Below are 115,343 nucleotides of genomic sequence, written 5' to 3'. Positions count from 1 at the left end.
CGGTCAGGAAAACCAATTTTATTGCATACCTTAGTATATTAAGATTATTGCTTCGGTCTGCAATCAGTTTCCACACGGCTGTTACAACAATATTACCAAGGAACATTGTTGCGGCAAAAACATGAACGAACAGGAGCACTTCCGACATGGTCCATCCTGCAATACCATCTCCAGACGCAAATTAGCACCCGAAACCCCAAATGATTGCAACATCCGGCTAAATGCCGGCTTTCGACTGTCGCAACGTGACTATTGTTTTGGCCCTTAGGCGAGCGACCTTAACGGCACAATTTTCCATTCCTGAAAACAGGTTCAGGGTGATCGATGCCGTTATGGCTTTATTGCAAAGGGAAGAAATATCTCATAATACCAATAGCTTATGATAGGGAAATGACTTGCCGCCTATCATTCGACGATACATGACTTCTAGCAAGGCGCACCCGATGATGCATGCGCCTTACGCTGAAAATCTTACCTCGATTAAAAAAGGCGAAGGCCTATCGACTACACGACTCGATAGATTACGCAGTCTTCCCGATTGGAGCTGCGGCATGCCGTTTCACAAGGCGCGCCGCCTGTGTACCGGAATAGACGCCGCTTTCGTGGAAACCGACGAAATCCGGCCCGAGATCCCTGACAGAGAAGTAAGAACCTGCAAAATACAGCGGACCATCGTCATTGATCGAAGGCAAGCGTGCCTGCATTTTGCTGCTTTCGATGGTAATGACCGGATGCTCGTAATCGAAGGTCTTAATCACCTTGGCAGGATCGATGGGCAGCGGACTATCCAACGACACGAAATAGTCCTGCTCCGCCTTAAACCCTTGAATTGAATTCATATGATAGACGAGATAGGGCCGCCTTTTGCCATCCACCGTCATACAGCCGTAATTCCAGCTCTTCCACCTGTGCGGCGGCACAGGCATCACGGATGAATCGGTATGGAGAACTGTGCTGCAACGATTGTACTCAAACGTTCCCAGAATTTCGCGCTGCTTCACACTTGGATTGTCGAGCAATTTCAAAGCCTGGTCGGCATGGGTCGCGACAATGGCATAGTCGAATTTTTCCCAGCTTCCACCGGTCTGAACCTCGACACCATCTGCAAGAGCACGCACGGACGTTACCGCCGCATTCAACCTTGGTGGACGCTTGAGGCCGCCAATCAGGATATCAAGATAGCCCTTGGCACCTCCCTTGACCGCAAGCCACTTCACACCCTTCCCCCCAAGGCCATCCTTGCCATGATTGAGGAACATGCCAATGACCATGACCGCCGGAGAATTCAATGTAACCTCAACGGGGACAGACCAGTACGAGCAGGAAATCTGGATCATGTAACCATTGATAAAGTCGTCAGTATAACCATAGGTCCGGAGATATTCCTCTAATGGAATCTGACACTTGCCCTCCATGATATGGCGAGGCGCTTCCCTCAGCAGGCGATCCGCCTGCTCCCAGACGGAAATGAATTCCGGGCCATAATTAGCCCGAACATAAGCCTCGTCCTTTTCAAATTCCTCTGTGCCGTAATAGGTACCGGCATCGACATCGAAGAAGTTGAAACCACCGGAATGCTCGGTCAGCGGCACGTTCAGCTCAGCAAAAAACTTGGTAAGCTTAGGATAATTGGGCGGATTGAACACCATAAAGCCCGTATCCACACCGACATCACCCAATGGATCAGAAACGACCACTGTGCTTGCATGCCCACCAGGCCGGTCGTCCTGCTCGAAAACATGAACGTCGAAGTCTTTATCAAGCGAATAGGCTGCACTCAGTCCGGAAATACCGGAACCAATGATAGCGACAGATGCCACACTTACCTCCAATAAGAATTAAATAATTTGCTTATTTTAAATATTCGAATGGAACGAGCTATTCTCAAAATTTCATAAACCAGTTTATATTCTACGTTACTAATTTTTTTTGATTTGTTTTCTCAATAACTATCTTTGTTATTCAGTCGAAGGATAGCAATATTTAACCGACTGTCAACGATCAATGCAATCAGAGGTAATTGTTTTTTTCGCAGCGGCGTCCATCATTGTTAGCAAGTGCAAAACACACATGCATATCAAAGGTTTCAGCCCTAGGGCATCACTCGCTTTTCCGATGTAGCCGCAACAGCCCGCCTCGCCATCCTGCAAAAGATGCAATGAACAGTTCCGCGACGAACGCCCTCGCACAGCCCTCCACATTCATCAAAGCGGGATGCGCTTTGAGCCATGGAAGAGCAACCCACACCATTTGACTTTTTCAGCCATGCACATTTTGGAGATTGAGTCCGCCGTCGAAAATTATCCCCCAACCGAGAACCCCACAATGGATCTCATTTGATTCAGACAGCTTATGATGAGGCCCGTCGCGCCGCGCAAATTCGCATGCTCGATACGATGCGGAACCACCTCAAATACATATTATATCCAACTATGCGTCATAGTATGAAATGATTGATTGCCGGCTACTGCACCATATTCGCACCACCATTTTCATAGACAACGACTTCTAACAGCCTCGATAAAAGCGCGCTAATGTGCAATAAACCTTCACGCGAAAAGCCTCAAAATAACTCGACACCCCGTAAAATTCATATTATGTCATGGCAAACAGCACTTGCATGAGGAGGAGCGTCATGTATTTAGGAACGCAGGTTGGCGCGCGAGACGACGACGATTATCGGGTGTTTGCGCAATTGGGGCTGAAGCATATCTGCGCCGATCCGCCCGGCGATCCACGCAGCTGGACACTTTCCGATATCGAGCGCCATCGCGACAAGGTCGAGAGCTTTGGTCTGATCCTGGACATGCTGCAATTGCCCTTGCCCTCCAGCCCAATCGAAAGAGCGTCCTATCCGGATATCCTGTTGGCCGGCCCAGACCGTGACCGCCAGATCGATGCGGTTTGCAAGATGATCGTGAACCTGGCAGCGGCCGGAATTCCGGCGGCAAAATACAATCTCAACCTGATCGGCATTCCCCGCACTCCGATGGAGAAAGGCCGGGGAGGCTCAATGAATGAAAGCTTCCGCTGGCACAAGGCCGATCAGGCCGCAGCACCGGGACTGGCTGGCGTTCTTTCAGAGGATGAAAATTGGGAGCGGATCGATTATTTCCTGGAACGGGTCGTGCCGGTTGCCGAAAGCAACAAGGTGCGTCTGGCCTGCCATCCGCACGATCCCTACACGCCGCCTGGCTATAAGGGCGTAACGCGAGTCCTTGGCACAGTGGAGGGATTGAAGAAATTCGTGCAGATGCGCGAAAGCCCTTATCACGGCCTGAATTTCTGCCAGGGATCAATCGGCGAAATGCTGGACAATCCGCGTGAGGAAATCGACGATATCATTCGCTGGTTCGGAACGCGCGGCAAGATCTTCAACGTCCATTTCCGCAATATCAGCGGCGGTAAACTGTCCTTCATGGAAACCTTTCCCGATGAAGGCGATATGGACATGGTGCGATCGGTCAAGATCTACCACGAAGTCGGCTACCAATATATGCTGATGCCGGATCATGTTCCCACCATCAGTGGCCGCGATCCAACCGGCGTCGCCTTCGCCTTCTGCTACGGCTATATCGCCGCGCTGCTCGAAAGTCTGAACTCGGCAAATACGTAAGCCAATACGAACGTTATCCGTTCAACACTCCGCCAGCCGCCATAATGGCGTCTGGTGTGTCTACATCGACAAGAGCAGCCGGACCGATATCGACATCGATCACCGGCAGCGTGCTGGCCGCGATGATTGCCTTGGCGCCCTTATCGCCCGTCAATGTCAGCAATGCCGGACGAAGCGCCACTGGTAGAATAACCGGATTACCCGGCACATCACCTGACGCTGCACGGATGATGGCGCGGCCATCTGCGCTTTCGAATGCTAAGATCAGCGCATCGAGATGCAACGCTGTCAGTCCCGGCATATCGCCGAGCACCACCATGACGCCATCCTTGTCAGCCACATCAGGAGAATTTAGTCCCGCGATCAACGAGGATGCCATCCCCTCGGCAAACCCGGCATTGAAGCTCATCGCGGCTGGCAAATCTAAAAGACAAGCCTCGACCTCCTCCCGACGATGTCCGGTGACAACCGTCACGGATGCCGCCCGGCTCGCAAGGCTGATCGCCACCACGCGACGGATCAGTGGGACACCATCAAAGAGAGCCAGAAGCTTATGGGCGCTGCCGCCCATCCGGCGCGCCTGCCCGGCGGCGAGAATGACAATGGCGGTGCTGACAGTTTTCGGTTCCGGCATCGGCACACTCTTTATGCTTTGTCTCCACAACAACAGATGATTAGAAGCCTTCCCCGTTTGCAAGGCCAATTTTGGCAGGAGACAACCTAGCCCCTTATTCGAAAAGACACAAAAGCATCACCCAGCCTTCACGTCGTTGTCACGGTCCAGAGGTAACGGTGCCCTAAAATGTCAGGGGTTTTATATCTCGACCCGTTTCGGAGACCGATGATGAACAGACGCGACTTTCTGCTAGCTTCCTGCGCAACCGCAGGCCTGGCCACCATGCCGAATTTTGCCTTTGCTGCGGGCAAGGAAATCAATGTCTACAGCGGCTCCGATGCCAATATCATCGACTTCTGGAACAACATCGTTCGCCCAAGCTTCGAGAAGGCCAACAGTGACCTGACGATCAAGGTGATTGATGCCGGCGACAATAACGGTCTGCGTGCGATTGGCGATCGCGCCCTCGCCGCCTTGAAATCCAACAGCGATCCGCAGGCCGACCTGTTTGAAGCCTTCAATCCGCGCCTGCCAACCGGCTCCATCGATGCCGGTCTCTGGGTGGCATTTTCCGAGAAGAATGTCCCGAATTTTGGCCGCGTCAACCCTATGGCCATCGATCTGTCGCAGTCGTTGCCCTATCGCGGTTCGCAGGTTCTTCTGGCCTATGACAGCACCAAGCTCGATCCGAAGGATGCGCCGAAAACCTGGGAACAGCTGATTTCCTGGATCAAGGCCAACCCCGGCCAGTTCATTTATAACCGCCCCGACAAGGGCGGCTCTGGCGGCAATTTCGTCCGCCGCGCTATCCACGAAGCGAATGGCCGCGATCCAAGCAAATTCACCGTCAGCAATTACACGGCGGAAGCCGCGGAAAAAGCCTTGCCGCCAAGCTGGAAGATCCTCAACGATCTGGCCCCGTCGCTTTATGAAAAGGGCGCCTATACCTCCGGCAATTCGCAATCGATCCAGCTGCTTGCCCAAGGCGTCGTCACCATGGTACCGGTCTGGTCCGATCAGGCGCTGCAATCGATTGCCCAGGGCGTGCTGCCCGACACAACACGGCTTGTGCAGCTGACGGATCTGGCGCTTTGCGGTGATTTCGCCCGTATGACGATTTTTTCCAATGGCGCCAACAAGGATGCCGCCCTGAAGCTCGCCAATACTTTGCTGTCTGAAGAAATTCAGTCGGCAATCATCACCGAGCTCGGTGGCTTTCCGGGTGTGTCCTGGGATTATATTTCCAAGGACCTGCGCGAGAAATATGCCGATGTCATTCCCGCATCGATCCCGACATTCCCCAGCGGCGATTGGGAAATGGCGGTCAATGACGGCTGGTTCCGCAATGTCGCACCAGGCCTGGCGCGGGGTTGATGAGCGCGACCAGTTCGCTGCCGCTTGATAAAGGGCGGGAGGCAAAGGCTGGACGCGGGCTGACTGGCCTGCTTCTGGTCGCCCTGCCTATCCTGCTCTTGGCCTGGCTGATCATTTATCCGATCATCTCGGCGGTGATCGGCACGCTTGTCATGACCACGCCGGAGGGCGGGTGGCACGTTTCCACGGCGTCCTACCGGTTCTTCTTCAGTGACACCTACAGCCTGCGCAATCTCGGCATCACGCTCTGGACCACCGCCGTCTGTGGCGTTGTGCTGCTACTGATCGGCGTACCGATTGCGCTCTACCTGCGCTTTTCCTCCAGCAGGCTGGCCGCTTATGTTCAGGCGCTGGCGATCTTTCCGATGTTCGTGCCGTCGATCATCCTCTCCTATGCACTGATCCGCACCATCGGTCCAAATGGAACGGTCGATATCCTGCTCCACGCCGTGGGCCTGCCGAAACTGCCAACGCCCTATCTGACGCCCTGGGGACCTGTGATCGGTCTGGTCTGGGACAATTTGCCTTTGACCGTGCTGATGCTGACGGCGGGTCTCAGCGCCATTTCCAACAATGCCGTCGAGGCGGCGCGCGACGCTGGTGCAAGGCCTGTGCAGGTATTTTTGCATATCATCCTGCCGCGCATGGCCAATTCCTTCCTGGTCGCCAGTTCCTTTGCCATTCTCGGAATATTTTCGGCCTTTACCCTGCCCTATCTGCTCGGCCCGGCCTCGCCAGAAATGATGGGGCCTTTCATGCAGCGAACGTTTGCTGATCTGAACGATCCGCTGAATGCCACCACGCAAGCGGTGATCAGCTTCGGCTTTTGCCTGTTTTTCGGCGCGTTCTATGTCTATTCGATAGCCAGAAATCAGGAACGAACACGATGAGGCCCCTGCGATGAGAGTGGGTAGGATCGACTGGACGGGCCTTGCTTTCGCAGGCCTGCTCACCCTGTTTATCGCCCTGCCACTGCTGGTGGTCGGCACCTGGGCCTTTACCGAGGTCTGGCGCTATCCATCGGTCATCCCGCAGCAATTCGGCCTGCGCTTCTGGTTCCTGACGCTTGGCCGCGCCGACGTCTGGGAAGCGCTCTTTCTCAGCCTGCGCCTCACCGCCACGGTAACACTGCTGTCGGCGGTGATCTGTCTTCCGGCTGCCTATGCCTTTGCCCGGATGAAATTTCCGGGTCGCAATCTGCTGTTCCTGTCTTTTCTTGCCTCGCATGCCTTCCCCAAATTCGGCCTGCTGGTGGCCATTGCGGCGATTTTCCTGAAACTGCATCTGATCAGCACCTTCTGGGGCGTGGCACTGATTCAGCTGGTCGGCACGCTGATGCTGATGATCTGGATACCGGTTGCCGCCTTCCAGAATGTTGACCGGCGGATGGAAGAAGCAGCCCGTGACGCGGGCGCCCGGCCTTTGCGCGTGTTCTGGTCGATCACGCTGCCGCAGGCAGCGCCGACGATCTTTGCCGCCCTGCTCCTGACCTTCGTCAGCACGTTTTACGAAACAGAAGGCGCCTGGTTGATTGGCGCGCCGCAGGTGCGCACCATGCCTGTCTTGATGGTGTCCTTCATCAACAATCAGATGGTGGTGCAATATGGCGCGGTGCTGTCGGTCATGCTGTGGGTTCCCTCCTTCCTCGCACTGATCTTTGCCCGCCGCGCCATCGGCACAGGCGCATTCGCCAAGGGCTTTGGCGCCTGAACAGACCCGTCATCGCCTGTAACCGGAACAGAAACGAACACCCATGGCCCAACTGACCCTTGATCGCGTTTCAAAGCAATTTCCCGGCTCCACCGCCGTCGATGCTTTTTCGTTGCATGTAGAGGATGGCGAGCTGGTCTGCCTGCTCGGCCCATCCGGTTCGGGTAAATCGACGCTGCTGCGGATGATTGGCGGTTTCGAAGCACCGACCAGCGGCGTGATCCGGATCGACGGCCAGGACGTCACCCGTCTGCCGCCGGAACGGCGACCGACCGGCATGGTGTTTCAAAGCCACGCGCTCTGGACGCATATGAATGTGTTCAAGAACATCGCCTTCGGCCTGAAGCTGCGCGGCATGGCGAGAAGCGAAATCGCTGACCGGGTCGAGGCAGCGCTGGCGATGGTCGGGTTGAAGGATTACGGCCAGCGCCAGACCTATCAACTCTCGGGCGGCCAGCAGCAGAGAGTGGCACTTGCCCGCTCGCTGGTGCTGGAGCCGAAAATCCTGCTGCTGGATGAACCCTTTGCCAGCCTCGACCAGCATTTGCGCGAACGCCTGCGTGAGGAAGTGCGCGATATCCAGCAGCGGCTTGGCATTACCACCCTGTTCGTTACCCACGGTCAGGACGAAGCTTTGGCGCTGGCCGACCGTATCGTCGTGATGCGGGCTGGACGTGCCGAGCAGATCGCCCCGCCGGACCGGGTCTACCGCGAGCCGGAAACCGAATTCGTCGCAGGCTTTATCGGCCAGATGAATTTCATTCCCGGCATGATGCGCCGGGGCGCATTCACCCATATTGACCTTTCCTTGGCGGTCGATGCGGATAGCAATCCAGAGGATGGCGATGCTGTGCTGGCGGTTCGGCCCGAAGCTCTGCATCTGTCGCCCACCGACCGGGCGGACGCGGCCTTTGTCTGCCGGGCTATCGATTTCGGCAGCCATCTCATGGTCGATCTTCAACTCGGTGATGGCACGAGGGTAAAGGCCATGACCGATCCGGGAACCGGCTGGCAAAAAGGCGACCGTGCCGAATTACAGGTCAGGGCTTTCCGGGTTTTTCGCCACAATAAGGTGATCTGTGTGTCCCAGACCGCCGAGCGATTAAGGAGCTTTGCCAATGTCTGACGGCTTGTTTATCGAGCGTAACGGTTTCAGGACTATGCTGAAATGGCATCGCGGCCATAAGCAGGCGGGCGATATTTCCTTCACGCCGGACCGGATCGCTGAGGGCATGGCGCTTGGTGCCAGCGTCGAAATCGATCTTGTCTGTCATGCCGGTGGCGGCTTCGCCGTGCTGCATGATGAGGTTTTGGATAAAGCCACCACTGGCCAAGGCCCGGTGCGCGCTGCCTCAACGGAGCAGTTGCGCGGCCTGTTCCTGCGCGACCGTGATGGACAGCCAAGTGCCCATAGGGTCATGCTGATCGATGATCTCGGGCGCGTTCTGGCCAGCACTTCCCATCGTGCAGGTGCCGTATTGCAACTGGACCTGAAGGAAAAGGCCAGCGACTTGACGCAGCAGGACATCGCCGCTTTCGTTGCCGCCATCGGGCCAGTGCGCGACCGTGTTATCCTGTCGGCGGGCGATGCAAAGGCCGTCACCCGTCTGGCAGAGGCCCTACCCGGCCTGCCACTCGGTTACGATCCCTGCCATGGCGGCGCCATCGAACGGGCAACGGAAAGTGGTGACTTCGTTACCTTCATCGACGATGCTGTCGCCGCCATCCCCGACGCCGAGATGATCTATCTCGATCACGAGGCGGTGCTGTTTGCCGAGGATCGCGGTTTCAACATGGTCGCCGCCTTCCATGCCGCTGGAAAACGGATCGATGCCTATACGATCAACAGGGCAGACGAGGCATCGCTACCGCGTGTCCTGCGGCTGCTGGCGCTGAAATGCGACCAGATCACCACTGACGATCCGGTCGGACTTCAAGCGCTGATCGCACTCTATGACAATCAACGGTCCATCCCAGGCTGAAACCCGGCGAGCAGCCAGGGATGCAACGCTGGCGAGGCGGCAAGAATGCCTCCTCCGGCGTCAACCGGCATGCCGCCAAAGCCTGTGACCACGCCACCTGCCTCGGTCAGAATCAGGGCTGCGGCGCCATAGTCATGCACCTGCAAGCCATCCTCGAAAAACCCATCCAGCCGCCCACAGGCGACATAGGCAATCGATAGCGCCGCCGACCCGAGACGGCGCACGCCAGCGGTATTATCCATTAACCGGCGGAGTGCCCGGTGATAGAGCTCCTCATCGACGCTTTTCACTTGTCCGGGGACCGGCAAGCCCGCTCCCACCAGCACATTCTGGACATCGGCCACATCAGCACACTGTAGTTTTTCGCCGTTCAGAGTGGCGCCCTTACCGATTTCAGCACTGAAAAGCTCATCGAGCATACTGTCATAAACCACCCCGCAGGTGATCACGCCCCGTTCGGCAATGGCGATGGTCATGCCAAAATGCGGCAGGCCCCAGGCAAAATTGGTGGTTCCGTCAATGGGATCAATATAGATGACCGGTGCATCTGGGCCACCTGTACGGTTGCCGGTCTCTTCCTCGCCCTGGATGGCATGGTCCGGAAAGGCCTCGGAGACACCGGCAACGATCAGGCGCTCGACGGCGACATCGATTTCCGTCTGGTAATCGCGCGGACCTTTGGACACCATCTGGTCGACATGACGGCGACGCAGCGATTGACGCGCCAGCGCTCCGGCTTCGAGAGCAATGCTGGCAAGGGCTAACAGGCGTGGAGAACTGTCAGGCGCGAGACGGTCGCGGGCGCTAAGATCGGTCATGGCACATTCCGGGATGTTTGGGACAATATCCTCGATTCAGGACAGAACGAGGTTGAATGAATGCCGAAACTTCGCGGAAATGGGCAGAAAAGCAAGTAAAGGATATATGACAGCCCGGCCATCCAATCTGCTGGGTGCTGAGGTGATCACTCTCGGTATCAATTCAACAATTGTTGCTCGCGGCTGCGGGCCGCGGACAGCTCGGATGTCGTGTGATTGAGACGATCAGCCAGAACCCGGGTGATTTCCGAGGAGATTTCGGGAAAATCGCTCATCAGTTTCAGGAAGTTTTCCTTGCTGATTTTCAAGACTTCAAGACGCGAGGCCGCCCGCACGGTTGCGGTGCGCGACACATCGCAGAGAATGGCGATTTCCCCGACGATTGAATTGCTTTGAACTTCCGCGACCTTGATCTCGCCAGCATCTGAATTGACCAGAACATCGGCTGTCCCTGACAGCACGACATAGGCTGCGTCACCGACGTCGCCCTGGCGAAACAGGTTTTGGCCCTCACGACAGGTCATCCGGTCGGAAGCAAAAGCCAGAAGCTTCAGCTTGGCTGGAGCAATCTGGGAAAACAGCGGCACACGCCGCAACATTTCGACTTCGTCCTTCAGTAGCATTTGCGTCTTACCCCCTATCGCGCCTGATCACGATATTACGAGAGAAACTGTTTGAACATCCCGTCTTTGGCGGAAAGCTCTTCGAAACTCCCGGTTTCGACAAGATTTCCTTTGTCGAACACGAGTATCCTGTCAAAAAGCCCGCTTATATCCGCATTTGGCAAAACCCAGATGATTGAGGGCCGCTGACCGTCGCAATGCAGGTCCTGCATGATGTGGCTGACGATCTTATCCTGCGCCCGCTGATCGAGCGCCGACAAGGGCCTGTTGAAGATGAAATAATCAGACCGCTTCACCAGTGCCCGCGCCAGATTGAGCTTCTGGCGCTGGACAGCGGTTAACCGCCGCCCTTGCGAGCCGACATCGAAATCCAGCCCGATCGACAGCACGCTTTCGGCAAGGCCGAGGTCTCTAAAAATGTCGCGGATGATCGCACGGATCCGGTCAGACGCATCGGCTTCGCGCACAGCCAGCCGGCCAAACAGCACATTGTCCATCAATGATGCCGACAGGGTGAACCGTTCTACGTCGTGACGCTCGATTTTTTCCGCCAGATCCGCGGGAACTCCGGCATGGAACTCGCGACGCGCATCGACGATCTTGTCCATCAACTCCTGCGTCAAAAGGCCGAAACGATGGCGCGGCTCGATATAGGCAAAGCTGAGGCGGATAATGCTGCTGCGCTCGCTGGCCGAGGCTTGCGTTACGGCTGTGCCATGGAGCTTTTGCAGCAAAGCCTCGTAGTCGGGAAGATCCTCCGCGCTCATGAAGGTCAATTGCTGGAAAAACGGATGGTCGGGCGGAAGGTCTCGAAACAATTCGACCGCATTCGCCGCGATTTCGAGCCCCATTGCATAGAACGCATCGCCAATGCCGGTATCACGCATCACCTTGCGAAAATAAGGATGGGCCGCCAGCCGTTGACCATTGATCATCAAGGGTTTCATCTTGCCGAAAAGCAGATTTTCACCCACCGTCGCCTGGCTGTTATAGGCATCGGCCTCGAAGGGCACGACAATGTCGTCCAGATCCTCGTCATGCAAACGGCGGCGCAGCGCATGGCGGATTTCGACGATTCGCTCTGTCAACTCCTGATGGGCAAGCGTATCCACTTGCGAACGCAGGGCGAGATCGAAAATATCCTCCGAAATCGTCACCGCATCCAGAACCGGACGGATCACCTTCAAGAGTCCATCCGGCCCTTCAGCGCCAGCCGATCGATAATCCACCCAATCGCTGTTGAGATCGAGAAGCGGATTACCGGATCTCTGCGCTTCCAGAAGGTCACGTTTGTTTCTGCGCGCCGCCAGTCCGTCATAGGTGACATCTGTCAAAGGCGCATGTTTCAACCCGTAGAGAAGATTGTCCCTTAGAGTTCCATGGAAGAAATAGGCATCCGAGGACACGAAGGAAAGCCGCCGCCCGGTGACCGATTCCGGCATGGTGAGAATATCCTGGCCACCAATGCTGATATGGCCGGATTCCGGCCACAGGATACGCCCGAGAGCTTCCGCCAGCGCCTCGCCGCCGCCACCGTTCTGACCGATAATCGCAACCGTCTCATTGGGGGCAATATCCAGCGAAACGCTATTGAGCAGGCGCGCGCCACTATCGTCGCAAAGCACCAGATTCGAGGCCACCAGTGCCTCGGAAAGCGGGCCGACCGGCGTGGCCGCGACCGTGTGAACCCGCGCATCGACCAATCGCTCAACATCGAATTGCTCGACCACCTGAGCATATTTGACCTGAACGTCCTGACGAGCCTGATCCCAGTCTATCAATTCCTTCAGCGGACCCGGCAGGTCCTTATAGGCGCCGATAACAGCGATGAGCTGGCCGATGTCGAGCCGCCCCTCCAGCGCCATATACCCGCCAATGGCGTAGAACAGAAACGGCGTCAGTTGGGCGAGGAAGTTATTGATGAATTTCACCATGAACTTCCACTGATAGAGATCGTAGCGGATCGAAAAAATCAGGCCGAGACGGGCGGCAATGTCGGCGCGCTCAAAATTGGATGTGTCATGGGCATGGATCGTATGAATGCCATCGACGATTTCGCCAACCCGCCCGGATAACTGGCGCGCCGTCAGCTGACGCTGACGACCCAGTTCCAGCAGCCGCCTACGCATGCGTGGAATGATGACGGCCTGAACGCAAACCATGCCAGCGGCGATCATTCCCAGCCAGACATTCTGAAGGATGATGAAGATTAGCGCCGTCAGAGCCTGCCCACCCAAAAGCGCCGGTTGGACGAAGGCATCGCCGGTAAAACCGCCCAGCGGCTCGACCTCGTCCTTGATCATCGTGGCAATCTCGGCAGATTTGACCCGCTTGAAATGCACAGGCGGAAACCGCAGGACTCGATCGATCAGCTCGAAGCGGATGCGGCGCAGCATGCGCTCACCAAGCCGCCCCTTATAGGTGTTGATGTAGAATTTGAACAAACCGTTCAGCACGACAAGACACAGGAAGACGACGCTGAGAGCCATCAGCATTTGTAAGCGGTTCAGCTCGAAACCGCTGAAGATTTCCAGATGTCCGATCCATGGCAGGTCGAAGGCAACATGCAAGAACGGCTTTGTCGCCCCAGCCTCTTCAAAGCCCTGGCCTTGAATAGGGCCATTGACGATCTGCTTGGGCAGATCGAAAGAGAGAAAATAAGGGATCATCGACAGGCCGACAATGCACAGGATCCACACCTGTTGCAGAGAGGTGTTCGACCAGATGTAACGCCCCAGGCTTTTTTCCATCGTCACTCGTGAAATGCAGCGCCTGTCGTCCCACGCCCCATGCCGCGCGACAACGCCTTTGATCATATATGGCGCACTTCTCTTCGCTGTAAAGCGGTCATGCAAAGATCCCGTTCCACAAGCTTTTAGAGGCGCGTTCTGTTCCTCTATCGAGACTGTTTCCCGGCATCCAGCCCTGATTTATTGCAAAAACCGGTCCATCATTGCTTGGGACCTTTTCTGTCCATCCAACTGGACGGCATCGCGATGCAGGAGAATCAAACGCTCGGCCTCCGAAAGACCGGTGCGATGCAGATCGGCTTCAACGTCATCTCTCTGCATTTTAGCCATGAGCGGACCGGGTTGCAAAATCGTTACCCGCTGGCGAACCCCCCGCAGCTTTTCCTCACCAAGCGTTATCCAGTCACCAGCGCAATAGCCGGCAAAGGCATGGCTGGCCACCACGTCGCTTGCATATTTCTTGGTGAGCAACTGAAGCCTGACCACTTCATTGACTGCCGAACCGAAGGCTGAAAACGTCAACCGGTCACGCAGTCCGACATTGCCGAACATCACATTGCCGACATGCAGGCCGAGGCCGTAGCCGATAGGGGCCGCACCCTTTTTCCGACGCTCCGCGTTCAGGTCCGCCAACCGCGACTGGGCCACACGCACAGCCGAAAGTGCCGCCTGACAAGCCTGCCGGGATGGGTCCTTGTGGCGGTCGCAAGGATAGACGGCCAGAAACCCATCGCCCAGGAAACTGAGAATCTGTCCGCCATTGCGGTTGAACGGTGCAGCGATCGCGTCGAAAAAATCATTCAACGTATCGATATAGGCCTGGCGGCCTTCTTTTTCGGCCAGCATGGTCGATTGGCGCATATCGCCGACAACAAGTGCTGCCCGGATGGTTTCGCCGTCACCTCGGCGGATCTGGCCATTCAACACCCGCTTGCCGGCATCGCCCCCCAGATAGGTGGTCAGCATATTGTTGGAAAGCTTGCTGAGTACAGCCATTTTGGCGGCGACCGCCAGATGGTTTTGAATGCGCAGCAACGCGGCAATCATCTCCTCGCTAAAGCCGTCCTTGGCATCCGTGGACCAGGAACCCAACATGCCCTGCACGGATTGATCGCCGAAGGGCTGCATGAAGGCAAGGTAATCGGTGACATTCTCCTTGCGCAAATCCTCGAAGATCTCGAATTCAACGGGACCTTCGGCTGGAATGCGCCGGCGCAAATAATCGAGATCCCGGCTCAGCAATTGATAATAGGGGCTCTGCAAAAACATATCCGTATTGTCGGCATCGTGACGATAGCCTTCAATCATCAAACCACTTTGTGGCCGCCAGGTAAAACCAACCGCTTCGTAGAGCGGATGCAGCATGGCAAAGGACAAATGGACCCGAACGATCGGCAGACCGGCGGCGGCGATCCGGTCGCAAAAGCCCCGAACGATGTCCTCGAGAGTGCTACCGGAAAGGGCTGCCTGTGTCAGCCAATCGGCGACTTTCTCCATGAAGATCGCCGAGACCGGTGCCGATGTAGTCGCCATGGAAGGTCCTATCAAAAAGACGTGTCGTTGAAAAACAGGCCATGGCCGGGTTTATGATAGGAAATAGGGATCTCCGCCACTCCAGACAATGGCAGCCAACGTCCACAATGCCTTATATACAGCATGTTTCAACAAACGGGAATCGGGACGATGCTGTCGTTTTGTTTTCGCATCGGATTTTTTCGCCGCAGATTATGTTTTGCCCACCTCGGAAAGGTTGAGCGCATTGCGTGTCGCCTCATTCAGGATGAAGACTTTTAGCGGCTCCGCACGACCGCGAATGGAAATTTCCCGTCCTGCGCTTTCCGGCACCGCCAGACCCGCCAGAGTAGCGACCGGTTCGGAAATCACCAGTTGGGTTTCGAATTCCTTGGCCACCGATTCCAGCCGGCTGGCGACATTGACGGTATCGCCAATCGCAGTGAGATTACGAACGCTGCCGTAACCCAGTGTTCCCACCACAGCCGGACCCGTATGGATGCCAATAGCGATCCTGAGCGGCACCGTCAGTTCATTGGACAATTGCCGGTTCAACTCCTCAAGACCGGCAATGATGCCGCTTGCCGCCTTCAGGGCCTGGCGACAGGCGGTCTCGGTCGAACCTGTGACGCCGAAAAGCGCCATCGCGCCATCACCGATAAATTTATCCAGCCGCCCTCCTGCCTCTTCCACGGCATGACCGACCACGGCGAAATAGCGGTTCAGCAGAAAGACGATGTCAAAAGGCAACCGGCTTTCCGTCAGCATCGTGAAATGCCGCAGGTCACAGAACAGTACGGCAATATCGCGTTCGCGGCCCGGAACCACTTCATGACTGCTATCAACCGTGGCGCTTTGCGGCATCGCCACCATAAGCGGCATGACTGTGAGGTTCGCCTTGGGGCGAAGCTGGCAGGCAAGCCGCACACCTGGACCAGCCTTGATTCGGTTCAACGTACCCTGCTCCAGCGTTTCAGCAGGCGGCAGCAGTTGCTCTCCATCGATAACCTGGACACGGCAGGTCGAGCACTGGCCCTTGCCGCCGCACACGGCATAATGCGGTTGACCAGCCAGACGGCTGGCCTCGAGCAGGGTGAAACCACGCGGCACGCTGACAGCCTCGCCGTTCGGATAGCGGACGGTGATAAGATGCGCCCGCTCGTTCATTCTGCGGGCGACACGCAGGGCGACAACCATGCCGATAGATAGGAAAAACAACCCATAAAGTGACAAGCGGATAATCTGGATCCACCCTGCTTCGCTGTCCGTCAATGCGGTCGGGTCATAGTAACCGCCTGGATAACCGCTCAACCAGAAGGCTGGGCTGGCAATCGTGCGGCCCATCTCGACAAAGCCAAGCAGGGACAGGATCGGCAGCAGAATGGCCACCGTCAGCAAACCCGCTTTGGACCTTTCATACCATGGTCGGAAGCGCAGCCAAAAATGGATTCCGATACAACCATGCAGCCATAAAATGACAATGGCGAGCGATTGGCGCCATCCATCGACAGGCGACGTGGTCCACATGGAATGAACGACCGTCTGATAATTGTCACGCAGATGAAAGAGCGAGGAGGCAATCCTGGTCGCAACAATATGGTCGATGATCAATAGCGGCACCACCAAGCCAAGCACGATCTGCAACGCTTCGGATTTCGGCATGGTAAAGCTGCGGCGGATATAGACGGCGCGCAACACCAGACCCATGTGGGTGAGCAAAGAACCGTAAAGCAACGCTGTGCCCGGGGGGGTACGCCAAACACCCAGAAACCACAAACGGGCGCGATCGGCAAAATCCACCGAAATCAACCCGGTGGCATGATTGGCCATATGCATGGCGAGGAACAGGAAAATCACCAGCCCCGAACCAAGCCGGGCCTTGCGTATCCGGCGTTCCGACCAGAGGCTTTTTTTGACGTCCACGGCCATAGGTTTCAGTTCTTCAAAGCCACTTTCCGAAGATCCAGCAATGGCAGTTTTGACAGGACCTGTAAATCACCGCTGGGTTTCCTGATTGATTTTATCGATTGTATGACCAACACGGAAATCAAGTTTCCGAATTTTTGCCTGTGCTATCAGATACCGAGTGCAGTCAGATATCGAGAAGCATTCCGTCACGAGCCATAAGCGTCGCTGGAAACGCCTCCTGCGCCAATCGTTCCAGCAGTGCCATTTCGCTGTCGGTGCGCCATGGGGCGTGATGGAACAGCAACAATCGGCCCACATTTGCCTCCTGGGCCAATTTCACGCCCTGCTCCCAGCTCGAATGGCCAAACCCTCGATAACGCTGCATTTCCGCTTCGGTAAAGGCGGCGTCGTAGACCGCAATATCGGCATTGGCCATCAGCGCCAGCGCTGTCGGGTCGAGTTCGCCGGGCTGATGTTCTATGTCAAACACCAATGCCAGCACCTTACCTGCCCATTCCACCCGGTAGCCGATGCAACCGCCCGGATGATTGAGCGTAAATGTGCCGATGGAAATACCAGGACGAGGCGTCAGAATATCTCCGGCACGAAAATCATGAAACTGCAGAGAGGCCTTGCAGATATCCATCTTCACAGGAAAATAGGGCGGACTGACGAATTGATGGATCATCTGATCCGTCGTCATGCTACCGGCAAGGTGGCCGGACCAGATATTGACGGTGATCTCAGGATTGTAGATCGGCTTGAAAAAAGGCAAGCCGATAATGTGATCGTAGTGACAGTGGGAAAAGAACAGGTCGACATTGCTGGTCTTGTCTCCCATCATATCCAGACCGGCCTGACGAATACCGGAGCCGGCATCGAAAATCAGCCTGTGCTCGCCGCAGCGCACCTCGATACAGGGCGTGTTCCCGCCATAAACATCGAATTCCGCGCCACAGACCGGGATACTGCCGCGAACACCCCAGAATTTCACCTGAAACACGCTACTGTTCACTTTTATCCAAAGAGTTTCGGTCGCGGGATTAGGACGATTGGTTTTGGACCGGTTACCAATACATCATTCCTGAAATTACCAAGGATGCAAAGGGAAATGTCAGGTGCCTGTCCCAGCCCTGTCTCTTTCCAAGCATTACCTGTACCAACAAAGGGAATTGCAAAACTTACCATGATTGGTCGAAGGTTACTTCCTTGTTGTCATCTTCCTGAAGAAGATGGGTGAGAAAGCTCGCCGGTTCTGGCCTGCCGATCAGGTATCCCTGGACCTGATCGCAACCCAGTCTTTTCACGCATTCGAATTGTTCTTCCGTTTCCACACCTTCAGCCGTCGTGGTCATGCCAAGGCTGGCGCCAATTCCTGTCACAAGCTCTGCGATTGCCAGGGCATCCGCCCTTGTCGTCACATCGCGGATAAAAGACCGATCGATCTTCAACTTGTCAAACGGAAAGCCCCGCAAGCTGCCGAGCGAAGAATAACCCGTGCCGAAATCATCCATGGCAATCTGAATCCCGATCGCCTTCAACTCCCTCAAGGTTTTCAGGGTCAGTTCGTTTTTGTCAAGCAAGACGGATTCAGTGATCTCAAGCTCTAGACGGCCCGCAGAAAGGCCGCTGATTTCCAGGGCATCTAAAACCTTTTGCACGAGCGTCGCGCTGCGAAACTGCACTGAGGACAGGTTCACCGCGATTTTGAGATTGCCGCGCCAGCTTGCCGCTTCCATGCAAGCGGTCCGCAGAACCCAATCCCCAAGCCCATCGATGACCCCGATTTTCTCGGCGACAGGGATGAAGTCAACCGGTGATACCGAACCGCGGCTTGGATGTGTCCAGCGCAGCAATGCTTCATAACCGCAAATCTCGCGCGTCGCAGTGGTCGCCAATGGTTGGTAGTAGACTTCCATTTCCCCATTTTGCAAGGCCGTTTGCAAATCCGCCTCGAACGACTTTCTGTCCTTCAACCTTGTCTGCATCTGGTTTTCAAACACACAGGCATGGCTCGGCCCCAACGCCTTGGCTTCATAGAGAGCAAGGTCAGCACGCTTGAAGAGTTCGTCCGTATCCGGCTCGTCATTGAAGATAGCCACACCCACACAAGTGCCGATCTTGATTTCCTGGTCTCCGACAAGGTACACAAGGCCAAGTTCATGCATCAGATGCGTGGCAAAATCCATCGCCTGTGTCTCGGTCAGACCGGTGGACAAGATCGCGAATTCGTCTCCTCCCAAACGACAGACGAGATCGCTGTGGTCCTTGATGTCGACAAGCCGACTCGCAACCATCCTTAGCAAGGCATCACCGATGTCGTGACCTAGCGTGTCGTTCACATCCTTGAATCCATCGAGATCCAACAGCAGGATGATGGCCGGCGGTCCGCCAGCTTTGGCCGATACCAGCCTTGCTTCCAGATCCTGACGAAAGAGGATGCGGTTGGGCAGACCTGTCAGGGAATCATGGTGAGCGACATATTCGAGGCGATTGTTTTGTGACTTCAGCTCCCAGGACGCCGCACGCAGATCGTCTGTCAATCGTTGCATACGCCGATGTGCTTTATCCAGAAGACTGTTGTGACGCAAAAGCAAGCCGACAAGCACAATACCGCACAGGATAAGCCCCCCAGCAAGGGCGGTATAGATGAGATGAAGGTGCCGCAACTCGGCCTGAGCGGCACCGATCTTTCCTACATCGGCTTCGAGAGCAGTCGATGCCAGCCTCGTCATCGGACCATCCAGACGTTCCATTTGCTGCAACAACGCTTTGATGGCGTCGTGGTCCAACGTTCCAAACTGCATATTGAGAGTTTCAAGAACGCTGCGGAGCTTGGCGATCAAATCCCTACGTTGCGGGTCGGCCTCAATGAAACCCTTCAAATTTCCTTGCTCGAATAATTCCAGCCGGCTCAGCATGATATCCAGACGGAGACGCAAATCATCCCGGTCAAACTCACCCATGTCGAATGCGGATGTCGCCAGCCGGTGCTCAAGCCTCATATATTCGGAGAGGGTTTGACTGACGGCCCAGGAATCATTGTAACGCGCAAATTTCTCAAGCGTCGTTTGACGTTCGGCTATCACATAGGCGATGTACCCGGTTGCCATGACGAAACAACATATGATCGTCCCAAGAATACGCCTCACGCCGTGCCTCTATTCCACAATGAGCTTTGAAACCTGCCATGCCGATCGCATGTAATATACCTGACTTTGAAGCTGTTGGTCACTATCATAGGGATAGACAATGAAGAGCGGCCCTTTATCCCTCACCGGCATATAATTCTCGTCCCGCTTGAAAGCGAGCAAAACATTGAACCGATTGAAATCATCAAGCGGAATTGTTGTCACATAATCGTTGAGAGCAACGGCTGTCACCTTCGTTCCCTTTGCTCCCACGAAATCCATCAGTTTTTTAAGCGGAACGCCTTCAAAAGCCGTACGCCCTTCATACCAAGGATTGGTGGTTTTAATCACTATAGAACCAATGGCTTCCAGCATGCCAAGATCAAAAGCAGCCCCCTCCGCCGTATTGCGGTTTTCAATATTGCCGGAAATCACTAGGATAGGCTTGCCTTTCGGCTCAGCGAATGTTCCCGCCAGCGCCATCGAAACGGGAGCGACCGACAGCACGATATAGGCCCAAAGGCGGACGAATCTCATTATAATTCTCCTGACGATCAATCGCTAAAGCAAGGACGACAACACCATTTGGAATTCGAAGAGCGTTTTGCCACAGTCGTGACCGTCCGGCATGTTGGTTCGGTAACTTTTCACTTATTTCATACAAGAGTTTACAAGTGCAATAAAGCATCCAAGGGTGTCTACCGAAGACAGACCGCAACGCAGCGTATTGTAGATTGAAGCGGATCTTTGCGAGAAAAATCAGTTTCGCGTCATCAAAGTTAAAATCAGCAAGACGCGATCACGTTTCACCGAAAATTACTTAGATCGAATCATATATGAGAAAATTTGCAGATACCAGAGGGATCGTTGATTTGCCTAGCCGACCGATTGGCAACGGCAATTTTTCAGAGCAACGCCCGACAGACGGTTTGCTCATCGCTCCCCAGCGTACGGAGCAATCCAAGCAATGTCCGGACGTGACAAGAGTGATGATCTGTGAGCAGAAGAACATGTGAAGCCGGGCATTTGAATGGCGAGCAATCCGCTTTACCATCGGCATGAAGTACACATAATATCTGGTGGTTAACGACCGACTCGGCCTGGCCGCCTGTGAATTCCTTCAATCGGATACAATTTTACAGAAGCAGGCAGAAAAATTAAAGCACGACAGTCTCTTTTGGGCATTTTATCGAGCGCCCAAAAGAGACTGCCGTGCTGTATTCGCAAGGATTGATTCCGATGCCCACTAATTGGCGGTTTCCCCTGAAAACTTCAGAGGATAGAAACGGCGAAGATGGTCACACCATCTTCGCCGTCTGCCACTTACCAGAGCTTTTTGATAAAGTTCACTTGCAGATAATCACCCTTGAATGAATTCCTGTTGTAGACATCCGTCAGGTATTTGATGGTCACGGTCGCACGCTGTGAAGGAAAATCAACCGCTACGATGGGACCAAGGCGTATGGATTTATGCCGTCGTCCGTCCAAGGCTAGATTGGCCGGAGAGCCATCATCATCCTGTACCTGCCATTTGACATTGCCAGCAAGACCGAACTGGTAGCGATTATACCGTTCTGTAACGGCGAAATCGGCCGAAAGATAATCACCGTCGCGATAGGTGAAACCGCCCGTCGAGTCATCGCGGTCGAAATTGTGATTGTAGAAGATACGGGTCGAAAACTCCGTCCCTTCCAAAAGAATAGGCCGGGTTCGATAGGTCATGGCGACGTTTGGAGACAAAACCCAGTTACTGAAGCCTGGATTGCCAACCTTTTCATTGTCAAACAAGCCCATTGGTATGGTGACACCAACACCAAGACCCAGGGTGAAACCAACCGGCATCGGCGGAATGAAATCGGCAGCGGGCTTTGGTTGGCCAGGAGCGCCAGGAGGCGGGCCTTCATACCAGCTCTTCGACCAGAAGAAGATATCGGAATAGGCGTCGAACCAACCGGTATTTTTGGAAGACAGATTGGCTGGCGTTGTTTTTGTAATCGTCAGATCGTGCTCTCCGTAAACGAAGACCAGAGACGACGCCATTCGCCCGCCAAAAATCTCTCCGTCATAGACGTAAAGCCCACCCAACTGCCCCTGAAAAAGCCTTTCGCTTGTATCAGGGAACATCGAATTTCCGCTATTGTCACGCAGAGAGTTCCGCCAACTGCCCCAACTGCCACCGACTGCATAGAAGCCAGCCTCAGGCGGCAATTCCGCAGCCCTTATATCCGTAGAGGCGCCCGGTGTGGACGTCTGATAAAACTCGGCAGCAAAGGCCTGCCCACCTTGAGAAGCCAATAGGCAAGTGCCCATCAGCAGAACCGCAAAATCTAACCGTCTATTTCCCATAAACTTGTCCCACTTTCCCAGCCAAAATAATAGGCCACCCCAAATCCGGCTCTGTCGAATCGCCCTGGGATTCGCTCCATAGTAAATCCCAGACCACCCTAACCGCCTCTTCTTGCTCCAAGCTTGCAAAGAAACATCACAACTCCTTAAGGTAGCAATATATTTAAGAGGTTGCGCATGGAGAAGCGTGTTAAAGCGAAGCTGAGTACGTCACAGAGGATGCACTAAACCTGCGCCTGGTTCGCTTCGTCTCAATGAAGCCCGACCAGTTCCCGCTTGATGGTCACAGGCTCCTTCAACGCCATACCGAATATCGACCAGATGGCGAAGACGCCGGCTCCCAGCAGCGTAAAAGCTGCAAAACCCGCCATTGCTCCGATCATTCCGCCGGAGGCAGCGGAGACAGCGCCAACCACGAGGGGGCAAATGAACTGGCCGATGAAAAACATCGACGTCCAGATACCGGAGGCCCTGCCTCGATAAACATCCGGCAGCCGCGCCATGGTGAAGGCCAAAACCAGAGGCAGCGAAATACCGCAGCCAATATTATTGATGAACATGCCAACGATTCCACCCATCAATGACGTCTGGGTATAGAGCAGGATGAAACCGATGCCCTGCAACACCATGGCCGCCGACAAGAGCACACCGATGGAACGTCGCGCCTGAGACCGGAACAACAGGGTTCCTGCGACGACACCGAAAGACCCGGCAGCACTGGCAAGACCAAGCACGCTTGGCTCAACAATGCCGCGCTCGGCAAGCAGCAGGGACACATGGACCGGCATCACGTAGAAGAGCATGCCGCAGATCATCGTCAAGACGAGGCAAACGATAAACCGCGTGTTGAAAAGCCCGCCTTCGGCGTCCCGCGTATCCCCGGGCATGTCAGTTGGACGGCTCGATGAGTCCACGCGTGACGGCTCGAACAACACCATCAGGATAAGCGGAATGAACAGCGCCGTGGCACCATAGACAAGGAATGGCACGCGCCAACCGTAACCACCCAGAAATCCTGCCAGCACGAAACAAACGGTTGCGACAAAAGAGGCCGACCCGAATTGCAGAGATAGCCAGTGCGCCCGACGTTCGCCTGCAAAATAATCGCAGATCAGGGCCGTCCCTGCCGTCATGACACCCGCTTCGGCGATACCAACCACAACTCTCGATGCGATAATTGTATAAAGGCTATCCAGCCAGACTGGCATGACGCCGGCAATGGCGTAAAACAGCATGGAATAAAACAATAGCGTCTTGCGACCGATTCTATCGGCAAGTATCCCGGCAACCGGGGCAAGCAGCGCCACAAATAGTGCCGGCGTGACGAGGGCGATCGGAGCAAGCAGCGACGCATTCGCCTCCGAGGAAAAATGCTGGATGATCTGCGGCAAGACCGGCGCGAACAATGTCGATCCGATCGGCGCCAGCCAGGCCATTGAGATGAGTAACACTCCTTGAGGTATACCGGCGGCTCTTTGCATGTCTCTCCTCCTCCATAAATACCCAGATCTTCAAGACTGGTCCGCAATCCGCACGCAGAAAATCGATGCGGGGCAGCCTGCCCTACAATCTGTATTGTTTCGAAATGAGGTTCCGCGAATTCAGGCAATCCATTTCAGCTCACTCACTCGCCTCCAAGCTGACTGGTTGATCAAACTGGATCCACCTCTTCTTGCAAGAGCTGCAGCGCCGAACGCGTTACCTGTCACACCAAAGACGTCGCCCTATTCTCAAATTGACGCCCCCAAAAGCCGAGTCCGGCTCCAGGAATTATGAACATGGACATCAGGCTGAATGCGATGCTGCGACGTGATCTCCTTCCCCTCCCAACACAATTGCGTCAGGACCTCCTCATTTCTTTGCATATTGAGGAATATCAAATCGCTAGTCAACAAAAATTATTATATTTTGATAATATCGAAAGAATTTCTAATTACGCGTGCATTGTTTCGAATATAAGAGGCAAACACTGATGGTATAAAATGCTCAAACCCACCGGGAATTTAGCTTGTCAGCAAGGATTGAAGATGCCGGCAACAAAAGCATCGCCAGGCGCCGTTCAGTGGAGTCATCGAAATCGCTGGCACGGACGATCAGGCTGAAGCTGGCATTGATTGCCCCTTGCGCGCAGGTGACGGGCACAGAAATGCCAACAAGACCCTGGTCCACTTCTCCACGCGTCACCGTAAAGCCGCGCTTACGGATGGCGGCCAGTTCAGATGCGATATCGTCAAATGCCCGGTCCACTCCCTCCGCGCCTTTAATGATCTTGCTCAGCTTTGCCCGCGGCAATTGTGCCAGAATGGTTTTTGACGTGGCACCCCGCAACAATGGCATGGGCCTGCCTCGCTCATAGCTGGTGGCGATATCGGTGGCGGGGCTACGATCATCGGCAACGCAAATCACCTGGTCGCGATACAGCCGTGCGATGACCGCAACACAAGGAAACTGAACGGCAGACACAACGTCACGCAACAAAGGTACGCCCTCGCGGATCAGCGGATCGGAAAGGCGAAGACGTCGATCAAATTCGATAAAAACCGCGCCGAGGCGATAATGACCCTCCCGGGAAGGATCTAGAAACCCTTGTCCGACCAACTCCCGTACCGTGCGGTAGACCGTGCTTCCAGGCACATCCAGCCGCTCTGCGATATCCTGTATGGTCCACTCGGACGTCTTCTCGTCGAATAGCCTCAAAATATCGACAAAGCGTCCCAGTCCGGCCATGCTTTTCCTCAGAAAGCTGAAAGAATCCCAATATCAGGCAGTTTCTGACTCGCATTTCGAGCCTGGCAAGTCAATCGCCAGCCTGAAGCAGATTTCAATTCCTATAGGCCGCAACACGCATGCCAACACCGGCAATCATTCTCTACAGGTACATTTGGGATCTCTTGGAAAATGCGAGATCCGTCAGGCTATGCTGAAGCGCTCTGACAATGCTTTTCGGGCTCGATTGACCCGGCTTTTTACAGTTCCCACCTCGCAACCACAGGCAAGGGCCGTTTCATCGTAACTTGCGCCGCTCGCCACCATCAGCAGGGAACGCCGCGATGCTTCCGGCAAATGCTGCATAGCCAGACCGAGATCGGCGTATAGAACCACCCATTCCTGTGGTGGCTCCATCACCATGCGCAGGTTAAACTCGTCATCCATTCCAACATGCTCACGCTTGCGCCTGTTATAGGCCGTATAGAAAGCGTTGCGCATGATTGTGAACAACCAGGATTTCAACGCCGTACCGGCTCGAAATTGTGAGGACGAGTTCAAGGCTCTGAGAATGGTGTCCTGAACCAGATCCTCGATATCGCCATTGGGGCCGACCAGCCGCTTTGCGAAACGTTGCAATGCAGGTAGATGCGCCTCTATTTCGGTGTGAACAGCCGTTGTAAATGCCATCGCGCCGCCGTTGCCAGCGCTGTCCTCGAAAGTTGCCATGAAACAGATCTCCTTCTGCGGGCATCAACGAGCACAGGGCCAGGTTGTTTCTGTACGCTACCGCACGAAAGAACTGTGACGTTTGCCATCAGGATCCTCTTCATGAAGACAAAAAAGGCCGCACATTGGCGGCCTTTCAGGGGAAAGAAACCTTTCGCAACGTCGAAAGGTTCGTCCAGAGATCAAGCTGCCTTGCGTGCGCTTTTCTTGTTGGCGCTACCTTCGCCAAGCGCCGTCAGTTTTTCGTCCGTGGCGATTTCTTCCTTCAGGGTCGCGTCCAACAAGGCGGCGGCCTCCTTCATACCGAGCTGCAGTGCCCAGGCCTTCAACGTGCCGTAGCGGGCAATTTCATAGTGCTCGACTGCCTGCGCCGACGAAATCAGGCCGGCGTCCAGAGCCGGAGACCCCTTGAAATCCTCCATGATTTCTTCGCCTTCGGCGATGATGCCCTGGATTGCCTCACAGGTCTTGCCCCGGGCATTCTTGCCCAGAAGTTCAAAGACCTGTTCAAGCCGCTCGATCTGGCCTTGGGTTTCTTCGCGATGATGAAGAAATGCGTTCCGGCCTTCTTCCGATTGGGCTGCACGTGCCATTTTCGGCAAGGCCTTCAAGATTTGCTTCTCAGCAAAGTAGATGTCCTTAAGCGTATCCAGGAACAGGTCGTTCAATGTTTTCTCAGCCATTTTTTCCTCCGGGGAATGGTGCAATTCCTTGGCGTCTTTCCTGTGGCTTTCGTCTGGAACTGCGTGAAAAGTCGGGACGCTTTTTGAAGGCTCCCATGTAGGCCACCCTTCCCAAACCAGGGTTGCAACCTAAAAGTTCCCCGAAATATCCGGCAGGAAACCCGGCGGGTGAAATGGCACCGCAAATAGCCGTTCAACGCAATGACACCGAAATACCCAACACCATCGTCTTTGCCACGGCTTGTTTGACCGGATTTGGGAACCCGAGCGCGCTTTCGCAGTTCAATATGAAACCAGGCACACCACAACATGCGCCCACACCAAGACCGCGCCTCAAAGACGGGCGCGCCCAAGGCCTTGGTGCCAAGGCATCGGTGAATATGGCAAGCCCAGGCGAATTAAGGAAAGGAACCGGATGGACAGGATTGCCGCACAGTATAGCGAAAAACCGGATACCGATGAGATGAAGGCAGCGGTTTTCACTGGGCCGGGACAGATCAACATCGTATCCAATACTCTGCCGCAACCCGGACGGAGCCAAGTGCGAATCAGGCTGGAGGGCTGTGGTGTCCTCGCTTGCGACCCTCTCTCTCTCGATAGACAAGGGCGGATGCCGACCTCTGCCGAACCGGTAGGATTAGATGGCGAAGGATGGGGCGTTATCGACGCCATCGGTCCCAATGTCAGAAGCCTGTCGGTCGGAGACCGGGTGGCGTCACTTGTGCGGTCCGCTTATGCCAGCCACCATCTGGCCGATGCAGACAGCGTCATTTCCCTTCCCCCATTGCTCGATGGCATGCCGTTTCCAGGCAGGTCCCTGAGCCGAGCGATGAACATCTTTCGCCGTGGCGATATCAAAGCCGGACAAAGGGTGGCCATTATCGGCATAGACTTTGTCGGCGCCCTTCTCGTCCAGCTCGCCTCAAGAGCCAAGGCGCATGTTACAGCCATTTCGCGCCGTCCAGCATCCTTGGCGGTGGCCAAGCGTATGGGAGCGGCAGAGGTGTTTACCATAGACGAGCATGGTGCTGCGGACGATCCCGTGCGGATCATCGAAACCGTGCATGAGCTTACGGGCGGATATCTTTGCGACCGGGTAATCGACGTTACCGGCGAGAGCGGGCTGGTCGATCTGGCGGATAAATTGACCAACGTGGCAGGTCGCCTGATCATGGCCGGTCGCCAACAGTCCGACCCGCGCGAAGGAATTATACAGTCATGGAAAAAGCGCGAAGCCGCAGTAATCCAGACAGATAAACACAGTCACGGAATCGGCCCAGACATCAGCCAGGAAATCTGCGTCGATGGCATGCTTGAAGCGGTGGCGGCAATCATGGACGGACGGCTCGATCCCACACCCCTTTATACCCATCGCTACCGATTGGAGGAGTTGGGTCAGGCGTTGATCGCCGCCCGCGACCAGCCGGATGGATTTATGAAAGCAATGGTGATCTATTGATGAGTGACAGAATTTTGAAAAATGGCCGCGCGGCTGAGGATCGCGCCGTTTCAGTGTCGCCGATCCTTGCGCCAAACCATGGCGACCGAACTGGTACGGAGACAGACATGACTGTGCGTAATCGTCTTCTGGGCCTGCTGGCGCCTGATGATCTCGCCGCTATCGCGCCCGCTCTCGAACCTGTCGATTTACCGCAAGGGCTGATCTTGTCGCAGCCTCACGACATCGACCACTCCTGTTATTTCCCTCTCTCGGGCGTCGGCTCGACGGTGATCGTTTCTCCGACAGGCAACCAAAGCGAGGTCGGACTGTTTGGCCGCGAAGGCATGTCGCCCGCCTCTGCCCTGCTGGACAGTGACCGCAATCCCTGCCGGGTGATCATGCAGGTCGCAGGCACTGGGTTGCGCCTGGAAACAGGCCGATTGGTTGGCCTGATGGATAGCAGGCCAACCATGCGCCGCCTGCTGCTTCGATGGGCCTATGTGGTCAATATGCAAATGGCTTTCACGGCCCAGTCAAACGCCATTCACTCTATCGATAAGCGGTTGGCACGCTGGATCCTGATGTGCCACGATCGGCTGGATGGGGATGAATTATCGCTGACTCATGAATTTCTGTCGATCATGCTCGCCGTACGGCGCTCGAGCGTCACCGCCTCCTTGCATGTGTTGGAAGGCGAAAGATTGATTTATGCGGAGCGCAAGGCAATCCGCATTCGCGACAGACCAGGTCTCGAAACCTTTGCCACCGATGCCTATGGTCCCGTGGAACGGGAATACCAACGGCTGTTAGGGCCGATGGGAGATCCGCCGCTTGAGGTTTGACGGAGAGCATATCGGCGAGAAGACTGCGAAACGCCGATATGTTTTAACTGGAGGCCAGATTAGCGAGCGACTGGCGCAGGCGAAATCCGCGCAAAGGGTCCGGCAGCGCTGCAAACCAGACCGTCTTCGGCAAATTGGATATCCGGCGCAGCTGCAAACAGTGATGCAAGGGCGGAGGTAACATAGCGTGTCCCATAGCCTTGCCGAGCCGGTGTACGGACAGGCGGTCCATTGCTCTCCTGCCAATGGAACTGGAAGGTCGGTTTCTCACTACCATCAACCTCCCAGCGAAGAGCAACGCGTCCCTCCGGGACCGACAGGGCGCCATATTTGATCGCATTGGTGATTAATTCATGCAGGCAAAGCGCCAGCGTCGTTCCGGCTTCACGACTGACAAGCAGGTCACTACCGTCAACGGCAATCCGCTCGGTGCCATAGGGCGAAACGATCAGATCAACCACCGCCAAAAGCGAAACATCCTCGCCCCCGGCCTCAAAAACTGCCGTATGGACATTGGACAGCGCCAGCAGCCGCCCATTGAAATCCGTCGCAAGATCGTCAAGGCTTTCGGCACCGCGCCGTGTCATGCGAAAGATTGATGTCACCGTTGCCAGGATATTCTTGACCCGGTGATTAAGCTCCGCCCGCAGTTCCCGCTCCCGCTCGATGGAATCGCGCACCTGCCGCTGGCGCAAGCGCACCAGCAGGTTGGACTGGATGCCGCTGACCAGTTCCAGCGGCGCCACGGGACGTGTGTAGAACAAAAGCCGCGCGCCCGGCCAGGCGGAAAGCAATTGGCTGCGGATGCGTGTCAGGGGTGCGCCCCGCTCCAGAAGAACAATGATCGGCACTTCAGACCAGTTCGGCTGCCGGGTGAGATGCGCGGCGGTCAGGGCAACAATCTGGGGCGTAAGAGCTTCATGTGACACAATCACAATCCCAGGTGAAGCATCCAGCAACTGGGCGAAGCCCTTGGCCTCCGTTACGGCCCGCACCTCGATCAGATGTTCGCGCAAAAGCGCGCCGACATAATCGGCATCCTTGCGAAAAGGTGCGCAGACCAGCACCCAATCCAGCTCATCCTGGACCAGTTCCTCCTGGGGCGATAGCGATGTCATTTCGGATCAGGAAGCGGGTTATAGGAAACGACGCTGACGCTACCGCTTTCGATCAGCAGCTCTCGGACATCCAGATCATGGGGACCATGACGCTTCTTGACCACGGTGATGCTGCGCCGCAGCCGGCCCTCATGCTCCATGATTCTCAAGAGAAGCACGGTATCGCCCAGGAAGCTGACGTCGACGTCAATGCCGACATTCTGGCCCAAAAGCCCATGCTGCGCGACGATCAGCATGGTCAGGACACCGGATCTCGCAAGGTATTTCAGTAGGGACTGGATGTCCCGCACCGCCTTTTCCCGATGCGGCAATGAATTCAGATAGCCCGTCAGGCTGTCGATGACCACGACACGCACCTTGTTCTGCACGACGGCATCCTGGACAATCTGGCCGAACTCGCCGGGTGAGACTTCATTCGGGTTGAAATCACGCAGGATCAGTTTGCCATCCTTATGGAACTGCCGCAATTGCATGCCGAGGCCTTCAGACCGGCGGAAAAATGTTTCCAACCGCTCCTCGAACAGAAAGAGAGCGACGCTTTCGCCGCGCTCGAGGGCTGCCGTTGCATAGAGCGACGACATGGTGGATTTGCCCGTTCCGGCCTGACCGATGACCAGGGTGGTCGTTCCCGCTTCCTGGCCGCCGCCGAACATGTCATCCAACTCGCTCACGCCGGATTTGATCAATTGCGGCTTGGTCGCTTCTGTCGCCGTGCTGGGCATGATGCGCGGAAACACGACAACGCCTGCGCCTTCGCGGATCGCCATGTCATGATAACCATCGGCAATTGGCACGCCGCGCATTTTAGACACCTCGATCCGGCGCCGGACACCGCCATATTCTTCCAGCGACTTGTCAAACCGGATGACGCCATGGGCCAGACCTTCGACCTCCTCGCCGCTGCGGTCAAGACCGGGCGACTGAGTGTCGAGAAGCAGCGCCACGACTTTTCGTTTCGAAAGAAAAGACTTGAAGCCGATCAATTCCCGGCGGAAACGGGGGGAGTCGCCGGTGATCAACCGGATTTCCAGCAGCGAATCATAAACCAGGCGCTGCGGCTTATGCTCATCGATAGCAGCTTCTATCGCCTTGCGGGTTTCATCCAGCCGCAGGTCGGCGGTCATGAAAATGCTCTGCTCGTCGGCCTCGTCGATACTGCCTGTCGTCGATAGTTCCTCGACGTGAATACCATCCAGCGTCCAGCCATGGGAAACCGCAATAGAGCGCAATTCGGCAGCACTTTGGGACAGCGTCACATAAAGACAGCTCTCGCCCGCTTCAACACCGGCCCGCAGGAACTGTATGGCTGCAGTGGTTTTGCCCGATCCGGGAGCGCCTTGAAGCATGAACAGGTTCGGTAAGGGCAATCCGCCGCGGAGAATTTCATCCAATCCTGCGATGCCGGTACTGGCAACCGCAGCTTTTTTGCGTGGTGGCATATCTGTCTTCCATGACCATGCAGGCAAATGCATCGTTCAAAAGAGGGAGAATAATATCGCGATGCCGCATAGTTCCGTTAACCCGGGACGATTGCGGGAATTCTACGGCAGAATTTTTTAGCTTTAAGTCAATGTCCACCCTGATCCAAACCCGCCCTCAATGAGCGATGCGGGAACTTTATATTTGTCTTGTGCAAAATTTCAATAAAATCCGCAAACTTGGCCAATGAGGGGAACCAGATCCAGGCGACAGCTTTCCCCGCTTGGCGGATCATTCAGGACAAACCATCTTTCAGGCGACCGCAGGCCGCATTTCAAGCCTCCAAAGCGGCGAGTGTTTGCGGCTTATCCAAAGCACCGGATTGCGCTGTCTCGGACTGCCCTGACACCGACGACTGTCCTAACCCTGGCTGGGTCACAGCGAAGGAAAGATGGAAACGAAGACCATCGGGTCGGAAATCGCTGCTGATCTTGGGAGACAGGCTGCGAGGGAAAGCACTGCGGATCAACCGCGACCCAAACCCTTCGACGCCAGGCCCTTTGAGACCATGGGGATCAGAACCTTGAAGAGTGGGATCAACAACCGGCGGCCCATCTTCTTCCCGCCATTGCAGCTCGATCCGATCCTGCTCTTGCCGCCATTCTACCTTGACACGTCCATCCCGTTCGCGAAGAGACCCGTATTTCACGGCATTTGTGGCCAGTTCATGCGCGATCAGCGATAGCGCAACAGCAGCCTCAGGCGGCAAGGTGCAGGGTGCCCCCTGGAGAACAATCCGCCTGTCACCCTCGCTATCGAAAGGCTGAAGCGCCCGCTCGAGGACATCGCGCAACCCGGCACTTTTCCAATCTTCTGACAGAAGGATATCATAGGCTCCAGCAAGGGCTGCAACGCGCCGGGCAAAAACGCCATTTTCCTGCGAGCGGTCCTTGAACGTCTGCCGTGCGATCGCCTGGATCATCGCCATCGTATTCTTGACACGGTGCGCCAGCTCTCTGGCCACAAGTTTGCGGTTTTCTTCAGCGCGCGCTGCCTCACATCGGCGTGCTTCCAATTCGTCCAGAAGACTATCGACCGTGGCGCCAACCTGTCCCAATTCGCTGGAGCGCCCGGTCATCCCGGTTCTGGCCGCGAGATCCCCTTGGCGCCATCGCTGAAGAACGGCAACGATGTGAGTGATCGGGCCAAGGATGAAACGATTTCCGATAAAAAAGGCGGCAAGGAGAGCGAGACCTGCGCCCACAGCGATCATCGCCAATCCCAAGAGAGAAGCTCGGTCAATCGGCGCAAATGCCTGGTCCGCCGAAAATCCGGCGCTGACATAAAATGGATTGTCGGGTGAAACAGGAACATAACCCATAATCCGGCGTATTCCGTCCTGACCTACACGTTCCGTCGTGCCGGGTTGTTGGGCTTGAACCAGCGTGTGATAGGGCGGTGGAATCTGGGTGCCAACGAATTTTTCAGGCCCCGGGTTGCGGGCAAGCACGATACCGTTGCGGTCGGCAATGGTGATCCAACCGCCCGGCGGAAGGCCTCGCTGAACGATGCGCTGTTCCAGCCACTCAAGATGCACCGCCGTCGCCAGCACGCCAACTGTCTCTGATCCCTGCTTGATGGCCAGCGCCATTGGCACGATTGGTGCATTCGAGATCCGGCTGACCGTGTACTCGCCAACCGATAATGCATCGGAACGAAGGGCTTGCCGAACATAGTCGCGATCGCTGAAGTCGCTGCCGACCTCCCAGCCCATATTGTCGCAAACCAGTTTACCGTTGCGATCGAGAACCACGATATTGCGGACCTGCGTTACTCTGGCGGCAACCGATTTCAGGACGTCGGTACAGGCCTGTTTATCCTGACCGGTCACCGCTGGAATAACCGCGGTGGCAATCAGCAGGGCCTTGACGCCCTCCACGACGCTTTTCACCTCAGACGCCGCCTGTCGGGCAGTTTCGAATACCTGACGATGAACTTCGGCATAGCGTTCGGCACGCGCACTCACTTCGTTGTAAACCAGCATTCCCAATGCCGGTGACAACGCCGTCAAGACCACAGCGACCAGTCTCTTTTTCACGCCACCCCTCCCCACCCGCAAGAGATCAAGACGCTTTTCGGCCCCTGTTTCGCACCAAGACCCGTATGCACAAAGGCCTGGCGAAACTGCACAACCGTCGCCCCTCCAGGACACGACCGCGCCAAGCATCCCATGGGATGCACAGAACCCGCCGCCCCGATTCTATACTTGCTGCATGGCTTTCTCCTTGAGCCGTTCAGCCGAAGGAATCATGCAGCAGTTTACCGGGTATTCCTGCAGCGACAATAGAGGGTCAATGCATTTCCGCCACGCTGCCAAGAGAGCGCGATCCACATCATCGCCACTACCGCAAAACGACAGTCGGTCAGGTTCAATCTGAACCTGACCGACGAAAGCTCTTCTTGGTTTTGCTTGTCTCTTCGGGGAACCCGGACTTCAACTCACCCGACAACAGTTAGAGAATAGGCTTGCCACCGGTGACTGCGATGGTGGCGCCGGAAACATAGCTTGAAAGCGGGTCGGCCAGCATCACATAGGCCGTTGCAAGTTCAGCCGGTTGGCCCGGCCGTTTCATCGGTACCTGCTCGCCAAAGCTCGAGACCCGTTCCGGCGGCATGGTTGAAGGGATGAGTGGCGTCCAGATCGGGCCGGGCGCAACGGTATTGGCGCGGATACCTCTTTCCGCCAGAAGCTGGGCGAGGCCTGCCGTGAAATTCTGGATGGCACCCTTGGTCGTTGCATAAGCCAGCAAAGTGGGGCTCGGCGTATCGGCGTTGATCGAGGCGGTATTGATAATCGCCGCACCTGGCTTCATATGCGTGACGGCTGCTTTGGTCAGATAGAACATCGCGTGGATATTGACCCTGAACGTCAATTCCCATTCCTCATCGCTGATATCCTCGATTTGCTCGAAGGTCTTTTGGTGGGCAGCGTTGTTGACGAGAATATCGATGCCGCCAAGCTCGGCAACCGCCTTGTCTATAATGAGGCGGCAATGGTCGGCCTTTTGCAAGTCGCCCGCCACCAGCACGGCCTTGCGGCCTGCCTCTTCCACAAGGCGCTTGGTTTCCTCGGCATCCTCATGTTCGCTGAGATAGGAGATCAGCACATCGGCACCCTCTCGGGCATAAGCCAGGGCCACAGCCCGCCCGATGCCGCTATCAGCGCCTGTTATCACCGCTTTCTTGCCAGCAAGCCGCCCGGAGCCCTTATAGGTCGTTTCGCCGTGATCCGGCACTGGATCCATGTCGCGGGTCAGTCCCGGAATAGACTGTTGTTGCTTGGAAAAGGGTGGCGTCGGTTTATCGATCATCGGATCAGCTCTCATTTCTAAAGATTATTGCTGGATAGTCGAGGGCGCGCATCCAAGCCGCACCCTCAAAACCCCACAGTTTGAAAACCCCACTGTTTGCAAACAAAGAGAAAGCGCCACCGTTCCGAATTTTAATATTTCGTGACCTGAATAAACGCTACGGATATGGGCTGCCGAAAACATCGGACCCCAAATTTCCAAAGGCGACCGCCATCGTTTACTCATGCATTTGACGCATGGGTGGCGTGACACCTTGTCTCTGTTAGGACGATGAAAGAACGCTTATATTCCAATCATCGAAACGACGCCGGAACCGAACCAAGGTTGCTGACGTCAGACAGTCCTCAGAAAGGGCATTATCATGAACGTAGCACGCTCCCTGAACAACTGGCGCAAGTATCGTCAGACCGTTTCTGAACTTGGCCGCATGACCAGCCGCGAGTTGCAGGATCTCGGCATTGAACGTAGCGACATCCGTCGCGTTGCCCGGGCCTCCGTTGCCGGTTGATCGATATCGACATTGCTGCTTGAACGACGCCCGCCGATGACGCGGGCGTTTTTACGTCTGGGAATTGTTCTACGCAAACCGGTCCGATTTGGATCTCAAATCATTGCAAAATACCCATGCATTTAACGCATATCTGCACTGCAACAAAATGACTATGAATTGGGCATTTGTCGCGTATTATCTATCTCAACGAAGCGATGTATCCTCCTCCCGCAAAGCTTCGTCTCTCGGACGACCCACTCCTCCTCCCTAGGGGCGTCCGATGGAACGGTGGCACTCCTCCTCCCAGCCGCTGTTCACTCTTTTAAAAAGCCTGCCGCACCTCCTCCCGCGGCAGGCTTTTTTGTTTCTTCACTTCAATTCGACATTTTTCGCTCGATTGACTGAAAGTGCCAATGACCTCCATCAATTGGCATCTCGCGTCATCTTAGCACTCTGATGATCTCACCCGTTGACCGCCATCCACAAAAGATGGCGCGCACCGCCGCGTTTACCGTTAGCGCGCACTTGGACTTCTTCGGTAATAAATCCTGCCTCCCGCAACCTGCGGGTAAAGGCGGCATCCGGTGCAGAAGACCAGACGGCCAGCACGCCTTTAGGCCGCAAGGCAGCTTTTGCGGCGCGCAGTCCGGCGGCATTGTAGAGACTGTCATTGGAGGCGCGGGTCAATCCGTCCGGACCATTATCGACATCGAGCAGAATGGCATCATAGGCCGCCTGTTTTGAGCGGATCAGTGCGCCAACATCGCCGATATGAATATCGACACGCGGATCATCGAGACTGCCCTTGTGAACTTCCGCCATCGGCCCACGCGCCCAGGAGACCACAGCCGGCACCAGTTCAGCCACGGTCACGCGGGCATCGGCTTGCAACACGCCGAGGGCTGCACGCAGGGTAAATCCCATGCCAAGCCCACCGATCAATAGGCTGGGCTTCTCACAGGCCCCTATCTTCTCGCAGGCAAGCGTCGCCAGCGCCTCTTCAGAACCGCTCAACCGGCTGTTCATCAGCTCGTTGGCGCCGAGCATGATCGAAAATTCCTGCCCCCGCTGCTTTAGGCGCAGGTCGCCGCCGCCATCGGGAATGGCTGTGCTGTCAAGCTGTATCCAGGGAAGCATCGGGCGTCTCTTTATCCTGTAAAAGCCGCGCCATAGCATAGCCAAGCTCTCCCACCAAGGGACAAAGATCAGGCTGCCCCCTCTGCCCGGATTATCGGTTCACCCCGCCGTTCACCCGGTTACCGGCATCGTCGAACAGATAGCAGCGTTTCGAGTCGATATGGATCGTCACCTTCTCGCCCTTGCGGATCGCCTGTTGGTCTTCCATCACCATGGCAATCGACTGACCGTCCTGCATGGACAAATAGAGAATGGTCTGCCCGCCCAGATGCTCGACCAGATCGACATGCGCCTCGCCAAGGGTAATTTCGGCTGGACGCAGGCTGAGATGTTCGGGCCGGACACCGACGCTGACTTTTTGACCCACCTGTGCGCCGGGGCTTGTCCGTGCCAGATCGACCGGCTTGCCGTTCAGCTCAACAGCGGTTCTTTCACCGGCTTCCACCAGGCGGGTGTCGATAAAGTTCATGCGCGGCGAACCGATGAAGCCCGCAACGAATTTGTTTTTCGGGTTGTTATAGAGATCAAGCGGCGCGCCGACCTGTTCAATATAGCCACCTTTCAGCACCACAATTGTGTCGGCCATGGTCATGGCCTCGACCTGGTCATGGGTCACATAGATCATGGTATTGCCGAGGCTCTGATGGAGCTTGGCGATCTCGACACGCATCTGCACCCGCAATTCGGCATCGAGGTTTGATAAGGGCTCATCGAACAGGAAGATATTCGGCTCGCGCACAATGGCCCGCCCGATGGCGACGCGCTGGCGCTGACCACCGGACAAAGCCTTGGGCTTTCGCCCCAGCAGCGGTTGAATCTGCAGGATATCGGCGGCCCGCTCGACGCGGGGCTCGATATCCTTCTTTTTCATGCCAGCCGTTTCCAGACCGAAGGCCAGATTTTTATAAACCGTCATATGCGGATAGAGCGCATAGGACTGAAAGACCATGGCAATGCCGCGCTTGGCCGCCGGCACTTCGTTCATCCTTTGCCCGTCCAGCAATAGAGTGCCGCCGGAAATCGGCTCAAGCCCAGCGATCATCCGCAGCAGCGTGGATTTTCCGCAGCCGGACGGGCCAACAAACACCACGAATTCTCCTGGCGTGATCTCGAGATCCACGCCATGGATCACTTCAAGCGCGCCATACCGTTTGAAGACCTTTTGCAGGGTGACGCTTGTCGCCATCAGTTATGCCTCCAGCTGTCGTAATAGGCATTGTCGCTGCCAACTGGGAAATGCACCTCCTGCTTATGAGTGGCGCTCCAATAGCAAGCGGTGAGAAATTCCAGCGAGCGGCGGGCATCTTCCGTCGTGACCGGCGTCGGCGTGTCATTGACCAGGCAGTTATGGAAAGCCTGCATCTGGCCGGAAAACAGCTGGGCCATCGGCACCCAACCCTCAAGCAGGGCGTCGATCTTTTGCCCGATCTCAGGATTGGCGGGAATGATCCGCCAGGGATCACCGCCGGGATGGTAAGGTGCTTGGCTGCTCTCGAAGGTCACATGTTCAAAGCACAGCTTGAGTCTGGACGTTTCCTCCGCCGAACCCAACGTCGCCGACACGGTTGCCAAGGCACCGCTGGTCATTTCCAGGCTGAGGCTGACGCAGTCCTCCACTTCGATCGGATTGACGCGGGTGGCAACCCGGGCATAGAGCGAGGCGACCGGACCCAGAAGATAGCTCAACATATCGTTGATATGGATGGCATGGGTCATCAGCACGCCACCAAGCTCTGTCGCCCATTTGCCTCGCCACGGCACGGCGTAATAGTCCGACAGCCGCGTCCAATGGGTTTCAGATGTGGCGATATAGGCTTTACCGGCCAGACCCGCCTCGATGATCCGGCGCGCCTTGTGGACGCCGTCGCCGTAACGGTACTGGAAAATCGGCATCAACCGGCCTTTGGCGGTCTTCTCATGGATCATCAACCGGTCGATCTCCGCAAGCGAACCGACAAGTGGCTTTTCGCAGATCACATGCTTGCCCGCGTCCAACGCCCTAAAGATCAGCTCGTAATGGGTGGAGGGCGGCGTGCAGATATCAACAATGTCGATGGATGGATCGTTGAGCACGGCGTCGAAATCATCAGTCCGTCCCGCGATGGAAAACTCCTCGCCAAACTGGGCCAGACGGGCGGGATCAAGATCGCAAATGGTGGCAACCCGAAACAGATCCGTATTCGGCATATAGCCCTCGCGGATATGACGGGCGCCGATGCCAAGGCCAATGACGGCAACGTTGAAAATCTTAGACATTGCCAGCACCCTTCTGCTTTGCCGCATCCGCGAAAGCCTGGGCTTTCAGCGCCAGTTCCATGGCCTTGAAGCAATGCTCCTGGCCCATGGCGGTTTCCGTGCGGTCGCGGATATCGGCCAGCAATTGCCGGCCATAGGGCCGCTCGGTTTTGCTGCAATCGATATAGCGCGTGCCGGTTTTGTCGGTCAGGAACAGATGGTCGGCACCAGGCCTGCCCTCGATATCGAGATATTTCCGAAGCTCGATCGTGCCTTCCGTACCAACGATAAACAACCGCCCATCACCCCAGGTTGGCAGGCCATCGGGGGTGAACCAATCGACCCTGATATAGCCGGTGGCCTTGCCGGTGGTCAGGTGAATATCGCCGTAATCCTCAAGACCGGGCGTGTCTGAATTGGCGCGATTGGCGGTGCTTGCCGACAGGATCTGCGCGTCTTTGGCACCGGTGAAAAACAGGAATTGTTCGCATTGATGCGAGGCGATGTCGATCAGCACGCCACCATAATGTGCCCGGTCGAAAAACCAATTGGGCCGGTGCGGTTTGCGCAGCCGGTGGGGGCCAAGGCCGGTCGTGTGGATCACCTCGCCGATCATCCCGGCCTTGACCAGATTGCCCGCTTCCACCGTGCAGGCCGTCTCGAAATGCTCGGAATAAAGGATGGAAACGATCCTTTTCGTTTCCGCCTGGACCTTTCGCACCGCTTCCAATTGCTCAAACGTCGTCATGCCCGGCTTGTCCAGCATCACATCCTTGCCGTGACGCATGGCGGCAATAGCGATCTCGGCGCGGTTGGCGGGAGTGGCTGCCGACAAGATCAGGGCAATCGATGGATCTTCAAGGATCTGTCTGCGGTCGGCAACGCGGCGCGCCTGTGGGTAGCGTGCGGCAAAAGCCTGGGCCAATTCATCTTCTTCAGCAAAAAACGTCGAAAACTCCGCTCCGGCCTCCAGCATGAAAGCGATCTGGCCAAAAATATGATCGTGATTGATGCCGATAACGGCAAAACGCAAGGCACTCATCGTCGCAAGCTCCTATTAGAAAATCATCTCAACGCTTCAGTCCGGCGGTAGCGATGCCGTCGATCAGCAGGCGTTGGCAAAACAGGAAAATCAGGAAAATCGGCACCAGCGACAGGCTGGACATGGCAAACAGCCCGCTCCAGTCGGAACTGCCGGTCGAGTCAACGAAAGACCGCAGGCCGAGTTGCACCGTGTAGGTGTTGATGTCGCTCAAGTAGATTAGCGGACCGAAGAAATCGTCCCAGCTCCAGATGAAAGAGAAGATCGCCGCCGTTGCTAGCACCGGCAGGGAGAGCGGCATCATGATCCGCCAATAGATCCGCCAGGGGCTGCACCCGTCCATCATTGCCGCCTCGTCCAGTTCGCGCGGGATACCACGGAAGAACTGCACCATCAGGAAGATGAAAAACGCATCGACCGCCAGGAATTTCGGCACGACGAGCGGCAGAATGGTCTTCACCCATCCCAGTTCGAGAAACAGGATATATTGGGGGATGAGTGTGACGTGATACGGCAGCATCAGCGTCCCCAGCATCAGCGCGAACCAGATATTGCGGCCCCGAAACTCCAGGCGGGCAAAGGCGTAAGCCGCCAGCGAGCAGGAAAACAGATTGCCCACCACGGTCAGCACGGCAATGACCAACGAGTTCCAGAAATAAGTGCCGAAACTGACCTGGGTGCTGAACCAGCCTCGCATATAGGCGCTGAAATCCACTTTCGAAGGGATCAGTGAGGCCTGGCCGAAGATCTCGCTCTGGTCCTTGATCGAGCCGGACAGCATCCACAACAGCGGATAGAGCATGACCAGCGAGGCTGCCGCCAGAACGATATGCAGGATAAGGGACACCGGCCAGCGCCGTTTTTCCTGCGCAGGGATGTCCGGGGAGGAAGCAAGTGCTGCATCAGTCATCGTAATGCACCCAATAGCGCGAGGACAGGAAAGAGAAGGCCGTGAACAGCGCGATAATGATCACCAGGATCCAGGCAAGCGCTGCCGCATACCCCATCCGGAAATAGCCAAAGGCTTCCTGGTAAAGGTAGAGCGTGTAAAACAGCGTGGAATCGATCGGTCCACCAGTGCCCGACGAGATCACATAGGCTGGCGTAAAGGCCTTGAAAGCATCGATGGTCTGCACCACGGCGTTGAAGAAGATCACCGGCGTCAGCAAAGGCAGGGTGATCTTGAAGAACATCCGCACTTTGGAAGCCCCATCCAGGCTGGCTGCCTCATACATATCGACCGGGATCTGCCGAAGGCCAGCCAGAAAGATGATCATCGGCGAGCCGAATTGCCAGACAGCCAGGATCACCAGCGTATAAAGAGAGTAATCGGGATTGGAGATCCAGCTTGGCCCTTCAATGCCAAAGGTATTCCAAAGCAGCACGTTGATCGCCCCGTCGCCATCGAACAATTGCCGCCAGACCACCGCGATGGCAACGCTGGAGCCCAGAAGCGATGGCAGGTAGAAAACCGCCCGGTAGAGCGGCAGGCCGCGAATACCCTTGTTGAGCAGCAGGGCAACCAGCAAGGCGAAGGTCAGTTTCAGCGGCACCGACAGCACCACATAAACCAGCGTCACCCGCATGGAGGACATGAATTTTTCGTCAGCGGTGGCGATGCGGATGTAATTGTCCAGACCGACCACATTAGGCGATTGCAGCAGATTATAATCGGTCAGCGACAGCCAGAAGGAAAACAGGGCCGGGCCGAGCGTGAGTACGAAAAAGCCGATGAACCAAGGCAGGAGAAATAGATAGCCCGGCGCGTTGCGCGCCAGACTGGCCCTGAACGGCGACGGTGTCGAGATAGGCTGCATCACTGGCGCGGCACCAGAGGTGCCGGCCATTCCATCGCGAGTAGTGTTCACGGTTTCAACCCCGTTTCAGATTGGCAGCCGCCTGATCGACGAATTTCGCCGCGCCGTCTTCCGGAGAAAGACGCCCAAAGCCGACTTCTTCGCCGATCTTCTTGATCAACATCTGGTTTTCACCCGCGCCATTTGGCGGCGGCGGCGGAAGCGGACCGACATGCGGCGTCAGCCGGGCGATATAGTCAAGAATTTCCTTGGACTGGTCGTTCAGCGTCGGCTCCAGGGCCTCGCGCATGGTCGTCGATGCCGGAATGCCCCGCTCGATCCCGAGCGCCAGCGCCGCATCTTTATCCTCGACCAGGAAATTGACGAAATCGACGGCAGCATCCTTGTTGGCGGATGCGGCGGAGACCGAAATCAGCATAGAGGGCTTCAGATAATGCCCAGGCTTGCCACCCTTGGTTTCGGGATAGCTCATCAGGGTCAAGGGGTCCTTGTTGACAGCCTGGAAGGCAATGAACTGATTTGAATTGACGAAGCCAACGGCCGCCTTGTTCAATGTCACCATATTGTTTTCGACATTGAGCTGGTCGAGCGCCTGGATATCGGCTGGCACGCAGGCCTTGATCTTACGCATCCAGGCCCAGAATTTGAACCATTCGGTTATATCGCCCTGGTCGAAACCAATGGTGCCATCCGCCGTATAAAGCGCCTTGCCGCGCTGACGCAGCCAGCATTCCAGATTGCTTTCGCCGACGCTGCCGTCCTGCGTTCCATAAAAGCCCCGGCGTTTTTTGGCAGAAGACACCTTGGCGCAGGCCTCGCCGAATTCTTCCCAGGTCATGCCTTCATGGAGCGTGTCGACGCCGGTTTCCTGCCAAGCCGCCTTATTGACAAGTGCAGTGACGGAATTGACGCCGAGATTGACGCCGTAGAGCTTGCCGCCAACCTTGCCGGCATCGATATTAGCGGCACCGAAATCGTCGATTTTCAGCGTTTTTCCCATATAGGGCGTCAGATCAAGCAGCGTACCGCGCCGCGCATATTCAAAAATATAACGGTAATCCATCTGGATCAGGTCGGGCGCATTGCCGCCCGCCGTCTGGGTGGCCAGACGTGTCCAGTAATTGTCCCAGCCAAAAGACTCGCCATCGATGGCCGTGCCGCTGTTCTTGGCCTTATAGGCTTCGATGACCTTGAAGGTTCGGTCGTTGCGCTCCTTGGAGCCCCACCACAAAAACCGCAGGTTCGTGGCCGCTCTTGCGCCAACTGCACCCATGCAGATCAGCGGCATCGTCAGACCCATGCCAGCAAGCACGGTTCGTCTGCTGAATTTTGTCATCATTCTGGTCTCCTCCCCAGTATCCAGATGAATTCAAATCGCTTGCGTTATGACCAGAACCTCCCTCCCGAGGTTACAGAACAGTCAACGCAAGGAAATGAAAAAATTTTCATGCCCTCTATTTATATACACTATCCAAGCCGCTGATATCTCCCGAAACACCGGCATTTCTTTTACAAATTGTCGATGTTTCCACCGCCTGTCAAGCCGTGAAAATTTCATGCCGACAAACAATCTCAGCATGACAACGGCAAATGATATGCTAGCATAGCAGTTAAGTCGGATCGAAGGAAATGATTTTGCATCATCACCAAAAGAGTGGAGGCGGCCAGAAGCGCGCGAGCCCTTGGAGGGAGTGTTGCGCGCCGAATTCCTTGGCACTCTCGTGCAAAAAACCGGCCCTGACACCATGATTGAGTCTTGAACAACCACGCAGCCCATGGAGGAGGTTTGTGGGCGCCCTGTCCGCCGGAGACGGCGTGATAGCGCCTGCAGGACACCACGGCTGTAGCCAAGGAGGATGGCATGCAAGTCATACGCAAGAGACGCTTTGCCCTGGTGGGAGCCGGGCATCGAGGAACGACCATGTGGGGCCGCGATATTGTCGAGCGCTGGGGCGACCAAGTCGAGCTGGTGGCAATCTGCGACCTGAACGGATTGCGCGCCGAACAATCGCAAGCCCATATCGGCTCCTCGGTGCCGATCTACCTGGATTTCGACCAGATGCTGGCCGTTGAAAAGCCGGATCTGGTGATTGTCTGTACCCGTGACAACACCCATGACGAGTTGATCGTCAAGGCAATGGAGGCGGGTGCCGACGTGATCAGCGAAAAGCCGATGACCACCACCGCCGCCAAGATCAAGCGCATCCTGCATGCCGAAAAGCGCACCGGGCGGCGGCTGGATGTCTCCTTCAACTATCGTTTTGCGCCGACCGCCGCCCGCATCAAGGAATTGCTGAATTCAGGCGTCATCGGCGACGTCACCTCTGTCGATTTCCATTGGTACCTCAACACCAGCCACGGCGCCGACTATTTCCGCCGCTGGCATGCCTATACGGAGAATTCCGGCAGTCTGTTCGTCCACAAGGCCACCCATCATTTCGATCTCCTGAACTGGTATCTTGATTCGGACCCGGATCTGGTCTCCGCTTTTGCCGACCTGAAACATTACGGTCGCAATGGGCCGTTTCGCGGCGAGCGCTGTCGCACCTGTCCCCATGCGCAGCAATGCGATCATTATTTCGACATGCGCAAGGAACCCCTGCTGGAAGCCCTTTACGAAGCGCCATCCAAGCAAGATGGCTATGTCCGCGATGCCTGCGTCTACCGGGAGGATATCGACATTCCCGACACCATGGTCACCAATATCCGTTACAAGAACGGTGTCCATGTCTCCTATTCCCTCAATACCTATATGCCGATTGAGGGCCACCATATTGCCTTCAATGGCCACAAGGGGCGTATCGAGCTTCGCCAATATGAAAAACAGCCCTGGACCGAGCCGCCAGCCGATGAAATCGTGCTGATGCGCAATTTCGGCGAGGTCGAGCGCATCTGGGTGCCGCATTCCTCCGGCGGCCATTACGGCGGCGACGACCGGCTGCGCAATATGCTGCTGAAGCCCGGCATGAATGACGAATTGCGCCAGCGCGCTGGCGCAAGGGCTGGCGCCATGTCGGTTCTGTGCGGGATTGCCGCGCTGGAAAGCAGCCGCAGCGGCAAACCCGTCACTGTTGCCGATGTCTGGGGTGAGGATGAAGGAATCGGCCTTCTGGAGCCGATGGCTTAAAATCGATAGGACAAAGGCACCGCACGCCTCAGGCCAGCAGAACAACATCGGATACAGACGCCACCATGAAAACCATACGAAAGCTCGATAGCCTGCTCGCCCGATTGGCCGATCTTATCTTTCAACCCATCGGTGTTTCGGTGCCACTGCGGTTTCGAGCCGCACATTATGACGAGCGTGCAAGCGTGCTGAGCGAAAGCCGCGCGCATTGGGTGGCGGTGACGCCTGACCATATCTGGGGCGAACCGGATGGCTATTACTGGTTCGGCGGCAACACCACCCTGCCCCACGGCGTGGATGGGCAACGGATTGTCGGACGCATCGAGGCGGCGTTTGGCAATGTCATGGGCCGTAGCGATCCGCAATGCCTGGTGCGGATCGATGGGACAATCACCCAGGGCGGCGATGCCAACCACCGCGAATTCCTGCTGTCACCGTCTGCCCAGGCCGGTCAGAGTTTCGACATCCTGATCGAAGCGGGGACGATTGAGGATCGGCGGCAACTCGGCTTTGCCGTCAGCCTACATCACCATGATCTGGAGGTTGAGGAGGCCTATTACGACATGCGCGTGCCGCTGGACGTGGCCCGCCTGCTGGCAGAAGACGATCCGCGTCGCCATTTCATTCTGCGCACGCTGGACGATGCCATCAACGCCGTGGATTTTCGAAAGGGCAATGAGAACAGGTTCAAGGCCTCCCTTGCCAAGGCACGGGCCATCACGGCGGCCATCTACACTGCCGTTGATTTCGAGGAAAAGCCGGTCGTGGTGGCAACCGGCCACACCCATATTGATGTCGCCTGGCTTTGGCGGGTGCGCGAAACCCGGCAGAAGATGGCGCGATCCATGGCAACCGCCCTTGCCCTGATGGAGGAGTTTCCCGACTACCGCTTCATGTATAACCAATGCGTGCTGCTGGACTATCTGGCTGACGACTATCCGCAACTGTTCGAGCGTATCCGCGCCCATGTGACGACCGGTCGATTTGAAATTGAAGGGGCGCTGTGGCTGGAGCCGGATGTCAATATTGCCGGTGGCGAGGCGCTGGTGCGCCACATCCTCTATGGCGTCGCCTATCATCGCAAAACCTTTGGCGTCGAGCCACGCATGGTCTGGTTGCCGGACACATTCGGCTATTCGGCAGCCCTACCGCAATTGATGCGCAAATCCGGCCTCGACAGTTTCATCACCCATAAACTGTCGTGGAACGACACCAACCGGATGCCGGACGACAAGCTGTTCTGGCAGGGCATTGATGGCAGCAAGGTGGTCGCCTACTTCCTGACCACCCAGCCCTATGATTCCAAGCTGATCAACACCACCTACTGCCCCAACCTGAAGCCGACACATGTGATGGGAACCTGGAAACGCCACGGCCAACAACGGCTGGGTAAGGAACTGTTTCTGGTCTATGGCCATGGCGATGGCGGCGGTGGCCCAACCCGCGAAATGCTCCAGAACATCCGCCGGATGGAGCGCGGCATACCCGGTTGCCCGAAGGTCGAACACGGACAGATGCGGCCCTTCTTCGAGCGGCTGATTGCGGACATGCAGGCGCATCCGGATCAATACCCCGTCTGGGTCGGCGAGCTTTACCTGGAATTCCATCGTGGCACGCTGACCTCCGTCGCCAAGAACAAGCGGTTTAACCGCAAAGCCGAAATCGCGCTTCGGGAATTGGAGACGCTGGCGGTGATGGCGGAGCGGCAGGCAGGTCATGCCTATCCCACACAGCGATTGCGCGACCTTTGGGATATCGTCATGCTCAACCAATTCCACGATATATTGCCGGGATCGTCGATTGGCGCGGTCTATGAAGACAGTGACCGGGATTACTTCAGGCTATTTGCCGAGGCGGAAACCCTGCGTGCCGAACTGATGGCGTTGCTGCCGACCCATGGCAGCGATGCCGTGTTGAATGTGACCGGTCGCAATCGCGCCGGTCTGGCTCTGACCCATCAACCTCATGCCTCGGGACAGACCCTGGTTCTGGCCGATGGATCAAAAGCCCACGCCGTCCGGCTGGAAAACGTGCCGCCGCTGTCCTTGTCCGCCGCCCTGCCCTGCGGCCCGACACCGCCTGGTGCCGTTGAGGTTGAACCATTTCGGCTTGCCAACCGCTTTCTGGATGTGGTGTTCGACACCAAAGGTCGCATCCTGTCACTACATGACAAGGTGCGAGACCGCCATGTCTTGAAGCCCGGCCACACCGCCAATCGCCTCCAGGCCTTCCGGGACATGCCCGCAGAATATGATGCCTGGGATATCGATAGCGATTTCGAAGACCAGATTTTCGAGATCGACGATCTCGTCAGTGCCGAAATCGTCGAAACCGGGCCTTTACGCACCGCAATCCGGTTCGAATGGCGCTATGAGACGTCACGCATTGTCCAGGTCGTCTCTCTTGAGGCCGACAGCAGGAAGCTGGAATTCGATACGTTCATCGACTGGCATGAGCACAATACGCTGGTCAAAACCGGCTTCCCGATGGCGCTCAACACGGCGTCAATTGATGCGGAAATCCAGTTCGGTCATGTCCGCCGGGCCACGCACCGCAACACCTCCTGGGACCGCGCCCGGTTCGAATGCTCCATGCAGCGCTGGATTGATGTCAGCGAACCGGATTTCGGCATCGCCTTCCTCAACGATTGCAAATATGGCTATGACGCAAAGGGCAGCGATATTCGCCTGACCCTGCTGCGCTCGCCAACCTATCCATGGCCGGAGGCCGACCAGGGCGAGCATCGCCTGCGCTACGCCTTTTTGCTGCATGATGGCGACAAGGCCGTGGTGCATGATGCCGCCGAAGATTTCAACATGCCTTTGCAGATCGTTGCGACCGGAAAGGCTAATGTTGTATCAGGAGATCAAGCGCCGCCACTACTGTCGATAGAAACAGATGGCATTACGCTAGAAGCGGTGAAGCAGGCCGAGGCGGGCGATGGCTATATCTTACGCCTCTGGGAAACCACCGGAAGCCAGCGTCACGCGCGGATTAAACTCGACAACGGGATCACCCATGCCGCCCTCGTCGATCTGCTTGAGGAAAATCCGGTGGCGGTAGACATTAACGAAAAAGGGCTGGATCTTGCCTTCCAGCCCTTCGAAATTCTGACGCTGAAACTCTACAGATAGGTTGCTGCGTCAAACTCTAAAGCAAACCCTCACCGCTGGCTGGGGTAGCGGGCTTCGTACCAGGACTTGAACAGCGCATACTGATTTTCCAGATGGGCGCGTTGCGAGGAACTCAAAGCGTCTGTCTCGTTGAAATGCAGCGTATATTCGGTCTCGCCATTCAGGACCATGAGATATTTATAGTGCAGCACCAGGTCCGGGCCTTCGTCATAGGTCGAGAGCACCATCAGCGCCTCTTCCAACTCCTTGGCCTCGCGGCGCGCCCGTGGGTCGCCCTTGGCCGCCTCTTTGGAAAGGGCCATCAGGTGCAAAACCTCTTTTGGCAGCGCATTGCCGATCCCGGTGATTGCGCCAGCCGCACCGCAATTGACGAAGCCATGATAGACGCCGGTATCGACGCCGACCATCAGGATCAAGCCATCGTCGCCGGAGGTGATGTTTTCGGCCGCATAGGTCATATCGCCCTTGCCACCGAACTCCTTGAAACCAATCAGGTTGGAAAAGCGGGCGCGCAGCTGGAAGAACAGGTCAGCGCGCGTCGCAAAGCCGTAATAGGGGCTGTTATAGATCACCGAAGGCAAATCCTTGCCCGCCTCAAGAACAGCTGAAAAATGGTCGCGCTGGGCGGCAATCGAAGAGCCGCGCGACAGAACCCGTGGAATGACCATCAACCCGCTTGCCCCGACTTTCGCCGCATGGGCCGCATGGCTGACGGCTGAGCGGGTGTTGATCGCGCCGGTTCCAACCACGGTCGGCACACCGGCCTCAACCAGCCGGCGCACACCTTCCTGGCGCTCTTCATCGCTCAGCAGCGGCCAATCACCCATCGATCCGCAATAGACCACGCCCGACATGCCAAGACCGACAAGCTCTTTGCCCTTGCGAACCAGCCCATCGAAATCGGGGGTTCGGTCCGCTTTGCAAGGCGTCATCAGAGCGGGAATGCATCCCTTGAAAACCAGTTGGGTCATTGAACTCTCCCAGATTGACCGCAGGCAAAGACGCGGTTCGTAGCCGATGAAAGCGCACTACCATCTTCACGCCATTTTGTCGACAAATAAAATACAAGACATCAAGCCGCAAAAACCCTTCTCGTCTTGATATCGACTTCCGATCAAAGCTTGAGATTTACGGTCTGTCTTCCATCGGCGGTGATATAGGAACGGATCTGCCGCACAATCTGGTCGGCATGGGCGGTAGCCAGTGCATCGGAGCGCTCGGCATCGCGCTCGATGATTGCCTGGATCATGTCTTCATGCTCGGTGACATATTGCCTTGGCAACATATCGTTGAAGGATGAGTAATAGAGTCGGAGAATCCGGCGGCCTTCATCCAGCAATCGCGTAAAAAGATCCTCGTAATAGCGGTTTTTGCCGGCCTTCGCGATGGCGACATGGAAATCCCGATTGCTGGCGATCATCGCCAGCACATCGCGCCTCTCGACTGCCTCCGCGAAAACCTCCTGGAAACGGAGGATCTGCTCGATATGATCAGGCGTATGATTGAGCGCGGCAAGCCGTGTCGTCACCCGATACATCAAGGTCAGCGCATCGAAAAATTCCGAGAGGCCTAGAAAGTCGATGGAAGAGACGATGGTTGCGCGGTTGGTCAGCGTGGTGATCAGGCCTTCGGCTGCAAGCCGTACCAGTGCTTCGCGAATCGGCGTGCGCGACAAGGAAAAGCGGTCGGACAGTTGCTGCTCATCGACAGGACTGCCGGGCGCCAGCGTCAGCTCAATGATCTCATTGCGCAAAGTCTCATAGACTGTCGAGACTCCATAGCCACGCCTGTGGATTGGTTTTTCCGTGTCGACCGTTTTATCGTCCAAGAGCCTGTTCCCGATTGCTGCTGATTCATTCCAATCTATCATTTTCGCCGAAAAAAGCCCGAATTGCATTGGCCCCACTTGATTTGCCAATCTCGCATCCAACTTTCTGGAAGGGTGCGAAATGTCATCGTCTCGAAATTGCCAAGCTTGGCACTAAGATACATCAACATATTCGGTGCCTTATATTCGATGGCATTGGATGAGGTGTCCCAGGGGGAAGCGGCACCAAAGGGGCTTGCAGCCATCAGGCTGCGGATTTTTCACGGATGGAAATTTCAACCGATAGGAGAAGCGCGTGACGATCAAGACGGTTGTCTGGGGTGAGAACATTCATGAGCACCTCAATGAAGTGGTGGGAAATCTTTATCCGGAAGGCATGCATACAGCCATTGCCAAGGCTTTGAACCGCGATAGCGACATTGAGGCCACGACCGCAACATTGCAGGAGCCCGAGCATGGCCTGAGCGCTGAGCGCCTGGAGCAGACCGACGTGCTGATCTGGTGGGGCCACAAGGATCATGGCAGCGTCCGCGACGAGATCGTCGAGCGGGTTGTCGCCCGCGTCCATGAAGGCATGGGCCTGATCGTCCTGCATTCCGGCCATTTCGCCAAGCCGTTCAAACGGCTGATGGGCACGCCCTGCGCCTTGAAATGGCGTGAAGCCGGTGAGCGCGAGCGCGTCTGGACGGTCAATCCCGGCCATCCGATTGCGGCTGGCATACCCGAACAATTCGTGCTGGAAAACGAGGAAATGTACGGCGAGTTCTTTTCCGTGCCGGAGCCGCTGGAAACCGTGTTCATCTCCTGGTTTTCCGGCGGCGAGATTTTTCGGTCCGGCCTGACCTGGCGGCGCGGCGCTGGCAATATCTTCTACTTCCGTCCCGGCCACGAAACCTATCCGACCTATCATAACGAAACGATACAACAGGTGATCTCCAACGCGGTGAAATGGGCGTATAATCCACGCCCGGCGCTGAAGAGCATTCATGATGCCCCGAATGTGCCGGTCGATCAGGCGCTCGAGCCGATCCAGGAACGGGGTCCGAAATTGCATAAGGCCGGGGAGGCCGGATATCGATGAACACACCCGTCCGTATTCTCATTCTCGGCACCGGCGGCATGGCGAACCGCCATGCAATCGAGTTTGCCACCAATAGCGATGCGCAACTGGTCGGTGCCGTCGATGTCGATATCGCCAAGGTGCGGGGCTTTGCGCTGCGCCATGATATCGCCAATACATTCACCTCGCTGGAGGACGCGCTTGCCTGGGGTGAGTTCGATGCCGTCGCCAATGTCACACCCGACCGGGTCCATTATCCGACGACACTGCAATTGATCGCGGCGGGCAAGCATGTGTTCTGCGAAAAGCCGCTGGCGGAAAGCTTTGAAAAAGCTGATGAGATGGCCCGCAAAGCCAATGCCGCCGGGCTGGTCAATATGGTCAACCTGACCTATCGCAATGTCGCGCCGGTACAGAAAGCACGACAGCTGGTTCAGGCTGGAGAGATTGGCAAGGTCCGTCATATCGAGGCCTCCTATCTGCAAAGCTGGCTGGTGTCCAAGGCCTGGGGCGACTGGGCAACCGAGGACCAATGGCTCTGGCGGCTATCCACCAAGCACGGCTCAAACGGGGTGCTCGGCGATGTCGGTATCCATATTCTCGATTTCGCCAGCTATGGCGCGGCAACCGATGTCGAACATATCTTCGCACGGTTGAAGACATTCGAGAAAGCGCCGGGCAACCGGATTGGCGACTATGATCTTGACGCCAATGACAGTTTCACCATGACGGCGGAATTCAGCAATGGAGCGATTGGCGTTGTGCATGCATCGCGCTGGGCAACCGGCCACCTCAATGAATTGCGCCTGCGCATGCATGGCGACAAGGGAGCCTTGGAGGTGATCCACACGCCAACGGGCAATACATTGCGCGCCTGCATGGGCGACGATGTGGAAAAAGGCATCTGGACGGAACTGGATGCCGGCACCGTTGCCACCAATTACCAGCGCTTCGTCGAGGCGGTGCTGGAGGGCAAAACCCGCGAACCTGACTTCCGCCATGCGGCTGACCTGCAAAAAGTGCTGGATCTGGCCATGGTGACCGAGTTGGAGCGGCGCGAACATTCCGTTCGCCGTGTTGATGCGGCACCTTCGCTGGCTGCGGTATCATCAAGGTGAGCGGCATGATCCTCTGGCTTTTGTGACGCTGTCACGCCTGTCATCACGTCCAGCCTGCCGAGTAAGGCTGGACGAAATTAAAATTGGCTCTTATAGAGTGTCGTCACAATGAGAGATGCCCGTAGATAAATGAATTTCTGCGTTTACCAAGATACTGGAGCGGAGATACAGGGCTATATCGTCCCTGACGGCTTTTCCACGAAACCCTGCATTCGCGTCCGGCTGAATGACGAGGACAGGGAAACCGAAATCTTGCCGTGGGTTTATGTTGATGGCGCTCGCGCTCTCGGCGCTCATGAAACCGGAAATGTTGGCTTCGTTCTAAACGACGACAATATTCCGGGCATCAGCACCGCGTCGAAGCTGGAGATTTATGATCCTGAAACGAGGCTCACCATCTACCGGCGAGCCCAGCCAGAATATATTCCAAAAAAGGTCTTGCGGATCGAAACATCCTATTTGCCGCACAGAGAGCTGGATCTGGGGGTGAAACCCTATTTCCAGTTTTTCGAATGCGGCGTTGAACGTTTCGGTTTTGAAACAGTTCGCCAGATGCTGGAGATCATTCACCAGCCTTCAGTCTACGTTTCGGGCCGGATTCTGCTGAAAGCCTATCTGGTTTACATCGGCTACAATATCGACACGACAATGCTTGCCTTGCGTGACCCCTTCTATGAATTGGCGACGCGCATAATCGTTTTCAGCCGATCCAACAAGCATGAATTTTCCTTCGTTTCGCCGCGCGATAAATTGCTGTTCAAGCCGGTCATGAACCTGTTCGAAGGCTTGGCCTTTCAGGATGAAGAGGCGGTTATCACCGCCATCAGGCACGCGCCAAAAGAAACCCTGAACCTGCTGGCCTCCCCCTTCACTCATCAACTGGTTGCCGCAAACCCGACCGACGTCCCCTCTCTCGACGACGTCACCAAAGCCCTCGATGCTCTATCGCAGTTTACGGTTTTCGACCCCGGTCAGGACGATACCAGTTACCCTAAGCTGATTGCGGCAAACCTGGGCGTACCGGAGAATGTGGTGCAGATGAAGCCACCCGTAGAGACCATCCATCAACTGGCCGATGTGCTGAGAAAAATCAGCCGCGTTCAGCATCTCCTGGAAGTCGATCTTCTGCTTTACCACTTCATCCAGAGAGCGTGTAAAGATGCAACAGCCGCTTGAGTCGCGGAAACCCGGCTATCGCTCCGATAAAGTCTTCGCTGTCGCCCCGATGATCGACTGGACAGACACATTCTGCCGGCGGTTTCACCGTTTGCTGACCCGCCATGCGCTGCTCTATACGGAAATGATCGTCGCCGATGCCATTCTTCATGGCAAGCGGGATCGCCTGCTGGCTTTCGACGCCAGCGAACACCCGCTGGCACTGCAACTTGGTGGCTCCGATCCGCATAAGCTGGCGGAAGCCGTCAGGATAGCCAATGACTGGGGCTATGACGAAATCAACCTGAATGTTGGCTGTCCATCCGACCGGGTCCAAGCCGGAACCTTCGGCGCCTGCCTGATGCGCGAACCGCAAACCGTCGAGGCCTGTATCCAGGCGATGAAAGCGGCTTCCACCGTTCCCGTCACCGTCAAATGCCGGATCGGCGTCGACGACCAGGAACCGGGTGATGTTCTGCCGGATTTCATCAAACGGATGATCGGCGCTGGGGCGGACGCCCTGTGGATTCATGCACGCAAGGCCTGGCTTCAAGGACTTAGCCCGAAGGAAAACCGTGACATTCCGCCGCTGGATTATCCGCTGGTTCACCTGATGAAACAGGAGAACCCGGATCTATTCCTTGGGGTTAATGGCGGCATTACCGATCTGGATCAAGCCAGCGCGCATTTGCAGGTCATGGATGGTGTTATGGTCGGCCGTGCCGCCTATAACAATGCCACGATGCTAACCGAAGTCGATGCTCGCATTTATGGCGAACCACTTCAGGCTCAAAACATGGACATCGTTCGTGAGACGATGATGGACTATGCCGCCCGCCATATCGCTGAAGGCGGACGTCTGGTGCATCTGACCCGCCATATGGTCGGGCTGTTTCAGGGCTATGCCGGGGCGCGGCGCTTTCGCCAGATCCTTTCGGCTGACGCACCCAAACCGGGGGCTGGACCTGATGTCATCGCGGCGGCCTTTGCTGCGGTGGATATCGATGCTGGGCCTGTGCGAGCCGCCTGAAGTCTCACCTCAGATTTTTTGCGCGCTCCTCATCGAAGTGATGAAAACCAAACGCAATAAACGCAAAACGGCGCTCCTTGCGGAACGCCGTTCAAAATCATCCGCCGTGAAGGACGGAGGCGAAACAATCACGCAGCGCGGATGTTTACAGCCTTCGGGCCCTTGCCCATGCGGTCAGCTTCGGTGTCGAAGGTAACTTCCTGGCCATCACGAAGCGTCTGGATGCCAGCAGCCTGGAGAGCGGAAATGTGAACGAAAACGTCCTTCGCGCCGCCTTCCGGGGTGATGAAGCCGAAGCCCTTGTCCTGATTGAAGAATTTTACGGTGCCCTTGATGGCCATGGGAGAAGTCCTTATCCCTTGAGTTTTTAGTTTCGCCACGCCCGGCGGCGGCCGGATGAAGCATGCATCGTCCCTTCGCGAAGAGACAGGTCGGTAAGTCGCGATAACGGGGAAAAGACGTCTACCAGCGGAGGTTAAGCCCCCAAAGCCGAGCAACCCAGAAGATTAAGCGCGGAGATACAATCAGTCCAGTCTCCGGGATCATAAATACCCGAACGCGAAATTATCTACAGGAAATCGCTCAAAGCGGCAAGCATTTATGCGTTTTTTCTGCTGAAATACCCGCTGGAATAGCGGTTTCCATCGCGGCCATAATTGGGTTCAATAGACTACCCCTCAATATGTAGGGGCATTCATTCGCGGTCAGATCCAGGCGCATTCCGACATGTTTCCAAAGGCAGTCGGTGTGGTTGTTTGAGTCTGCCTTTTCGAGAAAAGTGGCGACCAGTTGTCCCTTACCCACCTCTAGCTCCCCTCTTTTGTTTTGGGTCTTTCCTCTCGGACGGCGTCGACGATCCGATTGAAAAGGGTGAACCCGGTGAGATCCTCACAGGCGACCGAGAGCTTCGGCTGCCAATTGGGATAGCTGCTGCTGGTTCCCGGAATATTGGTCGGGTTTTCCTCGTCGGTAAGGTCGGCAAGCCGGACAGAGACCAGCATGGAGGCTGTTTTCGCCATGAACCGATGAGCCGCCACGACGCGCTCATGCAGATCCGGCTGTTCGACACCATGATCTTGCAACTCTATCCCGGCCAGCTCAAAGGCTCGCAGCAGGTCGGCTCGTTCCTGAATGCGGGCGGCCTGCTCCTGGAGTCTTGCCGCTTCCGGCACCAATCCATGGGCCGCGCGTGCTTCGATATCGGCACCGCGCCACCATCCCACCAACGTCTGGTGATCGTGGGTCGAGACGCAGGCAAGCGCCATAACCGGATATTTGTCCGGCGCAATAAAGCCGCGCTTGTCTCTTTCATAAGACAGGATGCGATAGGACAGGAGATTGGCATCCGCCATCTGCTGTCTTAGTCCCGACGGCACCAGACCAAGATCCTCGCCAATGACCAGGCATTGATTGCGCAAGGAGGCTTCAGCAATCACGCTCTGGATCTCGCGGGCGGGATAATCAACATAGGCCCCCTCCTCCGGCCCCATATCGGCTGGCACCAGGAACAAACGTTGAATGGCGGCGGCATGATCGATACGCACCGCACCCGCGTAGCGCATCGCGACATCGATCATCTGACGATAGGGCGACCGGCGAGAAAAGGCGATCAAGGCCGGCTGCAAGGCCGCCAGCCGCCAGTCCTGGCCATTCACCGCCCAGGGATCGGGCGGACTGCCGATGCTGGCGCCGCGCAGATAGATGTCCGGTTCGCTCCAGGTCGCCGAGCCATCCAGCGCTTCTCCGACCGCGAGGTCGAGGTAGAGGCCGATCCTCAAGCCTGCTTCGCGCGCCCGCGCCGCAACGGTCTCCAGCTGCCGGTGCGCGACCCATTGAAGCCACATATGAAATGCGATTTCCTCGGCATTCTGGCTGCAGAAGGCGCGAACGGAGGGATGATCGATATCCTGATACTCCGCAGGCCAGGACATCCAGCCTGCACCATGGCCACCTTCGCTCATCAATCGGGATAAAGCCTCGAAGAGACCGTGATTTTGTAGAGCATCACCGCTTTCATCACAGAAACGCCTGAAATCGGCTCTGTCCTGATCGTCATTTCGCTCCAACCGTCTTGAACCGTCCCAGATCCGCCGCAGAACCTCAAGCTTCACACCGGCGACCGCTTTGTAATCGACAAGTTTGGATCGCCGTAAAGCGTCGAGCGTCTCTCTGTCGCTCATGCCTGGATGATAACCCGGCACCAGATCGACAGCGATATAAAGCGGATTGAGAAAGCGCCGGTTGGACGGCTCATAAGGACTGCACCGGGCGGGGTCGGCCAGAAAAGGCGCGTGTAGCGGGTTAAGCCCGATAAAATCGGCTCCTTGATCGGCGGCAAGCATCACCATGCTCTGCAAATCGGCAAAGTCGCCAATCCCCCAATTGCGCACTGACCGCAGTTCATAAAGTTGCAGGCTGATGCCCCAGACACGATCCCGAGCAAGGTAATCCGGCAGATAGCTGCGACCAGGCTCACCCGCTTCCACGTTGAGAGCCGCCAACAGCCGACCTTTTGTGGCGTCTGAAATCGGAACTTCCGCCTGTTCTATTCCCGGTCTGGCGAGGTTGATCCCATGTTTCTTGGCAAGTCTGTTGATCATTGACGTCATGATTGGGTCCATCCTGAGCGATCGTTAGCGTCTGCGGCAGAGGCCTTGCCGCAGACAGCGTCGCGATGTGTGCAGTCACACCACCAACCCATCCTCAAGGTAACGGTTCCATCCACCAGCAACGATTGTCAGTGCCGGAGCAGCAAAGCGTTTCAACCAAAACCTGCAACGGACTTCCCCCCGCCCTTCGCCTGCACTCTCAACGGCATATGTTTTATTGAATGGAACCACCTGCCGCGTGAGGTGTTTGGCCTTGGTAAACAAATTATGCGGGTGGACGATGACGCAATCACATTCTGCCGAACAACAAGACACCGCCCGGGATTCTTTCGCTCCCAGAGCACCAAAGATTTATTATGTCCATCCGCTGCTGCTGAAAGGCATGGCGGACTGGAACACTCTGTTTGAGCATGTCCGAGGACTCGGCTTTGATACGGTACTCAGTGCGCCGCCATTTTCGCGTGCATCGGGTGCGAGCCTGTTCATATCCAAATCCTTCGACACTTTCGATCCGGCCCTGGACCTCTCAGGCAGCGGCGATGACCGCCTGCGGGAGTTGACCGATGCCGCCCGGGCGCATGGCCTGGACTTTATGCTGGATCTGGTGATTGACCGGATTGCGACGGAAACGCCGCCTGGACAGGTTGCCGATCCAAGAATTTCGCCCTTTCATTCCGGTAGCCGCCCTGTTGATTTTACCAATAACGATGAAGCAACTCATCTGCTGGGTGCATGGCGCACGCGCATTGCACGGTTTACTGCTGCTGGCGTGGCTGGTTTCCGCTGTATCGGCATTGATGCAGCGCCTTCGTCTTTCTGGCGAGACCTGATCGCCGCCGGTCCGTCGGCCCGGTTCTTCGCCTGGACGCCGGGTACGAGTTTCGAGGCGCGACGGGCCTTGCAAGGCACAGGTTTTGACGGCTGTTTCTCATCCTTTGCCTGGTGGAATCTGGAGGAGCCATGGTTTGCGGAGGAATACGCGCTGCAACGCGCCCTCGGCATTCAGATCGCCTTTCCCGAAGCCCCTTTTGCCCGACGGATCGCCCATGGCACGGAAAGCCGTGAGATCATCGAGCGAAAGGCTATTCGCGCCCTGAATCTTGCCGCAGCGTTCGGCCCGTTGATGGTGCCGATGGGTTTCGAATTCGGGGTGAGCACGCCGCTCGATCCCATGCATGGCGATGGTCAAGGTATCAGGGGCCTGAAAGACCAGGGCAGTTTTGATCTGTCCGCCAGCATCCGCGCCCTCAATGATCAAGCCGGACAACGGCATGTTTTTCTCGGAAAACCCTTGCGGATCGTCGCCAAGGCCGGTTCGCCGGCCTGCGCTCTGGTCCAATCCGACCGGGAAGACCTTCGGTCGTCGCAGCGCATTCGGATCGTCGCCTTCAATCGCGATTTACGCAGATCAGCGACCCTACCGCTCCATGCGCTGCACGAACTCGCCTCCGGCTTCCTGCCACTGACGCTCGACCAGGGCCAAGCGCCGTCCGCGATCTTGGAGACAGGAAAAATCGGCCCGGGCGGGCTCTGCCTGCTCACCGGCGCACGGGCAGATGCTATCGTGTTCGAGCCTGCAACGACGGCAAGCGATGCTGCCGCCGCTCCCCGTCTGGCGATTGAAAATATCCAACCTTCCGTGGATGAGGGGCGTTTTCCCATCAAGCGCATTGTCGGCGACCGGATCACGGTTGAAGCCGATATTTTTGGGGATGGTCATGACCCGCTTTCTGCTGCCGTACTCTGGCGGCCCTGCGATCGGGATGACTGGACCGAAATCCGCATGGAACTGGTCGAAAACGACCGGTGGCGGGGTGAGTTTTCGTTGTCACGGCTCGGACGGCATGAATTTGTCGTCGAGGCCTGGCGCAATCCTTTTAAGATTTTTCACTATGAGCTCTCCAAGAAGCATGAGGCACGGCTGGATCTGAAGCTGGAATTGCAGGAGGGTATCGCCCTTGTGCGACAGGCTTTGGCAAGAGCCGATGGCCAACTGGCTTCAGACCTTGAACAACTAATCGCTCATCTGGAACAGACCTCGGAACAGCAACGCGCCGACCTGTTGCTGCAAGCCGACACGTTTGCACTGATGGACCGCGCCGATGCCAGGCCTTTCCGGTTGCGCTCGCAGCCGCTTCCTGTCGATGCGGAGCGGTTGGAGGCGGGGTTTGCAAGCTGGTACCAGCTTTTCCCCCGCTCACAAAGCGGCGACCCCGATCGTCACGGCACATTTGCCGATGTCATCAAACGCTTGCCGGCCATTCGCGCCATGGGTTTCGACGTGGTCTATTTCCCGCCGATCCATCCCATCGGCACGACCAACCGCAAGGGTCGCAACAATAGCCTGAAGGCAGGGCCGAACGATCCCGGCAGCCCCTATGCCATCGGCTCGCCGGATGGTGGCCATGACGCCATTCATCCACAGCTCGGCACATTCGAGGATTTCAGAACGCTGGTCGCTGCGGCCCGCGATGAGGGGCTGGAGATTGCGCTCGATCTCGCCATCCAGGCATCACCCGATCACCCATGGCTGACACAGCACCCCGGCTGGTTCGATTGGCGCCCGGACGGCACGATCCGCTATGCGGAAAATCCGCCGAAGAAATACGAGGATATCGTCAACGTCGATTTCTACGCGAAGGACGCGGTTCCCGCGCTTTGGCAGGCCTTGCGCGACATTGTCGAGATGTGGGTCGGTGAAGGCGTCAAACTGTTTCGCGTCGATAATCCGCACACCAAGCCGTTTCCGTTCTGGGAATGGCTGATCGGCGATATCCGCGCCCGCCACCCGGAGGTGGTCTTCCTGTCGGAAGCCTTTACCAAGCCAAAGGTAATGTACAGGCTGGCCAAAATCGGCTTTTCGCAATCCTATACCTATTTCACCTGGCGCAATCTGCGTTGGGAGCTTGAGCAATATATGCTTGAGCTGACGACACAGGCACCGAAGGAATTCTTCAGACCGCATTTCTTCGTTAACACCCATGACATCAACCCGGATTTTCTACAGAACGCACCGCGCTCGGCCTATCTGATCCGGGCGGGCCTGGCTGCGACGCTTTCCGGGCTTTGGGGCGTCTATAACGGCTTTGAACTATGCGAAGGCCGCCCGGATGCCAAGCGCAAGGAATATGCCGACAGCGAAAAATACGAGATCACCGCCTGGGATTGGGACCGGCCCGGCAATATCATTGCCGAGATTACCATGCTGAACCGCATTCGCAGCGAAAACGCGGCGCTGCATTCCCATCTCGGCCTGACGCTGCTGCCCTCTTCCAACGACCAGGTGATGTTTTTCGAAAAGGCCAGTCCGGGGCGCGAAAACGTTCTGCTCGTGGCAGTCAGCCTCGACCCGCACAATGACCAGACCAGCTCAATCGAGCTGCCTTTGTGGCGCTGGGGCCTGCCCGATAGCGGCAGTCTCGCGCTCGAGGATCTGGTGACAATGAGAAAATTCACGTGGACAGGCAAATGGCAGACGGTCGGTTTTAACCCGCATGTCCTGCCGTTCAGCATTTACCGCGTCAGGTGAGGAGATTTCCGATGGAACAACAACATCAGCAGGCCGAGACCGATCCGCTTTGGTATAAGGATGCAATTATCTATCAATTGCATATCAAGTCCTTTTACGATGGCAATGGCGACGGGATCGGCGACTTCAAGGGCTTGACGGAAAAGCTCGACCATATCGCCTCGCTTGGCATTACCGCCATCTGGATCTTGCCGTTCTTTCCCTCGCCGCGGCGCGATGATGGCTATGACATCGCCGATTACGGCAATGTCAGCCCGGACTATGGCACGATGGACGATTTCCGCGCCTTCGTGGATGCCGCTCATGCCCGTGACATGCGCGTCATCATCGAATTGGTGATCAACCATACATCCGACCAGCATCCCTGGTTTGAGCGAGCCCGCAATGCGCCCGCCGGTTCGCCGGAACGGGATTTCTATGTCTGGTCGGAGACCGATCAGAAGTTTCCGGAAACGCGGATCATCTTTCTCGATACGGAAAAATCCAACTGGACCTGGGACCCGGTGGCTGGCGCCTATTACTGGCACCGCTTCTATTCCCATCAGCCGGATTTGAACTTCGACAATCCGGCTGTGCTGGACGAGTTGATCACGGTCATGCGCTTCTGGCTCGATACCGGCATTGATGCCTTCCGGCTCGACGCCATTCCCTACCTTGTCGAGCGCGAGGGGACCAATAACGAGAACCTGCCGGAGACTCATGCGATCCTGAAGAAGATCCGGGCGGCGATGGACGAAGGTCATCCGGGCAAGATGCTGTTGGCCGAGGCCAATCAATGGCCTGAAGATACCCAGGAATATTTCGGCGACGGTGACGAATGTCACATGGCCTTTCACTTCCCGCTGATGCCACGCATGTATATGGCGATTGCCAAGGAGGATCGTTTTCCGATCACCGACATCATGCGCCAGACACCTGAGATCCCCGATAATTGCCAATGGGCAATTTTCCTGCGCAATCACGACGAACTGACGCTGGAAATGGTCACAGACGCCGAGCGGGACTATTTGTGGAATACCTATGCCGCCGACCGCCGCGCCCGCATCAATCTCGGCATTCGCCGCCGGTTGGCACCCCTGATGGAACGCGACCGACGCCGCATCGAGTTGATGAACGCGCTGCTGCTGTCGATGCGCGGCACGCCGGTGATCTATTACGGCGACGAGATTGGCATGGGCGATAATATCTATCTCGGCGACCGCGACGGGGTGCGCACACCGATGCAATGGTCCCCGGATCGCAATGGCGGGTTTTCCCGCGCCGACCCGGCCCGTCTGGTCCTGCCGCCGCTGATGGACCCCCTCTATGGCTATGAGGCGGTCAATGTTGAAGCACAGTCGGCTGATGCCCATTCGCTGCTGAACTGGAGCCGCCATATGCTGGCGCTCCGGCGTAAATTTACTGCATTCGGACGCGGCACATTGCGGTTCCTGTCACCGGCCAACCGCAAGATCATCGCCTATCTGCGGGAATATGAAGGCGAAGTGCTGCTCTGCGTCGCCAATCTGTCGCGCCTGCCGCAGGCGGTTGAGCTGGATCTCGCTGAATTCGAAAAGCGCATTCCCATCGAACTAACAGGCATGTCGGCCTTTCCCCCCATCGGCCAGCTGACTTATCTGCTGACCCTGCCACCCTATGGTTTCTTCTGGTTCAAGCTGTCAGGCGAGACGGACGCGGATGGGCCAACCTGGCGCACAGAGCCACCGGAGCAATTGCCGGATTTCGTTACCATCGTCATGCGGCGCGAGCTTGCCCAATTGCTGGACGAGCCTGGTATCCAAGAGACGATTTCGCGTGAAATCCTGCCTGCCTATCTTGCCAAGCGCCGGTGGTTTGCCTCCAAGGGCGAAAGGGTGAAGCGCGCCTCGCTGATCTCGACCATTCCGATGCCCTTCGGCAATGACCTGCTGCTGGGTGAGTTGGAAACCGAGTTGGAAGATCGCGTTGAGCGGTATTTTCTACCGTTCGCCATCGCCTGGGACGATGAGAACCCCCATGCGCTTGCCCAGCAATTGGCCTTTGCAAGAGTGCGGAAAGGACGCCGGGTTGGCTTCCTGACGGATGGCTTTGCCATGCAAAGCATGGCACGCGGCGTCATCAGGGCTTTGCGCGAACGCTCCAGCATTTCCAGTAAAAGCGGCTCCATCGATTTCATCGGCACCGAACAACTCGATGGCATTGAGCTGTCCGACGACATGCAAGTCAAATGGCTCTCGGCCGAACAATCCAATAGTTCGTTGATCATCGGCGACATGGCGATGATCAAGCTCATTCGTCACATCCATCAGGGCATCCACCCGGAAGTGGAAATGACCCGCCACCTGACGCGGCTTGGCTACGCCAACACTGCACCACTGCTGGGAGAGGTCGTCAGGGTTTCACCTGAAGATGAGCGCTCGACATTGATCATCATCCAGGGCGCCATCCGCAATCAGGGCGATGCCTGGACCTGGATGCTCGACACGCTCAGGCAAACGCTCGAACAAAGCATGGTTGCCGGTCAGGATGACGATGCCGAGCAAGAGCGGTTCAACCCGCTGTTCAATCAGGCCGCTGTGATCGGCAAGCGGCTTGGCGAGTTGCATGTAGCTCTGGCCAGACCGACAGACGACCCGGCTTTCGCGCCGGTCGCAATGAGTGATGAGGATGTGTCCGTTTGGGCGCTATCAGTCATGGCTCGCGTTGCCGACTGCCTGGACAGAGTGTCTGAGATGAGCCATCGCAGCGACAGCGATGGTCTCGACACTGAAACTATCAGGGTCAGCACCATGTTGGCGGACCGTCGGGAGCAGATCTTGAGCGCCGTCGGTACGCTGGCGAGTGTTGCCAAGGACACGCTGATGATCCGCAACCACGGCGATTTCCATCTGGGCCAAATCCTTGTTGCCGAAGACGATGTTTATATCATCGATTTCGAAGGCGAACCGGCCCGTCCTCTGGCCGAACGGCGGGCAAAGACCAATCCGCTGCGCGACGTGGCCGGGCTGATCCGGTCACTGAGCTATCTCGCTGCTTCCGCCGATACGGGCCGCGAGATCGTCGTCCAGGGCGACAGTGCAGCAAGAGCCGCGCTGATCGAGGCGTTTCGCAAGAAGGCCGAGACGCATTTCCTCGACAGCTATTTCACGGCAGTCGACGGAGAACCATCACTGGCAATGGACCCTGAAAAACGCCGCGAGATCCTCGACCTGTTCCTGCTGGAAAAGGCCGCCTATGAAATCGGCTATGAAGCCAGCAATCGGCCCGGCTGGATCGCTATTCCGCTTGCCGGGTTTGCCGACATTGCCGAACGGCTGACGGAGAATTCCCTATGACGATTGCCACGAGCGACTTGCTATCCGGCATCGATGCCCAGGCGGTTCAAGCCCTGGTCGACGGCAGGCACGGCGATCCCTTTTCCATTCTGGGACCGCATCGGACAGATGAGGAAACGGTGGTCCGGGCGATTTTTCCGGGTGCGCTCGGCGTGGAAATGCTCGACAGAAACAGCAATGCCCCGGTAGGCCGGCTGAACCTGGTGCATCCGGGCGGCCTGTTCGCGGGAGAGCTTCGCTCTTCCTCGCGCTACCGGTTTCGGATCGAATGGCAGGGCGCAGTGCAGATTGCCGAAGACCCCTATGCCTTCGGCCTGCTGCTGGGCGATATGGACCTGCATCTGATCGCCGAGGCCACTCATTACGATCTCGCTCGCACGCTGGGGGCCAACCCGAGAGAGATGGACGGGGTGGCAGGGGTAGGCTTTGCCGTCTGGGCGCCAACTGCACAGCGCGTCTCGGTGGTGGGCGATTTCAACTCCTGGGATGGGCGGCGCAACCCGATGCGCCTGCGCCAATCCGGCGGCATCTGGGAATTGTTCGTTCCGGGCCTCGGGCCAGGCGAGCGCTACAAATATGAATTGATCGACGCGCAAGGCAATGTGCTGCCGCAAAAGGCCGATCCGGTCGCCAAAGCCAGCGAAGCGGCACCGGGAACGGCCTCCATCGTCGCGTCAAACACGCCTTTCGCCTGGACGGACCAGGCCTGGATGACAAGGCAGAACGCCGATTCCGCCGCCCGTGAGCCGATCTCGATCTATGAAGTGCATCTCGGCTCGTGGCTGCGGATCTCTGAAGATGGCAATCGCTGGCTCGACTGGGTGGAGCTGAGCCAACGGCTGGTACCCTACGTCAAATCGATGAATTTCACCCATATTGAATTGCTGCCGATCACCGAACATCCGTTTGGCGGCTCCTGGGGTTATCAGCCGCTCGGCCTGTTTTCCCCCACCGGGCGCTATGGCACGCCGGAGGATTTGGCCTATTTCATCGACCGCTGCCATGCGAGCGGTGTCGGCGTGCTTCTCGATTGGGTGCCTGCCCATTTTCCGACCGATGTCTGGGGCCTGGCACGCTTTGACGGCAGCGCGCTTTATGAGCATGAAGACCCGCGCGAGGGCTTTCATCGGGACTGGAACACGCTGATCTACAATCTCGGTCGCAAGGAGGTGAAGGGCTTTCTGATTGCCAGCGCCTTCGAGTGGCTGGAGCATTTCCATATCGACGGGCTGCGGGTCGATGCTGTCGCCTCGATGCTGTACCGCGACTATAGCCGCAATGACGGCGAATGGATTCCCAACCAATTCGGCGGACGGGAAAATCTAGAATCCGTCGAGTTCTTCAAGCATTTGAACAGCGTGGTTCACAGCCGTTGCCCGCATGCGTTGATGATTGCCGAAGAGTCGACCGCCTGGCCGGGTGTGACCAAATCACCGGAAGAAGGCGGCCTCGGCTTCGATTTCAAATGGAACATGGGCTGGATGCATGACAGCCTGTCCTACATCGAAGAAGATCCGGTCTATCGCAAATACCATCACGGCACGATGACCTTCAGCATGGTCTATCAATATTCCGAGCGGTTCGTGCTGCCGCTTTCCCATGATGAGGTCGTGCATGGCAAAGGCTCGTTGCTGGGTAAAATGCCCGGCGACCGCTGGCAAAAACTTGCCAATCTCAGAGCGTATTATGGTTTCATGTGGGCGCATCCTGGCAAGAAACTGGTGTTTATGGGCTGCGAGATCGGCCAGGACATCGAGTGGAACCACGATCAATCCATCTCCTGGGATTTGATGGACCGACCGGATCACGCCGGAGTTCAGACGCTGGTTGCCAAGCTGAATGGAGTGTATCAGCAGGAAAAGGCCCTGCAATTCAGCGATCTCGACCCCGCCGGATTTGAATGGGCGATTGCCGACGATGCCGAAAACTCGGTTATCGCCATGCTGCGCTATGACGAGAACCGTGAGACCTGCATTCTGGCGATTTCGAATTTCACCCCGATTTTACGACATGACTACCGCGTCGGCGTGCCAAGGCATGGACGGTGGATGGAAATCCTCAACAGCGATGCAAGTGAATTTGGTGGCTCAGGGCAAGGAAAGGGTGACGTCTCAGCCGAGCCGCACCCGGCCCATGGCAGGGAATTTTCGATCAACCTCGCCCTGCCACCACTGGCGACACTCTATCTGAAATGGGTGGCCTAGAGCATCGGACCGAAAAGTGGGAACCGGTTTTCGGATAAATCCGATGCGCAAACAAAAACTGAGAGCATCGGACCGATGCTCTCGTGACATCAATGCCGGTCATGGCGGCATTGATCGTGATCGGCCAGAACCTCGATGACCCGGCATTCGGCAATCGTCCCATGCGAACAGCCGGTGATCATTCGCTCCAACTCGGTTTTCAACGCCTTGAGCCGGTCGATCCGTTCCTCGACATCGGCAAGCCGTTGTCTTGCAATCGAATCAGCGGGTGAACAAGACTGACCGGGCTTATCCTGAAGATCAAGCAGCGTGCGAATGGCATCGACCTCGAAGCCAAGCTCACGCGCATGGCGGATGAAGGTCAGCCTCTGCAAATGAGCAGCGCTGTAAAGCCTGCGGTTTCCATCGGTGCGCGGCGGCTGCGGCACGAGGCCAACCTGTTCGTAATACCGGATCGTCGCAACCTTGACGCCACTGATCCGCGCCGCCTCGCCAATTGCAATATTCATCAATTTTGCCCTTGCTCCTCTAGTCACTAGAGAATGTAGGATCGGTTCGACACAATGACAAGGACGAACCGATGGCAACCGAACAGACCACCCGCTTCCGCGTCGAGGGCATGGATTGCGCCTCCTGCGCGGCAAAAATCGACACCGCCGCACGCCGTGTGGCCGGCATTACCGATGTCCGGGTTTCGGTAACGGCACAGACCATGGCGGTTGTCCACGACGGCGATGCCGATCTGGTCACACTTGCCGATAAGGTGACCGGTCTTGGCTACAAAACCACCCGCCTCGCCGCCTCCGTTCCACAACACGAGCACCAGCACGATCATGCGCATGGCCCGACCTGCACGGGCCATCATGATGGCGAGGTGCATCATCATCACGATGAGCATAATCATGAGGGGCATAACCATGAGGGACATGACCACGCCTCTCATGGCGACGGCCTGCACAGCCATCAGCATGATGCCGGACCCACGACAGCCGTTTGGTGGCGCACACAAAAGGCCAGGCAGGTCGCAACGAGCGGTGCTGCACTCATTATCGCCATGCTCATCGGCCATCTCGTGCCCTCCTTGTCCTTCTGGGCTTTTCTGGCGGCCATCGCAATCGGCATCGTGCCGATCGCTCGCCGTGCGGTGATGGCCGCGCTGGCTGGCACGCCGTTTTCCATTGAAATGCTGATGACCATCGCCTCTATCGGCGCCATCATCATCGGTGCGACCGAGGAAGCAGCCACCGTGGTGTTCCTGTTTCTGGTCGGTGAATTGCTCGAAGGCTTTGCGGCCGGGCGGGCGCGGGCCAGTATTCAAGGCCTGACCAAGCTGGTTCCCGATACGGCGCGGATCGAGCGGAATGGCCGCCTTGAAGACGTGGCTGCCGCAAGCCTAACACTCGGTACCATCGTCATCGTGCGGCCCGGCGACCGGGTTCCTGCCGATGGAGAAATTATCGATGGCACCAGCGCGATCAATGAAGCCCCTGTCACCGGAGAGAGCCTGCCGAAAACCAAGGGTGCCGGGGACGGTGTTTTTGCCGGAACGGTGAATGGTGAGGGAACGCTTCGCGTCAAGGTGACGGCCACCGCCGCCGACAACACCATTGCCCGCGTTGTCCGTCTGGTCGAGGAAGCCCAGGAGAGCAAAGCGCCAACCGAGCGCTTCATCGACCGGTTTTCGCGCTATTACACGCCCGCTGTAACGCTATTGGCCGCGCTGGTGGCGATCCTGCCGCCGCTGTTGTGGGATGGGGACTGGAGCCTCTGGCTCTACAAAGGTCTGGCAATTCTGCTGATCGGCTGCCCCTGCGCCCTGGTGATCTCGACACCCGCCGCCATTGCCGCCGGTCTTTCCGCCGGTGCGCGTCGTGGCCTGCTGATGAAGGGCGGCGCGGTTCTCGAAAATGTCGGACGGATCACCGCCATCGCGCTCGACAAGACGGGAACGTTGACAGAAGGTAAGCCGAAGGTGACGGATATCGTCGCGTTTGGCGGCGCAGTCGAAGAGAACGTGCTGGCCGATGCGGCAGCCCTTGAGATGGGGTCGAGCCATCCGCTGGCCCGGGCGATTATCGAGGCCGCCACCGACCGCGCCATTTCCGTACCAACGGCAAACGAGACCGGCGCTATCGCTGGCAAGGGCGTGCGCGGCACGGTGGGCGGCATCAGCCTCTTCCTCGGATCGGCCAGTGCCGCCGCCGAACTGGCCGCAGTTTCCGCTGAGATCGTCACCCGGATCGAAAAACTGAGTGCGGAAGGAAAATCCGTCTCTCTGCTGGTGAAGAACGGATTTGTAACGGGGCTGATCGCGCTGCGCGACGAGCCCCGTCCCGATGCCCGCCAAGGATTGGACGCGTTGAAGGCTGCCGGTATTCGCCCGGTCATGCTGACCGGCGACAATGCCGCCACGGCCAGAGCCATCGCCACGCTGCTTGACATTGAGCCTCGTGCCGATCTGCTGCCGCAGGACAAACAGGCTATCGTCCGCGACATGCAGGCGAAAGGCGAGCGGGTCGCCAAGGTCGGAGACGGCATCAACGACGCCCCCGCTCTCGCCGCCGCCGATATCGGCATCGCCATGGGCGGCGGAACGGATGTGGCACTGGAAACCGCCGATGCGGCCATTCTGCATGGAAGGGTGATGGACCTAGCCGACATGGTCATGCTGTCGCGGCAGGTAATGGGCAATATTCGCCAAAACATCACCATTGCCATCGGGCTGAAAGCCGTCTTCCTGGTGACGACGATTATCGGCATTACCGGTCTCTGGCCAGCAATCCTGGCCGATACCGGTGCTACCGTTCTCGTCACCGCCAACGCCATGCGCCTATTGCGCTGGCGCGGCAGCGCAAAGGCCGCCTGACGTGTTGAACGCGGAGTGACCGTCCGATACAAATCACTCCGATCTCAACATATCGTCACCCTCGGGACCGTCCCGAGGGTCTGCCGCCGATAAATAAGCCATTGACATTGCTGAATAAATTAATGTGCTTAGATGCTCGGCACAAGGCCGAGCATGACGTCGAGGATAAATGCAGACTATGATTGGTCTAGGACATCACCGAGCGTTTTATACATCACCCGGTGCGATAATGTTTTCGATCTACTGCAAAATTCCAGCAGATCATTTTCTCTTGGTGCGCCAGCTCTCGGCGTAGGTCTCGCGGGCCTGGCGCGCGTAAGGCGTAGGCGAGATCCGCACGCGGATTTTCGCCTGCTTGTGCGGGCGCTCGGTGGAGGTTTTACCGCTGCCGCCGTCCGGTTCACCCCAGATCAGCGTCAGCACGTCGCCTTCCTTGACATCGGCATCGACAATGCCAAGCGACAGAATGCAACGCTCATTATAGGAATAACCGCCAAACATTGACAGCCCCACCATCTTGCCCGCGTCGTTGATGATCATGTCGGCACTGGTTGAGGCGTAGTTCAGCACGGGGAAATCGATCCACTTGTAGCTGTCTTCGCCCGGACGGAAGGCAGAGGCGATCACTTCGACCACATCCTCGGCATTCCATTCGAAGGTGACTTTCTTGCGGTTGGTCTGGCCCTTGAACTTTTCAAGCGCTGCCTTGCCGATGAAATCGTCCTTCTTCCAGCCGATGTAGAAATCATAGCCAAGCTCGAACGGATTGACGTAATAATCCTCGATATTGCTGGAAACGAAGCTGCCACCAATCGGACCATTGGCCTCATAGCTGTCAGCGCCCAACCATTGACGATAGTCGGCGAGCATGCCATCGCCGGTATAGATGCCGGGAAGCGGCGAGGGAATCCAGCCGCTCTCCAGTGTGTTGGTGGAATAGGCGCGGCTGCCGCAGCGCACCAGATCGACATTGGCATCCTTTGCCGCTTCGAGAATGCAGGACAGGATGTAATTCTTGTCCTCATACGGCCCCCAGATTTCCAGACCCGGCGCGCCGGACATGCCATGGCGAAGCGCCTGCACCTTCTTGGAGCCGACATTGATCCAATCGACATGGAAAAACTTGATCTCCGGAACCGGCCCGCCATTGATCTTCTCGAAGATCTTCGGAGCTTCCGGCCCCTGGATCTGGTAGCGATAATGGGTGCGCAACACCCGTTCGCCTTCCGGACGCGACGGTGAACGCGGATCGTGCTTGAGGCGGACGTTCCATTTGCCATAGGCGGCGCAGAACATCAGCCAGTTCGAGGTCGGGGCGCGGCCCACCAGGATGAACTTGTCCTGTCGTCCGCGGAAGATAATGTGATCGCCGATCACATGGCCGTTCGGCGTGACCGGAACGAAGTGCTTGGCGCGGTTGAGATCGAAATTCGCAAAGGAATTGATGCCGTGATGGCTGAGAAATTTCTCCGCATCCGGTCCCTCGACGATCAATTCGTCCATATGGTGGGATTGGTCGAACAGCACGGCTGAATTGCGCCAGGCGACTTGTTCGGAACGCCAATTGCTGAATTCAGGTGTCACCACCGGGTATACATACATTCCGACCGGCGAATTGCGCAGCCGACCGACAATGTCGGGATTATCCTGCAAAATATCGTGGAGACTGCTTGCTGCCATCGTTTCCTCCCAAGGCACACTTCAGTGTGTATACATTGATGCCAATCCTTGAGCAGAATGCAAGCCCGCTTCTGAAGCTTTTTTGTGGCCATCACGATTAACACACAACACTGCGCGAAACGGTCAGCGGCGAATAAGCGCCATGCCCGGGATCTTGTCGATCAATCCAGGCGCTTCCTTGAAAAGGTAATCGAGATTCCGTCGTGCGGTCCTGGCATGTTCACGGGCGATAGCTTCCGCGCGCGCGCCCTCGCGGGCTGTGATGGCTTCGACCAGGCCGCGATGCTGCTCCTGCGCCGACCGCAGGGAGCGGCGGAAAGCCGCAATATCCATCCGGTTGGGTAGGAAAGCGGAGGGCGAGGCGAAGGGCAAGGCGCTGGCCCGTTCCACCTCGCGGCGCATCACTTCGCTTGCGCAAAGGGCGGCCAATTGACGATGAAAAATTTCGTTGAGATCGGCATAGGCATCGAAGTCAACGTCATCGACATAGGGGCCAAAACACTGATCCAGCTTAATAATTGTCTCAGAAATTGTAGCGAGCGCCTCCGCATCAGCCCCACGCTCTGCGGCCAGTCTTGCCGCTGTTCCCTCAAGAACACCCCGCAATTCGATAGCATCAATAACATCGTCATAACCAAACCGGCGCACCACAAAACCGCCATTCGGCAAGCGATCAAGCAGGCCTTCCTCGGCCAGCCGTGACAGGGCTTCGCGCACCGGCGTGCGGGAAATATCGAGTTCCTCCGCCAGCGATACCTCAAACAACCGCGTCCCGCCGGTGAGATGTCCGCTGATGATTTTTTCACGCAATTCGATCACGGCACGGCGACCATGGGTGGCGGTATCCGCCAGTTTTACCGAGGCTTTCGTATCCTTCTGCATCCTGATAAAGCCCCTTTCCGAACCAATCACTCCCCCGACCCGCTGCCGCGCAGCGGCAAGCAGCAGACGCAATTTTTCTAATTTAATGTATACATGGAAAAGCTGCAATGACGATCATATCTGTTCGCAACGGGAGATGTCTAAACAGCCGGACGGTGATCCAGGTTCTTCCCAGCTTTGGTTTTCGCGCCATAGCGCGCCGACAGACGCGCAAAGATCAGGTAGATGATCGGCGTGGTGTAAAGGGTCAGAGCCTGAGAGACGATAAGGCCGCCAATGATCGTCACCCCGAGCGGTCGATGAAGATCGGCACCGGGACCGGTCGCCAGCACCAGTGGCAGCGCGCCCATGAAGGCGGCAAGCGTCGTCATCATGATCGGCCGAAACCGCCGCAGGCAGGCTTCATGAATGGCATCCTCGGGCGACATCCCATGCTGGCGTTCGGCTTCGAGCGCGAAATCCACCAGCATGATCCCGTTTTTCTTGACGATGCCAATCAACAGAATAATGCCTATAAAGGCGACGATGGTCAGTTCCGTGCCGCTGATCCACAGTGCCAGCAACGCGCCCAGCCCGGCAGAAGGCAGCGTGGAAATGATCGTCAGGGGATGAATGAGGCTCTCATAGAGAATGCCCAGCACGATATAGACGGCCAGAAGAGCGGCGAGAATGAGCAGCGGCTGGCCGCCTGAGGAACTCGATGCATTGGCGGCGTCACCGGCAAATTCGGCATGCAGCGTATCGGGCAGATGCATGCCGGCCACGGCAGCCTTGACCGCATCATTGGCCTCGGACAGCGTGGTATCCGGCCCGACATTATAGGAAATCGTCACCGCCGGAAATTGCCCCTGATGATTGACGCCAATGGGTGCCAATGTCCGCTCAATCCTGGCAAAAGCGCTGAGCGGCACCTGCGTACCACTATTTCCAGGCACATAGATCTTCAGAACATGTTCCGGGTCCTTGGCGAAATCCAGATAGGTTTCAAGGATGACACGGTATTGGTTACGCTCTCCATAGACGATCGTCACCTGACGCTGGGCAAAGGCATTGTTGAGCGCCGCATCGACCGCCGTCATCTTGACGCCGAGACGAGACGCGGCGGTCCGGTCAACGACGACATTGGCCTGAAGACCGCTCGGTTGACGGTCGCTATTGACGTCGGTCAGCAAGGGTTCCTGCCGCAGCCGGGCGAGAATGCGCGGCGCCCAGGCCACCAACTCGTCATAATCGGCATCCCAAAGCGTGAATTGAAATTCCGAATCCGATGTCCGCGCGCCGACCCGGATATCGCTTGGCGAAAAGAACGATGTATCGAGACCGGGAATGACGGCAACCGCGCGGCGCAGCCGCTCGATCACCACGTCCGTTGCCTCTCTTTCTTCAGGCGCTTTCAACGCGATCAGCATCTGGCCGCGATTGGCTGTTCCCAAAAAGCCGCCACCGACGGAAGCGCCAATGCTCTGCACCGCTGGATCGCGCTCCACGATGGCCAAGGCGCGCTTTTGCAATGCCAGCATGGCCGGATAGGATATGTCGCTGGCAGCCTGGCTATTGCCCATCACGAAGCCGGTATCGTCGCGCGGCATAAAACCCTTTGGCACTTTGGCATAAAGAAAACCAGTCAGCACGATGCAGGCGATGGTGATGACCACCGCAAGGAAACGGTGATGCAGGACGCCCTTCAATGTGCGGTCGTAAAAGGCAACGGTCCGCTCCAGGCTGTGTTCGATGGCGCGATCAAAGCGGCCCTGCCGGGCGTCGAGATCCCGCGCCTTGATCCGGTGGCCGCAAATCATCGGCGTCAAGGTCAGGGAGACCACGGTGGAAACGGCGATGGTGAAGGCGAGCGTCAGGGAAAAGGTCAGGAAGAATTTGCCGACAATGCCGCCCATGAAAAACAAGGGAATGAAGGCGGCCATCAATGAAATACTGATGGCGATCACCGTAAAGCCGATCTGCCGGGCGCCCGCGTGGGCCGCCTCAAGCGGCTTCATGCCTTTTTCGATATTGGCGTAAATCGTCTCGATCATCACAATCGCGTCGTCCACCACGAAGCCGCTGGCCACTGCCAGCGCCATCAACGACAGATTGTCGATGGACAGTCCCGTCAGCCACATGGCGGCAAATGCGCCTGCAAACGACAGCGGCACCGTCAAACCGGCGGCCAGCGTCGGCACCGACCGGCGCAGGAAGACGAAAACCACGGCCATGACCAGCGCCACCGTCGCCAGCAGGGTAAACTGCATGTCCTCAACGCTGGCATGAATCGTCTTGGTGCGGTCATTGAGGATATCGATTTCGATACCGGCAGGAATGAGTTGTTTGACCTCGGGGATGAGTGCCTTCACCGCATCGACCGTGGACATCACATTGGCATCCGCCGCCTTGGTGATATTGAGAAGAACGGCGGGCTTGCCGTTGAACCAAGCATCGGAACGGCGGTTGCGCACGCCGGGCTCCACGGTGGCGATATCGGCCAGCCGGACGGCGATGCCGTTGGAGGCATGGATAACAAGCTGGCCGTAATCTTCAGGCGTAATCAATTGCGCATTGACTGACAGCGCGTAGAAAGCCTGGCTTCCATCAATGGCACCAATCGGCGCAAGCGCATTGCCATTGACGATGGCGGTGCGCACATCATCCGCCGAAAGCCCGATGGCCGCCAGCCGGTCCGGGTTAAGCCGGACGCGGACGGCGGGCTGGTCGGCACCGCTGACCGAGACGTCGCCAACCCCTTCCACCTGCGAAATCCGCTGCACAACGACGCTATCGGCGGCATCGTATATCGCACTGGCGGGAATGGTATCGGAGGTCAGCGCCAGCGTCAGGATTGGCGATGCGGCAGGATTGGCCTTGCGCATGGACGGAAGCGACGGCAGGTCACTTGGCAGATCTCCGACGGCGGCATTGATGGCCGCCTGGACATCCTGGGCGGCGCTATCGACATTGCGGGAAAGGTCGAATTGCAAAAAGATATTGGTCGTGCCAAGCCCACTGGTCGAGGTCATTTCGGTCACACCGGCAATCGCGCCAAGATGGCGCTCAAGTGGCGCGGCAACGCTGGACGCCATGCTTTCCGGATCGGCTCCGGGGCGGCTGGCTGTCACCCTTATGGTGGGAAGATCGACGGCAGGCAGGCTTGCGACCGGCAGGAACCGGTAGGCGACCAGCCCGAGCATCATCAGGCCGATGGCCAGCAAAGTTGTGCCAACCGGGCGGCTGATGAACAGGCTTGAGATATTCATAACGGGCCTCCGATATCGGAAGCCGCACGCTTTCCCTGCATCCTGGCGCGCACTCCATCCAGCGCCAGATAGATGACAGGCGTGGTATAGAGCGTCAGCAATTGGCTGAGCAGCAGACCGCCGATGATCGAGATGCCGAGCGGGATGCGCAGTTCCGCGCCGGTTCCCTGGGCAAGCGCCAGCGGCAGCGCCCCGAACAGGGCCGCCAGCGTGGTCATCATGATGGGCCGAAAGCGCATGACGGCGGCCTTGATGATGGCATCGCGGGCGCTAAGCCCGTCCTTGCGCTCCGCGTCCAGCGCGAAATCGATCATCATGATCGCGTTTTTCTTGACGATACCCATCAGCAGAACAATGCCGATCAAGGCGATAATCGACAGATCCTGACCAAACAGCATCAGCGCCAGCAGCGCCCCGACGCCCGCCGAAGGCAGCGTGGACAGAATGGTGATCGGGTGGATGGTGCTTTCATACAGCAGACCCAGCACGATATAGATGGTGATGATCGCCGCCAGAATCAGCCAGGGCTCTCCCGCCAGCGAGCGGTCGAATTCCTCGGTATCGCCGCTATAATGACGCTGGATGGAGGCGGGCATGCTGATGTCACGCTCAGAACTCTTGATGGCGGCAATTGCCTCACTCAGCGATGCGTGCCGGGCGAGATCGAAGCTGATGGTGACGGCGGGGAATTGATCGTCCCGGCTGATCACCAGTGGTGCCGTGGTAAACTTGACCGATGCAACCGCATTCAGCGGCACGATGGCACCGCTCGTGCCTTTGACATAGAGTTTTTCCAGGGATTTCGGATCGCCCTGAAAGCGCTGCGCGGCCTCCAGAATGACGCGGTACTGGTTCGCCTGCCCGTAGATGGTGCTGATCTGGCGCTGGCCGAAAGCATCGTAGAGCGTATCGTTGATCGCCTGCATGGAGACGCCAAGGCGGGCTGCGGTCTCACGGTTGACGGTGATCGCCAGCCGCCCGCCGCCCATTTCCACTTCGGATGTCACATCGATCAGCAACGGGTTCTGCTGTAGCCGCCGGGCCAGCCGGTCGGCCCAATCGGCCACAGTCGCGGTATTGGTGCCGGTCAGGGTATATTGATAGGGTGCACGACTGGCCCGCGTGCTGATGGAAATATCGCGAATGCTCTGAAAGGTCGGATGGATACCAGGAATATCGGCAACGGAGGCCCGCAGCCGGTCGATCAAATCCGTCGCCGAGATGTCTCGCTGGTCGAGCGGCTTCAGCACGATACTGTAGCTTGCCGTGTTCAGCGTCAGGTTGGAGGCGCTGGTGCCGATCACCGCAATGACGCTTTGCACCGCCGGATCGGCGCGGAGCCGGTTGCCGACAAGGGACTGGGTCTGCTTCATCGCATCGAACGAGCTGGTCGGCTCGGTTTCCACGACGGCAGAAATCAGCCCGGTATCCTGCACCGGCAGGAAGCCCTTGGGGATGGTGACGTAAAGCAGGCCGGTAATCACAAGCGTGATCCCCGTCAGCACCAGCATCAGCCAGCCTCGATTGACAGCCCAGACCACACTGCGCCGGTAGCCTTCGTTCATCCAATCCATGCCGCGGTCCACCATGCCGAGCACGCCGGAATTGCGCTCCTTGGGGGCTCGCAGAATGCGCGCGCACATCATCGGCGTCAGCGTCAGCGAAATGATTGCTGACACTACGACGGCGATGGTCAGTGTCAGGGCAAATTCGCGGAACATCCGCCCGACGATACCGGTCATGAACAGCAGCGGAATGAAGACCGCGATCAGCGAGGCCGTCAGCGAAATGATGGTAAAGCCGATTTCGCCCGCCCCCTTCAAGGCGGCCTGCATCGGGCTTTCACCCTCCTCGATGTGACGGGCGATATTTTCAATCATCACGATGGCATCGTCGACCACGAAGCCGGTGCCGATGGTGAGCGCCATCAGCGACAGATTGTCGAGGCTGAAGCCGGCAAAATACATGATACCGAAGGTGGCGATCAGCGACAGCGGCAGGGCGACAGCGGCAATGATCGTCGCCGTCAGCGTGCGCAGAAACAGAAACACCACGAGAATGACCAGCCCGACGCTGAGCGCCAGCGTCCATTGCACATCGTGAATGGAGGCGCGGATGGTCTCCGTCCTGTCGTTGACGATATCGAGCGAGACCCCGGCGGGAAGCGCTTGTTTCAGGCGCGGCAGCTGTTTTCGGACATCCTCGACGGTCTGGATGACATTGGCACCGGGCTGGCGCATGATATCGACGATGACCGCCGGATGGCCCTGATACCAGGCACCGACGCGGCTGTTTTCCAGCCCTTCGACCACATCGGCGACATCGCGCAACCGGACAGGCGCGCTATTGCTATAGGTGACGATGGTGTCGCGGTAGATTTCCGGGTCCTGGATCTGGTCATTGGCCGAGAGCGTGAAGGATTGATAGGTGCCGTCCACCGCCCCCTTGGCACCGGAGACATTGGCATTGGTAATCGCGGTGCGCAGATCCTCCAGCGACATCCCATAGGAGGCAAGCCGTGTCAGATCCGCCTGAATGCGGATGGCAGGCCGCACGCCGCCCTGGACGCGCACATCGCCGACGCCGGACACCTCGCTCAGCCGCTGCGCCATGATCGTATCGGCGAAGTCGCTCAGATCTCTGATGGGATAGGTCTCGGAATGCAGGGCCAGCGTGATGGTCGGCGTATCCGCCGGGTTCACTTTCGCATAGGTCGGTGGATAAGGCAGGGTTTTCGGCAGGCTGCCGCTTGCCGAATTGATCGCCGCCTGCACGTCCTGCGCGGCACCATCGATATCACGGTCAAGGTTGAATTGTAGCGTCACCTGGCTGATGCCGAAGGCGCTGGAAGAGGTCATCGAAGCCAGTGCCGGGATCTGGCCAAGCGGCCGCTCCAGCGGCGCTGTCACCAGGGCCGCCATGGTCTCGGGGTCGGCGCCCGGCAATTGCGTGGTGACGCGGATCGTCGGAAAATCCACCTGCGGCAGCGGTGCTACAGGCAGCGAGGCATATCCCAGCAATCCCCCCAGCAGGATGGCGATCCCCAGCAGCGAGGTGGCGACGGGCCGCGCGATGAAGGGTGTAGAAATACTCATTTCGCTGCGTCAGCCGGTGGGGCTGCGGGTGCGCCAGTGTCTTTTTGCTCTCCTGAGGCGGGTGCTTGTTTGCCGTCCGGCCCAGCCGGAGGTTTTTCACCTCCATTTTTCGGCGAGGCTGGGTCATGGGCGTTTGGCCGGGCCTGGCCATTGTTACGGTTACCGCCATGGCGTTGACGCGGCTTGTTATCATCCAACGGCACGGCCATATTGGCAGGATCGGCCTCCTGCGGCGTCGAAACCCGCACCAGCGCGCCATCCTGTAGCCGGGCGAAACCGGTCGTCACGACAGTCTCACCGGCACTGACCCCTTTGGCGATCACCGCCATCTGGTCGTCCTGCATCTCGACCGTCACCGCCTGGATTTTCACCGTCTGGTCTGGCTGAACAATATAGGCGTAAGTACCCGCAGGACCGCGCTGGATGGCCGAAGACGGAACCGTCAGCACATCTTTCTTTGTCTCGAAGAGAAGCCGGGCATTGACGAAAGCGCCAGGCCACAGCCGCAGATCTTCGTTGGGAAATTCAGCCCGCAAGCGGACAGTGCCTGTGGTGGTATCCACCTGGTTATCGACCACCGTCAGCGTGCCGTTGGCAACGACCGTCTTGCCGTCATCGCCGAGGGCATCGACCGAAAGAGCGCCATTGGCATTGGCGGTATTGACGCGGGCCAGATCCTGCTGCGGAATGGAAAACACGATGGTAATTGGCTTGATCTGCGACAGAGTGACGATGCCGGTCGTGTCACCGGTCGAGACGATATTGCCGACATCGACATTGCGAATGCCGGTTCGTCCATCCATCGGCGCCTTGATCACGGTGTAATCCAGCTGAGCCTGAGCCGCCTCGATGGCTGCCTGGTCGGATTGGACCTGCGCCTTATATTGCGCCACCAGCGCCACCTGATTGTCCAGTTGCTGCTGAGTGGTGGCGGAATTGCCGATCAGGCGCTGCAAACGCTCCATTTCCAGAATGGCATACGTTAATTGGGCCGAGTCCTGGGCCTTCTTGCCAATCGCTTCATCCAACTGTGCCTTGTAAAGTGCGTCATCCAGCGTGGCGATCAACTCGCCTTTCTTCAGGTCCTGCCCCTCCTGAAAGCCGATCTTCGTGATCCGCCCGCTGACCTGCGGCTGGATAACAACAGTATTCAACGGTTTGACGCTGCCGACGCCGGTCACGTAGACGGGTACATTCGTCTGGTTCACCGGAGAGGCTACAACGGGAATGGCGAGATCGCGGCCCCGCTGCCGGTCGGCCTGGGGCTTGCCCAGCCAGCCTGCGGTGATCGCGGCAAATTGCGGTTGGCGGGCAGCATAAACCAATCCTGCCCCCACAAGCACCAGGCCGACCAGGACGATCTTCGTCATTTTCTTCATAAGTATCGCTCACGCATTCTTCATGGCCCGTCATGGATGGTCCTTCGGGGATAGTCCATCCGGCAGCAATCCTGTCTTTTCCCACAGAAGGACAGAACCGGCTTCATAGCACTCGCTCATCAAACTGTCTTACGGGATAAAGACAAGCCAATCACATCTTTGAAAAGACGGGTTTATCGAGGACCTCATTCCAAATTTTGCGAAAACGGCAATGGGTTGAAAACGCCAAAGCCCGGAAGAGACTTCCGGGCTTTGGACCTGCTACAAATTTCGGGCAATCAAGCGGCAATCCCCCAATCGCCGCAATTGCTGTGGGCAAACATCCGTTCGAGATTGAGAAAACAGATCATGCTCGCGCCCTGCACAATGATGCCATCGGAAAAATCCGTTCCGGTGCTGGTAGCTTGCGGCACGGGCTGCAAGCTACCAGCGGGAACCGTCAAGATGTCGGACACGGCATCGACAAGCAGGCCGACGACCGCACTGTCCACTTCCGCAACGATGATGGCGCTGCGCTCATTGGCCACCATGCCCTGCATTCCCAATTTGACCGCGAGATCGACGATGGGAATGACCGTGCCGCGCAGGTTGATCACCCCGATGACCTCAGCAGGGGCATGCGGCAAGGAGGTGGCCGGTGCCCAGCCGCGAATTTCGCGGATGGACGTGGTCTTGACGCAGAATTCCTGTCCATGCAGCCTGAAGGCCAGGATTTCTAGCGCATCCGCCTGGCTGGTCGAGGCCATCAGCATCAAAATTCCTCCCAGTTATCGGCCTTGGCCGCTGTTTGGAGACCCATGGCGCGGGCCACCTGCCCCACCATTCGCCGGGCCGGAGACGCAACCGGACGGTGCTGTTCATGCGCAGCAGCCGGCTTTTTAGATGTCCAGCCAGCAGCCGAAGAGGCAGGCATGGTCTGGGTGCCGTCGAGGTGGAATTGCGAAATCAATTGACGCAACCGGCCCGCTTCCGATGCCAGCGAAGAGCTGGCTGCCGTCGATTGCTCGACCATGGCGGCATTCTGCTGGGTCACCTGGTCCATCTGGTTGACGGCGGTGTTGACTTCGGCAAGACCGACCGATTGTTCGCGTGACGACAGGGCAATGGCATCAAGCTGGCTGTTGATGGTAACAACATGCGCTTCGATGGCCTTGAGTGCCTCGCCGGTCGCCCGCACCAGTGTCACACCATTGCTGACTTCGCCGGCAGAATTGCGGATCAACTCCTTGATTTCCTTGGCAGCACCGGCAGAGCGCTGGGCAAGTTCGCGCACTTCCTGGGCCACGACCGCAAAGCCCTTACCAGCCTCCCCGGCGCGCGCTGCTTCCACGCCCGCATTCAAAGCGAGAAGATTGGTCTGGAAAGCAATTTCGTCGATGACGCCAATGATGTTGGAGATCTGGTTGGACGATTGCTCGATCCGCTGCATGGCATCGACAGCGTTGGAGACGACAATGCCGGATTCGCGGGCTGACTGGTTGGCCTCGATCGCCACATGCCGGGCTTCTTCGGCGCGCTTGGAGGAATTGGCGACATTGGTGGTGATCTGGTCGAGGGCGGCGGCGGTTTCTTCCAGCGATGCGGCCTGCTGTTCGGTGCGCTTCGACAGGTCTTCGGCAGCCTGGCTGATTTCCCGTGAACCGCTATCGATAGAGCTGGTGGCATTAGCAACCGCACCCAGCGTATCGGACAATTGTGCAACGGCAGCATTGAAGTCATTGCGAAGCGCTTCGAACTCGGTGGCGAACGGCTGGCTCAAACGGAAGCCGAGATCGCCATTCGACAGTCGCTTCAGGCCATCGGCGAGGCCAGACGTCGCCTCTGCCATTTCTTCCGCACGCTTGCGGTCCATTTCTGCAACACGAGCCCGTTCCGCCTCGCTGGAATTGCGCACGCTTTCTGCTTCCCGTTCCAGTTCCCGGGCACGCAGGCCGTTATCTTTGAACACTTGCACGGCCTTGGCCATCCCGCCGACTTCGTCACGGCGCTCGGTTCCCGCAACATCCACAGAGAGATCGCCACCGGCCAGAGTTTCCATCGTTGCGGCAACCTTGCGGATCGGCAGGACAAGCCACGAGCGGATTGCGAAGAAGCCGATGGTCAGGACGATTGCCAGACCGGCTACGATGCTGGCCACCGTGACCATAGCGGCATGGCTTGATGTCACGGATAATGCATCGCTTTTCTGATCGGTGGCATTGTTCAAATCATCCACCAATTGCACGTTTTTTGGCATAATAACGCGAAACGCCGCCTGACACTCATTGATAAAGGCGGCTTGCGCGAGCGCCACGCCCTCTGGCGAATTGCTGGCATTGCCAAGAGCAATGGTATTGGCACAGGTATTGTCGATGATGCGCAGACTTTCCGTCTTGGCATCGGCAACATCACGGCGCTGGGGAACCGCGGCAATGGCAATGTCCATGAATTTTACGAAAGCAGCCCGTGAGGATTGAAGGTCCTGTTGAGAACCGGCTTTCTCTTTGTCGGAGCGAGCAATCGTCAGTTCCGCAATTGCCGAGCGTGCACCCTGCAAGGCCCGGTTGGCGCGCGATATCGCTGTCGCAGCGGCAGTATCCTGGGATATGAGGTCGCTATAGGATGTGTCGATATCCATAATGCGCGTTCCAGCATAGCCAGCAACGCCCAGTGCAAACACACCGAACAGCGCCATTATAGTTAAGAATTTACCAATGATTGGCAGGTTTTTCATCGCAGAAATCCAGTTTTGTTTCGTTTCTGGCGCGATAATTCGCCATGACCGATCTGGTTCCTGCGCAGTTGCGTCTATACTTAATGATTTATGTATAAAATTGAGACATCGCTGTTATCGAAATAGTGTACTCCATTATTTTCACACGCTGGTCGGGAAATACATGAATTTTGAAATTTTCGAAGCCAATAAAAACCTGAAATAAAATGGATTTCTTTTTTTAATTTTGCAGAAAAATGCGATAAAACATAGAATTACAAATATATAAATCAAACAATCAAGGCAGCCTTGATGCAACGGAGCTGCGCTCGATAAGCTCGGTCGTCAGAATGACATGCCGAGCTGGGTGGTTTGCGCCTTTTATTCTTTCCATCAAATGTGCTGCTACGGTTTTTCCCATATGATAGACCGGCTGGCGGATAACGGTGATCGGCGGAGAGGTCACAGCAGTCCAGTCGGCATCATGAAAGGCGATCAGCGAAAGATCCTGCGGGATCGTCAGACCGAGATGCCGGGCGACCTTGAAGACCTCAAGAGCGATAAGACTATCCGATGCGATGATGGCACTTGGCCGGTGCGCCGATTGCAGCAGATCAAGCGCCAGCGCCTCACATTTTTCCCGGCCATTCGCCCCGAGACGCACGGCCTGCAGGGGCGCAGGCAGTCCTGCGGCAGTGCAAACAGCAATAAAACCTTCAACACGATGCCGGACCGATGCCGTATGAAGATCGTCGAGACTCTTCATCCGATGGTCCGGTGTATCGCAGGCGGTGATATAGGCGATATCACGATGGCCATTGCGAATGAGGATTTCCGTTGCCTGTTGGGCCGCCTCACGGTCATCCGTTGTCACCGTGTCGACATCCAGGACAGGAAGGGCGCGGTCAAGCAGCACCAGCGGACAACCCGATTGCCGGATTTCTTGCAGGTGTTCGAAATCCAGCGTGCTTGCAGCCGAGATAATCAAACCATCGACCCGCTTTGCCAGCAAAGCCCTGACAGCAGCCTTTTCCGCCGCAACATCTTCGCCGGAATTGGTGAGGATGACAGTATAACCTGCCATGCGTGCCACATCGGCAATGCCGCGCACGGCGGAGCTGAAAAACGGGTTCTCAATATCCCCAACCACAACACCAATGGTGCCGGAGCGACCCGTTGTCATGCTACGGGCCAGCTCATTGGGCCGGTAGTCCAATGTGGCCGCAGCCTCCAGAACCAGCGTCCGCACCTTGTCGCTGACGGTGCCATAGCCGCCCAAAACGCGCGCGGCAGTGGCCTTGGAAACGCCTGCGGCTCTGGCCACATCGGCAACGGTGACGGATGATTTCCTGATCGGCGGCTGTTCCATGATATTAGCTCTATAAGGGATATTGACGGACGGTCAATGCGAATATAACAATTGTCAAACCAAAAGAGACCGGTCTCTTTAAGATAGAGACCGGTCTCATGTTCAATAACAAGAAAACGGCATGCGACAAGCATTTGCCGGATGGGTGGTTGCCGCCATTCATCCGGATGGGAAACCGTGCGCGCCAGCACAAGGACAGCGCGGCGAAGAAGAACAATCACCAGAGCGGAGAACAACGACAATGAGCATAACGAGAGCAATTTCACAGAAGGCGCGTGGCGCAGTTATCGCGGCGGTCCTTGCCTGTGCCGGATTGATGGCGCAGCAGGCCGTTGCAGCCGACAATCCTTACGGACTGATTGACCCGAAGGTCATCAGTGTCGGCACCATGGGCGATTCCAAACCCTATACATTCATCACCTCTGATGGCCAGTTCACCGGCTTCGACATTGAACTCTTTCTCAATGTTGCCGAGCGCATGGGCTTCAAGAAAGATCAGGTTGTCTTTACCGGTCAGGAATTTTCGGCCCTGATGCCGTCTGTTGCCAATGGCCGGTTCGACGTGGCCGTCGCGGCCATAGGCACGACCGAAGCACGCAAGAAGACCGTTGATTTCTCTGATGGCTATCTGGCCGGATATCTCTCGGTGCTGACCCCGGATGCGAAGATTACCGATGCCGCGGGCCTGAAGGGCAAGCGCCTGGGCGTGGTGCAAGGCACGTTGCAGGAAATCTATGCGACCAAGAATTTCAAGGACACCGATCTCGTCAAATTTCCCGACAACAACTCCGCCGTCTCGGCCCTGAACAATGGCACGGTCGATGCCCACTTCCTCGATTATGAGGCCGCCAAGGACTACACGGATCGTTTCAAGGCGCTTAAAATCGCCGTCAACATTCCAAGCTTTGATGCGCCTGCCGGTTTCGTGATCCGCAAGGGCAATGACGGGCTGCGCGAGGCCTTCAACAAGGGCCTGCACGCCGCGATGCAGGATGGCACATGGAAGAAACTCTACGAAAAATGGTTTCCCGGCTCGCCAATGCCTGCCGACTATCTTCCCAAGCCCTGATGTGACTCCGCCCGGTTGGTTGCGAACACCAACCGGGTCTCCACTGGGCAATTGACCATAACCGGGAAGGACTTTTGAATGGAATGGCTTGAAACACTGCGTCGCAGTTTTCTCGACTGGGACGCGATGGCCGAAGTCTTGCCTGCCATGATTACGGTCGGCTTGAAAAATACGCTTATCCTCGCCTTCGCCTCCACCGTGATTGGCGTGGTGATTGGCATGATCCTGGCCATCATGGGCATTTCGCGCTCGCCTTGGCTGCGCATTCCAGCACGGCTTTATACCGACATCTTTCGCGGCCTGCCTGCGATTGTGACGATTTTGTTGATCGGTCAGGGTTTTGCCCGCATTGCCCGTGAGATCTGGGGACCATCACCTTACCCACTTGGTATTTTGGCGTTGAGCCTGATTGCCGGGGCCTATATTGGCGAAATTTTTCGTTCCGGCATTCAAAGTGTCGATCGGGGCCAGCTTGAAGCCTGCCGGGCGTTGAGCATGAGCTATGGCCAAGGCATGCGTCTGATCATTGTGCCGCAGGGCGTACGCCGGGTGTTGCCAGCACTGGTCAATCAGTTCATCGGCAATGTGAAAGATTCCAGTCTCGTTTATTTTCTCGGTCTTTTGGCGTCGGAGCGTGAGATTTTCCGGGTTGGACAAGATCAGGCCGTTGTGACCGGAAATCTCTCGCCCCTGTTGCTGGCGGGCATGTTCTATCTGGTCATTACCGTGCCGCTGACCCATCTGGTCAACACCATCGATACACGGTTGCGGCTGGGTAAAAAACCTGCCAGCGAGGCCATAAGCGGTCTTGCCGAAGTGAGCGAGCTTGCAAAGGCCGTCGATGGTGCAAAAGCACCGGCCAAAGAGATCACCTTTACCGGCGGCAGTCTGGATGTGCGCGGGCTGACCATGGCCTATGGCACGCTGGATGTGCTCAAAGGTGTTGATCTCACCGTCAAACCCGGCACGGTCACCTGCATCATTGGCCCGTCTGGTTCTGGAAAATCGACGCTTTTGCGCTGCCTCAACCGCTTGGTGGAACCAAAGAGCGGCGATGTCCTGCTTGACGGTAGCAGCATTCTGGCGATGAAGCCCGAAAAACTGCGCCGCAAGGTCGGCATGGTGTTCCAGCATTTCAACCTGTTTCCCGATCACTCGGCGCTCGACAATGTCATGCTGTCGCTGACCAAGATCAAAGGCATGTCGCGGCAGGAAGCCGAACGGATCGCGCTGGCGAGATTGCGCGATGTCGGGCTGGAAAGCCGCAAACATCACCGCCCCGGCGGCCTCTCTGGCGGTCAACAGCAGCGGGTGGCGATTGCCCGTGCGCTGGCGATGGAGCCGGAAGTCATCCTGTTTGATGAAGTCACGTCGGCGCTTGATCCCGAACTGGTGAAGGGCGTGCTGAACCTGATGGCCGATCTGGGCGAACGGGGCATGACCATGGTGGTTGTGACCCACGAAATGGGCTTTGCCCGCCGCGTCGCTGATCAGGTGATTTTCATGGATGAGGGCAAGGTGGTGGAAGCAGGCTCGCCCGAGGCCATTTTTGACCACCCCCAGAGTGCGCGGTTGAAGCACTTTCTGGCGGAGGTTTTGTAAGTGATAAATAGAAGGCATAGACAATTATGAAAAAGCTCAGATGGGGCGTGCTGGGAGCCGCCAATATTGCCATCAAGGCCGTTATTCCGGCCATTCAGGCGGGCGAAACGGGCATTGTTGCGGCAATTGCGTCGCGCTCACTGGCAAAAGCGCAGAGTGTGGCGGCTGACCTTGGCATTGCCAAAGCCTATGGCAGCTATGAGGAATTGCTCCGCGATCCCGATATCGATGCCATCTATAATCCGCTGCCCAATCACCTGCATATGCCGATGACGCTGGAAGCTATCCGCCACGGCAAGCCAGTGCTGTGTGAAAAGCCAATTGCGTTGACGGCAGAGGAAGCGATGCAGATTGCTGATGCTGCCAGCTCCTCTGGTGTGCTGGTCGCAGAGGCCTTCATGGTGCGCCACCATCCGCAATGGCTGAAGGTGCGGGATTTGGTGAAAGCCGGGCGTATTGGCGAGGTGCGGAGCATTCAGACGATCTTCTCCTATTACCTTGATGATCCCGCCAATGTGCGCAACCAGAAAGATATTGGCGGCGGCGGGCTTTATGATGTCGGCTGTTACGCCATCAATACCGCCCGCTTTGTGTTTGATGGTGAGCCAGAGCGTGTGATTGGCCTGTTTGATCAGGATGAGACATTCCAGACGGACAGGATGATGAGCGGTCTGGCGGAATTCTCCGCCAATCGCCACCTCACGTTTACCTGCGCCACCCAATTATCCCTTTGCCAGAAGGTCACGGTGCTCGGCACCAAAGGCCGCATCGAAATTGCCATTCCCTTCAATGCCCCAACCGATGCGCCCACCACCATCACCATCGATGATGGCCGTGACCTGACCGGTGGCGGCTGTGAAGTGATCGAGATCAGCGCTGCCAATCAATATGGCCTGCAATGCGATGCTTTTGCCCGCGCGGTGCTGGCGGGTGAGCCTTTGTTATCCGGGCTAGGCGATGCCGTGGCCAATATGAAGGTCATCGATGCGTTTTTCCGCTCTGCCAAGAGCAATGGCTGGGAACAGCCGTGAACCAATTTACATCATCATGATTGAAGACTGAGAGAAAACCATGTCGAAAAACAAGATATCAAGCGCTGTCATTATCGGCGGCGGCATTTTTGGAACGTCCACGGCGGTTCAACTTGTCCGCAAGGGCGTCAATGTCACCCTGATCAATGACGGACCGGTTGGAAATGGCGCGTCCGGGCGCTCCCTGTCCTGGCTCAATTCCTCGCGGATGCGCTCTGATGCTTATCATCGCCTGCGGATGGCGGGTATTGATCGTTACCGCACATTGGCTGAACGGTTTCCGGGTGTCGATTGGCTGTCCTTCAAAGGCGGACTGACCTGGGATGCCGACGACGCCAGCAATGAGATTGATGCAGCCTATGACCATGAGGTCAAGCTCGCCTATGATGCCGTTCATCTGGCCGCAGACGAGGTCAAGGCTGTGACGCCTGGCGTCGATGCGGACGTGGTCACACCACAGGGCGCTATTTTCAACGCGGCCGAGGGTTGGGTGGATTTGCCCGCCCTGATCAAAATTCTCGTCGATGAATTTAAGGAGCGCGGCGGCACGCTGGTGACAGATGCCGGGGCGGCCAGCGTGATAATTGAAAACGGTCGCGCCGTTGGTGCTCGCGCAGCAAACGGTGCGACCTATCCTGCCGATGCGGTCCTAGTGGCAACGGGACCGTCCGTTCCAAAAATGGCCGCTGATGCAGGCCAGAAAATTGACGACGGCACCCCGATTTCGCTGTTGGTCACAACAAAGCCTCTCGACCTTCCCTTGACAGCCGTGCTGAACACACCCCGCATCGCTATTCGCCCCGGCCCCAACAACAGTTTTGCATTGGATTCGGCATGGTCCGAGGAAGAAGTCGGTACTTTGGCGGATGGCAGCTATCAGGTGAAGCAGGAAACGCTGGATGGCCTGTTGACGGAAGCCTCCAAGGTACTGGAAGGCAATCCGAAGCTCGAACTAGCCAGCTATGGCGTCGGCCGCAAACCCATTCCCGGCGACGGTGAACCGGTTCTGGGCGAATTGGCGGCCATTCCAGGCTACTTCGTTGCCTTCAGCCATAGCGGCGCAACACTGGGCCTGATTGTCGGCGAACTTCTCGCCTATGAAATCGCCAGTGGCGAACGCCATCCGATGTTGGCCACGTTCCGGCCTGAGCGCTTCGCCTGACGCGAACGTCACGCCGCCGGTCCAAACCGGCGGCGGATGTCTTTGGCTGATTGTCTTACAGTCTGTTCAAGAATTGCTGTTGGCCTGGCGAAAATGGTGATTTCGAGAACCGGAACGGAGCGTACTTAACGTACGTGAGTACCGGAAGCGCAGAAATCGCCATTTGCAGACGGTCAGCGGCGATTATTGGATAGACTGTCAGCGCGTCACATATTTGCGCCAGGGATGCTCTTCCTTGAAGCCAAGCACCTCGCGGGCCTTTCGGTTGGAAATCGGTGCCTCATTCTCACCCATCTCCCGTAGAACCGGCGTGTCGGGGCAATATTTGGCGAGAAATTCACGGGTCGGCAGATCGGCGGTGATCGTGTCGTTGACGGCATTGAACACCTGAAAACCGAGGCCGTCCTTTTCGATGCACAAATGGACGATTTCGCCGAGGTCGCGGGCGTCGATATAGCTCCAGGCATTGCGCTTGCGCGACATGGGGTTGTCGAGATAGCCAGGGAAATTGGCATAGTCATGCGGCTCGATCACATTGCCAATCCGCAGCGCATAGATATCGGCCTTGTAGCGCATGGCAAAAGCCCGTGCGGTCTTTTCATTGACCACCTTGGACAGGCCGTAGCTATCCATCGGGTCACTGTCATAATCTTCTTCAAGCGGAAAACCATGGTAATCCTTGTCACCTTCGGCAAAACAGACGCCATAGGTGGTTTCGCTCGACGCAATAATCACCTTGCGCACCCCAAGCTTCATTGCTGCCTCGATGACATTATAGGTTCCGACGACATTCGCCGAAAAGGTGCAATTATCAGGCTCGATCATCACCCGAGGAATGGCGGCGAAATGCACGACGGCATCGGGCGCAGATGGCGGGGCGCCGTGATCGTACCCGTCAAAACCGAAATGCGTCGTCAGCGCGTTGAACACCTGGCCGCTATCGGTGATATCGGTGATCAGCGTATTGACGCCAGGGCAGTCAAGCGGCTTCAGATCAAGGTTGAGGATCGAATATCCCTTGGCTTGCAGATGCGCAACGGCATGGCGTCCAGCCTTGCCGGTGCCGCCCGTAAAGACGATACGCTTGTTCATAATCTCTCTCCCTTATTTTCCGAGGCGGATGTGTCCCACACAGATGTGTCCACACCGCGACCTCCCGGCGTTTTTGGAGCCCACGTTTATGCGCTCGTCGCGGGTGCGGCAATGCAGGCCAGACGAACCGTGGAGACCAGTTGTTCGGCCCCATAGGGCTTGGTGAGCACACGAGCATCCGCTTCATCGCGCACGCAAGACGCATCACCCGTGGCAAAGACAATGCCTGCAGCTGGCCGGATCTGCCTTGTTCTTGCGGCAAGATCCCGCCCCGACATGCCCGGAAGGTTGACATCCGTCACCAGCACGTCAATCGCCAGGGTTTCAAGCGCGGCCATCGCCTGCTCTGCGCTGCTGACATCGATCACCACAAAACCGGCATCCTGAAGAATTTCCGCCGTATCCATCCGAATCAGCGCGTCATCCTCGACCAGAAGAACCGTCAGCGGCCCGGTTATGTCAGGTTCGGCGACGGCCACAGCCGGTTTCGGATCGGCGACCCTGCCCGTCAGCCGTTGACGTTGATTGGTCAGAACATGCCGGAATTTCCGTGCCAATGCCTCTTTTGTATAGGGCTTGGACAATAGCTCGACACCCGCATCCAGCTTGCCGCCATGCACTATGGAATTCTCGGTATAGCCGGATGTGAACAGCACGGCGATATTGGGAAGGCGTTCGCGAGCCTTGCGGGCCAGTTCCGGGCTTTTTAGGGTACCCGGCATAATGACATCGGTAAACAGGATGTCGATGGGGATGCCGCTTTCGATCACACTCAAGGCGCTGGTTGCATCGACAGCCTTCAATACCCGGTAGCCGAGATCCGCCAAGAGCGCCACGACCGTTTCTCGAACAGCCTCATCGTCCTCCACCACCAACACCGTCTCGCTGCCGCCGGTGATCGGCCCGGTATCGACGGCGATTTCTACGTCCTCAGCCTGCATGGCGCGCGGTAGATAAAGCCGGATCGTCGTTCCCTGGCCAATCTCCGAATAGATTTTCACATGGCCGCCGGACTGTTTGACAAAGCCATAGACCATCGACAGGCCAAGGCCTGAGCCCTTGCCTTCTGCCTTGGTGGAGAAAAACGGTTCAAACACCTTGTCGATGATCTCAGGCGCGATCCCTGACCCGGTATCGCTGACGGCCAGCATGACATATTGACCGGCCGAGACCTCGTCATGGGTCATGGCGTAAGCGTCATCCAGATGCACATTGGCAAGCTCGATGGTCAGCATTCCGACCCCATCCATGGCATCGCGGGCATTGATGGCAAGATTGAGAAGCGCGTTTTCGATCTGTGCCGGATCGATGAAGGTATTCCACAACTCCCCTGGAAACACCGTTTCCAGCTTGATTGCCTCACCAACGGCACGTCGCAGCATGTCATCCATCGCCTGGATGAAGCGGCTGATATTGACGACCTTCGGCTCCAGCGCCTGGCGCCGGCCAAAGGCCAGCAATTGGCTGGCAAGCTTTGAGCCGCGCGACACACCAGCCATGGCATTGGAAACTCGGGTTTCGGCGCGTTCATTGCCCGCCACATCTTTCGACAACAGCTGAAGATTGCCGGAAATCACCTGCAACAGGTTGTTGAAATCATGGGCGACACCGCCGGTCAGTTTGCCGACCGTTTCCATTTTCTGCGCCTGCGCCAGCTTGGCTTCGGCCTGGCGCCGTTCGCCAATTTCCGCGACGACGCGGGCTTCCAGCGTCTCATTCAGATGGCGCAACTGCTCTTCCGCCAGTTCGCGGTAGCGCACCTGCCGCGCCAGGGTCTCGGCCTGCTGACGCAAGGTCGCTTCAGCGGCCCGCTGGTGGGTGATATCGGTGTGAACGCCGACCCATTCGATGATTTCACCCGCATTGTCCAGAAGCGGCAGCGCCCGGATGGCAAACTGGCGCCAGACACCATCGGCCCGCCGGACACGGTGCTCATGGATAAACATGGTTTTACTGTCGACCGCCGCCCGCCAGGCGCCAATGGTGGCGGTAACATCGTCCGGATGAACGGCATCGGACCAGCCATAACCCTGGTATTCGGCCATGGACTGGCCTGTCAGCGCCGACCAGCCGGCCTGTTCTCCCTCCATCCGGCCATCGCGGCCATTGGTCCACAACACCCCGTGAACCGCATCCATGGCGGTGCGGAACCGGCGATTGCTGATGATCAGGGCCGCTTCGCGCCTCGCATGCTCCTGCATATCGATACATAGGATATGAACCCCAGGGATCGAACCATCCGCCTCGACATGCGGGATATAGCGTATTTCCAGCCGATGCTCCGCGCCGTTGCGAATAATTGTCGCTTCCGAGGTAAAGCTTTCACCCGCAAGGCCACGCTCAATGGAAGAGCGGCGGTTGGTATATGACAAATCGCCAAGCAGTTCGCGCACATGACGCCCAACCACCCGTTCAGGCGCAATACCGAACCAGTCTTGATAGGTGGCATTGACGAAACGATAGATGTGATCCCGGTCGACATAGGAAATCAACATGGGCACGGCATCCGTAACCCGCCTCAACTCCGCCTCGCGCTCAGCCAGCCGCCTCTCTACCGACAGACGCGCGCTGTTATCGACAATCGTACACATCACGCCACCGACCTTGGCGTCGGCATCGTACACCGGAGTATAGAAAAGATCGAGAAACAGTCTTTCCGGTCCCGACCGGCGATTCAGCACAATCGGCTGATCCCGATACACCACCGTTTCGCCCCTGAAACCGGCTTCCAGAATACCACGGTTCCAATCCCAGACTTCCGGGAAGGCGGTGGCAACAGGCATGCCGAGCGCTATCGGGTGGCGATCCGCAGCAATGACACTATAGGCATCGTTATAAATCATGATGTGGTCTTTTCCCCACATCAATACAGTCGCAACCGGTGAATTGACCACATTGGCGACCGTCCCCCGCAATTCTCCCGACCATTGACAAACCGCCCCGAGGCTGGAATTGCGCCAATCCCGCCCCCGGATCAGATCGCCGCAATTGCCGCCACCTTTTGGCCATTCCACGTCTTGCATGCCCATATCTTGCCCGCCTATGGGCAAACCCGCGTTGCGCAGCCCGTCAAGGGCTGCGCACACCATGTCGTTTGCGCTGGCATAGTCGCCGGACGCAAGGCTGGCATGAATGAAACCCTCGAGTTCGGGGGTGAGCGAAACGTTACGCAGGGGGCGACTGATCATAGGATTTCGTGACATGCTAAACTACCTCTGTCAATCAATGTCGTCCCGCCTGTTCAGGCTTTTCTCACCTGTCGTAAGGGAGGAGGAAATTTCGCTGTCAGCCGTGGTATTTTACCGCAAAATTCACTTCGGTTTCAGGGAATTTTTGCCTTAGAATTTTCAGGCATTTTTTTGCTCTTCCCCCGCGTCCGACATCGCCTTATGTAGTCGTCAGACAACGTTGATAGCCCGGCACTCGTTGATAGAAAGCAAGCAAGATGATCGCTCCAGCCCGCTGCGGTATCGCATTTTGACCGCCCCCTTGCTTGCAACGCTCGGCTGGTCGGAGTTTTTTGCAGACCAGATCGGCCCGGATGAATCGGCACTGACGCCCTGGCGTATCGCCTCCGTTCACCGCGCCCGGGTTGAAGCGATCCATGCTGGCGGACACGGTGATCTCGGACTGCCTCACCACAGCAATACCGCCGATTTCGCGGTGGGAGACTGGGTGCTTGCCAATCCGGTAACCGGGGAATTTGTCCGCCGGCTGGAGCGCAAGACCGTCTTGCAGCGGCGCACGGAAGGCCGCAACGGCCAACAGCTTGCCGCTGCCAATGTCGATACGCTGTTTATCGTCACGTCCTGCAATGCCGATTTCAATCCGGCCCGGCTGGAGCGCTATCTGGTCATGGCCAACCAGTCCGGCGCCAATCCGGTGCTGGTTTTGACCAAGGCCGATACGGTTGACGATGCTCAAAGGTTCGTTGATGAGGCAGCAGGCCTGCAACGCGACCTGCCCGTGGTCACGGTCAATGCTCGCGCCCCGGATGCCGCAGCAGCGCTTGCGCCCTGGTGCGGCATCGGCGAGACAGTCGCCCTTGTCGGCTCGTCGGGGGTTGGAAAATCGACGCTGGTCAACACTTTGGCGGGTTTGGAGAAGGGAGCCGGTTCGGAAACGGGCCTGCCCCAGAAAACTGGCGGTATCCGCGAGCACGATGCCAAGGGACGTCATACCACGACGGCGCGATCTCTGCATGCCATCAGCGGTGGCGGCTGGGTCATCGACACGCCGGGAATTCGCACGCTCTATGTCAGCGACGTGACGGATGGGCTCGATACCTTGTTCAGCGAAATTACCGAACTTGCGCCGCAATGCCGTTTTCGCGACTGCACCCATGCCCATGAGCCCGGCTGCGCCGTGCAGGCGGCCATTGCCAAGGGCGAACTGGCACCTGAACGCCTGGAGCGCTGGCGTATCCTGCTGACGGAAAGCCGCAAGAGGACGCCGGTGACAACCGGGCCACGTGGCAATAAAATCCCGCGCAAAGGAAAATAAGCCATTTCCGCGGTACCGGGACATGCAAAAATGCTCTATTGGCCCGCTTAGACGCATCTCAACATTGAAGTTCGCGACATTCATCGCCATATACAGCCCATCGGGGTAAAATACCGACCATGACCGCCACACTGCCGGTCTCTCGGTCCAGACGCCCACATTCTCCCTCTTCAGAATGTCACAGATTTCAACCCACACTCTGGCGCTGCGCCGGAGCAAGCAAGATCGGACACCCATCATGGCTGAGAAGAAAACCAACGAAACGACCGCGCAACAGCCTTACGAGCCTGTTTCCTTTGCCAAGAAGCACCGGATATCGGTCGAGGATGCCCGCACCATTATCGAAAAACACGGCGCCGACCGCAAGAATGCCGATAAGGAAGGCCGTCGCGTCAGCGTCTGATACCAGCCAGGCGTCACCGCGACGCTGGCATTATGACATTGGCATTTGGCCTGACGACCTCAAGCCCGCGACGCGGATTTGAGGTCGATGCCCTCAACCGTGCTGGGTCTCCGGCGCCACCACCAGGCTTGGCGGGGCCTGCACGTTAGCCTCGCCCCGCAGCCGCTTGCCGATATAATCCAAGGCGTTCTGCAAGCCATTCATGGTATAGGGCTTTTCAATGGCACCCACCGCACCGACGAAGTCCGGCGGTATCCGCCGAAGATTGCCCGTGACGAAAACATAGGGAATACCCCGCTCAGTCAGATGCCGCCCAACCTCGATCCCGGTTGGTCCGTCGAGAAGATGAACGTCGACAAAGGCGAAGTCCGGTTTTTCCCGGTCGATGATTTCAATAGCCTCAGCACGGCTCATCGCCTGTCCGACGACAGTGTGGCCAGCTGCCTCCACTTCCGCTTCAAGTTCAAGCGCAAGCAGCGTCTCGTCTTCGACGATCATGATGTCCAATTTTATGCTCCAGATCAGCTATCAACCATCAGGGTGACCCGCACGATGGTCTGGCGGCCCTCAGTCTTGCGTTCAAGTTTGGCATCAACCTGCCGAATGCAGGTTTCCAGCATCAGGCGCCCGAAGTCGTCATCCTCGCTATTGACCGGCACCGGATCAGCGGTATCGCGAACTTCAATCACGAAATGACCGTTTGGCCGGTTGACGGTCAGGTGGATTTCGCCGCCGCCATCGCTCAGGCCACGACGCACCGCATCGCCGATCAGCTCATTGACGATCAGCGCCAGAGGCGACGCTTTCACGGCAGGAACGAAGACCGGGGAAAGATCCATGGTGATATTGATATCGCCCCGTTTCAGCGCGTTGACAATGTCAATCACCAGTTCGCGGGCAAAATCCGCCACATCGAAGCGCCCGACATCGCTCGAGGTAAACAGCTTTCGCTGTACCGTGCTCAGCGCTTCGACGCGATTAAGCACAGAGCGCAAGGTATGGCGCACCGTATCGTCCCTGGTCATCCGCGCCTGCAACTTGACGATGGAGGCAATCGTCAGGAGATTGTTCTTGACGCGGTGATCGACCTCATGGACGAGCGTGGTTTTTGCCTCCAGAGCATCGACAAGATCCTGCGTACGCTGGGCGACCGCTGCTTCCGCCTGCGATTTTGCCGAGGCCAGCTGCACTTCCTTGCTTTTCACATCGGTAAAATCGAGTTGCGAGGCAAAGAAATAAATCACTTCGCCCTGGATATCGCGTACTGGGCTGATGAACAATGCATTCCAGAACGTCGTGCCGTCCTTACGGTAGTTCAGAATATTGACCGATACGTCCCGCTCGGCCTCTATCGCCTTGCGGATCTGCAACACAGCTTTCGGGTCGCTGTCAGGGCCTTGCAGGAAGCGGCAATTTTTGCCGATCAGATCGTCGGAAGCATAGCCCGTCAGCTCGCAAAAGGCATTATTGGCAAAGATGATCGGATTGTCGGCCTGCCTGGGATCGGTAATGATCATCGGCATGCGGGTCGCCTTGAAGGCGGCGGCAAATGGATCTTCCGATGCATGCTCTGCCAGAAGTCTGCGCCCGGCGGCCTCGGCACCGCGTCTAGCTGAGCTGTCGGTCATAAAACTTCCTGTTGTCGTTAGGAACTCGAAACGAGAAGAAATCCTATATGTTCCATCTGTTAAAAATAAAATTGATGTTCTGACATCGCAGCAAGCACCGCAAAAGGACCTGCATTTCCAATCTTGCAAATTCTATAAAAAATGCCCAGATAATGCCCTTATAAACCAGTGAATCTCCAGCCCAGCGGGCAAACGTCATGGAAAGTTTACCCTCTCCGCATATTCACATCCTGCTTTGTCCCCCCGGATGGAATGGACAGGAATTTCTCGGTAACGAAGGTGCGAGCGCATCTTCACTTTAAAAAATGCAACCCTCTCGGCAAATCCCGCCCGGTCCAGAGTTTGAACCGGCACGACAGAACAAGATTCATGCGCCAATCATTAAACGACGACCAGGCCGAGCAGCGGGAGAGACGGCGCCTTGAGGCACTCAGGGCCTATGACGTGCTTGACACGCCGCGCGAGAAGGATTTTGACGATATTGCCGCCCTCGCCTCGCGGATCTGCGCGACGCCGATCGCCGTCGTCAATCTGATCGATGACAGCAGGCAATTCTTCAAGGCGGAAGTCGGTCTTGGCGTGCGCGAGACACCGTTCGACAGTTCCTTCTGCGCCAAGGCTATTCTGGAAGACGATTTCCTGATGATACCGGATGCAAGTCAAGACAGCCGGTTCAATCGCAATCCGCTGGTCACCGGCGAACCCCATCTGCGCTTTTATGCCGGAGCCGTCCTGAAAACCGCTGATAATTTACCCATCGGCACCGTCTGCGTGCTGGGTTTCGAACCCAAGCAACTGGATGAGCTTCAACAGGACACGTTGAAGGTTCTTGCCCGACAGGTGATGGTGCAGCTGGAATTACGCAAGGCGCTGAAGGAAAAAGCGCGTGAGGCGGAGGTACAGCGCCGATTGAGCGAGCGCAGGCTGGCGCGCGTCACGGCCATGGAACAACAGGACGAGCGCTCGCGAAGCGCCCAGGCGGCCGGCCGGGTCGGCACGTTCGAATTGGACATCGCTACCAATACCATGACGGTTTCCAGCGAGTTCTGCCGGGTCTTCGGCATTCCCGTGCAGACGTCCTATCCGGCTTCGGCGATAGAGGATCTGGTGCATGAGGACGATCGTGGCCTGCGCTCAAACCCGGTCACACGGCGAGAAGGTTCGGCCAGCCCTGACGTGGATTATCGGATCATCCGCGCCGACGATGATGAATTGCGCTGGATTTCGCGGCGGGCGCGCTTCGTTCACAACGAAGCAGGCGAGATCACCCGCATGGTCGGCGTGGTCTTCGACACCACCGATGCCAAGCTGAAAGAAGCGAAAAAGGCTGCACTGTTAAAGCTGGGAGACGAACTTCGCGCCGCCAGCACTGTGGAAGAGATCACCCAAAGCGCCGCCGCCATCCTGTCGGACGGTCTTGGCGTTGCCCGCGCAGGCTATGCCGTGGTGGATCGGACCGACAATAGCTTTGCGGTCGCCTTCGACTGGGCATCTCATGGCACGGTCTCACTGGCGGGGCGCCATTCTCTCGAGAGGTTTTCAGAAACGATTGAGCACCTGCGCAAGGGAGAGACATTGTCGATCCCCAACGTCGCCTCAAGCAAATGGCCGACCACAGAAAAGGATGCCTATGCCTCCATCGGGGTTTCGTCGCTGATCAAGGTGCCGATCCTCAAAGGCGGAAACCTGGTCGGTATTCTCTTTGCCCATGACGACAAGCCCCGGACATGGAGCCAGGATGAACTGGACTTTACGCGCGGCATTGCCGACAGAACCTATGCAGCCCTTGCCAAGGTTCAGGCCGAGGAAGAACAGGAACTTCTCAACCACGAACTGAGCCACCGGCTGAAAAATACGCTGGCCATGGTCCAGGCCATTGCCGGGCAGACATTAAAGGATGTCTCGGAAAAGGAAGCCGTCAACGCCTTCCTGGCCCGTCTTCATGCCCTGGGCGCCGCCCATGACGTTCTTCTGCGGCAAAACTGGTCGGCTGCAAAAATGCGCGATGTGATCGAGAAGGTGCTGGCATTGCATGCCGACGGCGACCGTATTTACGTGGATGGTCCCGATCTGGCGCTTGGCCCGAAGGCCGGTCTGTCGCTATCTTTGCTGCTGCATGAACTGGCGACCAATGCCCTCAAATATGGTGCGCTTTCCAACGCTAGCGGCCGCGTTTCCGTCAAATGGTGGATCGCCGACAACGACGCCACTCCGACCCTGTCGATGACATGGACGGAAAGCGGTGGACCGACCGTGAGCGAACCGACCCGCAAAGGCTTCGGCTCACGCCTGATCCGCATGGGACTGGCTGGAACAGGCAATGCCCATAAGGACTATCGCCCGTCCGGCCTGACGGCAACGTTCCATGCACCGCTCACCACAATCCAGGAAACCGGAGACTAGAGTTTGTCAGGTTCAGATTGAACCCGAGAGGCTCTTGCTTTCGTTTGCCTTTTCAGCGGAAGCGGAACAGATTCTCAGGCATCCCAATCCCCAAGACGCTGACAGCATCCAGTCATTCTATCAGCCATGCGGTTCGCCGGGATCATTGGCGCGGATATCGGCCAAGGCCTTGAGAGCGGATGTATTGCCGACATCTGATAGCGTCTGGAAGATCTGGCGCGCCTCGCCGACATAACCGAGCTTCTGATAGGCATAGCCCCGCAGCAAAAGCAGATCCTGCGGTTCCGGCATCAGGCGCGCGCGCTGGTCGAGCGCAATCAGCGCCTCACGGGCTCGGCCAAGCTGGAAGGCGCCCACAGCGCGATCAGCCAGGATCGCCAATTGCAGCTCACGCGCCCGTTCCTTGCCAAGCGGTACGGACGCGGCGGCAGCGGCGGCTTTATCGGTCAGCTTCAACCGCAGCAGCGCCAGACTCTTGCCATAGGCGGCATCCTGGCGAAGCGGCAGGTCGCCGCCGCTGAATGCCCTGTCGAACGCCTCGACCGCCTCCATCGGACGCTTGAGATCCATCAGGCACCAGCCGCGCATCAAGGCCTCTGGCGGCGACAATTGCCCGGCAGGAAGGGTTGATGAGCAGCCAGAGCGCCTGGTTCCGGTTTCTTGCTGCAAGACAACCATGGTCGGTCTTGAGCGTGTCTGGCTGACAGCCCCGGACGGGGAACTCCCCATCTCGGCACCAGCCGATCGGTCGGCAGACCGCACCGCTTGTTTTACCGCAAGCCTGTCTTTGGAAGACCTGACTTCGCCGACTGCGGCGATCCGGTCGGACTGGCCGGCCCATTTGGCCTTGATCTGCGCCACGCCGGTCTTGTCGCCCAACGTGTCGAGGGAAAGGGCCAGACCATAGGCCGCAGGTTCATAGGTGGCATCCCAGGACAAAACCAGCCGAAACCAGTCCGCCGCCGTCGACATCTGTTGCAGCGCGCGCGCATACCAGCCGAACTGCTCGGCTGCCGCCGCATTGCGGGCTGCAATGACGACCGGCGCCATGCGGGACAGCACGCCATTGTCGATGACCTTTGGCGGGTCCTGCGACAGCAATGCGGCAACCGCCGAGAGATAGACAGCCCTCGCCTGCTGATCGGTGCCGTAAAAGCGAAACATGGTCTTTTCCGCTTCGCCCGGTGTGCCAAGCGCCACCTGCGTCAGGGCCAATCCTTGAGCCGCCGAGGCATTTGGTTCTTTTGCGTAGGAGCGGTCAAACCACTCCTTCGCGGTGGCCATGTCGTTGCGGCGGTAATGATACCAGCCGAGCAGCAGGGCATCGCTGGCTTTTCCTTCGCGTTCGGCAGCCTTTTCCAACCGCTCCAGCTCAACGCCCTGCACGGCAATCCCGGCATCCTGTCCGGCGCGCGCCACGATCTGGCGGGCAATATCGTCACGAATGCCGTCGAATTCCGGTTGCCCGTCAGCACTGGGCTGTTCGAGCTTCAACAAATCTTCGAGCAGAGCGGGCTGCAACAGAGTGCTTGCCTTCTGCATGGATGCCAGCCGCAATTGTGGGGTCCGGCAGGTTTTCAGCACATAGGTATAGACATCGCGGGCGCGTTCCGGCTTGCTCGTCCTGGCGAAAGCCTCGGCAACACGCCATAAAACATCGACCTCCGTACAGGTCAGCAGTTCCGGCGCCCCTGACGCCAGTGAGATAACACTGTCATAACGCTTGTCATCGGATGCCTTGACCAGGCTTTGGCGGGTTTCGGCAAGCCTCAGACTTCCCAGCAATTCCTCCGGTGGCATCCAACCGGGTTCACTCTGCTGGCGTCCGGCAATGGCTTTGCGCACCTCATCATAACGCCCGTCCGCATAGGTCTGCCAGAGCGACTGGACAAAGCTATCGACCCCGGTTGCGATGGACATTGGATTTTCCGGCGGCTGCCAGCCGGGATAAAGCATGCGCAGGCGAGAAATCTCAGCCTGCAGCCGAACCGTATCACCACGGGCAGCAAAATAACGCAACGCACTTTCATCGACCGAGGGGCGGCTGGCATCAACCGATGGGCGGCTGGTTTCTCCAGACCCTCCACCCTCGGTAGGCTTTACCGGTGCGCCAGACTGTTCCCCGGCAACAGGGACAAGCGGCGAACTGGGTCGGGTGGGTGCTGACTGGTCGGGCGTGCCCGCCTCTGCCAGCAGTTGCACGGGCATGGCCCGGGGTGCTGGCAGACGCTCGGATTTTCCAGACGGCACCTGCTCGCCAGCCTCCTCGCCCTCACGGACATCCTGGCCGGAGGCCTGCGAATTTTTCGAAACCGTCGCGAGATCCTCATGGCCCGGAAGAACGCCCACGGCACCCACGGCTCCGGCCGCAATCGCTATAAGCGCTATGAGTGATGTACGCATGAGAACTCCGTCCGCATTATCGGCCGAAATGCAAAGCCAATAAGATCTGACTTTTAACTGTTAGGGTAAAGAAATGGTTTATTTTGATCGGATCGGGAGGGAAGTCTTGCACTTTGAAAGGTTTTAAATTTCGTCAGTGCAGTTTCTGGCGTATGACGATGCTATGATTCTAGACCGACCGATTCTAGCGGGACTGGTGCGGGGCATAGTCTGCTCGCCCGCTCTTATTCTTGTGGCCCTTTTGTCCGCCTGTGCCGGCAATCCGGTGCGGCTGAACGACGAAACGCGGGCGCTCTCCGCAGACCAAGCCATGCTTTTACCACCGCCGGGCGACTTTTCCATCGTCGGCGTCACGCAAAAGCGCTTCAGCAATGCGGTGCAGCAGGAAATTGCCCTGTCGACCAATTCGACGGTTCCGGGACAAAATGTCGTGCAGGTGCGGTTTTACGGAACGGAAAATCCCAATCGCTACGGCGATAATGCCCTCTCCTCGGCCTCATTGACCGACGCCCGGATCAATTCGGAAATGCGCGGCACCCTGCCGGGCATCGCCATGACCCGAGCGCCTTACGTGGTGCAGAATGATTTTGGGCCGTTCGGCTATGCGGTAGGCCGCTCCAGCGGCAACGACCTCTGCCTTTATGCCTGGCAGCAATTGCGCGCCCGGCAGGGCCAGCGTGGCCCCTTCGTCGATGGCGGAACCGTTCAGATCCGCATGCGCCTTTGCGACAGGTTGGCAAGCGAACAGCAGCTTCTATCGCTGATGTATGGATTTACCCTTGCCGGCACCGTCGACAGCCCTGGCTGGAACCCTTACGGCGGCCCTCCCCCGCTCGACGCCCGCCTGGGCGGTAGCAGCGCACCGATCTATCCTCCGGCAACCCCCATTCTGCCAGTCCCGGCGGCCTTAGCTGTCACTCCGGCTCAACATCCCACCGAGCCCCGCGCCGCGCGTCCGGCCCAGACGAACGCGGCGACATCACAGTCTACTGCTCCTGGTTCGGTGACACCTAATCCCCGGCCATTGCCGGCGGGTGCGCAAAATACGATCATTCCGTCACCCGGCCAGATCAGTGGCGCTCATGGAGCAGTGCCTTCGCCCGCTCGATCGGGCGCGACAAGCCCGTCGCCATCCTCACAGACCACAAAACCGGGTTCTGTCGTCCCATCGCCTGCATGCCTTGGTGCGACCTCGGCCCAATCTGGGGCAACCCAAGCTGGACAATGCCCATGAGCTGGATGGCGCCCATGAGCCTGGTGGCCATAAGCGAAAAATCCGCTGCGTCGCGTTGGCCGCAATACGTCCCCTTTGACCGGGATTTCGAGGATTAGACAATGGTGTTTTTGGTCCGCTTCCTGCTCTGGCTGATCTGCGCGGCGGCGATGCTGGCTCTGACATTTTTGCCCATCGACACCCGGACACAGCTGGTGACAACATTCATCATTCTGATCATCGTTTCGGTGATCAGAATGATGCGGATCGAAGGCCGCGGCCGCATTGTTTTTCTGTCGCTCTCGACGGCCATTGTGCTGCGTTATGTCTATTGGCGCACCAGCAGTACCTTGCCGCCGGTCAACCAGCTTGAAAATTTCATCCCCGGCCTGCTTGTCTATCTGGCCGAGATGTACAGCGTCCTGATGCTTTTTCTCAGCCTGTTCGTGGTGTCCATGCCACTGCCGCCACGCAAGCCTTTTCGCACGCTTGCCGCTGAAGAACTGCCAATCGTCGACATCTTCGTGCCAAGCTATAACGAAGACGAAGCCTTGCTGGCCAATACGCTGGCTGCGGCCCGCAATCTCGATTATCCGACTGACAAATTCACCGTTTGGCTGCTGGACGACGGGTCAACGGAGCAGAAGCGTCAATCCACCGACCTGCTGGCGGCAAAATTCGCCGAACAACGTCACCAGGCGCTCCAGGCGCTCTGTAGCCAGCTTGGCGTGCGCTATCTAACGCGCGAGCGCAACGAACATGCAAAGGCTGGCAATCTCAACAACGGTCTCGATCACTCCAGTGGAGAGCTGGTCGCCGTCTTCGACGCAGATCACGCTCCGGCCCGCAGCTTTCTCAAGGAAACCGTCGGCTATTTCGGGGAAGACCCGCGTCTTTTCCTGGTCCAGACACCGCATTTCTTCATCAACCCTGATCCGGTTGAGCGGAACCTCAATACATTCAACAAGATGCCGAGCGAGAACGAAATGTTCTACGGCATTATCCAGCGCGGCCTCGACAAATGGAACGCGGCCTTTTTCTGCGGATCGGCTGCCGTTCTGCGCCGCGAAGCCCTGCTTGAAACCAAAGGCTTCAGCGGCCTTTCCATCACCGAGGATTGCGAAACCGCGCTTGAACTGCATTCGCGCGGCTGGAACAGCATTTTTGTCGATATGCCGCTAATCGCTGGCCTGCAACCGGCCACCTTTGCCAGTTTTATCGGCCAGCGCAGCCGCTGGGCGCAGGGCATGATGCAGATCATGCTGTTCCGTTTTCCACCACTCAAGCGCGGCCTGACCCTGCCGCAGCGGCTTTGCTACATGTCATCGACAATGTTCTGGCTGTTTCCCTTTCCCCGGGCAATCTTCCTGATGGCGCCGCTGTTCTACCTATTTTTCGATCTACAGATTTTCATGGGCTCGGGTGGTGAGTTCATGGCCTATACCCTGTCCTACATGCTCGTGAACCTGATGGTTCAGAACTACCTCTATGGTTCTTTCCGCTGGCCATGGATTTCGGAGCTTTACGAATATGTGCAATCGATACATCTGCTGCCGGCTATCCTTTCTGTGATGTGGGACCCACGGCGACCGACCTTCAAGGTCACCGCCAAGGATGAAAGTGTGACGGAAAGCCGTCTGTCGGAAATCAGCCGGCCGTTTTTCCTGATTTTCTTCATCCTGCTGCTTGCCTTTGCGGTGACGGTCTACAGGCTCTACAGCGATCCCTATCGGTTTGACGTGACACTGGTGGTCGGTGGCTGGAACCTGGTCAATCTGATCATGGCCGGATGCGCATTGGGCGTCGTCTCGGAGCGGGGGGAGCGACAGTCGTCGCGTCGTGTGCAGGTCAGCCGGCGCTGCGAGTTTTCCGTGGGTGGGAAAACCTATCCGGCAATGATCGACGATGTGTCGGTCAACGGTGCCAGCCTGCAAATTTTTACCCGTGACCGCGAAATCTTCAAGCGGGACACGTTGGCCGCTGTGACGTTTCAACCGCATGGTACAAACCAATGGGCCGAACTGCCTGTCAATATCCGTCATTTTCAGTTTAATGGTGACATCGTCTCAATCGGCTGCCGCTATCTCCCGGAAACCGTGCGCCATCATGAATTCATCGCTGATCTGATCTTTGCCAATGCCCAGCAGTGGAGCCTGTTTCAACAGTCGCGGCGTCGCAATCCTGGCCTTTTAGGAGGAGCCTGGATGTTCCTGCGCCTGTCTCTCACACAGACACTGCGTGGCCTGCATTATCTGCTCCTGCTGCTTTCTTCGAAAGCCAAAAACGACGCAAAGCAGGAGGGCGAACAGTGAAAACAGCTTTTGCCCTGATTTTGATGCTACTGGCCGGCGCTGGGTCAGCACTTGCCCAGATGGCACCTTTCGACATGAGCCCCGAAAGCAATACAATGCCGGGCGCGCCGATACCCGGCCTGCCCGCGACCAAGGCACCTATTCCCCTCCCGACTACGCCGATCCCTGGCATTCCCCTGTCCAACCGCCCGGCACAACAGCAAGGCGAGAGCCTGTCACGCCGTTACCTGCTGACGACGCCGGTTCTCAAGCTTCAAGGTGAACTGGCCCGGCAGGCGATGTCGATTTATCTGACACCGGAACAAGCCTCAGCCGATGCAAAGCTGGTGCTGAGCTATAGCAACGCGCTCGTGGTCGCGCCGGAAGCCTCTAACCTTCTTATCACCATCAATGACACGCCGGTTCTAAACCTGCCGATCAGAGGCGGCCAGTCTGCGCAGCAAAATACGATTTCCGTGCCGCGAGGCGTTCTTGTTCCGGGCTTTAACCGGATCAGTTTTGCCGCGGAGCAAAGGCACCGCACCGACTGCACCATCCAATCCACCTATGAATTGTGGACGGAAGTGGATGCATCAAAAACCTATCTGACATTTGCGGACCCTGACGCCAACGGCATGAAACGTCTCGACGATGTGCGCGCACTTGGTGTCGATGAAAAAGGCCGCAGCCATTTCACCATCGTTTCACCGGATCTCGAACAGCCATCTGCCACTCCCGCTTTGCTCCAGTTGGCCCAAGGCCTGTCACTGCTGAGCGGCGTTGCCAATGGCTCCTTCAGCTTCACGAAAACCATGCCCGCACGACCAGCCCCCGGGGAGCTTGTGGTCGTGGCGGCCACCACATCGCAAATGGCGGGCCTGATCGGCATCAACAATGCCGTAAACGCGGATACCAGAAAGCTGAACGGCACGATGGCTGGCTTCATGGCGCTTCCGGGCCGCCCAGGAGTGTCGGTCCTCGCCTTCAGCGGCCCGGATTGGCGCGACATCAAAGCGATTGCTGATAACTTTGTTCAGTTCGCCCAAGACGGCGAGCGGCGGATATTGAAAACCTCGGCCTGGCGCGGTGTCGATACACCTATTCTGGACAAGGCCGGGGCGCTGTCCTTTGCCGCACTCGGTCTTCCCGACCAGGAATTTTCAGGTCGCCGCTTTTTCACGGATTTCACGGTGGGCATGCCAGCCGATTTCTATGCCAACCATTATGGGACCGCGACCATATTGCTGGACGCCGCCTATTCGAGCAAGGTCTTGCCGGGTAGCCAGATCGTGGTATCGGTCAATGGTCATCTGGCGACCACCGTTCCGATCACGTCCAAGGGAGGCGCGGTTCTCCGGCACTATCCGATCCGCGTTACCCTGCGCCATTTTCATCCGGGCGTGAATGTCATCGGGCTGGAAGCCGTGATGATGACCCAGGAGGACAGCGTCTGCGCACCTGGTGAGACAGCGGACAAAACGGCGCGGTTTGCCTTGTTCGGCTCTTCGCAATTCGTCATGCCACCGATCGCGCATCTGACCCAGGCTCCCGATCTCGCTGCAACAGCGGCTCTCGGCTTTCCCTTTGCTGCGGCAAAAACCCCGACAATGGTTGTTTTAGGCCGCAATGACGATGTGACACTGGCAGCCGCCGCAACCGTGCTTGGCAAATTTGCCGCATCGGCCCGGCAAACCCTTGCCCTCGAAATGGCGTCATCCCCCCCACGCTTTTCCGGTCGCAATGCGATTTTCATCGGAGCCGCACCGGACCTTCCACCCCAGGCATTTACCAATGTGCAGCTGCAAACCAAGGGTGCCGGAGATGGCGATCTCAGCACCGACGTAAAGCTCAAATCCTGGCGCGACAAAATTGATTCCGGTACGGTGATGGAATTTTTTTCCAGCGTCGACACCTGGATGAAAGAAACCTTCGATCTCAATCTGGCGACCGTCAGCCTGTGGCCAAGTGCCGAGGCCGCCTATACATTGCCCCAGGCATCCAGTGCATTTCTGTCCCAATCCGTCGATGCCGACGGTGCCATCCTGACGACATTCAGCGCCCCTGATCGCGCATTGTTACAAACCGGCACGGTCGATATCGCCGATCTTCGCAACTGGACCGCGATTTCGGGCCGCGTCAGCGTTTATGATGCGAGAAAACAGGAGATCGTCGTCAATGAGCCGACCAGTGTCAGCCTGTTGTCGATGCAGCCTTTGAGCATCAGCAACATGCGATTGGTCGCGGCAAACTGGCTCTCCGGCAATTTCGTGATCTATGCGGGCGGGCTCGTCCTGTGCGCCATCCTGCTGGGGCTTGCCACGAATGCGTTGATGGCGCTGCTGGGGCGTGGCCATGGCTCAGACAAGAGTTAAGCCTTTCTGGAATTGGTTGGAAAAACCATTCTCGCCGTAACATGGTATTCAACCAGCAGAACTGTCACTTCAAATCCACCTTGGCTCGAGGAAGCACGATGGAATCGGTGCGGATCTCTTAATGTCCTTGACCGGGGCTGTCTGACAGTTCAATAAAATTGCCGACCTGTAACTTTGCCACTGCCGTTCGACAGAGGGCATTTCTGGACGGATGGTTTTGTCTCGCATCGCAAATCCTAAAGCTGCTGTGGTTGTCGGCTGTCTGTCAGGCATGCTGTTTTCTGCCTGTGGCAGTCACGCCGCCGACACGAGTGCCGATACGGAGAGCCGCTGGACAGTCACGCTTGGAGGCGCGGTCGAACTGGCGCCCAGCTATCCCGGTTCCAAGCAATATACGTTCGGGGTCATTCCCTCCTTCGATATCCGTCGGTTCGGAGAGCCCGAGGAAAATTCAGCCCCTGATGATAATCTGGATTATACGGTGTTCAGTGGGCATGGGTTTGAAGTGGGGCCGGTCGTTGGCTTTCGTGACAGCCGCTCCTCGAAATCAACCAATCTCGACGGGCTGAAAAACGTCGAATTTGATATCGATGCCGGTGTCTTCGTCCAATACTGGATCAAGCCGGATGTCTGGCGTGTCCGCTCGGAAATCCGCCAGGCACTGTCAAATGGCAGTGGATTGGTGGTGGATGTCGGCTCGGACTGGTTTCAGCCGCTTTCGGAAAAATGGTTGCTCTCCGCCGGGCCGAGGATAACCTTCGGCGACACATCCTACATGAACAAATATTTCGGCGTCTCTGCCACCGAGGCCAGCCGCAATGGCCGCATCAATGCTTTCGATGCGAGCGCCGGGATCAAATCCGTGGGCTTTACCGTCTCGGCTACCTATACGATTTCGCCAGATATGTCGGTGCAACTCTATAATCGCTTCGAGCGGCTGGTGGGCGATGCCGCCGATTCTCCTGTTACCTCTGAGCTCGGTACAAGAAACCAGAACACCATTGGAATTGCCTTTAACAAATCCTTCGATATTTCATTTTGAGTGCAGCCTCAGGTCCCAGACTTCGACGCCGTCGCAATGCACCAGGCACCGGTCAGAATTGCCGCCGTGCCGATCAGTGTTAAGATCGTGACCGGTTCATCAAACATGAACCAGGCCATTGCCATGATCAGCACATAGCTGACAGCCGACAAGGGAAAGGCCTTGCTGAGCGGCAGATCGGCCAGCACCGACATCCAGACGATAAAACAGACGATTTCCGCCACAACGGCAGCAAGAAACCAGTGCGACAGGAAGACATGTTCGAAAAACGCCGATCCATGCGCGGTATCGGCTTGATCTGCGCCAAGTTTCAGAAACATCTGCTGGGCAGTGTTGAGTACCGGCACGGCCAGCCATGACAGGCGAAGCAGTTTCATGCCTCGCCCTCACTCAACTGAACTCCGCTCGCTTCATCTGCGGCAAAATAGGGCGCGACTATGCGCAAAAGACGTTGAACGACGGGATTGCGGTGGCGGAAATACATTTCATTCGGCGTTAGCCTGCTGCCCAGCCGCACCTTGTTGGTATAATAGGCCTGACCGCTTTGATAGCGTTTCAATCCGTTCTTCAGGCAATAGCCGATATTCTCGAACCAGCTGAGATAATAGAGATTGTAGGGACGGCCTGCCATTTCATCCATGCAGAAAAACTTGTCGATCAAGGTGTGATCGTTATGAACCATCAGGTTGGCCGCCAGCAGCTCGTCTCCGACAAAATAGAGAGTGCAGAACGACCGACCGGACATAGTCCTCAAAATGCCCTCGAAATAGGCTGGAGTCAGTTCTTCGAACTGCCATTCGCTTCGGTTCCGCGTCTCGTTATAAAGCTGCATGATGCGTGGCAGATGGTCACCGAATTGCGTGTGGTATTCGACCCTGACCTTTTCGCGCGCCCGCAATTTGCGCCGCATGTCCTTGCGCGTCGACGATGAGAGACGAGCAAAATAACTGTCCATATCGTTGAAATCGATGGCAAGCCAGGCAGTCGGCATGCCGCCCAGCGGCGCATAACCATGGCCCTTGATCACGCGGTCAATCCCGGCATCCACCGGCTGAGGCATGTCCTTCAATGCACCCAACACGCATTTGCGTGTCCGGGCGTAATCCTCAAAACAGCTCAACATCGCCTGAAACAGCATTTCATGGCGATCCGGTCTGACCGAGGGGTGAAAACCGAGATTGCCGGTCTCCGTGCAAGGCGAGCCCAGGCAGGCGAGCGGCAAGGTCAATAATTTCGGGAAGATACGGCGCAGCCTACCGATCGCGTCACGGACGCGGCCCGCCTCAAGCGTGGTGTCCAAAGCATAGCGGGTGATGAAGGCCGGCATGGCCGCGACAAGATAACCGCCTTCATAGACCGTGGCGTAACACCATTCGAAACCCGATATCCCAGCGGTTTCGACGGTCAGCAGGTAATCATAGGCTTCCGGCTCGCCCGGAAAGCACTGGTCCCAATCGTCACGATCGATATCGGCAATGGAGCTTGTTATGCGAGTATCCAAACTGCGCACCACATCAAGCATGACACGCTTCTGCGTGACATCGTCTGAGGCCGAAGATTTCACCGCTCTGTTTTCGGGCATGTTAAGCTCGGTTCGGTACATAATGAGCCTCGAAAAAATCCGCTGTCAGATCTGCGACGTGTCGATGCTGTCGGTCCATATGGATCATGTGATAGCTGTCCCGCAGCCAATGCAGTTCGCGTGGCCCGCCAAGATGCGACGAGATATATTGGGCATGGCTTGGGCTGCTGACATCGTCCTCAAGCGAATGAACGATCAGCGTCGGGGTCTGCATAGACGGCAGCCGGGCTTTCAGCACCCGCCCGAGCTTGTCCATTTCCACCAATCCCTTACCAGGAAAACTCTCCAGCACGCCGTCACCACTCATGGCGGCAATCTTGTTGCGCAGCCGGTCGTCCTTGATGCCGAGCGAACGGGTTTCGTGAAACCTCAGCCGGTCCAGGAACGGGATCTTCGCCAGCCAGCGGATATTGCGGGCCATGAAATTGTAATGACGGGGAATGTCCCAGCCATCATAATGGAAGCAGGGCGAATAGATGGCCGCAGCACGCAGGGTCAGCGGCTGGCGATCCGCCGCCATCAGCGCCAGCTTTCCACCGGCGCAGATACCAGCGGCAAACGACGCATCGACCCGCGAGGCCAGAACCTGTCCGGCTTCCTCGACGCTCTCAAGCCAATCCTGCCAGCGCGTCTTGCGCAAGGCCGCTTCGTCCTTTCCATGCCCTGCCAGTAGCGGTGCATAGACCGAATATCCGCGCCGGTGCAATTGCCGGGCCACCAGCCGCATTTCGGCAGGTGCTCCTGTCAGACCGTGGACAAGAAGGATGCCGCTGCCATTGCTTCCTTCCTGATAAAAGGAAAGCGCATCGGTGCTCATCGGGTACCCTCCCCCGACAAGGTCTCTTTGGCCAGGTTCTCCTTGGCAATGAAGCCGAGCGCGTGGCAGGTGCTGATCACATGGGTTCCGGCCTTTTCCTGCTCATCCTTGATCCGGTCATGCAGCAGCGGCAATTGCGTCCAGTGGGTTTTGGGCCGGTAATGATGTTCGGCGTGATAGCCATTGCCGAACCACAGCCAGTTGTAAAAGCTCTTGTAACTGCTGACGCCCCAGGCAATCGGCTCATCCGGGTCGCCGTGCAAATGCTCGTAGTAACCATTGAGAGACGACAGGCAATTGCCGAGATAATAGAACGGCACGAGGAACAGCGTCGCCTTCCAGTCATAGGCCAAGGCCGCCAGCGCGACGACAATGAAGGCGATCAGTTCGATCCGCCCCCACTTGGCTTCAAATGGCCGCTTGGCAGCGATAGCCCGATGGATTTCGCCCAGATCGTCCCGGAAGAAGCTCAGAAAGGTGTAGGAAAACACATTTTCCGGCTCGCCATTCTTGCCATGCTTGTAGATCGAAAGCAGATCGACGGTCTTGCCGCTCTCATCCGGCCGGTCGCTATTGCCGGAATGGTGGCGCATATGGACCCAGTGATAATAGGTCTGGGAAAAGCCGATGGTGATCGATTCCAGCAGGCTGAAAGCATAATTCATCCAGCGCGGCTTGAAATAAGGCGTATGGATGAAGTTATGGGAAATGCTATTGATGTTCCAGGAAATCGACAGCGCATAAATGCAGGCAAGCACGAAGGAGAGCCACAACGGTCGGCTCTCGAACCCGGCAATCAGATAGATGTTGAAGGCCAGATGCAGCAATGCTGCGGCGACAGACACACTATCCCATTTCGAATAGGCAAAGAGTTTCATAGTCCTGTTGCTCCGACACAGACCACACCGGCGGTCACAAGCGCGACCCCGACGGCATGGCGAAGGTTGATGGATTCCTTGAAGATCACCGCACCGGCAATCGTGATGGTGGCATAGCTCATCGCCATGATCGGAAAGGCGATGGACAGCGAAACACTGGCCAGCACCCGGCTCCAGGCCAGGAGTTCGACGAGCCAGAAGCAGATCCCGGCCCAGACAACCGGCCGTAGCACCATCTGTCTGGCATCGCCCACACCCGCCCCTTTTTTGAAGCAGATCTCACGACCTGTCTCCGTCAGGATGCAGAACAGGATCAGCGCCAACATCGACAGATCGAGGCCTTGTTTCATCGCATCTGCTCCCCGAACACATCCAGCAGCGCAAGATTGGCGGAACTGTTAATGGTGCAGATCTGCGGACTGGGACATGTATGGCGGGGTTGATCGATCAGGATCTCGCCCTTTTTCAAAAACCGGGTCCAGAGAGTGCCGCTATAGTCTGGACGGGAATAATCCCCCGTCACATCGGCGCCGATAATCCGATAGCGCTCACCAATCGCGCTGATGATCGATAGGACATAGGGCATCTGCATTTGCCCCTGGTCCCAATTGGTCACCGCATCGCCCTGAACCAGAACATCCTTGTCCAGAGTGATGTAGACGCAGTCGGTCTGAATACTGGCCAGCAACCGGTCGATGAAATTCATCTCGCCGATTTCGGCGATGGTTTGCCAATAAAGGTCACGGGCATGCTGCCTGTAGGATTGCCCGGAACCGTAACTGGCCTTCACCCGGCTAGGCGGATGTGCGTACGGGTAAAGCTCCAGCCGTCCGCTGGTCAGCAGGTCGAGATTTGCGCCCTTACGCTCCGGCGTCTCCAGATCATTGCTACAGACGCCGATGGTGATGACTTTATCGACCTGCGGATTGGCAAGGGTACGGTTGACCCAGGAACCACAATGCATGCCGCCATCGAAATGCACCCAGTCCGGGTGATTGTCGATATGAATGACCGTCACGCGCTCGCTGCGGCGTTCCAAGGCCTGATCAATCAGCAGTGATGTGACGTGGTGAAAATCGCCCGACCCCATGAAGCAGAGGCGCGGTTCGACAGACCCCTGCCGTCCCACTTGGCTGATCTTGCGCCACAGCGTGTCGAGCGCGGCTTGCCGCCCCCAGAGACGCACAGCCCTGCCGCTTTGCTGTTCGTTGAGTTCATGCGCGCCTGCCATTTTGCAGGTGCGCATGAACTCAGGCTGCAACTCCAGCGCGTCATCGAGGTGAAGAAGCAGGAGTTGCACGGCTCTATCTCCGTGCAGCGCGGGTCAGCAGCTGATCGAGCAGGGTGAGAGCCAGATCGATTTCGCTGTTGCTGATCATCAGGTTGGGAGCCAGCGTGATGACGTTCTTATGGTAGCCGCCGACATCGAGCACCAGACCATAGGTCTTGCCATCAACAACCATATCGCCCTTCATGCCCTCGTCCGACATCCAGTCAAGCGTTGCCTTGTCAGGGGTAAACCCGTCTTCCTTGCAGATTTCCATGCGGAGCGCGAGGCCGAGACCATCGACATCACCAACGATGGCATGACGCTTTTCGAGAACCTTCAGGCCATCCAGGAAGCGGGCACCCTTTTCCATGACGCTGGCACCAAAATCACCCTCGCCGACCATTTTCATGGTTTCCAGCGCAACGGCGGTGCCCATCGGATTGCTGGCAAAGGTCGAATGGGTCGAGCCGGGCGGGAAAATCGTTGGATTGATCATTTCCTCGCGCGCCCAGATGCCGGACAGCGGATTGAGACCATTGGTAATGGCCTTGCCGAATACCAGAACATCAGGCGACACGCCGAAATGCTCGATCGACCACAGTTTTCCGGTGCGGTAGACGCCCATCTGGATTTCATCGACGACCAACAGGATGCCGTGGTCATCAAGCACTTTCTTCAAACCGGTGAAGAAATTCATAGGCGGAATGACATAGCCGCCGGTGCCCTGGATCGGCTCGACATAGAAAGCGGCATATTCGGATTTACCAGCCTTGGGATCCCAGACACCGTTATATTCGCTTTCAAACAGGCGGGCGAATTTCTGTACGCAGACCTCACCATATTCTTCCTTCGACATGCCTTTCGGGCCGCGGAAGTGATAGGGAAACTCGATGAACTGGGCGCGGTCGCTGAAATGGCCGTACCGGCGGCGGTAGCGATAGCTTGAGGTAATCGCGCTCGCGCCGAGCGTGCGACCGTGATAGCCGCCCTCAAAGGCGAACATCAGGCTTTTGCCACCGGTGAAATTACGCACCAGCTTCAGCGAATCCTCGACAGCCTGCGAGCCGCCGACATTGAAATGGACGCGGCCTTTATGACCGAATTTCTGTTCCGCATCGCGGGCAATCAGCGCGGCCAGTTCGACTTTTTCGCGGTGCAGATATTGGGATGCCACCTGCGGAAGCTGATCGAGCTGCCGATGGGCCGCATTGTTCAGCCGCTCGTTGCGATAGCCGAAATTGACGGCGGAATACCACATTTGCAGGTCGAGAAACGGCGTCTGGCTGGCATCGTAGACGAACGAGCCTTCACAACCTTCGAAGAATTTCGGCTTATCCGTATAATGGACGGTGTCGCCGTGAGAACAATAGAGGTTTTCGAGTTCTCTCAACTCGTCTTCTGAAGGCGAGACGACGGGCGGTTCGGCAATCTTGAGCGTTGCACGCATATGCTTGTTTTCCCTAAGCTATTTTTGATGCAGGAACAGTGGTCACAGCAGCACCAGCCCCAATCGCCAGGGACTTGATCTTCAAGGTCTTGAGTGCGGCTGTGATATCGGTGAAATCGCGGTAAGCGATGAAGGGGATCCGGTTTTCCTGGCAATGGACCGCCAGTTTGGATTTGGCGAAGATCAGCTTGGCGGCATGGCTGGAGACGCAGAAATCCGAGCGGCCATCGCCGATATAGATGTGATCCGCATCGCCGGAGCGGATGACGTTGCATTTGCAGACACCCGATCCGGTGACGCAGTTTTGGCTGGCAAAGGGATGGTCGAGGTCGAAAACCGTCGGGTTGCCGCAGGAGGGCTCCAGCATGCGGTTGGCAACCACTTCGATGTCGTTGATGCCGTGATGGCTGAGAACACGGCGAATGAAATAATCGACACCGTCGCTGACAATGGTCAAACGGATATGGTTCTGGAGGCAGAACCGGCGGAATTCGGGAAAGCCAGCGTCGATTTCGACCTCACCGAGAAACCGATCGATCTCATGCCGATAGGCCTGAAGCAGACCGATCTGAGCCCGCATGCATTCAGCGGAATTGATTTCTCCCGCTTCCCATTGTTGTTCGATATCGGTCCATTCAGGCAGGGCGAACCGCTCCAGGACGAGGTCAGTGACGTCCTGTTTCGATATCGTGCCGTCAAAATCGCAGAAAGCTTGCATGGTGGTTCCTTCAATCTGTGAAGGAACCCTAGAACCCGGACCTGAAAGCTGGATTAGACGAAAATGAAGTGAAACTTAAATGTCGATTTTTTTGCCAACCAGCCTTGGGGTGTCCTCGTTGACTTAAAAATTATGCTTTATAATCATTTATTTGCATCCTATGACTGCAACCCGCCGATCAAGCCGCAGTGAGCGTCCCCGCTGGCACAAGCAGGTCTATGCGCAAGCCATAGCCCCAGTCAGGCACACCCAGTTCGATATCAACCGAAAGGCGGCCCGCAATTGCCGCAGCAATGGCAAGGCCAAGCCCGGTCCCCTCGCGCTCTGTTGTCGGCAACCGGTAGAATTGCTGGAAAACCTTGTCGCGATGCTGAACGGGAATGCCCGGTCCGCTGTCATTGACTGAAACGTACCAGCAGTCCTCTTTGGACGTAATCACAACCTCGATTGCACCGGCATCCGGCGAATATTTGATGGCATTGTCAACGATATTGTCGATCATCATTCGCAACAAGCTGCTGTCGGTCGCCACCAGCGCCTCTTCATCTCCAGAAAGTTCAACCTGCAACCGCCTTTCGTTGAAGACCGGCCCGAAATCCGCCAGCACCTTGGCCACCAGATCGAACAGGTTGGTCGGTTGCAGGTTCAAAGGCTGATGACTGACGCGGGCCAGATTGAGCATCTGCTCAATCAGATGCATCGCCCGCTCATTGCTGGCGGTCAGATCCTTCATCAGCGCCTGACGCTCTTCCTCCGAATCCGACCGCTCGATCAATTGCAGCAGCAGTTTTATGCCCGCCTGCGGCGTGCGCAGCTGATGGGCGGCGAGATCGGCAAAGCGGCGCTCAAGCGTGAGGGATATGCGCAGCTTTTCCATGAACTGATTGAGCGAGCCGACCAGCGGAATGAGGTCGCGGGGCAGACCATCGGTGGAAATTGCCGAAAGATCGTCCGGCGTCCGTGACCTGATCTGCCGAACAAGCACCCGGATATGATTGAGGCCGTTATGAATGACGAACCACACAACAATGGCGATGGCCGGAACCAGGATCATCAATGGAAAGGACAGATTGAGAATGATATTGGCGACCAACCCGTCGCGCAACGCCATTTTCTCGGCCACTTCAATGGTGACAGGAGAATTAGGAATCGGCAGGGTATAAACCCGCCAAGCCTCACCGTTTAGCTTGAAATTGGAAAAGCCGCGTTTGAATTCCGGCACCGATTCCGGAAAAGAATTGCTGCTGACCATGACCAGACGGCCATTTTTCCAGGCCCGAAAGGCATGGGCATCGGCATAATCATCCGCATCTTCGTTCAGGGACAGTTGGTCGTCCATGTTGAAATCCAGATCGGGGATCTGGACAATCGGTTTGTCCGAATTCTTGGCCAGCGGATGGTTGAGCAGGACCCAAAGCGTGTTGGCGTCGTTGATCAACTCCGCATCATAGATATTTTCAATCTCGCGGTCGGCGCTTCGATACGCAAAGGCGCCGACAAGCGCGATTGTAATGATCAGCGTCGGCAGAATTCTCAGGAACAGTCTTTGACTGAGTGTCACGTGTCACCGCTCGACCATATAGCCGACGCCTCTGATGGATTTGATGAAATCAGCGCCCAATTTTTTGCGCAGACTGTAGATCGTCACTTCTATCGTATTGCTCTCCACCATCGCCGAAATA

General features: G+C 57.1%; 86 protein-coding genes (2 of these 86 running past the window's edge). 31 read left to right on the top strand and 55 right to left on the bottom strand.

Translation table 11 applies throughout. The features are described from left to right. Positions 1-148, bottom strand: the start of a protein-coding gene (locus AVCG78_RS19925) for a DUF2269 family protein (RefSeq protein ID WP_012653954.1). It extends 311 nt beyond the left edge of the window; only the first 148 of its 459 coding nucleotides appear in the window; the start codon lies at positions 146-148; its stop codon lies beyond the left edge, outside the window. A 373-nt stretch (positions 149-521) separates the two neighbouring features. After that, positions 522-1,820, bottom strand: coding sequence for an NAD(P)/FAD-dependent oxidoreductase (locus tag AVCG78_RS19920; RefSeq protein WP_012653953.1), 1,299 nt, complete (start codon positions 1,818-1,820; stop codon positions 522-524). Between the two features lie 815 nt (positions 1,821-2,635). On the opposite strand from AVCG78_RS19920, the gene AVCG78_RS19915 reads away from it, so the two are divergent. Further along, positions 2,636-3,616, top strand: a complete 981-nt coding sequence (locus AVCG78_RS19915) for a mannonate dehydratase (protein WP_071204023.1) — start codon at positions 2,636-2,638, stop codon at positions 3,614-3,616. Between the two features lie 13 nt (positions 3,617-3,629). On the opposite strand, the gene AVCG78_RS19910 is transcribed toward AVCG78_RS19915, so the two are convergent. Beyond that, a complete protein-coding gene (locus AVCG78_RS19910; protein ID WP_071204021.1) occupies positions 3,630-4,250 on the bottom strand; it encodes a nucleotidyltransferase family protein in 621 nt (206 codons plus the stop codon). A gap of 210 nt (positions 4,251-4,460) precedes the next feature. Here AVCG78_RS19910 and AVCG78_RS19905 point away from each other — a divergent pair, with 210 nt between their 5' ends. Genes AVCG78_RS19905 through AVCG78_RS19885 form a run of 5 tightly spaced genes read left to right on the top strand, consistent with a single transcriptional unit; the run spans position 4,461 to position 9,298 of the window. Then, positions 4,461-5,606 carry an extracellular solute-binding protein gene (locus AVCG78_RS19905; RefSeq protein WP_071584429.1) on the top strand — a complete coding sequence of 382 codons (1,146 nt, stop codon included), beginning with the start codon at positions 4,461-4,463 and terminating at the stop codon, positions 5,604-5,606. Then, positions 5,606-6,496 (top strand): ABC transporter permease, encoded by an 891-nt coding sequence (locus AVCG78_RS19900; RefSeq protein ID WP_071204017.1) that lies wholly within the window; start codon positions 5,606-5,608, stop codon positions 6,494-6,496. The genes AVCG78_RS19905 and AVCG78_RS19900 overlap by 1 nt, the downstream gene beginning before the upstream one ends. Positions 6,497-6,506: 10 nt before the next feature. Then, a complete protein-coding gene (locus tag AVCG78_RS19895; RefSeq protein ID WP_012653948.1) occupies positions 6,507-7,316 on the top strand; it encodes an ABC transporter permease in 810 nt (269 codons plus the stop codon). 43 nt (positions 7,317-7,359) lie between these two features. Next, positions 7,360-8,442 (top strand): ABC transporter ATP-binding protein, encoded by a 1,083-nt coding sequence (locus AVCG78_RS19890; protein ID WP_012653947.1) that lies wholly within the window; start codon positions 7,360-7,362, stop codon positions 8,440-8,442. Then, positions 8,435-9,298: a glycerophosphodiester phosphodiesterase gene (locus AVCG78_RS19885; RefSeq protein ID WP_071204014.1), complete on the top strand. Its 864-nt coding sequence runs from the start codon at positions 8,435-8,437 to the stop codon at positions 9,296-9,298. The genes AVCG78_RS19890 and AVCG78_RS19885 overlap by 8 nt, the downstream gene beginning before the upstream one ends. On the opposite strand, the gene AVCG78_RS19880 is transcribed toward AVCG78_RS19885, so the two are convergent. From AVCG78_RS19880 to AVCG78_RS19820, 13 genes are all read right to left on the bottom strand, one after another. After that, on the bottom strand, positions 9,277-10,116 hold the full coding sequence (locus tag AVCG78_RS19880) for an inositol monophosphatase family protein (RefSeq protein WP_071204012.1): 840 nt from the start codon (positions 10,114-10,116) through the stop codon (positions 9,277-9,279). The two genes, AVCG78_RS19885 and AVCG78_RS19880, sit on opposite strands and share 22 nt — an antisense overlap. Before the next feature lie 158 nt (positions 10,117-10,274). Beyond that, positions 10,275-10,739: a cyclic nucleotide-binding domain-containing protein gene (locus tag AVCG78_RS19875; RefSeq protein ID WP_012653944.1), complete on the bottom strand. Its 465-nt coding sequence runs from the start codon at positions 10,737-10,739 to the stop codon at positions 10,275-10,277. 35 nt (positions 10,740-10,774) lie between these two features. Then, positions 10,775-13,489, bottom strand: coding sequence for an ABC transporter transmembrane domain-containing protein (locus AVCG78_RS19870; protein ID WP_071584560.1), 2,715 nt, complete (start codon positions 13,487-13,489; stop codon positions 10,775-10,777). Between the two features lie 180 nt (positions 13,490-13,669). Further along, the gene (locus AVCG78_RS19865; protein WP_012653942.1) at positions 13,670-15,022 is read right to left on the bottom strand and encodes an adenylate/guanylate cyclase domain-containing protein; all 1,353 of its coding nucleotides are present in this window, start codon (positions 15,020-15,022) and stop codon (positions 13,670-13,672) included. A gap of 192 nt (positions 15,023-15,214) precedes the next feature. Beyond that, positions 15,215-16,930, bottom strand: a complete 1,716-nt coding sequence (locus AVCG78_RS19860; RefSeq protein WP_071204008.1) for an adenylate/guanylate cyclase domain-containing protein — start codon at positions 16,928-16,930, stop codon at positions 15,215-15,217. Between the two features lie 163 nt (positions 16,931-17,093). Beyond that, complete coding sequence (locus AVCG78_RS19855; protein ID WP_071204006.1) at positions 17,094-17,924, bottom strand: MBL fold metallo-hydrolase; 831 nt, start codon at positions 17,922-17,924, stop codon at positions 17,094-17,096. A 166-nt stretch (positions 17,925-18,090) separates the two neighbouring features. After that, positions 18,091-20,061, bottom strand: a complete 1,971-nt coding sequence (locus AVCG78_RS19850; RefSeq protein WP_071204004.1) for a putative bifunctional diguanylate cyclase/phosphodiesterase — start codon at positions 20,059-20,061, stop codon at positions 18,091-18,093. A gap of 9 nt (positions 20,062-20,070) precedes the next feature. Next, positions 20,071-20,577: an oxidoreductase gene (locus tag AVCG78_RS19845; protein WP_071584430.1), complete on the bottom strand. Its 507-nt coding sequence runs from the start codon at positions 20,575-20,577 to the stop codon at positions 20,071-20,073. Positions 20,578-21,363: 786 nt separating this feature from the next. Beyond that, complete coding sequence (locus AVCG78_RS19840) at positions 21,364-22,515, bottom strand: SphA family protein (RefSeq protein ID WP_012653937.1); 1,152 nt, start codon at positions 22,513-22,515, stop codon at positions 21,364-21,366. 122 nt (positions 22,516-22,637) lie between these two features. Further along, positions 22,638-23,867, bottom strand: a complete 1,230-nt coding sequence (locus tag AVCG78_RS19835) for an MFS transporter (RefSeq protein ID WP_012653936.1) — start codon at positions 23,865-23,867, stop codon at positions 22,638-22,640. Positions 23,868-24,372: 505 nt separating this feature from the next. After that, complete coding sequence (locus tag AVCG78_RS19830; RefSeq protein WP_012653935.1) at positions 24,373-25,113, bottom strand: IclR family transcriptional regulator; 741 nt, start codon at positions 25,111-25,113, stop codon at positions 24,373-24,375. A 183-nt stretch (positions 25,114-25,296) separates the two neighbouring features. Beyond that, a complete protein-coding gene (locus tag AVCG78_RS19825) occupies positions 25,297-25,821 on the bottom strand; it encodes a sigma-70 family RNA polymerase sigma factor (protein ID WP_234626604.1) in 525 nt (174 codons plus the stop codon). Positions 25,822-26,003: 182 nt separating this feature from the next. Next, entirely contained in the window at positions 26,004-26,504 is a 501-nt protein-coding gene (locus tag AVCG78_RS19820) for a YciE/YciF ferroxidase family protein (protein ID WP_070165407.1), read from the bottom strand. 415 nt (positions 26,505-26,919) lie between these two features. Here AVCG78_RS19820 and AVCG78_RS19815 point away from each other — a divergent pair, with 415 nt between their 5' ends. Beyond that, on the top strand, positions 26,920-27,963 hold the full coding sequence (locus tag AVCG78_RS19815; protein ID WP_071204002.1) for an MDR/zinc-dependent alcohol dehydrogenase-like family protein: 1,044 nt from the start codon (positions 26,920-26,922) through the stop codon (positions 27,961-27,963). Next, a complete protein-coding gene (locus tag AVCG78_RS19810; RefSeq protein WP_322267444.1) occupies positions 27,963-28,787 on the top strand; it encodes a Crp/Fnr family transcriptional regulator in 825 nt (274 codons plus the stop codon). The genes AVCG78_RS19815 and AVCG78_RS19810 overlap by 1 nt, the downstream gene beginning before the upstream one ends. A 59-nt stretch (positions 28,788-28,846) precedes the next feature. Here the strand turns inward: AVCG78_RS19810 and AVCG78_RS19805 are convergent, their stop codons facing one another. The 4 genes from AVCG78_RS19805 to AVCG78_RS19790 all read right to left on the bottom strand — a co-directional run bounded on the left by AVCG78_RS19805 (position 28,847) and on the right by AVCG78_RS19790 (position 34,695). Then, positions 28,847-29,905: a sensor histidine kinase gene (locus AVCG78_RS19805; RefSeq protein WP_071204000.1), complete on the bottom strand. Its 1,059-nt coding sequence runs from the start codon at positions 29,903-29,905 to the stop codon at positions 28,847-28,849. Continuing rightward, positions 29,902-31,344 carry an ATPase domain-containing protein gene (locus AVCG78_RS19800; protein WP_071203998.1) on the bottom strand — a complete coding sequence of 481 codons (1,443 nt, stop codon included), beginning with the start codon at positions 31,342-31,344 and terminating at the stop codon, positions 29,902-29,904. Before AVCG78_RS19800 ends, AVCG78_RS19805 begins: the two co-directional genes overlap by 4 nt. A 314-nt stretch (positions 31,345-31,658) precedes the next feature. Further along, a complete protein-coding gene (locus AVCG78_RS19795) occupies positions 31,659-33,422 on the bottom strand; it encodes a sensor histidine kinase (RefSeq protein WP_071203996.1) in 1,764 nt (587 codons plus the stop codon). A 415-nt stretch (positions 33,423-33,837) separates the two neighbouring features. After that, the gene (locus AVCG78_RS19790; RefSeq protein WP_071203995.1) at positions 33,838-34,695 is read right to left on the bottom strand and encodes an SDR family oxidoreductase; all 858 of its coding nucleotides are present in this window, start codon (positions 34,693-34,695) and stop codon (positions 33,838-33,840) included. 361 nt (positions 34,696-35,056) lie between these two features. On the opposite strand from AVCG78_RS19790, the gene AVCG78_RS19785 reads away from it, so the two are divergent. Continuing rightward, positions 35,057-35,203 (top strand): DUF1127 domain-containing protein, encoded by a 147-nt coding sequence (locus AVCG78_RS19785; protein WP_012653926.1) that lies wholly within the window; start codon positions 35,057-35,059, stop codon positions 35,201-35,203. A 444-nt stretch (positions 35,204-35,647) separates the two neighbouring features. On the opposite strand, the gene AVCG78_RS19780 is transcribed toward AVCG78_RS19785, so the two are convergent. The 7 genes from AVCG78_RS19780 to AVCG78_RS19750 form a co-directional block, all read right to left on the bottom strand. Next, positions 35,648-36,322 (bottom strand): spermine/spermidine synthase domain-containing protein, encoded by a 675-nt coding sequence (locus AVCG78_RS19780; RefSeq protein WP_071203993.1) that lies wholly within the window; start codon positions 36,320-36,322, stop codon positions 35,648-35,650. Positions 36,323-36,413: 91 nt separating this feature from the next. Continuing rightward, positions 36,414-37,508: an ABC transporter ATP-binding protein gene (locus AVCG78_RS19775; RefSeq protein WP_071203991.1), complete on the bottom strand. Its 1,095-nt coding sequence runs from the start codon at positions 37,506-37,508 to the stop codon at positions 36,414-36,416. Further along, positions 37,508-38,578, bottom strand: coding sequence for a Gfo/Idh/MocA family protein (locus tag AVCG78_RS19770; protein ID WP_071203987.1), 1,071 nt, complete (start codon positions 38,576-38,578; stop codon positions 37,508-37,510). The genes AVCG78_RS19775 and AVCG78_RS19770 overlap by 1 nt, the downstream gene beginning before the upstream one ends. Further along, the gene (locus AVCG78_RS19765; protein WP_071584432.1) at positions 38,571-39,599 is read right to left on the bottom strand and encodes a Gfo/Idh/MocA family protein; all 1,029 of its coding nucleotides are present in this window, start codon (positions 39,597-39,599) and stop codon (positions 38,571-38,573) included. Before AVCG78_RS19765 ends, AVCG78_RS19770 begins: the two co-directional genes overlap by 8 nt. Positions 39,600-39,627: 28 nt before the next feature. Then, a complete protein-coding gene (locus AVCG78_RS19760) occupies positions 39,628-40,509 on the bottom strand; it encodes a carbohydrate ABC transporter permease (protein WP_071203984.1) in 882 nt (293 codons plus the stop codon). Further along, entirely contained in the window at positions 40,502-41,416 is a 915-nt protein-coding gene (locus AVCG78_RS19755) for a carbohydrate ABC transporter permease (RefSeq protein ID WP_049777399.1), read from the bottom strand. Before AVCG78_RS19755 ends, AVCG78_RS19760 begins: the two co-directional genes overlap by 8 nt. A 55-nt stretch (positions 41,417-41,471) precedes the next feature. Then, a complete protein-coding gene (locus AVCG78_RS19750) occupies positions 41,472-42,755 on the bottom strand; it encodes an ABC transporter substrate-binding protein (protein ID WP_071203981.1) in 1,284 nt (427 codons plus the stop codon). Between the two features lie 522 nt (positions 42,756-43,277). On the opposite strand from AVCG78_RS19750, the gene AVCG78_RS19745 reads away from it, so the two are divergent. Further along, positions 43,278-44,543, top strand: coding sequence for a Gfo/Idh/MocA family protein (locus AVCG78_RS19745; protein ID WP_071203979.1), 1,266 nt, complete (start codon positions 43,278-43,280; stop codon positions 44,541-44,543). Between the two features lie 65 nt (positions 44,544-44,608). After that, entirely contained in the window at positions 44,609-47,677 is a 3,069-nt protein-coding gene (locus AVCG78_RS19740) for an alpha-mannosidase (RefSeq protein WP_071203978.1), read from the top strand. Between the two features lie 29 nt (positions 47,678-47,706). Here the strand turns inward: AVCG78_RS19740 and AVCG78_RS19735 are convergent, their stop codons facing one another. Together AVCG78_RS19735 and AVCG78_RS19730 are read right to left on the bottom strand one after the other, a co-directional pair. Continuing rightward, complete coding sequence (locus AVCG78_RS19735) at positions 47,707-48,648, bottom strand: dihydrodipicolinate synthase family protein (RefSeq protein ID WP_071203977.1); 942 nt, start codon at positions 48,646-48,648, stop codon at positions 47,707-47,709. Positions 48,649-48,791: 143 nt separating this feature from the next. Continuing rightward, on the bottom strand, positions 48,792-49,505 hold the full coding sequence (locus tag AVCG78_RS19730) for a GntR family transcriptional regulator (RefSeq protein ID WP_012653915.1): 714 nt from the start codon (positions 49,503-49,505) through the stop codon (positions 48,792-48,794). 295 nt (positions 49,506-49,800) lie between these two features. Between AVCG78_RS19730 and AVCG78_RS19725 the strand changes: the two genes are divergently transcribed. The 4 genes from AVCG78_RS19725 to dusA all read left to right on the top strand — a co-directional run bounded on the left by AVCG78_RS19725 (position 49,801) and on the right by dusA (position 53,868). Further along, entirely contained in the window at positions 49,801-50,586 is a 786-nt protein-coding gene (locus AVCG78_RS19725) for a ThuA domain-containing protein (protein ID WP_071203973.1), read from the top strand. Continuing rightward, complete coding sequence (locus AVCG78_RS19720) at positions 50,583-51,683, top strand: Gfo/Idh/MocA family protein (RefSeq protein WP_071203972.1); 1,101 nt, start codon at positions 50,583-50,585, stop codon at positions 51,681-51,683. Before AVCG78_RS19725 ends, AVCG78_RS19720 begins: the two co-directional genes overlap by 4 nt. A 252-nt stretch (positions 51,684-51,935) precedes the next feature. Further along, positions 51,936-52,859, top strand: a complete 924-nt coding sequence (locus tag AVCG78_RS19715; RefSeq protein WP_139191375.1) for a hypothetical protein — start codon at positions 51,936-51,938, stop codon at positions 52,857-52,859. Beyond that, on the top strand, positions 52,843-53,868 hold the full coding sequence (gene dusA / locus AVCG78_RS19710; RefSeq protein ID WP_071203970.1) for a tRNA dihydrouridine(20/20a) synthase DusA: 1,026 nt from the start codon (positions 52,843-52,845) through the stop codon (positions 53,866-53,868). The genes AVCG78_RS19715 and dusA overlap by 17 nt, the downstream gene beginning before the upstream one ends. A gap of 128 nt (positions 53,869-53,996) precedes the next feature. Here dusA and AVCG78_RS19705 read toward each other — a convergent pair whose 3' ends face one another. Further along, positions 53,997-54,209: a cold-shock protein gene (locus AVCG78_RS19705; RefSeq protein WP_012653910.1), complete on the bottom strand. Its 213-nt coding sequence runs from the start codon at positions 54,207-54,209 to the stop codon at positions 53,997-53,999. 465 nt (positions 54,210-54,674) lie between these two features. Further along, positions 54,675-56,477, bottom strand: coding sequence for a 4-alpha-glucanotransferase (gene malQ / locus AVCG78_RS19700; RefSeq protein WP_234902118.1), 1,803 nt, complete (start codon positions 56,475-56,477; stop codon positions 54,675-54,677). Positions 56,478-56,757: 280 nt separating this feature from the next. On the opposite strand from malQ, the gene AVCG78_RS19695 reads away from it, so the two are divergent. The 3 genes from AVCG78_RS19695 to glgB are packed head-to-tail and all read left to right on the top strand — an operon-like array spanning position 56,758 to position 65,524. Then, positions 56,758-60,006 carry an alpha-1,4-glucan--maltose-1-phosphate maltosyltransferase gene (locus tag AVCG78_RS19695; protein ID WP_081363322.1) on the top strand — a complete coding sequence of 1,083 codons (3,249 nt, stop codon included), beginning with the start codon at positions 56,758-56,760 and terminating at the stop codon, positions 60,004-60,006. Between the two features lie 11 nt (positions 60,007-60,017). After that, positions 60,018-63,320: a maltose alpha-D-glucosyltransferase gene (treS, locus tag AVCG78_RS19690; RefSeq protein ID WP_071584436.1), complete on the top strand. Its 3,303-nt coding sequence runs from the start codon at positions 60,018-60,020 to the stop codon at positions 63,318-63,320. Continuing rightward, positions 63,317-65,524 carry a 1,4-alpha-glucan branching protein GlgB gene (glgB, locus tag AVCG78_RS19685; RefSeq protein ID WP_071203965.1) on the top strand — a complete coding sequence of 736 codons (2,208 nt, stop codon included), beginning with the start codon at positions 63,317-63,319 and terminating at the stop codon, positions 65,522-65,524. The genes treS and glgB overlap by 4 nt, the downstream gene beginning before the upstream one ends. Positions 65,525-65,613: 89 nt before the next feature. Here the strand turns inward: glgB and AVCG78_RS19680 are convergent, their stop codons facing one another. Next, positions 65,614-66,036 carry a MerR family transcriptional regulator gene (locus tag AVCG78_RS19680; protein WP_174089738.1) on the bottom strand — a complete coding sequence of 141 codons (423 nt, stop codon included), beginning with the start codon at positions 66,034-66,036 and terminating at the stop codon, positions 65,614-65,616. A 68-nt stretch (positions 66,037-66,104) separates the two neighbouring features. Here AVCG78_RS19680 and AVCG78_RS19675 point away from each other — a divergent pair, with 68 nt between their 5' ends. Beyond that, on the top strand, positions 66,105-68,390 hold the full coding sequence (locus AVCG78_RS19675) for a heavy metal translocating P-type ATPase (RefSeq protein ID WP_156582603.1): 2,286 nt from the start codon (positions 66,105-66,107) through the stop codon (positions 68,388-68,390). 261 nt (positions 68,391-68,651) lie between these two features. Here the strand turns inward: AVCG78_RS19675 and ligM are convergent, their stop codons facing one another. The 8 genes from ligM to AVCG78_RS19635 form a co-directional block, all read right to left on the bottom strand. Beyond that, the gene (gene ligM / locus AVCG78_RS19670; protein ID WP_071203961.1) at positions 68,652-70,070 is read right to left on the bottom strand and encodes a vanillate/3-O-methylgallate O-demethylase; all 1,419 of its coding nucleotides are present in this window, start codon (positions 70,068-70,070) and stop codon (positions 68,652-68,654) included. Positions 70,071-70,193: 123 nt separating this feature from the next. Next, positions 70,194-70,952, bottom strand: coding sequence for a GntR family transcriptional regulator (locus AVCG78_RS19665; RefSeq protein ID WP_071584439.1), 759 nt, complete (start codon positions 70,950-70,952; stop codon positions 70,194-70,196). A gap of 140 nt (positions 70,953-71,092) precedes the next feature. Then, positions 71,093-74,200 (bottom strand): efflux RND transporter permease subunit, encoded by a 3,108-nt coding sequence (locus AVCG78_RS19660; protein WP_071203957.1) that lies wholly within the window; start codon positions 74,198-74,200, stop codon positions 71,093-71,095. Further along, the gene (locus AVCG78_RS19655; RefSeq protein WP_071203955.1) at positions 74,197-77,295 is read right to left on the bottom strand and encodes an efflux RND transporter permease subunit; all 3,099 of its coding nucleotides are present in this window, start codon (positions 77,293-77,295) and stop codon (positions 74,197-74,199) included. The genes AVCG78_RS19660 and AVCG78_RS19655 overlap by 4 nt, the downstream gene beginning before the upstream one ends. Beyond that, positions 77,292-78,665, bottom strand: a complete 1,374-nt coding sequence (locus tag AVCG78_RS19650; protein WP_234665033.1) for an efflux RND transporter periplasmic adaptor subunit — start codon at positions 78,663-78,665, stop codon at positions 77,292-77,294. Before AVCG78_RS19650 ends, AVCG78_RS19655 begins: the two co-directional genes overlap by 4 nt. A gap of 287 nt (positions 78,666-78,952) precedes the next feature. Then, positions 78,953-79,426, bottom strand: coding sequence for a chemotaxis protein CheW (locus tag AVCG78_RS19645; protein WP_071203951.1), 474 nt, complete (start codon positions 79,424-79,426; stop codon positions 78,953-78,955). After that, positions 79,426-81,387 (bottom strand): methyl-accepting chemotaxis protein, encoded by a 1,962-nt coding sequence (locus AVCG78_RS19640; protein ID WP_071584441.1) that lies wholly within the window; start codon positions 81,385-81,387, stop codon positions 79,426-79,428. The genes AVCG78_RS19645 and AVCG78_RS19640 overlap by 1 nt, the downstream gene beginning before the upstream one ends. Positions 81,388-81,664: 277 nt before the next feature. Further along, the gene (locus tag AVCG78_RS19635) at positions 81,665-82,735 is read right to left on the bottom strand and encodes a LacI family DNA-binding transcriptional regulator (RefSeq protein ID WP_071206008.1); all 1,071 of its coding nucleotides are present in this window, start codon (positions 82,733-82,735) and stop codon (positions 81,665-81,667) included. A 98-nt stretch (positions 82,736-82,833) separates the two neighbouring features. On the opposite strand from AVCG78_RS19635, the gene AVCG78_RS19630 reads away from it, so the two are divergent. The 5 genes from AVCG78_RS19630 (at position 82,834) to AVCG78_RS19605 (ending at position 87,599) form a co-directional block, all read left to right on the top strand. Then, positions 82,834-82,980: a hypothetical protein gene (locus AVCG78_RS19630; RefSeq protein ID WP_156582602.1), complete on the top strand. Its 147-nt coding sequence runs from the start codon at positions 82,834-82,836 to the stop codon at positions 82,978-82,980. Then, on the top strand, positions 82,977-83,804 hold the full coding sequence (locus AVCG78_RS19625) for an ABC transporter substrate-binding protein (protein WP_071206006.1): 828 nt from the start codon (positions 82,977-82,979) through the stop codon (positions 83,802-83,804). The genes AVCG78_RS19630 and AVCG78_RS19625 overlap by 4 nt, the downstream gene beginning before the upstream one ends. 78 nt (positions 83,805-83,882) lie before the next feature. Continuing rightward, a complete protein-coding gene (locus tag AVCG78_RS27230; RefSeq protein WP_012653894.1) occupies positions 83,883-85,406 on the top strand; it encodes an amino acid ABC transporter permease/ATP-binding protein in 1,524 nt (507 codons plus the stop codon). 26 nt (positions 85,407-85,432) lie between these two features. Further along, positions 85,433-86,437: a Gfo/Idh/MocA family protein gene (locus AVCG78_RS19610; RefSeq protein ID WP_139191518.1), complete on the top strand. Its 1,005-nt coding sequence runs from the start codon at positions 85,433-85,435 to the stop codon at positions 86,435-86,437. Between the two features lie 40 nt (positions 86,438-86,477). Continuing rightward, positions 86,478-87,599: an NAD(P)/FAD-dependent oxidoreductase gene (locus AVCG78_RS19605; protein WP_071584442.1), complete on the top strand. Its 1,122-nt coding sequence runs from the start codon at positions 86,478-86,480 to the stop codon at positions 87,597-87,599. Between the two features lie 198 nt (positions 87,600-87,797). Here AVCG78_RS19605 and AVCG78_RS19600 read toward each other — a convergent pair whose 3' ends face one another. Beyond that, positions 87,798-88,691 (bottom strand): NAD-dependent epimerase/dehydratase family protein, encoded by an 894-nt coding sequence (locus AVCG78_RS19600; RefSeq protein WP_071584443.1) that lies wholly within the window; start codon positions 88,689-88,691, stop codon positions 87,798-87,800. 86 nt (positions 88,692-88,777) lie between these two features. After that, positions 88,778-91,720, bottom strand: a complete 2,943-nt coding sequence (locus AVCG78_RS19595; RefSeq protein ID WP_143049372.1) for a response regulator — start codon at positions 91,718-91,720, stop codon at positions 88,778-88,780. A gap of 448 nt (positions 91,721-92,168) precedes the next feature. On the opposite strand from AVCG78_RS19595, the gene rsgA reads away from it, so the two are divergent. Both rsgA and AVCG78_RS19585 read left to right on the top strand, forming a co-directional pair. Further along, complete coding sequence (gene rsgA, locus AVCG78_RS19590) at positions 92,169-93,194, top strand: ribosome small subunit-dependent GTPase A (protein WP_234665032.1); 1,026 nt, start codon at positions 92,169-92,171, stop codon at positions 93,192-93,194. A gap of 238 nt (positions 93,195-93,432) precedes the next feature. Beyond that, positions 93,433-93,597 (top strand): hypothetical protein, encoded by a 165-nt coding sequence (locus AVCG78_RS19585; protein ID WP_174082397.1) that lies wholly within the window; start codon positions 93,433-93,435, stop codon positions 93,595-93,597. Positions 93,598-93,690: 93 nt separating this feature from the next. Here AVCG78_RS19585 and AVCG78_RS19580 read toward each other — a convergent pair whose 3' ends face one another. Then, positions 93,691-94,104 (bottom strand): response regulator, encoded by a 414-nt coding sequence (locus AVCG78_RS19580; protein WP_041698511.1) that lies wholly within the window; start codon positions 94,102-94,104, stop codon positions 93,691-93,693. A 14-nt stretch (positions 94,105-94,118) separates the two neighbouring features. Then, on the bottom strand, positions 94,119-95,225 hold the full coding sequence (locus AVCG78_RS19575; protein WP_041698508.1) for a PAS domain-containing protein: 1,107 nt from the start codon (positions 95,223-95,225) through the stop codon (positions 94,119-94,121). A gap of 369 nt (positions 95,226-95,594) precedes the next feature. On the opposite strand from AVCG78_RS19575, the gene AVCG78_RS19570 reads away from it, so the two are divergent. Then, positions 95,595-97,628, top strand: coding sequence for a GAF domain-containing protein (locus AVCG78_RS19570; RefSeq protein WP_071584444.1), 2,034 nt, complete (start codon positions 95,595-95,597; stop codon positions 97,626-97,628). Between the two features lie 120 nt (positions 97,629-97,748). On the opposite strand, the gene AVCG78_RS19565 is transcribed toward AVCG78_RS19570, so the two are convergent. Then, positions 97,749-100,031, bottom strand: coding sequence for a tetratricopeptide repeat protein (locus tag AVCG78_RS19565; protein ID WP_071205996.1), 2,283 nt, complete (start codon positions 100,029-100,031; stop codon positions 97,749-97,751). Positions 100,032-100,194: 163 nt separating this feature from the next. Here AVCG78_RS19565 and bcsN point away from each other — a divergent pair, with 163 nt between their 5' ends. The 4 genes from bcsN (at position 100,195) to AVCG78_RS19545 (ending at position 106,949) form a co-directional block, all read left to right on the top strand. Continuing rightward, positions 100,195-101,265: a cellulose biosynthesis protein BcsN gene (bcsN, locus tag AVCG78_RS19560; protein ID WP_139191516.1), complete on the top strand. Its 1,071-nt coding sequence runs from the start codon at positions 100,195-100,197 to the stop codon at positions 101,263-101,265. 101 nt (positions 101,266-101,366) lie between these two features. Next, the gene (gene bcsA / locus AVCG78_RS19555; protein WP_071205993.1) at positions 101,367-103,556 is read left to right on the top strand and encodes a UDP-forming cellulose synthase catalytic subunit; all 2,190 of its coding nucleotides are present in this window, start codon (positions 101,367-101,369) and stop codon (positions 103,554-103,556) included. Further along, entirely contained in the window at positions 103,553-105,907 is a 2,355-nt protein-coding gene (locus AVCG78_RS19550; RefSeq protein WP_071205991.1) for a cellulose biosynthesis cyclic di-GMP-binding regulatory protein BcsB, read from the top strand. The genes bcsA and AVCG78_RS19550 overlap by 4 nt, the downstream gene beginning before the upstream one ends. Before the next feature lie 211 nt (positions 105,908-106,118). After that, a complete protein-coding gene (locus AVCG78_RS19545) occupies positions 106,119-106,949 on the top strand; it encodes a MipA/OmpV family protein (protein WP_071205989.1) in 831 nt (276 codons plus the stop codon). A gap of 8 nt (positions 106,950-106,957) precedes the next feature. On the opposite strand, the gene AVCG78_RS19540 is transcribed toward AVCG78_RS19545, so the two are convergent. From AVCG78_RS19540 to AVCG78_RS19495, 10 genes are all read right to left on the bottom strand, one after another. Next, positions 106,958-107,326, bottom strand: a complete 369-nt coding sequence (locus AVCG78_RS19540; protein WP_071205987.1) for an EamA family transporter — start codon at positions 107,324-107,326, stop codon at positions 106,958-106,960. Then, positions 107,323-108,471: a GNAT family N-acetyltransferase gene (locus AVCG78_RS19535; protein WP_071206030.1), complete on the bottom strand. Its 1,149-nt coding sequence runs from the start codon at positions 108,469-108,471 to the stop codon at positions 107,323-107,325. The genes AVCG78_RS19540 and AVCG78_RS19535 overlap by 4 nt, the downstream gene beginning before the upstream one ends. Positions 108,472-108,532: 61 nt before the next feature. Continuing rightward, on the bottom strand, positions 108,533-109,348 hold the full coding sequence (locus AVCG78_RS19530; RefSeq protein WP_071205985.1) for an alpha/beta hydrolase: 816 nt from the start codon (positions 109,346-109,348) through the stop codon (positions 108,533-108,535). Further along, positions 109,345-110,226: a fatty acid desaturase family protein gene (locus AVCG78_RS19525; protein WP_012653877.1), complete on the bottom strand. Its 882-nt coding sequence runs from the start codon at positions 110,224-110,226 to the stop codon at positions 109,345-109,347. Before AVCG78_RS19525 ends, AVCG78_RS19530 begins: the two co-directional genes overlap by 4 nt. Next, positions 110,223-110,576 (bottom strand): DMT family transporter, encoded by a 354-nt coding sequence (locus AVCG78_RS19520; protein WP_071584446.1) that lies wholly within the window; start codon positions 110,574-110,576, stop codon positions 110,223-110,225. The genes AVCG78_RS19525 and AVCG78_RS19520 overlap by 4 nt, the downstream gene beginning before the upstream one ends. Beyond that, positions 110,573-111,526 (bottom strand): arginase family protein, encoded by a 954-nt coding sequence (locus AVCG78_RS19515; protein ID WP_071205981.1) that lies wholly within the window; start codon positions 111,524-111,526, stop codon positions 110,573-110,575. The genes AVCG78_RS19520 and AVCG78_RS19515 overlap by 4 nt, the downstream gene beginning before the upstream one ends. Positions 111,527-111,530: 4 nt before the next feature. Further along, positions 111,531-112,943 (bottom strand): aspartate aminotransferase family protein, encoded by a 1,413-nt coding sequence (locus AVCG78_RS19510; RefSeq protein WP_012653874.1) that lies wholly within the window; start codon positions 112,941-112,943, stop codon positions 111,531-111,533. Between the two features lie 13 nt (positions 112,944-112,956). Beyond that, positions 112,957-113,661 carry an MtnX-like HAD-IB family phosphatase gene (locus AVCG78_RS19505; protein ID WP_071205977.1) on the bottom strand — a complete coding sequence of 235 codons (705 nt, stop codon included), beginning with the start codon at positions 113,659-113,661 and terminating at the stop codon, positions 112,957-112,959. Between the two features lie 178 nt (positions 113,662-113,839). Next, positions 113,840-115,222 carry a sensor histidine kinase gene (locus tag AVCG78_RS19500; RefSeq protein ID WP_071205975.1) on the bottom strand — a complete coding sequence of 461 codons (1,383 nt, stop codon included), beginning with the start codon at positions 115,220-115,222 and terminating at the stop codon, positions 113,840-113,842. A 3-nt stretch (positions 115,223-115,225) separates the two neighbouring features. Beyond that, positions 115,226-115,343 carry the end of a response regulator transcription factor gene (locus tag AVCG78_RS19495; protein ID WP_012653871.1) on the bottom strand. It continues 539 nt past the right edge of the window, so the window shows 118 of its 657 coding nt (coding positions 540-657); its start codon lies off the right edge, out of view; it ends in the stop codon at positions 115,226-115,228.

This window comes from Gillisella vitis (assembly GCF_021559775.1).
GTDB lineage: Bacteria > Pseudomonadota > Alphaproteobacteria > Rhizobiales > Rhizobiaceae > Allorhizobium > Allorhizobium ampelinum.
Note: the sequence above shows the minus strand (reverse complement) of the source record. Positions and strands in the feature narration are given on the sequence as shown.

Coding starts and splice junctions, on each gene's coding strand:
- AVCG78_RS19535 (WP_071206030.1), bottom strand. CDS start 108,471: ATGCTTGATGTGGTGCGCAGTTTGGATACTCGCATAACAAGCTCCATT.
- AVCG78_RS19630 (WP_156582602.1), top strand. CDS start 82,834: ATGTTCAATAACAAGAAAACGGCATGCGACAAGCATTTGCCGGATGGG.
- AVCG78_RS19650 (WP_234665033.1), bottom strand. CDS start 78,665: ATGACGAAGATCGTCCTGGTCGGCCTGGTGCTTGTGGGGGCAGGATTG.
- AVCG78_RS19780 (WP_071203993.1), bottom strand. CDS start 36,322: ATGCTTCCCTGGATACAGCTTGACAGCACAGCCATTCCCGATGGCGGC.
- AVCG78_RS19755 (WP_049777399.1), bottom strand. CDS start 41,416: ATGCAGCCTATCTCGACACCGTCGCCGTTCAGGGCCAGTCTGGCGCGC.
- dusA (WP_071203970.1), top strand. CDS start 52,843: ATGCAACAGCCGCTTGAGTCGCGGAAACCCGGCTATCGCTCCGATAAA.
- AVCG78_RS19695 (WP_081363322.1), top strand. CDS start 56,758: ATGACGCAATCACATTCTGCCGAACAACAAGACACCGCCCGGGATTCT.
- AVCG78_RS19830 (WP_012653935.1), bottom strand. CDS start 25,113: ATGGCCGGACTGGGACGCTTTGTCGATATTTTGAGGCTATTCGACGAG.
- AVCG78_RS19510 (WP_012653874.1), bottom strand. CDS start 112,943: ATGCGTGCAACGCTCAAGATTGCCGAACCGCCCGTCGTCTCGCCTTCA.
- AVCG78_RS19760 (WP_071203984.1), bottom strand. CDS start 40,509: ATGACTGATGCAGCACTTGCTTCCTCCCCGGACATCCCTGCGCAGGAA.
- AVCG78_RS19790 (WP_071203995.1), bottom strand. CDS start 34,695: ATGATCGATAAACCGACGCCACCCTTTTCCAAGCAACAACAGTCTATT.
- glgB (WP_071203965.1), top strand. CDS start 63,317: ATGACGATTGCCACGAGCGACTTGCTATCCGGCATCGATGCCCAGGCG.
- AVCG78_RS19705 (WP_012653910.1), bottom strand. CDS start 54,209: ATGGCCATCAAGGGCACCGTAAAATTCTTCAATCAGGACAAGGGCTTC.
- AVCG78_RS19900 (WP_071204017.1), top strand. CDS start 5,606: ATGAGCGCGACCAGTTCGCTGCCGCTTGATAAAGGGCGGGAGGCAAAG.
- AVCG78_RS19915 (WP_071204023.1), top strand. CDS start 2,636: ATGTATTTAGGAACGCAGGTTGGCGCGCGAGACGACGACGATTATCGG.
- AVCG78_RS19775 (WP_071203991.1), bottom strand. CDS start 37,508: ATGGCGACAAGCGTCACCCTGCAAAAGGTCTTCAAACGGTATGGCGCG.
- AVCG78_RS19720 (WP_071203972.1), top strand. CDS start 50,583: ATGAACACACCCGTCCGTATTCTCATTCTCGGCACCGGCGGCATGGCG.
- AVCG78_RS19635 (WP_071206008.1), bottom strand. CDS start 82,735: ATGGAACAGCCGCCGATCAGGAAATCATCCGTCACCGTTGCCGATGTG.
- bcsA (WP_071205993.1), top strand. CDS start 101,367: ATGGTGTTTTTGGTCCGCTTCCTGCTCTGGCTGATCTGCGCGGCGGCG.
- AVCG78_RS19640 (WP_071584441.1), bottom strand. CDS start 81,387: ATGAAAAACCTGCCAATCATTGGTAAATTCTTAACTATAATGGCGCTG.
- AVCG78_RS19740 (WP_071203978.1), top strand. CDS start 44,609: ATGAAAACCATACGAAAGCTCGATAGCCTGCTCGCCCGATTGGCCGAT.
- AVCG78_RS19600 (WP_071584443.1), bottom strand. CDS start 88,691: ATGAACAAGCGTATCGTCTTTACGGGCGGCACCGGCAAGGCTGGACGC.
- AVCG78_RS19525 (WP_012653877.1), bottom strand. CDS start 110,226: ATGAAACTCTTTGCCTATTCGAAATGGGATAGTGTGTCTGTCGCCGCA.
- AVCG78_RS19675 (WP_156582603.1), top strand. CDS start 66,105: ATGGCAACCGAACAGACCACCCGCTTCCGCGTCGAGGGCATGGATTGC.
- AVCG78_RS19605 (WP_071584442.1), top strand. CDS start 86,478: ATGTCGAAAAACAAGATATCAAGCGCTGTCATTATCGGCGGCGGCATT.
- AVCG78_RS19825 (WP_234626604.1), bottom strand. CDS start 25,821: ATGGCAACTTTCGAGGACAGCGCTGGCAACGGCGGCGCGATGGCATTT.
- AVCG78_RS19540 (WP_071205987.1), bottom strand. CDS start 107,326: ATGAAACTGCTTCGCCTGTCATGGCTGGCCGTGCCGGTACTCAACACT.
- AVCG78_RS19745 (WP_071203979.1), top strand. CDS start 43,278: ATGCAAGTCATACGCAAGAGACGCTTTGCCCTGGTGGGAGCCGGGCAT.
- AVCG78_RS19765 (WP_071584432.1), bottom strand. CDS start 39,599: ATGAGTGCCTTGCGTTTTGCCGTTATCGGCATCAATCACGATCATATT.
- treS (WP_071584436.1), top strand. CDS start 60,018: ATGGAACAACAACATCAGCAGGCCGAGACCGATCCGCTTTGGTATAAG.
- AVCG78_RS19520 (WP_071584446.1), bottom strand. CDS start 110,576: ATGAAACAAGGCCTCGATCTGTCGATGTTGGCGCTGATCCTGTTCTGC.
- AVCG78_RS19810 (WP_322267444.1), top strand. CDS start 27,963: ATGAGTGACAGAATTTTGAAAAATGGCCGCGCGGCTGAGGATCGCGCC.
- AVCG78_RS19610 (WP_139191518.1), top strand. CDS start 85,433: ATGAAAAAGCTCAGATGGGGCGTGCTGGGAGCCGCCAATATTGCCATC.
- AVCG78_RS19805 (WP_071204000.1), bottom strand. CDS start 29,905: ATGACATCGCTATCGCCCCAGGAGGAACTGGTCCAGGATGAGCTGGAT.
- AVCG78_RS19570 (WP_071584444.1), top strand. CDS start 95,595: ATGCGCCAATCATTAAACGACGACCAGGCCGAGCAGCGGGAGAGACGG.
- AVCG78_RS19800 (WP_071203998.1), bottom strand. CDS start 31,344: ATGCCACCACGCAAAAAAGCTGCGGTTGCCAGTACCGGCATCGCAGGA.
- AVCG78_RS19660 (WP_071203957.1), bottom strand. CDS start 74,200: ATGAATATCTCAAGCCTGTTCATCAGCCGCCCGGTTGGCACAACTTTG.
- AVCG78_RS19625 (WP_071206006.1), top strand. CDS start 82,977: ATGAGCATAACGAGAGCAATTTCACAGAAGGCGCGTGGCGCAGTTATC.
- AVCG78_RS19910 (WP_071204021.1), bottom strand. CDS start 4,250: ATGCCGGAACCGAAAACTGTCAGCACCGCCATTGTCATTCTCGCCGCC.
- AVCG78_RS19860 (WP_071204008.1), bottom strand. CDS start 16,930: ATGGCCGTGGACGTCAAAAAAAGCCTCTGGTCGGAACGCCGGATACGC.
- AVCG78_RS19645 (WP_071203951.1), bottom strand. CDS start 79,426: ATGCTGATGGCCTCGACCAGCCAGGCGGATGCGCTAGAAATCCTGGCC.
- bcsN (WP_139191516.1), top strand. CDS start 100,195: ATGATTCTAGACCGACCGATTCTAGCGGGACTGGTGCGGGGCATAGTC.
- AVCG78_RS19785 (WP_012653926.1), top strand. CDS start 35,057: ATGAACGTAGCACGCTCCCTGAACAACTGGCGCAAGTATCGTCAGACC.
- AVCG78_RS19885 (WP_071204014.1), top strand. CDS start 8,435: ATGTCTGACGGCTTGTTTATCGAGCGTAACGGTTTCAGGACTATGCTG.
- AVCG78_RS19895 (WP_012653948.1), top strand. CDS start 6,507: ATGAGAGTGGGTAGGATCGACTGGACGGGCCTTGCTTTCGCAGGCCTG.
- malQ (WP_234902118.1), bottom strand. CDS start 56,477: ATGACGTCAATGATCAACAGACTTGCCAAGAAACATGGGATCAACCTC.
- AVCG78_RS19835 (WP_012653936.1), bottom strand. CDS start 23,867: ATGCAAAGAGCCGCCGGTATACCTCAAGGAGTGTTACTCATCTCAATG.
- AVCG78_RS19575 (WP_041698508.1), bottom strand. CDS start 95,225: ATGACCGACAGCTCAGCTAGACGCGGTGCCGAGGCCGCCGGGCGCAGA.
- AVCG78_RS19545 (WP_071205989.1), top strand. CDS start 106,119: ATGGTTTTGTCTCGCATCGCAAATCCTAAAGCTGCTGTGGTTGTCGGC.
- AVCG78_RS19595 (WP_143049372.1), bottom strand. CDS start 91,720: ATGGGCATGCAAGACGTGGAATGGCCAAAAGGTGGCGGCAATTGCGGC.
- AVCG78_RS27230 (WP_012653894.1), top strand. CDS start 83,883: ATGGAATGGCTTGAAACACTGCGTCGCAGTTTTCTCGACTGGGACGCG.
- AVCG78_RS19905 (WP_071584429.1), top strand. CDS start 4,461: ATGAACAGACGCGACTTTCTGCTAGCTTCCTGCGCAACCGCAGGCCTG.
- AVCG78_RS19870 (WP_071584560.1), bottom strand. CDS start 13,489: ATGGAAAAAAGCCTGGGGCGTTACATCTGGTCGAACACCTCTCTGCAA.
- AVCG78_RS19585 (WP_174082397.1), top strand. CDS start 93,433: ATGGCTGAGAAGAAAACCAACGAAACGACCGCGCAACAGCCTTACGAG.
- AVCG78_RS19665 (WP_071584439.1), bottom strand. CDS start 70,952: ATGCAGAAGGATACGAAAGCCTCGGTAAAACTGGCGGATACCGCCACC.
- AVCG78_RS19750 (WP_071203981.1), bottom strand. CDS start 42,755: ATGATGACAAAATTCAGCAGACGAACCGTGCTTGCTGGCATGGGTCTG.
- AVCG78_RS19770 (WP_071203987.1), bottom strand. CDS start 38,578: ATGTCTAAGATTTTCAACGTTGCCGTCATTGGCCTTGGCATCGGCGCC.
- AVCG78_RS19735 (WP_071203977.1), bottom strand. CDS start 48,648: ATGACCCAACTGGTTTTCAAGGGATGCATTCCCGCTCTGATGACGCCT.
- AVCG78_RS19820 (WP_070165407.1), bottom strand. CDS start 26,504: ATGGCTGAGAAAACATTGAACGACCTGTTCCTGGATACGCTTAAGGAC.
- AVCG78_RS19655 (WP_071203955.1), bottom strand. CDS start 77,295: ATGAGTATTTCTACACCCTTCATCGCGCGGCCCGTCGCCACCTCGCTG.
- AVCG78_RS19530 (WP_071205985.1), bottom strand. CDS start 109,348: ATGAGCACCGATGCGCTTTCCTTTTATCAGGAAGGAAGCAATGGCAGC.
- AVCG78_RS19875 (WP_012653944.1), bottom strand. CDS start 10,739: ATGCTACTGAAGGACGAAGTCGAAATGTTGCGGCGTGTGCCGCTGTTT.
- AVCG78_RS19565 (WP_071205996.1), bottom strand. CDS start 100,031: ATGCGTACATCACTCATAGCGCTTATAGCGATTGCGGCCGGAGCCGTG.
- AVCG78_RS19890 (WP_012653947.1), top strand. CDS start 7,360: ATGGCCCAACTGACCCTTGATCGCGTTTCAAAGCAATTTCCCGGCTCC.
- AVCG78_RS19505 (WP_071205977.1), bottom strand. CDS start 113,661: ATGCAAGCTTTCTGCGATTTTGACGGCACGATATCGAAACAGGACGTC.
- ligM (WP_071203961.1), bottom strand. CDS start 70,070: ATGGCAGCAAGCAGTCTCCACGATATTTTGCAGGATAATCCCGACATT.
- AVCG78_RS19845 (WP_071584430.1), bottom strand. CDS start 20,577: ATGAGATTCGTCCGCCTTTGGGCCTATATCGTGCTGTCGGTCGCTCCC.
- AVCG78_RS19815 (WP_071204002.1), top strand. CDS start 26,920: ATGGACAGGATTGCCGCACAGTATAGCGAAAAACCGGATACCGATGAG.
- AVCG78_RS19865 (WP_012653942.1), bottom strand. CDS start 15,022: ATGGCGACTACATCGGCACCGGTCTCGGCGATCTTCATGGAGAAAGTC.
- AVCG78_RS19880 (WP_071204012.1), bottom strand. CDS start 10,116: ATGACCGATCTTAGCGCCCGCGACCGTCTCGCGCCTGACAGTTCTCCA.